Annotated in this window: 107 protein-coding genes, 1 other RNA gene and 1 riboswitch (2 of these 109 running past the window's edge); of the genes, 68 read left to right on the plus strand and 40 right to left on the minus strand. The window is 65.4% G+C overall.

Annotated elements, in window-relative coordinates; translation table 11 throughout:
• Both JYP50_RS01885 and rhlB read left to right on the plus strand, forming a co-directional pair.
• Positions 1–471 carry the 3' portion of an HvfX family Cu-binding RiPP maturation protein gene (locus tag JYP50_RS01885; protein ID WP_206558751.1) on the plus strand. 117 nt of this gene lie to the left of the window's left edge, so the window shows 471 of its 588 coding nt (coding positions 118–588); its start codon lies beyond the left edge, outside the window; its stop codon occupies positions 469–471.
• Positions 472–812: 341 nt separating this feature from the next.
• Complete coding sequence (gene rhlB, locus JYP50_RS01890; RefSeq protein ID WP_431311284.1) at positions 813–1,985, plus strand: ATP-dependent RNA helicase RhlB; 1,173 nt, start codon at positions 813–815, stop codon at positions 1,983–1,985.
• A gap of 185 nt (positions 1,986–2,170) precedes the next feature.
• Here rhlB and cysZ read toward each other — a convergent pair whose 3' ends face one another.
• Both cysZ and JYP50_RS22230 read right to left on the minus strand, forming a co-directional pair.
• Positions 2,171–2,920, minus strand: a complete 750-nt coding sequence (gene cysZ, locus JYP50_RS01895) for a sulfate transporter CysZ (protein WP_206558752.1) — start codon at positions 2,918–2,920, stop codon at positions 2,171–2,173.
• Positions 2,910–3,140 carry a cysteine-rich CWC family protein gene (locus JYP50_RS22230; protein ID WP_206558753.1) on the minus strand — a complete coding sequence of 77 codons (231 nt, stop codon included), beginning with the start codon at positions 3,138–3,140 and terminating at the stop codon, positions 2,910–2,912. The genes cysZ and JYP50_RS22230 overlap by 11 nt, the downstream gene beginning before the upstream one ends.
• Positions 3,141–3,231: 91 nt before the next feature.
• On the opposite strand from JYP50_RS22230, the gene smrA reads away from it, so the two are divergent.
• Positions 3,232–3,843: a DNA endonuclease SmrA gene (gene smrA / locus JYP50_RS01905; RefSeq protein WP_206558754.1), complete on the plus strand. Its 612-nt coding sequence runs from the start codon at positions 3,232–3,234 to the stop codon at positions 3,841–3,843.
• Here smrA and JYP50_RS01910 read toward each other — a convergent pair.
• The 4 genes from JYP50_RS01910 to gatC all read right to left on the minus strand — a co-directional run bounded on the left by JYP50_RS01910 (position 3,840) and on the right by gatC (position 7,886).
• Complete coding sequence (locus JYP50_RS01910; protein WP_206558755.1) at positions 3,840–4,130, minus strand: PA4642 family protein; 291 nt, start codon at positions 4,128–4,130, stop codon at positions 3,840–3,842. The two genes, smrA and JYP50_RS01910, sit on opposite strands and share 4 nt — an antisense overlap.
• A 519-nt stretch (positions 4,131–4,649) precedes the next feature.
• On the minus strand, positions 4,650–6,092 hold the full coding sequence (gene gatB, locus JYP50_RS01915) for an Asp-tRNA(Asn)/Glu-tRNA(Gln) amidotransferase subunit GatB (protein WP_206558756.1): 1,443 nt from the start codon (positions 6,090–6,092) through the stop codon (positions 4,650–4,652).
• Positions 6,092–7,552 carry an Asp-tRNA(Asn)/Glu-tRNA(Gln) amidotransferase subunit GatA gene (gene gatA, locus JYP50_RS01920; protein WP_206558757.1) on the minus strand — a complete coding sequence of 487 codons (1,461 nt, stop codon included), beginning with the start codon at positions 7,550–7,552 and terminating at the stop codon, positions 6,092–6,094. The genes gatB and gatA overlap by 1 nt, the downstream gene beginning before the upstream one ends.
• Before the next feature lie 25 nt (positions 7,553–7,577).
• Entirely contained in the window at positions 7,578–7,886 is a 309-nt protein-coding gene (gatC, locus tag JYP50_RS01925; protein ID WP_206558758.1) for an Asp-tRNA(Asn)/Glu-tRNA(Gln) amidotransferase subunit GatC, read from the minus strand.
• A 252-nt stretch (positions 7,887–8,138) separates the two neighbouring features.
• Between gatC and JYP50_RS01930 the strand changes: the two genes are divergently transcribed.
• From JYP50_RS01930 to JYP50_RS01955, 6 genes are all read left to right on the plus strand, one after another.
• Positions 8,139–9,176: a rod shape-determining protein gene (locus JYP50_RS01930; RefSeq protein WP_206558759.1), complete on the plus strand. Its 1,038-nt coding sequence runs from the start codon at positions 8,139–8,141 to the stop codon at positions 9,174–9,176.
• 50 nt (positions 9,177–9,226) lie between these two features.
• On the plus strand, positions 9,227–10,060 hold the full coding sequence (gene mreC, locus JYP50_RS01935; protein ID WP_206558882.1) for a rod shape-determining protein MreC: 834 nt from the start codon (positions 9,227–9,229) through the stop codon (positions 10,058–10,060).
• A complete protein-coding gene (gene mreD / locus JYP50_RS01940) occupies positions 10,060–10,548 on the plus strand; it encodes a rod shape-determining protein MreD (RefSeq protein ID WP_206558760.1) in 489 nt (162 codons plus the stop codon). The genes mreC and mreD overlap by 1 nt, the downstream gene beginning before the upstream one ends.
• A gap of 1 nt (position 10,549) precedes the next feature.
• Positions 10,550–11,137 (plus strand): Maf family protein, encoded by a 588-nt coding sequence (locus JYP50_RS01945; protein ID WP_206558761.1) that lies wholly within the window; start codon positions 10,550–10,552, stop codon positions 11,135–11,137.
• On the plus strand, positions 11,130–12,608 hold the full coding sequence (gene rng, locus JYP50_RS01950) for a ribonuclease G (RefSeq protein WP_206558762.1): 1,479 nt from the start codon (positions 11,130–11,132) through the stop codon (positions 12,606–12,608). Before JYP50_RS01945 ends, rng begins: the two co-directional genes overlap by 8 nt.
• A gap of 65 nt (positions 12,609–12,673) precedes the next feature.
• Positions 12,674–16,588 carry a YhdP family protein gene (locus JYP50_RS01955; RefSeq protein WP_206558763.1) on the plus strand — a complete coding sequence of 1,305 codons (3,915 nt, stop codon included), beginning with the start codon at positions 12,674–12,676 and terminating at the stop codon, positions 16,586–16,588.
• 150 nt (positions 16,589–16,738) lie between these two features.
• Here JYP50_RS01955 and yjgA read toward each other — a convergent pair whose 3' ends face one another.
• The 13 genes from yjgA to JYP50_RS02020 form a co-directional block, all read right to left on the minus strand.
• Positions 16,739–17,269, minus strand: a complete 531-nt coding sequence (gene yjgA / locus JYP50_RS01960) for a ribosome biogenesis factor YjgA (RefSeq protein ID WP_206558764.1) — start codon at positions 17,267–17,269, stop codon at positions 16,739–16,741.
• Entirely contained in the window at positions 17,262–18,617 is a 1,356-nt protein-coding gene (gene mgtE, locus JYP50_RS01965) for a magnesium transporter (RefSeq protein ID WP_206558765.1), read from the minus strand. The genes yjgA and mgtE overlap by 8 nt, the downstream gene beginning before the upstream one ends.
• Positions 18,618–18,763: 146 nt before the next feature.
• Positions 18,764–19,033: an HPr family phosphocarrier protein gene (locus JYP50_RS01970; RefSeq protein ID WP_206558766.1), complete on the minus strand. Its 270-nt coding sequence runs from the start codon at positions 19,031–19,033 to the stop codon at positions 18,764–18,766.
• Between the two features lie 11 nt (positions 19,034–19,044).
• Positions 19,045–19,899, minus strand: coding sequence for an RNase adapter RapZ (gene rapZ / locus JYP50_RS01975; RefSeq protein WP_206558767.1), 855 nt, complete (start codon positions 19,897–19,899; stop codon positions 19,045–19,047).
• An 11-nt stretch (positions 19,900–19,910) separates the two neighbouring features.
• Positions 19,911–20,369 (minus strand): PTS IIA-like nitrogen regulatory protein PtsN, encoded by a 459-nt coding sequence (gene ptsN, locus JYP50_RS01980; protein ID WP_206558768.1) that lies wholly within the window; start codon positions 20,367–20,369, stop codon positions 19,911–19,913.
• A 10-nt stretch (positions 20,370–20,379) separates the two neighbouring features.
• Complete coding sequence (gene hpf / locus JYP50_RS01985; RefSeq protein ID WP_206558769.1) at positions 20,380–20,667, minus strand: ribosome hibernation-promoting factor, HPF/YfiA family; 288 nt, start codon at positions 20,665–20,667, stop codon at positions 20,380–20,382.
• A gap of 76 nt (positions 20,668–20,743) precedes the next feature.
• Positions 20,744–22,243, minus strand: a complete 1,500-nt coding sequence (locus tag JYP50_RS01990) for an RNA polymerase factor sigma-54 (protein ID WP_206558770.1) — start codon at positions 22,241–22,243, stop codon at positions 20,744–20,746.
• Positions 22,244–22,451: 208 nt separating this feature from the next.
• Positions 22,452–23,177 carry an LPS export ABC transporter ATP-binding protein gene (gene lptB / locus JYP50_RS01995; RefSeq protein ID WP_206558771.1) on the minus strand — a complete coding sequence of 242 codons (726 nt, stop codon included), beginning with the start codon at positions 23,175–23,177 and terminating at the stop codon, positions 22,452–22,454.
• Complete coding sequence (gene lptA, locus JYP50_RS02000; protein ID WP_206558772.1) at positions 23,155–23,775, minus strand: lipopolysaccharide transport periplasmic protein LptA; 621 nt, start codon at positions 23,773–23,775, stop codon at positions 23,155–23,157. The genes lptB and lptA overlap by 23 nt, the downstream gene beginning before the upstream one ends.
• Entirely contained in the window at positions 23,756–24,316 is a 561-nt protein-coding gene (gene lptC / locus JYP50_RS02005; RefSeq protein ID WP_206558773.1) for an LPS export ABC transporter periplasmic protein LptC, read from the minus strand. The genes lptA and lptC overlap by 20 nt, the downstream gene beginning before the upstream one ends.
• Entirely contained in the window at positions 24,316–24,837 is a 522-nt protein-coding gene (locus tag JYP50_RS02010; RefSeq protein WP_206558774.1) for a KdsC family phosphatase, read from the minus strand. Before JYP50_RS02010 ends, lptC begins: the two co-directional genes overlap by 1 nt.
• A gap of 1 nt (position 24,838) precedes the next feature.
• On the minus strand, positions 24,839–25,816 hold the full coding sequence (locus JYP50_RS02015) for a KpsF/GutQ family sugar-phosphate isomerase (RefSeq protein WP_206558775.1): 978 nt from the start codon (positions 25,814–25,816) through the stop codon (positions 24,839–24,841).
• 10 nt (positions 25,817–25,826) lie between these two features.
• Positions 25,827–26,804 (minus strand): calcium/sodium antiporter, encoded by a 978-nt coding sequence (locus JYP50_RS02020; RefSeq protein ID WP_206558776.1) that lies wholly within the window; start codon positions 26,802–26,804, stop codon positions 25,827–25,829.
• A 362-nt stretch (positions 26,805–27,166) separates the two neighbouring features.
• On the opposite strand from JYP50_RS02020, the gene JYP50_RS02025 reads away from it, so the two are divergent.
• The 5 genes from JYP50_RS02025 to hisD all read left to right on the plus strand — a co-directional run bounded on the left by JYP50_RS02025 (position 27,167) and on the right by hisD (position 31,588).
• A complete protein-coding gene (locus JYP50_RS02025) occupies positions 27,167–27,823 on the plus strand; it encodes an MlaC/ttg2D family ABC transporter substrate-binding protein (protein WP_206558777.1) in 657 nt (218 codons plus the stop codon).
• A gap of 120 nt (positions 27,824–27,943) precedes the next feature.
• Complete coding sequence (locus tag JYP50_RS02030; protein ID WP_206558778.1) at positions 27,944–28,183, plus strand: BolA family protein; 240 nt, start codon at positions 27,944–27,946, stop codon at positions 28,181–28,183.
• 157 nt (positions 28,184–28,340) lie between these two features.
• Positions 28,341–29,603: a UDP-N-acetylglucosamine 1-carboxyvinyltransferase gene (gene murA, locus JYP50_RS02035; RefSeq protein WP_206558779.1), complete on the plus strand. Its 1,263-nt coding sequence runs from the start codon at positions 28,341–28,343 to the stop codon at positions 29,601–29,603.
• Between the two features lie 15 nt (positions 29,604–29,618).
• Positions 29,619–30,269, plus strand: a complete 651-nt coding sequence (gene hisG, locus JYP50_RS02040) for an ATP phosphoribosyltransferase (RefSeq protein WP_206558780.1) — start codon at positions 29,619–29,621, stop codon at positions 30,267–30,269.
• Positions 30,266–31,588, plus strand: coding sequence for a histidinol dehydrogenase (gene hisD / locus JYP50_RS02045; protein ID WP_206558781.1), 1,323 nt, complete (start codon positions 30,266–30,268; stop codon positions 31,586–31,588). The genes hisG and hisD overlap by 4 nt, the downstream gene beginning before the upstream one ends.
• A gap of 114 nt (positions 31,589–31,702) precedes the next feature.
• Here hisD and JYP50_RS02050 read toward each other — a convergent pair whose 3' ends face one another.
• Complete coding sequence (locus JYP50_RS02050) at positions 31,703–32,821, minus strand: S1C family serine protease (protein WP_206558782.1); 1,119 nt, start codon at positions 32,819–32,821, stop codon at positions 31,703–31,705.
• A 111-nt stretch (positions 32,822–32,932) separates the two neighbouring features.
• On the opposite strand from JYP50_RS02050, the gene JYP50_RS02055 reads away from it, so the two are divergent.
• The gene (locus JYP50_RS02055) at positions 32,933–33,694 is read left to right on the plus strand and encodes a Nif3-like dinuclear metal center hexameric protein (protein ID WP_206558783.1); all 762 of its coding nucleotides are present in this window, start codon (positions 32,933–32,935) and stop codon (positions 33,692–33,694) included.
• A gap of 4 nt (positions 33,695–33,698) precedes the next feature.
• On the opposite strand, the gene JYP50_RS02060 is transcribed toward JYP50_RS02055, so the two are convergent.
• Entirely contained in the window at positions 33,699–34,184 is a 486-nt protein-coding gene (locus JYP50_RS02060; RefSeq protein ID WP_206558784.1) for a ZapG family protein, read from the minus strand.
• A 207-nt stretch (positions 34,185–34,391) separates the two neighbouring features.
• On the opposite strand from JYP50_RS02060, the gene zapE reads away from it, so the two are divergent.
• The 7 genes from zapE to JYP50_RS02095 all read left to right on the plus strand — a co-directional run bounded on the left by zapE (position 34,392) and on the right by JYP50_RS02095 (position 40,562).
• Positions 34,392–35,501 (plus strand): cell division protein ZapE, encoded by a 1,110-nt coding sequence (zapE, locus tag JYP50_RS02065; protein ID WP_206558785.1) that lies wholly within the window; start codon positions 34,392–34,394, stop codon positions 35,499–35,501.
• Positions 35,502–35,691: 190 nt separating this feature from the next.
• The gene (gene rplM, locus JYP50_RS02070) at positions 35,692–36,120 is read left to right on the plus strand and encodes a 50S ribosomal protein L13 (RefSeq protein WP_206558786.1); all 429 of its coding nucleotides are present in this window, start codon (positions 35,692–35,694) and stop codon (positions 36,118–36,120) included.
• A gap of 12 nt (positions 36,121–36,132) precedes the next feature.
• On the plus strand, positions 36,133–36,525 hold the full coding sequence (gene rpsI, locus JYP50_RS02075) for a 30S ribosomal protein S9 (protein ID WP_206558787.1): 393 nt from the start codon (positions 36,133–36,135) through the stop codon (positions 36,523–36,525).
• 258 nt (positions 36,526–36,783) lie between these two features.
• Entirely contained in the window at positions 36,784–37,380 is a 597-nt protein-coding gene (petA, locus tag JYP50_RS02080) for a ubiquinol-cytochrome c reductase iron-sulfur subunit (RefSeq protein WP_206558788.1), read from the plus strand.
• A complete protein-coding gene (locus tag JYP50_RS02085) occupies positions 37,380–39,419 on the plus strand; it encodes a ubiquinol-cytochrome c reductase (RefSeq protein WP_206558789.1) in 2,040 nt (679 codons plus the stop codon). The genes petA and JYP50_RS02085 overlap by 1 nt, the downstream gene beginning before the upstream one ends.
• A 78-nt stretch (positions 39,420–39,497) precedes the next feature.
• Entirely contained in the window at positions 39,498–40,130 is a 633-nt protein-coding gene (locus JYP50_RS02090) for a glutathione S-transferase N-terminal domain-containing protein (protein WP_206558790.1), read from the plus strand.
• Between the two features lie 33 nt (positions 40,131–40,163).
• Positions 40,164–40,562, plus strand: a complete 399-nt coding sequence (locus JYP50_RS02095; RefSeq protein WP_206558791.1) for a ClpXP protease specificity-enhancing factor — start codon at positions 40,164–40,166, stop codon at positions 40,560–40,562.
• An 87-nt stretch (positions 40,563–40,649) separates the two neighbouring features.
• Here the strand turns inward: JYP50_RS02095 and JYP50_RS02100 are convergent, their stop codons facing one another.
• From JYP50_RS02100 to JYP50_RS02115, 4 genes are read right to left on the minus strand one after another with little or no spacing between them, the layout of a single operon-like run.
• Entirely contained in the window at positions 40,650–41,225 is a 576-nt protein-coding gene (locus tag JYP50_RS02100) for a BON domain-containing protein (RefSeq protein WP_206558792.1), read from the minus strand.
• Positions 41,226–41,271: 46 nt separating this feature from the next.
• Positions 41,272–41,859: a D-sedoheptulose-7-phosphate isomerase gene (locus tag JYP50_RS02105; RefSeq protein WP_206558793.1), complete on the minus strand. Its 588-nt coding sequence runs from the start codon at positions 41,857–41,859 to the stop codon at positions 41,272–41,274.
• A gap of 23 nt (positions 41,860–41,882) precedes the next feature.
• The gene (locus JYP50_RS02110; protein WP_206558883.1) at positions 41,883–42,239 is read right to left on the minus strand and encodes a YraN family protein; all 357 of its coding nucleotides are present in this window, start codon (positions 42,237–42,239) and stop codon (positions 41,883–41,885) included.
• A gap of 40 nt (positions 42,240–42,279) precedes the next feature.
• The gene (locus JYP50_RS02115) at positions 42,280–44,112 is read right to left on the minus strand and encodes a penicillin-binding protein activator (protein ID WP_206558794.1); all 1,833 of its coding nucleotides are present in this window, start codon (positions 44,110–44,112) and stop codon (positions 42,280–42,282) included.
• Between the two features lie 76 nt (positions 44,113–44,188).
• On the opposite strand from JYP50_RS02115, the gene rsmI reads away from it, so the two are divergent.
• The 22 genes from rsmI to mutT all read left to right on the plus strand — a co-directional run bounded on the left by rsmI (position 44,189) and on the right by mutT (position 69,695).
• The gene (rsmI, locus tag JYP50_RS02120) at positions 44,189–45,034 is read left to right on the plus strand and encodes a 16S rRNA (cytidine(1402)-2'-O)-methyltransferase (protein WP_206558884.1); all 846 of its coding nucleotides are present in this window, start codon (positions 44,189–44,191) and stop codon (positions 45,032–45,034) included.
• Positions 45,035–45,094: 60 nt separating this feature from the next.
• Positions 45,095–45,453: RNase P RNA component class A (gene rnpB, locus JYP50_RS02125), an RNA gene on the plus strand.
• A gap of 415 nt (positions 45,454–45,868) precedes the next feature.
• The gene (gene mraZ / locus JYP50_RS02130; protein ID WP_206558795.1) at positions 45,869–46,324 is read left to right on the plus strand and encodes a division/cell wall cluster transcriptional repressor MraZ; all 456 of its coding nucleotides are present in this window, start codon (positions 45,869–45,871) and stop codon (positions 46,322–46,324) included.
• A 146-nt stretch (positions 46,325–46,470) separates the two neighbouring features.
• Complete coding sequence (gene rsmH, locus JYP50_RS02135) at positions 46,471–47,403, plus strand: 16S rRNA (cytosine(1402)-N(4))-methyltransferase RsmH (protein ID WP_206558796.1); 933 nt, start codon at positions 46,471–46,473, stop codon at positions 47,401–47,403.
• A complete protein-coding gene (gene ftsL, locus JYP50_RS02140) occupies positions 47,403–47,708 on the plus strand; it encodes a cell division protein FtsL (RefSeq protein WP_206558797.1) in 306 nt (101 codons plus the stop codon). Before rsmH ends, ftsL begins: the two co-directional genes overlap by 1 nt.
• Positions 47,705–49,444: a peptidoglycan D,D-transpeptidase FtsI family protein gene (locus JYP50_RS02145; protein WP_347136703.1), complete on the plus strand. Its 1,740-nt coding sequence runs from the start codon at positions 47,705–47,707 to the stop codon at positions 49,442–49,444. The genes ftsL and JYP50_RS02145 overlap by 4 nt, the downstream gene beginning before the upstream one ends.
• Positions 49,444–50,928, plus strand: a complete 1,485-nt coding sequence (locus JYP50_RS02150) for a UDP-N-acetylmuramoyl-L-alanyl-D-glutamate--2,6-diaminopimelate ligase (protein ID WP_241262760.1) — start codon at positions 49,444–49,446, stop codon at positions 50,926–50,928. Before JYP50_RS02145 ends, JYP50_RS02150 begins: the two co-directional genes overlap by 1 nt.
• A complete protein-coding gene (locus tag JYP50_RS02155) occupies positions 50,925–52,292 on the plus strand; it encodes a UDP-N-acetylmuramoyl-tripeptide--D-alanyl-D-alanine ligase (RefSeq protein ID WP_206558799.1) in 1,368 nt (455 codons plus the stop codon). The genes JYP50_RS02150 and JYP50_RS02155 overlap by 4 nt, the downstream gene beginning before the upstream one ends.
• Positions 52,293–52,294: 2 nt before the next feature.
• Positions 52,295–53,377, plus strand: coding sequence for a phospho-N-acetylmuramoyl-pentapeptide-transferase (mraY, locus tag JYP50_RS02160; protein ID WP_206558800.1), 1,083 nt, complete (start codon positions 52,295–52,297; stop codon positions 53,375–53,377).
• A gap of 27 nt (positions 53,378–53,404) precedes the next feature.
• The gene (gene murD / locus JYP50_RS02165) at positions 53,405–54,760 is read left to right on the plus strand and encodes a UDP-N-acetylmuramoyl-L-alanine--D-glutamate ligase (protein ID WP_206558886.1); all 1,356 of its coding nucleotides are present in this window, start codon (positions 53,405–53,407) and stop codon (positions 54,758–54,760) included.
• Positions 54,757–55,914, plus strand: coding sequence for a putative lipid II flippase FtsW (gene ftsW, locus JYP50_RS02170; RefSeq protein WP_206558801.1), 1,158 nt, complete (start codon positions 54,757–54,759; stop codon positions 55,912–55,914). Before murD ends, ftsW begins: the two co-directional genes overlap by 4 nt.
• Positions 55,911–57,008, plus strand: coding sequence for an undecaprenyldiphospho-muramoylpentapeptide beta-N-acetylglucosaminyltransferase (murG, locus tag JYP50_RS02175; protein ID WP_206558802.1), 1,098 nt, complete (start codon positions 55,911–55,913; stop codon positions 57,006–57,008). The genes ftsW and murG overlap by 4 nt, the downstream gene beginning before the upstream one ends.
• Entirely contained in the window at positions 57,001–58,437 is a 1,437-nt protein-coding gene (murC, locus tag JYP50_RS02180) for a UDP-N-acetylmuramate--L-alanine ligase (RefSeq protein ID WP_206558803.1), read from the plus strand. Before murG ends, murC begins: the two co-directional genes overlap by 8 nt.
• Entirely contained in the window at positions 58,434–59,375 is a 942-nt protein-coding gene (locus JYP50_RS02185) for a D-alanine--D-alanine ligase (RefSeq protein ID WP_206558804.1), read from the plus strand. The genes murC and JYP50_RS02185 overlap by 4 nt, the downstream gene beginning before the upstream one ends.
• Positions 59,372–60,175, plus strand: a complete 804-nt coding sequence (locus JYP50_RS02190; protein WP_206558805.1) for a cell division protein FtsQ/DivIB — start codon at positions 59,372–59,374, stop codon at positions 60,173–60,175. Before JYP50_RS02185 ends, JYP50_RS02190 begins: the two co-directional genes overlap by 4 nt.
• Positions 60,176–60,200: 25 nt before the next feature.
• Entirely contained in the window at positions 60,201–61,445 is a 1,245-nt protein-coding gene (ftsA, locus tag JYP50_RS02195; RefSeq protein WP_206558806.1) for a cell division protein FtsA, read from the plus strand.
• Between the two features lie 141 nt (positions 61,446–61,586).
• Positions 61,587–62,750: a cell division protein FtsZ gene (gene ftsZ / locus JYP50_RS02200; RefSeq protein WP_206558807.1), complete on the plus strand. Its 1,164-nt coding sequence runs from the start codon at positions 61,587–61,589 to the stop codon at positions 62,748–62,750.
• Between the two features lie 76 nt (positions 62,751–62,826).
• On the plus strand, positions 62,827–63,741 hold the full coding sequence (gene lpxC, locus JYP50_RS02205; RefSeq protein ID WP_206558808.1) for a UDP-3-O-acyl-N-acetylglucosamine deacetylase: 915 nt from the start codon (positions 62,827–62,829) through the stop codon (positions 63,739–63,741).
• Between the two features lie 160 nt (positions 63,742–63,901).
• Positions 63,902–64,831, plus strand: coding sequence for a M23 family metallopeptidase (locus JYP50_RS02210; RefSeq protein WP_206558809.1), 930 nt, complete (start codon positions 63,902–63,904; stop codon positions 64,829–64,831).
• A gap of 81 nt (positions 64,832–64,912) precedes the next feature.
• On the plus strand, positions 64,913–67,645 hold the full coding sequence (gene secA / locus JYP50_RS02215) for a preprotein translocase subunit SecA (protein ID WP_206558810.1): 2,733 nt from the start codon (positions 64,913–64,915) through the stop codon (positions 67,643–67,645).
• Between the two features lie 422 nt (positions 67,646–68,067).
• The gene (gene argJ / locus JYP50_RS02220) at positions 68,068–69,294 is read left to right on the plus strand and encodes a bifunctional glutamate N-acetyltransferase/amino-acid acetyltransferase ArgJ (protein WP_206558811.1); all 1,227 of its coding nucleotides are present in this window, start codon (positions 68,068–68,070) and stop codon (positions 69,292–69,294) included.
• Positions 69,294–69,695, plus strand: coding sequence for an 8-oxo-dGTP diphosphatase MutT (mutT, locus tag JYP50_RS02225; protein ID WP_206558812.1), 402 nt, complete (start codon positions 69,294–69,296; stop codon positions 69,693–69,695). The genes argJ and mutT overlap by 1 nt, the downstream gene beginning before the upstream one ends.
• Before the next feature lie 63 nt (positions 69,696–69,758).
• Here the strand turns inward: mutT and JYP50_RS02230 are convergent, their stop codons facing one another.
• The 5 genes from JYP50_RS02230 to pilB form a co-directional block, all read right to left on the minus strand.
• Positions 69,759–70,304: a nuclear transport factor 2 family protein gene (locus JYP50_RS02230; protein WP_206558813.1), complete on the minus strand. Its 546-nt coding sequence runs from the start codon at positions 70,302–70,304 to the stop codon at positions 69,759–69,761.
• Positions 70,305–70,460: 156 nt separating this feature from the next.
• A complete protein-coding gene (gene coaE, locus JYP50_RS02235; protein ID WP_206558814.1) occupies positions 70,461–71,063 on the minus strand; it encodes a dephospho-CoA kinase in 603 nt (200 codons plus the stop codon).
• 145 nt (positions 71,064–71,208) lie between these two features.
• On the minus strand, positions 71,209–72,075 hold the full coding sequence (locus JYP50_RS02240) for a prepilin peptidase (RefSeq protein WP_206558815.1): 867 nt from the start codon (positions 72,073–72,075) through the stop codon (positions 71,209–71,211).
• Between the two features lie 28 nt (positions 72,076–72,103).
• The gene (locus JYP50_RS02245; RefSeq protein ID WP_206558816.1) at positions 72,104–73,327 is read right to left on the minus strand and encodes a type II secretion system F family protein; all 1,224 of its coding nucleotides are present in this window, start codon (positions 73,325–73,327) and stop codon (positions 72,104–72,106) included.
• A 42-nt stretch (positions 73,328–73,369) separates the two neighbouring features.
• Positions 73,370–75,088, minus strand: coding sequence for a type IV-A pilus assembly ATPase PilB (gene pilB, locus JYP50_RS02250; protein WP_206558817.1), 1,719 nt, complete (start codon positions 75,086–75,088; stop codon positions 73,370–73,372).
• A 427-nt stretch (positions 75,089–75,515) separates the two neighbouring features.
• Here pilB and JYP50_RS02255 point away from each other — a divergent pair, with 427 nt between their 5' ends.
• The 4 genes from JYP50_RS02255 (at position 75,516) to JYP50_RS02270 (ending at position 80,796) form a co-directional block, all read left to right on the plus strand.
• A complete protein-coding gene (locus tag JYP50_RS02255; RefSeq protein WP_431311283.1) occupies positions 75,516–75,974 on the plus strand; it encodes a pilin in 459 nt (152 codons plus the stop codon).
• A 76-nt stretch (positions 75,975–76,050) separates the two neighbouring features.
• On the plus strand, positions 76,051–78,030 hold the full coding sequence (locus tag JYP50_RS02260) for a hypothetical protein (protein ID WP_206558818.1): 1,980 nt from the start codon (positions 76,051–76,053) through the stop codon (positions 78,028–78,030).
• A gap of 14 nt (positions 78,031–78,044) precedes the next feature.
• Positions 78,045–79,919: a hypothetical protein gene (locus JYP50_RS02265; RefSeq protein WP_206558819.1), complete on the plus strand. Its 1,875-nt coding sequence runs from the start codon at positions 78,045–78,047 to the stop codon at positions 79,917–79,919.
• A 4-nt stretch (positions 79,920–79,923) separates the two neighbouring features.
• Positions 79,924–80,796, plus strand: coding sequence for a glycosyltransferase family 2 protein (locus tag JYP50_RS02270; protein WP_206558820.1), 873 nt, complete (start codon positions 79,924–79,926; stop codon positions 80,794–80,796).
• Between the two features lie 3 nt (positions 80,797–80,799).
• On the opposite strand, the gene JYP50_RS02275 is transcribed toward JYP50_RS02270, so the two are convergent.
• Positions 80,800–81,279 (minus strand): Lrp/AsnC ligand binding domain-containing protein, encoded by a 480-nt coding sequence (locus JYP50_RS02275; RefSeq protein WP_206558821.1) that lies wholly within the window; start codon positions 81,277–81,279, stop codon positions 80,800–80,802.
• A 190-nt stretch (positions 81,280–81,469) separates the two neighbouring features.
• Here JYP50_RS02275 and ald point away from each other — a divergent pair, with 190 nt between their 5' ends.
• Positions 81,470–82,609 (plus strand): alanine dehydrogenase, encoded by a 1,140-nt coding sequence (gene ald / locus JYP50_RS02280; RefSeq protein ID WP_206558822.1) that lies wholly within the window; start codon positions 81,470–81,472, stop codon positions 82,607–82,609.
• Between the two features lie 65 nt (positions 82,610–82,674).
• Here the strand turns inward: ald and JYP50_RS02285 are convergent, their stop codons facing one another.
• On the minus strand, positions 82,675–84,855 hold the full coding sequence (locus tag JYP50_RS02285; protein WP_206558823.1) for a malate synthase G: 2,181 nt from the start codon (positions 84,853–84,855) through the stop codon (positions 82,675–82,677).
• A 320-nt stretch (positions 84,856–85,175) separates the two neighbouring features.
• On the opposite strand from JYP50_RS02285, the gene JYP50_RS02290 reads away from it, so the two are divergent.
• A complete protein-coding gene (locus JYP50_RS02290; protein ID WP_206558824.1) occupies positions 85,176–86,765 on the plus strand; it encodes an ATP-binding cassette domain-containing protein in 1,590 nt (529 codons plus the stop codon).
• Positions 86,766–86,791: 26 nt separating this feature from the next.
• On the opposite strand, the gene JYP50_RS02295 is transcribed toward JYP50_RS02290, so the two are convergent.
• Complete coding sequence (locus JYP50_RS02295) at positions 86,792–87,748, minus strand: LysR substrate-binding domain-containing protein (protein ID WP_206558825.1); 957 nt, start codon at positions 87,746–87,748, stop codon at positions 86,792–86,794.
• Positions 87,749–87,918: 170 nt separating this feature from the next.
• Between JYP50_RS02295 and JYP50_RS02300 the strand changes: the two genes are divergently transcribed.
• Positions 87,919–89,688, plus strand: a complete 1,770-nt coding sequence (locus JYP50_RS02300; protein WP_206558826.1) for an acyl-CoA dehydrogenase — start codon at positions 87,919–87,921, stop codon at positions 89,686–89,688.
• Entirely contained in the window at positions 89,685–90,188 is a 504-nt protein-coding gene (gene rraA / locus JYP50_RS02305) for a ribonuclease E activity regulator RraA (RefSeq protein ID WP_241262693.1), read from the plus strand. The genes JYP50_RS02300 and rraA overlap by 4 nt, the downstream gene beginning before the upstream one ends.
• 9 nt (positions 90,189–90,197) lie before the next feature.
• Here the strand turns inward: rraA and nadC are convergent, their stop codons facing one another.
• A complete protein-coding gene (nadC, locus tag JYP50_RS02310) occupies positions 90,198–91,031 on the minus strand; it encodes a carboxylating nicotinate-nucleotide diphosphorylase (RefSeq protein WP_206558827.1) in 834 nt (277 codons plus the stop codon).
• Between the two features lie 203 nt (positions 91,032–91,234).
• On the opposite strand from nadC, the gene ampD reads away from it, so the two are divergent.
• The 4 genes from ampD (at position 91,235) to JYP50_RS02330 (ending at position 95,786) form a co-directional block, all read left to right on the plus strand.
• Positions 91,235–91,804, plus strand: coding sequence for a 1,6-anhydro-N-acetylmuramyl-L-alanine amidase AmpD (gene ampD / locus JYP50_RS02315; RefSeq protein ID WP_206558828.1), 570 nt, complete (start codon positions 91,235–91,237; stop codon positions 91,802–91,804).
• Positions 91,801–92,631, plus strand: coding sequence for a hypothetical protein (locus JYP50_RS02320; RefSeq protein WP_206558829.1), 831 nt, complete (start codon positions 91,801–91,803; stop codon positions 92,629–92,631). The genes ampD and JYP50_RS02320 overlap by 4 nt, the downstream gene beginning before the upstream one ends.
• A gap of 147 nt (positions 92,632–92,778) precedes the next feature.
• Positions 92,779–94,341 (plus strand): sigma 54-interacting transcriptional regulator, encoded by a 1,563-nt coding sequence (locus tag JYP50_RS02325; RefSeq protein ID WP_206558830.1) that lies wholly within the window; start codon positions 92,779–92,781, stop codon positions 94,339–94,341.
• Positions 94,338–95,786 carry a protein kinase domain-containing protein gene (locus JYP50_RS02330; protein WP_206558831.1) on the plus strand — a complete coding sequence of 483 codons (1,449 nt, stop codon included), beginning with the start codon at positions 94,338–94,340 and terminating at the stop codon, positions 95,784–95,786. Before JYP50_RS02325 ends, JYP50_RS02330 begins: the two co-directional genes overlap by 4 nt.
• A gap of 37 nt (positions 95,787–95,823) precedes the next feature.
• Here the strand turns inward: JYP50_RS02330 and JYP50_RS02335 are convergent, their stop codons facing one another.
• Together JYP50_RS02335 and JYP50_RS02340 are read right to left on the minus strand one after the other, a co-directional pair.
• Positions 95,824–96,465 (minus strand): lysoplasmalogenase, encoded by a 642-nt coding sequence (locus JYP50_RS02335; protein WP_206558832.1) that lies wholly within the window; start codon positions 96,463–96,465, stop codon positions 95,824–95,826.
• The gene (locus tag JYP50_RS02340) at positions 96,458–97,363 is read right to left on the minus strand and encodes a 2-dehydropantoate 2-reductase (protein ID WP_206558833.1); all 906 of its coding nucleotides are present in this window, start codon (positions 97,361–97,363) and stop codon (positions 96,458–96,460) included. The genes JYP50_RS02335 and JYP50_RS02340 overlap by 8 nt, the downstream gene beginning before the upstream one ends.
• A 98-nt stretch (positions 97,364–97,461) precedes the next feature.
• Between JYP50_RS02340 and JYP50_RS02345 the strand changes: the two genes are divergently transcribed.
• Positions 97,462–97,944: a YajQ family cyclic di-GMP-binding protein gene (locus JYP50_RS02345; RefSeq protein WP_206558834.1), complete on the plus strand. Its 483-nt coding sequence runs from the start codon at positions 97,462–97,464 to the stop codon at positions 97,942–97,944.
• Here the strand turns inward: JYP50_RS02345 and JYP50_RS02350 are convergent.
• Genes JYP50_RS02350 through JYP50_RS02365 form a run of 4 tightly spaced genes read right to left on the minus strand, consistent with a single transcriptional unit; the run spans position 97,925 to position 101,812 of the window.
• On the minus strand, positions 97,925–98,821 hold the full coding sequence (locus JYP50_RS02350) for a choline/ethanolamine kinase family protein (RefSeq protein ID WP_206558835.1): 897 nt from the start codon (positions 98,819–98,821) through the stop codon (positions 97,925–97,927). The two genes, JYP50_RS02345 and JYP50_RS02350, sit on opposite strands and share 20 nt — an antisense overlap.
• Complete coding sequence (gene pnuC / locus JYP50_RS02355) at positions 98,788–99,399, minus strand: nicotinamide riboside transporter PnuC (protein WP_206558836.1); 612 nt, start codon at positions 99,397–99,399, stop codon at positions 98,788–98,790. The genes JYP50_RS02350 and pnuC overlap by 34 nt, the downstream gene beginning before the upstream one ends.
• Positions 99,399–99,650 carry a YkoF family thiamine/hydroxymethylpyrimidine-binding protein gene (locus JYP50_RS02360; protein ID WP_206558837.1) on the minus strand — a complete coding sequence of 84 codons (252 nt, stop codon included), beginning with the start codon at positions 99,648–99,650 and terminating at the stop codon, positions 99,399–99,401. Before JYP50_RS02360 ends, pnuC begins: the two co-directional genes overlap by 1 nt.
• A 32-nt stretch (positions 99,651–99,682) precedes the next feature.
• The gene (locus JYP50_RS02365) at positions 99,683–101,812 is read right to left on the minus strand and encodes a TonB-dependent receptor (RefSeq protein ID WP_241262694.1); all 2,130 of its coding nucleotides are present in this window, start codon (positions 101,810–101,812) and stop codon (positions 99,683–99,685) included.
• A gap of 148 nt (positions 101,813–101,960) precedes the next feature.
• Positions 101,961–102,113: riboswitch (TPP riboswitch) on the minus strand.
• Between the two features lie 73 nt (positions 102,114–102,186).
• Here JYP50_RS02365 and JYP50_RS02370 point away from each other — a divergent pair.
• From JYP50_RS02370 to gspD, 11 genes are all read left to right on the plus strand, one after another.
• Positions 102,187–103,335, plus strand: coding sequence for a GGDEF domain-containing protein (locus JYP50_RS02370; RefSeq protein WP_206558838.1), 1,149 nt, complete (start codon positions 102,187–102,189; stop codon positions 103,333–103,335).
• Between the two features lie 35 nt (positions 103,336–103,370).
• On the plus strand, positions 103,371–104,018 hold the full coding sequence (gene can / locus JYP50_RS02375; RefSeq protein ID WP_206558839.1) for a carbonate dehydratase: 648 nt from the start codon (positions 103,371–103,373) through the stop codon (positions 104,016–104,018).
• 78 nt (positions 104,019–104,096) lie between these two features.
• On the plus strand, positions 104,097–105,023 hold the full coding sequence (locus JYP50_RS02380; protein WP_206558840.1) for an NAD-dependent epimerase/dehydratase family protein: 927 nt from the start codon (positions 104,097–104,099) through the stop codon (positions 105,021–105,023).
• Positions 105,020–105,724: a tRNA (guanosine(18)-2'-O)-methyltransferase TrmH gene (gene trmH / locus JYP50_RS02385; protein WP_206558841.1), complete on the plus strand. Its 705-nt coding sequence runs from the start codon at positions 105,020–105,022 to the stop codon at positions 105,722–105,724. The genes JYP50_RS02380 and trmH overlap by 4 nt, the downstream gene beginning before the upstream one ends.
• A 29-nt stretch (positions 105,725–105,753) precedes the next feature.
• Positions 105,754–105,930: a hypothetical protein gene (locus tag JYP50_RS02390; RefSeq protein WP_206558842.1), complete on the plus strand. Its 177-nt coding sequence runs from the start codon at positions 105,754–105,756 to the stop codon at positions 105,928–105,930.
• Positions 105,931–106,033: 103 nt separating this feature from the next.
• Positions 106,034–107,173: a DUF1214 domain-containing protein gene (locus JYP50_RS02395; protein ID WP_206558843.1), complete on the plus strand. Its 1,140-nt coding sequence runs from the start codon at positions 106,034–106,036 to the stop codon at positions 107,171–107,173.
• 45 nt (positions 107,174–107,218) lie between these two features.
• Positions 107,219–108,406, plus strand: a complete 1,188-nt coding sequence (locus JYP50_RS02400) for a sulfotransferase family protein (RefSeq protein WP_206558844.1) — start codon at positions 107,219–107,221, stop codon at positions 108,404–108,406.
• 73 nt (positions 108,407–108,479) lie between these two features.
• Positions 108,480–109,097, plus strand: a complete 618-nt coding sequence (gene cysC / locus JYP50_RS02405) for an adenylyl-sulfate kinase (protein ID WP_206558845.1) — start codon at positions 108,480–108,482, stop codon at positions 109,095–109,097.
• Between the two features lie 56 nt (positions 109,098–109,153).
• On the plus strand, positions 109,154–110,335 hold the full coding sequence (gene sat / locus JYP50_RS02410) for a sulfate adenylyltransferase (protein WP_206558846.1): 1,182 nt from the start codon (positions 109,154–109,156) through the stop codon (positions 110,333–110,335).
• A gap of 304 nt (positions 110,336–110,639) precedes the next feature.
• Positions 110,640–111,671, plus strand: a complete 1,032-nt coding sequence (gene gspC / locus JYP50_RS02415) for a type II secretion system protein GspC (RefSeq protein ID WP_241262695.1) — start codon at positions 110,640–110,642, stop codon at positions 111,669–111,671.
• A 20-nt stretch (positions 111,672–111,691) separates the two neighbouring features.
• Positions 111,692–112,839: the 5' portion of a type II secretion system secretin GspD gene (gene gspD, locus JYP50_RS02420; RefSeq protein WP_347136704.1), read on the plus strand. 892 nt of this gene lie beyond the right edge of the window; only the first 1,148 of its 2,040 coding nucleotides appear in the window; the start codon lies at positions 111,692–111,694; its stop codon lies off the right edge, out of view.

Genomic DNA, 112,839 nt, shown 5'->3' on the forward strand with positions numbered 1-112,839 from the left:
ATGGCCGGCACGCAAAAAATCAGAAGCATGGACAGCACCATCGAGTGGTTCGGCAATAGCGAGTGGGGTCTCGGCCTGCCGCTGCCCTCGCTGATGGCCCATCTGGCGGCCTACACCGAGGTCATCGGCGCCCTGCTGCTGTTGGTAGGGCTGGCCGTGCGATGGGTCAGTATTCCGCTAATGGTCACCATGGTGGTGGCGGCAGTGGCGGTGCACTGGGGCAACGGCTGGGCGGCCATCGCCGACTCCAGCGCGCAGGACGTGGCGGTACGCCTGGGGGCGGCCAAGGATATCCTGCAGGAGCACGGCAACTACCGCTGGCTCACCGAGAAGGGTAATTTCGTGGTACTCAACAACGGTATCGAGTTCGCGGTCACCTATTTCATTATGTTGCTGAGCCTGTTGTTCACCGGCGGCGGGCGCTATGTGAGTGCGGATTACTACCTGTCGCGCCTGTATCCGCCCCGCTGAGCAGGTGGCCGCCCGTCGCCAGCGACCGAATTTTGCCGCGGGGCCGGGTTGCAATGGCCTGCTACAGGTCGCCAAAGGTGGTAGACTAGCGCGTTTTTTGAGCAGTAGCAGGAATCTTTGTGATCAAGAGTCTCGTGGGTCGACTGGCCGGCACGGAAAAGTCCCGGCCCAAAACCGCTTCCCCGGAGGAGCAGAGTGCCCGTGCGGCGGAGCAGCGCGGCAACCAGGCCGCGCCCTCCAGTCCGCCGGGCCAGCAGGCACGCAAAAACAACAGCCGCAACCGCAAGCGCAAGCGGCAGCCGAGGCCCGAGGTGAGTAGCTGGACCATCGACGATTTTCCGGTGGAGCCGAAAGAGGGCGAAACCCGCTTTCACGACCTGGGCCTGCGCGATGAGCTGATGCACGGCATCGCCGAGCTGGGCTTCAAGTACTGCTCGCCGATCCAGGCTTCGGTATTGCCGCACACACTGCAGGGGCACGACGCCATCGGCAAGGCCCAGACCGGAACCGGCAAAACCGCCGCCTTCCTGATCACCGTGTTCAACGATCTGCTGTGCCACCCGGGGGAGGGGGAGCGATTCCTCGGCGAGCCCCGGGCCCTGGTGATCGCGCCGACCCGCGAGCTGGTGATGCAGATTGCCGCCGACGCCAGCGACCTGGGCAAGCACACCGGCCTGAATACCGTCACCCTGATTGGCGGTATGGACTACCAGAAGCAGTTGAACCGGCTGAACCGCGAGGTGGTGGACCTGGTGGTGGCCACGCCGGGTCGCCTGATCGATTTCATGAGCCGTCGGGACCTGTTCCTCGACCGGGTGGAAATCCTGGTGCTGGACGAGGCGGACCGGATGCTGGACATGGGCTTTATCCCCCAGGTGAAGCGCATCGTGCGCGCCACCCCGCGCAAGGAAGACCGGCAGACCCTGCTGTTTTCCGCCACTTTTACCCAGGACATCATCAACCTGTCCGAGCAGTGGACCTATCACCCGGTCAAGGTGGAGATCGAGCCGGAACACGTGGCCACCGACAGCGTGGACCAGAAGGTCTACCTGGTGAGCAGCCAGCAGCGCTACCGGGTGCTGACCAACCTGCTGCGCAGCCCCGAGGCCAACAGCGTCATTGTGTTCGCCAACCGCCGCGACCAGGTTAGGCGCCTGCACGAGCGCTTGCGCAAGGCCGGCGTCTCCGCCGGCATCCTCTCTGGCGAGGTGCCCCAGGCCAAGCGCACCCGTACCCTGGAGCAGTTCAAAAGCGGGGAATTAAAGGTATTGGTGGCCACCGACGTGGCCGGCCGCGGCATCCACGTCGACGGTGTCAGCCACGTGGTGAACTACAACCTGCCGGAGGATCCCGAGGATTACGTGCACCGCATCGGCCGCACCGGCCGCGCCGGCGCCACGGGAACCTCCATCAGCTTCGCCAGCGAGGACGACGCCTTCCTGTTGCCGGATATCGAGGCCCTGCTGGGCGATCGCCTGGAGTGCACCCACCCGCCGGCAGACCTGCTGACCTGATCGGCGCCCTGTGGGGTCGAGGGGCCCGCTGTGCCCGAAAAGAGGGGCAGGCCCTCCGCCCTACAGATTTGGCGCCACTGTAGGGTCGAATTCATTCGACCATCGGCCAGCCCGGCTCGATTCCCTGTAGGGTCGAATGCATTCGACCATCGGCCAGCCCGGCTCGATTCCCTATAGGGTCGAATTCATTCGACCAGCCGTCCGCCGGGCGCCAGCTCCCTGCTCCACAGCAAGGTGGCGCCCACCACCGCCGAGGGCACCACGAAGAAGTTCACCACCGGGATGCCCGTGCACAGCGCCACCAGGCCACCGAAGCCCATGCTCGACAGGCGCCGGCTGCGCACCGCCTCCTTGACGTCGGCGAAGCTCAGGCGGTGGTTGTCCATCGGGTAGTCGACAAACTGGATGCTCATCATCCAGGCGCCGAGCAGGAACCACAGCAGTGGGGACAGGGCGTTGATCCCGGGAACGAAGCTCAAAATCAGCACAAAGACCGCCATCGGCAGGTAGTACAGCAGCTTGGCCAGCTCGCGCACAACGGCGCGGGGGAGTTCCATCAGCGCCGCCCCCAGGCCCTCGAGGCCAGCCACTTCCCGGCCGGTGATCAATTCCTCGGCCTTCTCCGCCAGCAGCGAATTGAAGGGCGACGCAATCAGCAGGGCCAGGGCGGTGAAGGTGTAGCCGGCGACTAGGCTGAACACCAGCACCAACAGCGGCCAAATGATCCATTCGATGAAGGCCAGCCAGTCGGGAATGGCGCTCATCCAGCTGTCGAGAACGCTGTCGAGGTAGGCGTAGGTGGCGCCGAACAGCGAGGCGAAGATCAGGATGTTGATCGCTAGCGGGACGATCACAAACAGGCGCAGGCGGGGGTGGGTCAGCAGGCGGGCTCCCTGCAGGAGGTAACCCGCGCCCTGTAGGGCATTACCTTTCACTCGTGACTCCTTTCGCCGGGTGGGCGGTGGTTTTGGGTGCCGCGCAGTTGGGGCACAGGCAACGCTGGCCCCGCTCGGCGGCCGGGATAGCCGCCAGGGCGCCGGGGTCGATCCGCGCCCCCTGGCACCAGCAGGTCTCGATGGTCCCGCCAGCGCCGAGGGCGCAATGGTTGGCCCCGTCGCACAAGGGGCAGAATTGTGTGCTGGCTTCGCTGTTCACTCTGGCTTACCTGCTACAGTGTAGGCGTTATAATACCGGACATGGCCGCCAATTCTCACCGGTATTTGGCGGCCGGGTTTGGGTGATGCGGATGGCTGACGACGAGCACGAGTTATTTGAGCAGGAGATGGCGGGGGTGGTGCCGCTGAGGCGCGAGGAGCGGATACCGCGCAACTCGGGCCCGGAGGGGCGCGACGGCTCCCTCGCCCATCGCCGCCACGCCGCGGTGACGGATTCCGCCGTGGACCGCAACAGTCTCAGCGACCGGGAGATCGCGCCGCTCGATGCCTGGTACGTACTCGACTTCAAGCGCCCCGGGGTGCAGAACGGCGTGTTTCGCAAACTGAAACAGGGTCGCTACGAGCACGAGGCGCGATTGGATATGCACCGCATGACGGTGGCCGTGGCGCGCCGGGAGTTGTTCGATTTTATCGAGCAGTGCCGCGAATTCGGCCTGCGCAGCGTGTTGCTGGTGCACGGCAAGGGCGAGCGCAAGCCCGAGCGGGAGCGCTCCGCCGTGCTCAAGGGCTACGTCAATGCCTGGTTGCGGGACCTGGAGGCGGTGCAGGCCTTCCACAGCGCCCAGCCCCGCCACGGCGGCACCGGTGCGCTGTATATCCTGCTGCGCAAGAGCGAGGAGAAAAAGCGCGAGAACCGCGAGCGCTTCATGAAGGGGCGGGTGCCCTACGACCGATTCAGCTAGCTCGCACCGGCGGCGCGCAGAATTTCCGCGTATTCGGCGCCGTGGCGGTGTTCGTCGACGATGGCCAGCACGCTGTGGCCATCGAGGCCGGTGGCGTTGACGTCGCGGCCCTGTTCCTGGAAGAACTTGACGAACAGCTCGAAGTCCGAGGCGCGCATGCTTTGGTAGGCCTTGAGCAGCATGTGGAAGTCGTCGCTGCCGCCGTCGTGGGCGCGCACGTCTAGGAAGCCGCGGACATGGTCCTCGGTCCAGACTTCATCGATGACCTTTTCCTTGTCTTTTTTCATGGTGTTGCTTACCTGTTCAGTAGGGCGCAATTCACTGCGCCGCAGTTATGGTCGAATGAATTCGACCCTACGCGAGGTGGGCGTTCCTCCCTGTAGGGCGCAATTCATTGCGCCGCTGTTGTGGTCGAATGAATTCGACCCTACGCGAGGTGGGCGTTCCTCCCTGTAGGGCGCAATTCATTGCGCCGCTGTTGTGGTCGAATGAATTCGACCCTACGCGAGGTGGGCGTTCCCCCCTGTAGGGCGCAATTCATTGCGCCGCTGTTGTGGTCGAATGAATTCGACCCTACGCGGGGTGGGCGTTCCTCCCTGTAGGGCGCAATTCATTGCGCCGCTGTTGTGGTCGAATGAATTCGACCCTACGCGGGGTGGGCGTTCCCCCTGTAGGGCGCAATTCATTGCGCCGCTGTTGTGGTCGAATGAATTCGACCCTGCGCGAGGTGGGCGTTCCTCCCTGTAGGGCGCAATTCATTGCGCCGCTGCTGTGGTCGAATGAATTCGACCCTACAGGGGCGGAGGTCAGCCGAGTTTCCTGGCCAGCAGTTCATTGACCACCTGCGGATTGGCCTGCCCCTTGGACAGCTTCATCACCTGCCCCACGAAATAGCCGACCAGCTTTTTGCGCTTGCCCTCGTCCGCCGCCAGGTACTGTTCCACCTGGGCGGCGCTGCCGGCAATCACCTGGTCCACCATCGCCTCCAGCTCGCCGGTGTCCGACACCTGCTTCAGGCCGCGCGCGGCGATGACGGTATCGGCGTCGCCCTCGCCGGCCCACATGGCCTCGAATACCTGCTTGGCGATCTTGCCGGAGATGCTGTTGTCGAGGATGCGTTGGATCAGCTGCGCCAGGTGCGTCGCGGGTACCGGACAGCTCTCGATGCCGCGTTCGTCGCGGTTCAGGCGGCCCAGCAGTTCCACCTGCACCCAGTTGGCGGCGATCTTGGCGTCGCCCGCATCGCGGGCCACCGCCTCGAAGTAGTCCGCCAGCGGGCGGCTGGCGGCGAGGACGCCGGCGTCGTAGTCGTTGAGCTGGTATTGGTTGGCGAAGCGGTGGCGCTTTTCCCAGGGCAGTTCCGGCAGGGTCTCGCGCACCGCCTCGATCCAGGCATCTTCCAGTACCACCGGCAGCAGGTCCGGTTCCGGGAAGTAGCGGTAGTCGTTGGCGACTTCCTTGGAGCGCATCGGCCGGGTCTCGTTCCGATCGGCGTCGTAGAGCCGGGTTTCCTGCACCACCTGGCCGCCGTCATCGAGAATGTCCGACTGGCGGTCGATCTCGTGCTGGATGGCCTTTTCCACAAAGCGGAAGGAGTTGACGTTCTTGATCTCCGCCCGGGTGCCGAGCGTATCGCTACCGGCGGGGCGCAGGGAGATGTTGATGTCGCAGCGCATCGAGCCCTCGGCCATGTTGCCATCGGAGATGCCGAGGTAGGTGACCAGACTGTGCAGCGCCTTCAGGTAGGCCACCGCCTCGGCGGCGTTGCGCAGATCCGGCTCGCTGACGATCTCCAGCAGCGGCGTGCCGGCGCGATTCAGGTCGATGCCGGTCTGGCCGTGGAAGTCCTCGTGCAGGGACTTGCCGGCGTCCTCCTCCAGGTGGGCGCGGGTAATGCCGATCTCGCGGCTGCTGCCGTCCTCCAGCTGGATCTCGAAGTGGCCCCGGCCGACGACGGGGTCGGAGAACTGGCTGATCTGGTAGCCCTTGGGCAGGTCCGGGTAAAAGTAGTTCTTGCGGTCGAACACCGAGCGCTTGCCGATCTCGGCGCCGATTCCCAGGCCGAACATCACCGCGAAGCGCACCGCCTGCTCATTGAGCACCGGCAGCATGCCGGGCATCGCCAGGTCCACGGCGGAGGCCTGGGTGTTGGGCTCTGCGCCGAAGGTGGTCGGCGAGCCGGAGAAAATCTTCGACCGGGTGGCCAGCTGCAGGTGGACCTCCAGGCCAATCACGGGTTCCCATTGCATCAGGCGTTCCCTCCCTGGCTGGGTGCGCGGGTGTGCCAGTCGGTGGCCTGCTGGAAGCGGTGCGCGGTATTGAGCAGGCGCGCTTCCTCGAAGTGGCGGCCGATCAGCTGCAGGCCCACCGGCTTGCCCTCGACCAGGCCCGCGGGCACCGACATGCCGGGCAGGCCGGCCAGGTTGACCGCCAGGGTATAGACGTCCTCGAGATACATGGCCACCGGATCGTCGCTTTTTTCTCCCAGGCCAAAGGCCGGACCCGGGGTGGTGGGGCCGGCGATGACGTCCACCTGCTCGAAGCAGGCGAGGAAGTCGTCGCGGATCAGGCGCCGGGCCTGTTGGGCCTTGCGGTAGTAGGCGTCGTAGTAGCCGGCGGACAGGGCGTAGGTGCCCACCAGGATGCGGCGTTTGACCTCGTCGCCAAAGCCCTCCTCGCGGGTGCGGGTGTAGAGGTCGTCGAGATCCGCCGGGTTGTCACAGCGATAGCCGTAGCGCACCCCGTCGTAACGCGACAGGTTGGTGGAGGCCTCCGCCGGGGCGATGATGTAGTAGGTGGGAATGGTCAGGTGGCTGTTGGGCAGCGACACCTCGACCAGGCTCGCCCCCTGGTTTTCCAGCTCTTTCAGGGCCGCCTGTATGCAATCCCCGGTGGCCGCCTGCAGGCCCTCGCCGAAATACTCCCTCGGCAGGCCGATGCGCAGGCCTTCCAGGGGCTTGTCCAGGTCGGCGCAATAGTCCGGTACCGGGCGATTGACGCTGGTGGAGTCCCTGGGGTCGTGGCCGGCCATGGCCTCCAACAGCAGGGCGCAGTCCTCGGCCGTGCGGGCCATCGGGCCCGCCTGGTCCAGGCTGGAGGCGAAGGCCACCATGCCCAGGCGCGAAATCCGGCCGTAGGTCGGCTTGAGTCCGGTGATGCCGCAAAACGCCGCTGGCTGGCGGATCGAGCCGCCGGTATCGGTGCCGCTGGCCGCGGGTACCAGGCCCGCGGCCACCGCGGCGGCGGAGCCGCCGGAGGAGCCCCCCGGCACGCAGTTGGTGTCCCAGGGGTTCTTGACCGCGCCGTAGTAGCTGTTTTCGTTGGAGGAGCCCATGGCGAACTCGTCCATGTTGGTCTTGCCCAGGGTCACGGTGCCCGCGTCCCGCAGCCGTTCCACGACGGTGGCGTCGTAGGGCGGCACAAAATTGTCCAGCATGCGCGAACCGCAGCTGGTGCGAACCCCGCTGGTGCAGAAAATGTCCTTGTGCGCCAGGGGGATGCCGGTCAGCGGACCGGCGTCGCCGGCGGCCAGCCTGTCGTCGGCGGCCCGGGCGCTGGCCAGCGCGGCGTCCTCGCAGGTGGTGATGAAACTGTTGTACTGGGCGTCGAGCCCGGCGATCCGCTCGAGCAGGTGGCGGGTCACCTCGACGCTGGAAAATTGCTTCTCGCGCAGCCCGCGGGCGAGCTGGGCGACAGTCTGGTTGTGCATAAATCGTGTCCTGGGGCGGCGGGGGCTATTCGATGACTTTGGGAACCAGGTACAGGCCGTTCTCCACCGCCGGAGCGATGGCCTGGAAGGCCTCCCGGCGGTTGGTCTCGGTGACCTCGTCCGCGCGCAGCGTCTGGACGGCGTCGAGGGGGTTGGCCATGGGCTCGACGTCAGTGGTGTCGGCGGCCTGCAGGGTATCCACCATGGCCAGGATATCGGCGATGCGATGGGTTACCCCGGCCACCTGGTCCCCGGCGATGCGAATGCGCGCCAGGGTGGCGATTTTCTCGATTTCGTCCGGGTCAATGGACGGTTTGGTCGACGTATCCGACATGGCTTCGGTTCCGGTCTCCAACAGCGGTGGGATAGGGCTGCGAACAGCCGCGGGGGCGTAAACTTATCATATTTGCGCCTTGCCCAAAATCCCCGCGATTGGTAGAGTTGCCGGATTATCCGTACGCCGAAGAATAATGAATTCGCCGCCCCAATTTCAGGGCAGTTCTCGGCCGGGAGGCGGCAGGTAGGGTGCTTGCAAAGCTCCTTTTCGATGGAGCGTCCCGTTGTACTCACAAGGTAGTAAACGTTAATGCTGAAAAAACTGCGCGGAGTGTTCTCCAATGATCTCTCGATAGATCTGGGCACCGCCAACACCCTCATCTACGTCCGCGACAAAGGCATAGTGCTCGACGAGCCCTCGGTCGTGGCGATTCGCATCCACAACGGCCAGAAAACCATCGAAGCGGTAGGCACCGAAGCCAAGCGCATGCTGGGCAGGACGCCGGGCAATATCACCGCGATCCGTCCCCTCAAGGACGGCGTCATCGCCGATTTCCAGGTGACCGAGAAAATGCTCCAGCACTTTATCGCCAAGGTGCACGAGAGCCGCTTTATCCGCCCCAGCCCCCGGGTGCTGGTGTGCGTGCCCTGCATGTCGACCCAGGTCGAGCGCCGGGCGATTCGCGAATCGGCGCTCAGCGCCGGCGCGCGGGAGGTTCGCCTTATCGAGGAGCCCATGGCCGCGGCCATCGGTGCCGGCTTGCAAGTGGAAGAGGCCACCGGCTGCATGGTGGTGGATGTCGGCGGCGGCACCACCGAGATCGCCATTATTTCCCTCAACGGCGTGGTGTACCGCGACTCGGTGCGCATTGGCGGCGATCGCTTCGATGAAGCCATCGTGTCGCACGTGCGGCGCCGCTACGGCAGCCTGATCGGCGACGCCACCGCCGAGCGCATCAAGCAGGAGATCGGCTGCGCCTTCGCCGGTAGCGAGCTGCGCGAGATCGACGTGCGCGGCCGCAACCTGGCCGAGGGTGTGCCGCGCAGTTTTACCCTGAACAGCGACGAGATTCTCGAGGCGCTACAGGACCCGCTGTCGTCCATCGTGCAATCGGTCAAGTTGGCCCTGGAGCAATCGCCGCCGGAGCTGGCGGCGGATATCGCCGAGAGCGGCATCGTGATCACCGGGGGCGGCGCCCTGCTGCGCGACCTGGATCGGCTCGTGTCCGAGGAAACCGGTTTGCCGGTCATCGTCGCCGACGACCCCCTGACCTGCGTCGCCCGCGGCGGCGGCCGTGCAATGGAGCGCATGGATCGGCATACTATCGACCTGCTGTCTACCGAGTAAGCAGGAGCCGGGTTGACGGGTTGTTACCCCTCCGGCTTTAGGGAGCCGATATCAAGCCGTTATTCGTCAAAGAGTCGCATCTCGGGCTGCGCGTCCTGTTGACCACCCTGGTGGTGGCCGGGCTGATCACCGCCGATCTGCATTTCAATAGCCTCGATCGCACCCGTGCCCTGTTGGACACGCTGGTGACCCCGGTCTATTGGGTGGCCGACATTCCCAGCCGTCTGTCCCAGTGGCAGGAGACCCATATCGTCTCCCGCGGCACCCTGCAGGAGGACAACGAACGCCTGCGCCGTGAGAACCTCATCCTCGAGGGGCGGACCCAGCAAATGGCCTCCCTGCAGGCGGAGAACATTCGCCTGCGCGCGCTGCTCAACTCCACCGCCCTGTTGCGGGACGACGTGCTGGTGGCGGAATTGATCGGCGTGTCCCCGGACCCGGTGCGCCAGCAGGTGGTACTCAACAAGGGCGCCGGCGAGGGGGTCTATGTCGGCCAGCCCCTGATCGATGCCGACGGGCTGATGGGGCAGGTGGTCGAGGTCAGCGCATTCACCTCCCGGGTACTGTTGATCACCGACGTCACCCACGCCATACCCGTGCAGGTCAATCGCAATGGCGTGAGGGCGATTGCCGAGGGGACCGGCAGTCTTGCCGCCCTGGAGGTGCACCACGTCTCCGCCACCACCGACATCCGCGAGGGCGACCTGCTGGTCAGCTCCGGCCTCGGGGGGCGCTTCCCCGTTGGCTATCCGGTGGCCATCGTCACCTCGGTGGAACGCGACCCGGGCCACGCCTTTGCCCGTATTCGCGCCCAGCCCACCGCGGCCCTGGACCGCAGCCGTCACGTGTTGCTGGTGTTCACCGCCGCGCAGGGTGAAGGTTGATGGTCGAGGGGGGCGCCCATGGCTACTGGGTGGTGCTGGCAAGTCTGTTCACCGCCGCGGTGTTGGCGGTAATACCGCTGCCGGCATGGCTGGTGTGGGGCCGTCCGGAGTGGATCGCCCTGGTGCTGGTGTACTGGTGTATTGCCTTGCCACACCGTGTCGGGGTGGTGGTCGCGGTCTTCGCCGGCATGGCCATGGATCTGCTTGAGGGAGCGGTGCTGGGCCAGAATACCTTTGCCCTGGCCGTGCTGGCGCTGCTGTCGGTGGCGCTGTATCAACGCTTGCGGGTATTCAGCCTGTGGCAGCAATCGGGGATCGTCTTTTTGCTCATCGGTATTCACCAGCTCATTTGCCAGTGGGTTCAAAACCTCGAGGGGGTCGGCGCCCGTTCGCTGCTGTTCCTCTTGCCGGCCCTGACCAGCGCCCTGTTGTGGCCGTTGGTCCTGCATACCCTGCGCGGCCTGCGCCGCCATTACCGGGTGGCCTGACATGGCATTGATCCTGGCTTCCGCCTCGCCGCGCCGCCGCGAACTGCTGCGGCAAATCGGCGTGTCGTTTGACGTGCGGGCGGCCGACATCGACGAGACCCCGCAACCGGGGGAGAGTCCCGCCGACTATGTGTGCCGCATGGCCAGGGAAAAGGCCGCGGCGGTCGCCTCGGGGGCTTCCGGCGAGTGCGCGGTGCTGGCCGCCGACACCACCGTGGTGATCGACGGCGATGTGCTGGGCAAGCCGCGCGACGCGCTCGATGGCCTGGCCATGCTGGCCCGGCTCAGCGGCCGCACCCACGAGGTAATGACCGCGATCTGCCTGTGCCGGGGCGAAGAGTCCAGCGAGCGGCTGGTGGTCACCCGGGTGACTTTCGCCACCCTGGACCGGGACCTGTGCGAGGCCTACCTGGCCACCGGGGAGCCCTGGGACAAGGCCGGCGCCTATGGCATACAGGGCCTGGGCGCGGTGTTGGTGGACGCCATCGAGGGCAGCTACAGCAACGTGGTGGGCTTGCCCCTGGCCGAGACCTGGCGTTTGCTGAGCGAGCATCGCATTCCCACTGGTTTGGGAGGTTCTGGTGAGTGAGGAAATACTGGTCAATGTGACCCCGATGGAAACCCGGGTGGCGGTGGTGGAAAACGGCGCCACCCAGGACATTCACATCGAACGCAGCACCAGCCGCGGAATCGCCGGCAACATCTATGCGGGCCGGGTGGCGCGGGTGCTCCCCGGCATGCAGGCGGCGTTCGTGGATATTGGCACCGAGCGGGCCAGTTTTATCCACGTTTCCGATATTGTGCCCCTGGACAGCAATGGCCGCGAGGACCGCAGTCGCCAGAGCAGCGAAGTGCGCGACCACCTGCACGAGGGCAAAAAGGTGGTGGTCCAGGTGACCAAGGAGCCCCTGGGCAGCAAGGGCGCGCGCCTGACCACCCAGCTGTCGGTATCGTCCCGCTACCTGGTGTTCATGCCGCAGACGGATCACGTGGGTGTTTCCCAGCGCATCGATGACACCGGCGAGCGCACGCGCCTGCAGGGCGCGCTGGCCGCGGCGCTGGCGGCGGAAGAGATGCAGGACAGCGGCGGTTACATTCTGCGCACCGCCGCCGAGGGCGTGGGCGAGGACGAATTGCGCGCCGACCTGCGCTTCCTGCGCCGCCTGTGGGCCGCGGTCACCCGTCGCGCCAAGGCCGCCAGCCGTCCCGAACTGCTGTACGAGGATCTGCCCCTGCACCTGCGCACGGTGCGCGACCTCGCCCGGCCGGGGGTGGAGCGCATCCGTATCGACAGCCAGGAGAGCTTCGCCGCCCTGGAATCCTTCTGTGGCGACTATGTGCCGGAGGTGGCGGGGTTGCTGGAGTGCTACCGCGGAGAGCGGCCGCTGTTCGACCTGCATGGCGTGGAGGAGGAGATCCAGCGCGCCCTGGCGCGCAAGGTGGACCTGAAATCGGGCGGTTACCTGATTATCGACCAGACCGAGGCGATGACCACCATCGATGTCAACACCGGTTCCTTCGTCGGCCGCCGCAACCTTGAGGAAACCATCTTCAAGACCAACCTCGAGGCGGCCACCGCCCTGGCCAGGCAACTGCGCCTGCGCAATCTCGGCGGCATTATTATCGTCGACTTCATCGACATGCAGGATGCCGAACACCGGCGCCAGGTGCACCGCGCGCTGGAAAAAGCCATGCAGCGGGATCCGGCGCGCAACAAGATCACTGGGGTTTCGGACCTGGGGCTGGTGGAGATGACCCGCAAGCGCACGCGGGAAAGCCTGGAGCATATCCTGTGCGAGGACTGCCCGGTCTGCCAGGGGCGGGGGGTGCTGAAAACCGCGGAGACGGTGTGCTACGAAATTTTCCGGGAAATCCTGCGCGACGCCCGTGCCTACGACAACGACAACCTGGCGGTGTTGGCGGGCCAGTCGGTGGTGGATCGTCTGCTGGACGAGGAGTCCGCCAACGTCGCGGACCTGGAGGAATTCTCCGGCAAGACCATCAGTTTCCGGGTCGAGCCCAACTACAGTCAGGAACAGTTTGATATTGTCCTGCTCTAACAGGGTAACGAAGAGGCCTTGCCATCGAACCCGGCGGGGTTGGTGGCGGACACCGCGAGACGATTTTGGAACACGCCTTCCTACATAAACTGGCCAGAATGTTGTGGCGCTCGCTGGTGGCGGTGATCGTCCTGCTGGCGGTCTACGTCAGTTGCGGGCGCCTGTTGATGGGGGCGGTGGGCGACTATCAGCAAGCCATTCTGACCGAACTGAACCGGCGTCTGCCCTTCGAGGTGTCGGCGCAGCGGGTTTCCGGGGAGTGGCGCTCCTTCAGCCCGGATTTGGTGCTGAGCGGCCTGCGCCTGCAGTTGCAGCGCGAACCCGACGTGTCCGTGCGGCTCCGCGAGGGGCGCCTGCGCCTGGACGTGCTGCGCAGCCTGCTGGAGGCCAGTTTGCAGGTCAGCCGCGTGCAGCTGGCGGGGCTGGAACTGCCGCTGGAGCTGGGGGGCGACGGCCGCCTGCGGCTGCCGGGCTATGACGGCGGGGGCGGCGAGCTTGGCCAGTGGGTGCGGGCCCTGGTGCTCAACATGGAGCAGCTGGCATTGACCGATAACCAGCTGCGGGTATCCCTGCCCGGTGGCGAACGCCGCGATCTCGCCCTGGATTTGCGCCTGGCGCGCGATGGCGGTCGGCGCGAGCTGGTGGGCAATCTGCGGGTCCACGGAAGCGATGCCCGCATCGACCTCGCGGCGCATGCCCTGGGCAATCCCTTCGACCCCGAATCCCTGGAGGGGGAGGCCTACCTTCACGCCTCTGGCGTCGACCTCGCGAAACTGTCCGACTGGCTGCCCCCCGGGGATCGCGCGCTCGCCGCCAGTGGCGAGATGGACCTGGAGACATGGTTGTCCTGGCGGGAGGGCGAGCCCGACCTGGAGACCCGGTTCAGCGGGCGGCGGGTGCGCGTGGCCGCCGCCGATGGCAGCTGGCAATTCCCCCTGGATCGGCTGGCCTTCGCGGCCACCCTGCAGCGGGAGGACAACAGCTGGACCGCATTTACCCGCGACCTCTCCCTCGCGCGGGGAGATATTGCCCTCGAGGTGCCGCGACTGCAGCTGGACCTGTGGGGCGACTCCCTGCGCTTGCGGGGCGAGCAGGTACCGCTGGGGCCGGTAAGCGCGCTGTACGCCGCTTTTCCCGCGACTCACCCCAAACTGGCGGAGGCGCTCGCCACCCTCGACGCCGGCGGTCAGTTGGGGCGGCTCGAGTTCAATCTCGATGACCTGCGCGCGCCGGCGCGGGGCTGGCAGCTGGCGGCCAATTTTCGCGACTTTCGCGTCAATTCCTGGCGCGGGGCCCCCGGGGTGCGCTCGGGCGAGGGTTTTGTGCGCCTGGTGCCGGGCAGTGGCCAGGTCATCCTCGACAGCCGCGACTTCAGCATGGCCTTTCCCACGGTCTACGATCACTCCCTGGACTACGACGATATCCACGGGACGGTGGATATCGCCTGGGGGACGGATGCGTTAACCCTGCACAGCGGCCTGATTACCGCCGCTGCCGAGGAGGGTACGTCCCGGGCGCTGTTTGGGCTCAATGTGCCCTTCGAGCGAACCCGGGCGGGTGTCGAGATGGACCTGCTGGTGGGGCTGAGCGAGTCCAGTGCGGAGCATCGCCACAAATACCTCCCGGCGATGCTCGACAAGCATCTGCTCGCCTGGTTGCGGGACAGCCTGGGTGAAGGCGCGGTGGATCAGGGGGCCTTCCTGTGGCGTGGCAGTTTGCGCCCGGGCGAGGCGCCGCTGCGCACCGTGCAGTCCTTTTTCGCGGTTCGCGACACCGCCCTGGCCTTCCAGCCAGACTGGCCGCCCCTTGCCGGACTGGATGGATTGGTGTTGATCGACGACGCCACGGTCAGTGTCTGGGCCGACCGGGCGCGCCTTTATGACTCCGAGCTGGAGCGGCTTTCGGCCGAGGCCTGGATGGCCGGTGATGGGCGCATGCGCCTGGCGGTGGCGGGGAGCATGACGGGACCGGCGGCGGACGGCGCGCGCCTGGTGCGGGAGTCGCCGCTGGCCGATATCAGCGGCCATGTCTTCGATGACTGGACACTGGAGGGGGCGCTGCGGACGCGGTTGGCGCTGGAGCTGGAACTCGCCGGGGATCGACCGCGCCCGCGAGTGGCGGTGTCGGCCCGCTTGCGGGACGCCCAGTTGGGAGTGGTGCCGTTGGACCTGTCGGTCAGCGGGATCAGCGGCGAGATTCTGTACGACTCCGCCGTCGGTTTTGATTCCCGCGAGCTGGTCGGAACCCTGTGGGGAGAGCGCTTGCGGGCACAGTTGCAGGCCGTTGCCGCTGACGGTGAAGCGGGGCGGGTGGACGTTGACGCCCTGCGGATTGACTTCGATGGGCGGATTTCCGCGGAGCCCCTGCAGGACTGGCTGGGGCTTTCCGGGCGGCCCTTTGCCAGCGGTGGCGCGCCGGCGCTGGCGCAGCTGCGGGTGGTGCCGGGAGCGCGGCCGACGCTGAGTGTGCAGTCGACGCTCGAGGGGGTGGCGCTCACCCTGCCGCCGCCCATCGGCAAGGCCGCGCCGGAGGTTGTGCCACTGGACCTTGATCTGCAACTGGCGGGCCCCAGCCGCCGGCTCGATCTGGGCCTCGCCCGCCGGCTGGACGTGTCATTGCTGTTGGATGAACGGGGCGCGGTGACTGGCGGCGAAATCGCCCTGCAGGACGCGGCGGCGGCGCCGCGCGCGGGTTACCTGAATGTTTCCGGACACGCGCCGCTGCTGGACTCTCGCCAGTGGCGGAGCCTGGTGCAAGGCCTGGGATTGCCATCGCCGGACAGTGGCCGGACCGCCGGGCGGCCGCGACTGGCCGTGGACAACCTGCAGGTGGATACGCTGTCCCTCGAGGGTGTGGAGCTGCGGGATGTCATCGTCGGCGCGCGGGAAGAGGCCGCTGGCGCCTGGTCGGTGGAGGCCGAAAGCGACTGGTTCCAGGGGAGGCTCGAACTGGATCCGGGGCTCGATCGGGGGACCCTGCATGTCAGTCACCTGGAATTGCAGGGCCTGTCGGGCCTGGGCGGAGAGGGCGGGGACAGACGCGAGGGCGAGCGTCGCACCCTGCCGCAGTTGTCGGTGCAGGTCGACGCGCTGTTCAACGGCGGACGTCCGCTGGGCCACCTGGCCTTCGATTTGCGCAGCACGCCCTGGGCGGTGCGCGCGGCGTCGATCACCGGCGAGGTGGCGGGCCTGACGCTGGCCCCGGAATCGCCAGCCGAACTGCTCTGGCAATACGGCGACTCCCCGCGCACCAGCCTCGCCGCCAGTCTGGCCTTCGGCGACCTGGGCGAGGTGCTGGAAAAACTGGATTACGAGAACATCCTGGAGACCGAGGAGGGGCGTTTCGACCTGGCCCTGGACTGGCCCGGGGGGCCGCAGGACTTCGCGCTCGCCCGGGCCCACGGGCGCCTCGGCATCGATGTCGGTCGCGGCCGTTTTCTGGATGCGCCCGCCAGCACCTCCGGTACCCTGCGCGTGGTGAGCATCCTCAACCTGGCGGAAATCGTGCGCCGCCTGAGCCTGAGCCATATGTTTGAGTCGGGTATTCCCTTTAACGATGTCGACGGCGAAATGCTTTTCAACGCGGGAACGATCGAGGTGCCGTCGGTGAGGATCGAGGGGGCTTCCAGCAGTTTCACCCTCAGTGCCGTCAGCTCGGTGGAACAGCGCACCCTGAATGGTGAGCTGGTGGCCACGCTGCCGGTCGCCAATAACCTGCCCTGGGTAGCGGCCCTCACCGCGGGCCTGCCGGTGGCCGCGGGGGTGTTTGTGGTCAGCAAGGTTTTCGAGCAACAGGTGAACCGCATGACCAGCGCGGTATATAGCGTGCAAGGCGGTTGGGACGACCCCGAGGTGAAGTTCGACCGTATTTTCGACACCGGCGGCGGTCGCCAGCGTGCCCCCGCCGCAACGGTGGAAAACGAGACCACCCCCCCTGTAGGGTCGAATTCATTCGACCAAATACCACCCCCAACCGACTGAAACCGCCCCCACAGCGACAAAACCCCTCCCCTGTAGGGTCGAATTCATTCGACCAAGTACCACCCCCAACCGACTGAAACCGCCCCCACAGCGTCAAAACTCCTCCCCTGTAGGGTCGAATTCATTCGACCAAATACCAGGCCCTCCGCCCTACGGTGTGTTCTCCTGCAGCTCCCGCAGGTAGCGGAACAGCTTGCGACTGGCCGCGGGCGGCTTGCCCCGCGCGGCCTCGCGCTGGTGTTGCAGCACCAGTTGGCGCAGGTGTTGCCGGTCCGCCGCCGGCCAGCGGGACAGCACCTGCTCGATCCCCTTCAAGCCCTGGGACAGTACCTCGTCGCGCAACTGCTCCAGTTGATGGAAGCGGTCGGCGTTTTCGCGCTGCTCGCGGTAGAGGTTGTCCAGCGCCCGCTCGATGGGTTCGGGATCGATGGTGCGCATCAGTTTGCCGATGTACTGCATATGCCGGCGCCGCGCGCTGTTGGACTGGATGCCGCGGGCCTCGACAATGGCCTGGCGCAGCTGCGCGTGTTCCAGGGGAATTTTCTCGAGCTGGCGGTCGCTGAGCCGCGTCAGGGTCTCGCCCAGCTCCTGCAGCGCGGTCATGCGCCGCTTCATCGCGCTTTTGCTGGGGGCCTCGCCGTCGTCGGCGCCGCTGTATTGTTCGAAATCGTCGTCAGGCATAAAACCAGGTCGCCAGTCCCAGAAAGGACACAAATCCCACCACGTCGGTTACCGTGGTCAGTACCACCCCGCCGGCCAGGGCGGGGTCGATGTTGATACGCTTCATCAGCAGCGGCAGCGCCGCCCCGGTAAAGGAGGCGGTCAGCAGGTTGATGACCATCGCCGCGGCGATGATCATGCCGATATTCCAGTCATCAAACCACAGTGAAGAGGCGACCGCCACCACCGCGGCCCACAACAGGCCGTTGAGCAGGCCGACCCCCAGTTCCCGGTTGATCAGCCAGCCACCGTTGCTGCGGGTGACCTGGCCCATGGCCATGCCGCGCACCAGGACCGTTAGCGTCTGGGTGCCGGCGATGCCGCCCATGGACGCGACGATCGGCATCAGCACCGCCAGGGCCACCACCTTTTCGATGGTGCCCTGGAACAGGTTGATGACCGAGGCGGCGACAAAGGCGGTGACCAGGTTGATGCCCAGCCACACGGCCCGGCGCGAGGCGGTGCGAAACACCGGCGCGAAGGTGTCGACATCCTCTTCCAGGCCGGCCATCGAGGTCAGGGAGTGGTCGGCGTCCTCGCGGATCACGTCCACCACGTCGTCGATGGTGATCCGGCCGAGCAGTTTGCCTTCCTCGTCCACCACCGGCGCAGACACCCAGTCGTTGCGCTCGAACAGGCGCGCCACCTCGTCGTCGGGCATGTAGGCGGGGATGGGTTCGACCTCGGTGTCCATCATCTCCCGCACGGTGGCCGAGGGATCGGAGACCAGCAGGGTGCGCAGCGGCAGCAGCCCGATAAAGCGGTCGTCGCGATTGACCACGATCAGGCTGTCGGTCATCGGCGGAATTTCCTCGTGCCGACGCAGGTAACGCAACACCACATCCAGGGTCAGGCGCGCCCGGATGGTGATGGTGTCGGTATTCATCAGGCCGCCGGCGGTGTCGTCCGGGTAGTGCAGTACCTGCTCCAGGCGCGCCCGGTCCTGGTGGTCCATGGAGTCCAGGACTTCACGGGTCACCCGGTCTGGCAACTGTTGCAGGATGTCGGCGACGTCGTCGTCGTCCAGGTGCCCGGTGATCTGCGCCACCTCGGCGGCGTCCATGTCACTCAGGAAGTGGGTGCGGAGCTCGTCCGAGAGCTCGTTGATGACATCGCCTTCGCTGTCGATGTCCACCATCTGCCACAGGATATGGCGGAACCGCGGGGGCGAGGATTCGAGCAGGTGGGCGACGTCGCCGGGGGACAGCCCGTTGAGCATGCGCTTGACGTCGACGAAGGTCCCGCTTTCCAGCGCAGTCGACAGTCGGTCGAGTTTTTGCTGGGATTTGGGCGTCTTCGTCTGGGCCATGGATGCTCTCCCTTGCGCGAGCGCGGCTGAAGTGCCGGACGCAGGCTAATTATCCGGGAAAGCCGTGACTACAACAATGTGGAAGGTTACCGCGATTACTTGCCGCCGCCTTGCAGTGGCGGGAATTTTACCCGGCGGGACCTGGGTTACTCGGGCTCGTCGAAGCGGTTGGCGATCAGGGCGGTGAGCGCATCCAGGGCGTCCTGTTCGTCCTCGCCCTCGATGTGCAGGTCGAGTACCGTGCCCTTGCCGGCGGCGAGCATCATCACCGACATGATGCTTTTGCCGTCCACCAGGCTGCCGTCCTTGCCGGCCTGGACCGTGCTGGAGAACGACGCCGCGCAGCCGACGAACTTGGCGGCGGCCCGGGCGTGCAGGCCGAGCTTGTTAACGATGGTAACCTGGGTCTGGATCACGTTGTGTGCTGCTATTGCAGTTCCCTGTGCCGGAGATGAACCTGCGGGAACTGCTGCCGGTAATGCTGGTACAGCCGATCCGCAAGGTATACTGAACGATGTTGCCCGCCGGTACAACCCACGGCAATGGTCATATAGCTGCGATTGCTCTCGGCGTAGTCGGGCAGCCAGCGATCCAGGTAGGCGCAGATGCTGTCGTACAGCGCGTTGGTTTGCGGCTGTTCCTCGAGAAATGCCCGCACCGGCGCGTCCAGGCCGCTTTGCATGCGCAGCTCCTTGACCCAGTGGGGGTTGGGTAGCATCCGCACGTCGAACACCAGGTCGGCGTCCGCCGGTACCCCGCGCTTGAAACCGAAAGACTGGATGAGTAGCGACATGCTGCCGCCGCTGGTGCCCAGCAGGCGCTGCTTGATGGCGTCGCGCAGCTCGTAGATGGTGAGCTGGCTGGTATCCAGCACCAGCGTGGCGTCGGTGGCGATCGCTTCGAGCAGTTCACGCTCCCGTTCGATGGCCTCGGCGAGGGGCATGTTGCCGGCGCTCAGGGGGTGCCTGCGCCGGGTTTCACTGAAGCGCTTGATCAGTGCCGAGTCCTGGGCGTCGAGGAACAGGATACGGGTTTCGATGCCGCTGGGCAGGGACTCGATAATGGCGTTGAAATTCTGCAGGTCTTTCCAGGCGTTGCGCGCGTCGATACACACCGCGGCGCCGCGAAAGAGGGCGAACTCCTCGCGATTGGTCTCTTCCACCAGTGCCGGTAGCAGGGCCACCGGAAGGTTGTCGATACAGTAGTAGCCCTCGTCTTCCAACTGGTGCAGTGCCGTGCTCTTGCCGGAGCCCGAGCGGCCGCTGATGATCACCAGTTCCATAGCGCTCTCTCCTAGTTCGTCCAGGTTGTGGCGGTTGCGTACAGGGCGGCTGCGTCCTCGGCCTGTCTCAAAGACTGGCAGAAGGCGTCCTGCCGGAAGAGGCCGGCGATGTGTGACAGGATGTCCAGGTGCACCTGTTGCGCCTCCTCGGGCACCAGCAATACGAACAGCAGGTCCACTGGCTCGCCGTCGGGTGCCTCGAAGTCGATCGCTTCCTCCAGCGTCAGCAGGCTGCCGAGCGGACGGGGGCAGTTGTCGATACGGCAGTGGGGGATGGCGATGCCCTTGCCCAGGCCGGTGCTGCCCAGGCGTTCACGGGCGATGAGTTGGGTGAATACCTCGGTGTAGGAGAGGGCTTGCTGGTCTTCGCTGATGAGTCGGGCGATGGTTTCGAACAGTCTTTTTTTGCTGCCCCCGGTGGCGCGGCAGACCGTGCGCCCGGGGGTCAGAATGTCACTCAGGGTTTGCATGATGAATGAGTCAGTGGCCTCGTGCTTTTTCCTTGTGTTTGATCAACTGGCGGTCGAGCTTGTCTGCCAGGGCGTCGATGGCGGCGTACATGTCCTCGGACTCCGCCGCCGCGAAGATGTCGGCACCGGATATGTGCACGGTAGCTTCCGCTTTTTGGATTAACTTTTCCACCACGAGAGTCACCTCGGTGTTGGTAATCTGGTCAAAATGTCGTTGCAGGCGCTCGAATTTGCTTTCCACGTAATCCCGGAGCGGGGTTGTGACTTCTACATGGTGACCGCTGACATTCAGTTGCATAACTGACTCCTTCTTGTGGATGAATCGGGCGGGCCCGATACGGGGCGGCAGGGCAAACAGCCGCCCAAATTTCAGTCTAGACCAATCTCTTGCGCTCGTTCGAGGGGGGAATAAACAGGGTGTCGCGGTACTTGGCGACCGTGCGCCGCGCCACCTGGATGCCCTGCTCCTCGAGCAGTTGGGTGATTTTGTTGTCGCTCAGGGGCTTGCGCGGATTTTCCGCCGCCACCAGCTTCTTGATCAAAGCCCGGATCGCGGTGGAGGAGCACTCCCCGCCGCCGGCGGTGCCCACATGGCTGGAGAAAAAGTACTTCAACTCGAAAATGCCCCGGGGCGTGTGCATGTACTTGCGCGTGGTGACGCGGGAGATGGTGGACTCGTGCATGTCCACCGCCTCGGCGATGTCGTGCAGTACCAGGGGTTTCATGGCTTCCTCGCCGTATTCGAGGAAATTGCGCTGGTGTTCGACGATCTTGCTGGCCACCTTCATCAGGGTTTCGTTGCGGCTCTGCAGGCTTTTCAGGAACCAGCGCGCTTCCTGCAGGTTGTCCTTGAGGAAGGTGTTGTCGGCGCTGTTGTCGGCCCGCTTGATCAGGCTTGCATAGTCGCTATTGATACGCAAGCGCGGCGCGATATCCGGGTTCAGCTCCACCACCCAGCGGTCGTTTTTCTTGGCGACGAACACATCGGGTACCACGTACTCCGTATCGTCGGCCTCCACGCTAAGCCCGGGATTGGGGTCGAGCGTGCGGATCAGCTCCAGCGCGGCGCGCAGTTCGGACTCGGGCAGGCGCGCGCGGCGCATGATCTGGTTGTAGTCGCCGGCGCCCAGCTGGTTCATATGGCGGCTGAGAATGGTGCGGGCCTGCTCGAGGTGGGGTGTGCCGGCCGGTTTCTGCGCCAGCTGCACCAGCAGGCATTCCTGCAGGTCGCGGGTGCAGACCCCGGCGGGCTCGAACTGCTGCAGGCAGTGCAACACGGCCACCACCTCGTCGAGTTCAATGTCCAGCTCGGGGGTCAGGGCTTCCAGGATTTCCTCGACGCTGGCGGTCAGCCGGCCGCTGTGATCGGTGGCGTCGATGATCGCCAGCGCGATCACGCGATCGATATCGGACAGGCGGGTGAGGTTGAGTTGCCAGCGCAGCTGATCCTGCAGGGACTCCGAGCCGGCGCTGCGCGAATCGTAGTCGCTGTCGACGGCGTCATCGGCGGGGCCGGTCGGCGCGGCGGAGGAGGGCATTAGGTCCTCCCACTGGGTGTCGACCGGGAGATCCTCGGGCATCGAGGCCTCCCACTCCTGGCTGTCCCCGCCGCTGTCGCTGGCCGTGCGCTCGAGACTTTCCAGTGGGCCATCGCCGCTGTCGGCCTTGTTCTCCTGGTGCCGGAGGTCGTTGTCCTGCTGCACGGCGGTGTCGATCTCGTCCTCCGCCATTTCCAGTAGCGGATTGCTGTCCAGCGCCTGTTGTATTTCCTGTTGCAGATCGAGGGTGCTCAGCTGGAGCAGGCGAATAGCCTGTTGCAGCTGGGGGGTCATGGTCAGCTGTTGGCCGAGTTTGAGCTGTAACGACTGTTTCATGCTAGTTGGGGCACATTGGATACCACCGGGCGAGTCCCTCGCACCGCAAAGGGGCACCCAGTGTAGCGCCAGGCGCCGAAATATGGCAACTGCTGGCTCGATAATTGCTTCCAGGGCCCCGAATGGGCAGCGGCCGCAAGCCGCGCCCTATCCATGCAGGGTCGAATTCATTCGACCAATACCCCGTAACGACCGGATGCATCCGGCCCTACAGGCGGAACTGGTCCCCGAGATAGACCCGGCGCACGTTGTCGTTGGCGAGGATGGCCTCGGTGCCGCCCTCGGCGATGATATGCCCCTCGCCCACGATGAAGGCGTTCTCGCAGATGTCCAGGGTGTCGCGGACATTGTGGTCGGTGATCAGCACGCCGATGCCCCGGTCCCGGAGCTGGCGGATGATCTGCTTGATGTCGTTCACCGAAATGGGGTCGACGCCGGCAAAGGGTTCGTCCAGCAGTATGAAGTCGGGCTCGGTGGCCAGGGCGCGGGCGATTTCCACCCGGCGCCGCTCGCCCCCCGACAGCGACTGGCCGAGGCTGTCGCGCAGGTGACTGACGTGGAACTCCTCCAGCAGGGCGTCGCGCCGTTCCAGCCGCTGGGCGCGGTTCAAATCCGGGCGGGTTTCGAGAATCGACAGGATATTGTTGCCCACCGACAGCTTGCGGAAGATCGACGCTTCCTGCGGCAGGTAGCCGATACCGCGGCGGGCGCGCTCGTGCATGGGCAGCGGGGTAATGTCCTCGCCGTTGAGCATGATCTGGCCTTTATCGGCGCGGATAATGCCGACAATCATGTAAAAACAGGTGGTCTTGCCGGCCCCGTTGGGGCCCAGCAGGCCGACGATCTGGCCGCTGTCCAGGTGCAGGGACACGTCCTGCACCACCTGGCGCCCGCGATAGGCCTTGGCGAGGTTACTGGCTGTCAGGTGCGCCACGCTCGCCCTCTTGTTCCGTCTCGCCTTGTTCCGCCGGTTGGTTGGGGTCGGCGTCTTCCTTGCCCTGGACGGTTTCCGCCGGAATATTCACGACAACCCCGCCGGACTGACTGGAATTGGCGCGAATCTGCTGCTTGTCGATCAGGTACTCGATCGAATCGCCGGTGACTTTGGAGCCGTCTTCCCGCTCGATGCTGGCATTGCGGCGCAGCAGCACCTTCTCCTCGGACTTGAAGTACTCGATGGTCTCGGCGCGGGCGTGCATCAGCCCCTTGTCCGGTTCCGGCCGCTGCTGCATGTGCGCGGGGCTGCCCTCGGCGAGGATGCGATCGGCCTCCTCGACCTGGTGGAAGACGGTGACCCGCTGCGCGGCGATCTGCAGGCTGCCCTGCTGCATGCGCACATTGCCCTGGTACACCGTGAAGCCCTGCTTCTCATCGCGCAGGGCCTGGTCGGCGCTGATCTGGATCGGTTGCGCGCGGTCCTCGGGCAGGGCCTGCGCGCCGCCGTTCGCCAGCAGCAGGGCGCACAACAGCGCGGTCCGGGGCAGCGCCCGCCACCGCGTCGCCGCTTCGCGGTCAGGTGCGCGGCGCAACATAGGTACTCTCGACGTTGGGTTTCATTACGATGCGTTCCAGGTTCAGGTCGGCCTCCATGCCATCAGCGCGGATGGTGTTCGGCCCCTGGGTGATGGTGACCGGCACTTTCGAGGTCGCGGTGTTGTTTTTCAGGTTCAGTGTCATCGCCTGGGTGTTCAATACGCCGCCGGTCTGGTCATTGCTCAGGTTGACGCTGCTGCGCAATTGCAATACCTCGGCGCGGTGTCTATAAATCCCACGGTCCGCCGACGCGGACCAGGTGCGGTCGTTGCCGTCGTGGGAATAAAAGCGCGGCTGGGTCAGCTCCGACACCTTGCGCCGGGCGTAGTACTCCGCCCGGCTGGCCTCGAGCGCTTCGGTCAGGGCGCCGTCCTCGTCGTACTCCCAACTGCGGGTATCGTACAGGTAGGTCTGCGCCAGCGCCTGTCGCCTCGCCACCGTGGCCGGGTCGGCGTCCGGGCTGCCGCCGGGGCTCCAGTAGTAGCTGGCCAGCAGGACCAGGGTAATGGCCACGAATACCTGCACCGCCGTTTTTTGCATCAGCGAAAGTCCGCCTCCAGTTTTTCACGCAGGCCGCGGGCCTCGAGCAGGTATTCACAGGCTTCACGCACGGCCCCACGCCCGCCGGGGTAGCGACTGCGCCAATCCGCGGCGCTCGCCACCGCCTCGGCGGCATCGGCGACCGTCATCCCCAGCCCCGCGCTGGTAATCGCGCCGAGATCGGGGAGGTCATCTCCCATGTAGGCGCACTCGGTCATTTCGAGCGATTTGCGCCGGCAGAGTTCCTCCAGGGCCACGCGTTTGTCCTCGCGCCCCTGAATCACCTCCGCGATACCGAGTTCGGCGGCTCGTCGCGCCACGATCCGCGACTGCCGGCCGGTGATTATAACCACCTCGACGCCGGCGCGCTGCAACAACTTGATGCCCAGTCCGTCCTTGATGCTGAAGGCCTTGAGCTCCTCGCCGTCGTTGCCGTAGTAGATGCTGCCGTCGGTCAACACGCCGTCCACGTCGAGGGCGAGCAGGCGCACCGCGCGGGCCATGTCTTGCGAGTTGCTCATCTCAGGTGATCCCCGCGTGCAGCAGGCTCATCAGATGGATGACGCCGACGACCTCGTCATCCTCCAGCACCACCAGGGAGGTGATCTGGTTCTCTTCCATGATGCGCATGGCCTCGGCGGCCAGCATGCCGGCGGTGACAGTCTTGGGCGCGTGCGTCATCAGCTGGGCGATGGTGGTGTCGTTGATGTCCACCCGCTGGTCGATCGCGCGGCGCAGGTCGCCGTCGGTGAACACGCCGGCCAGCTTGCCGTCGTCGTCGATCACCGTGGTCATGCCCAGGCCCTTGTCGCTGATCTCCAGCAGGGCCTGCGCCAGGGGTGTCTCGAGGGCGACCCGCGGGACCCGGTCCCCGGAGCGCATGACATCCCCCACCTTGAGCAGCAGTTTTTTGCCCAGGGTGCCGCCGGGATGGGAAAAGGCGAAGTCCTCGGCGGTGAAGCCGCGCGCCTCCAGCAGGGCGATGGCCAGGGCGTCGCCCATGACCAGCGCCGCGGTGGTGCTGGAGGTGGGGGCCAGGTCCAGGGGGCAGGCCTCGGTTTCCACCCCGGTGTCGAGGTGCGCATCGCTGGCCTGGCCCAGGGGCGAGCCGGCATTGCCGGTCATGCTGATCAGCGGGGTGCCCAGGCGCTTGAGCAGCGGCAGCAGGGTGATGATCTCCGGCGAATTGCCGCTGTTGGACAGGGCGATGACCGAGTCGTCCGCGGTGATCATGCCCATGTCGCCGTGGCTGGCCTCGCCGGGATGGACGAAGTGCGCCGGGGTGCCGGTGCTGGCGAGGGTGGCGGCGATTTTACGCGCGATGTGGCCGGATTTGCCCATGCCGGTGACGATGACCCGCCCGCGGGTGGCCAACAGCAGCTCGCAGGCGCGGTCGAAAGCCCCGTCGATACGGGCCTCGAGCGCCGCGACGGCTTCGGCCTCCATCTTTACCGTGCGCAGCGCGGAGCTGCGATAGGCGCTTGGCGTATTCTCTGGCATCGGTGGTTCTCTAGCGGGTTTGATAAAGCCAGTAATAATACAGGGCGTAGATTGCCACGAACAGCACGCCGGCGGAGCGGCCAATGTAGGAATGGCCGGCCGGCGCCCGTTTGCGCAGGCGGCCCAGGTAGATGGCCAGGGCGAGCATTGCGGTCATCGCGCTCATCGTGGCGTAGTCCCGCGGCAGCACCTGCGCGTCGAGCAGCTCCGGCTGGATCAGGCCGGGGATGGACATGACCGCGAGCAGGTTGAAGAGGTTGGAGCCAATGACGTTGCCCACGGCGATCTCGGTGTGGCCGCGCAGCGCGCTGGCGATGGTGGCGGCCAGTTCCGGCAGGCTGGTGCCGATGGCCACGATGGTGAGGCCGATCACCAATTGCGACACGCCCATGAACAGCGCCACTTCGGTGGCCCCCCAGACCAGCGCCCGCGAGCTGGCAATCAGCATGATCATGCCCAGGGCGAAGGTCAGCCAGGCGCGAAGGGGATTCAGGTGCGGCAGTACATCGTCGCCACCGGCTTCCTCCAGCAGGCTGGCGCCTTCGTCCTGGTTGCGCACCACCTGGTAGAGGATGAAGGCCAGGGCGGCCATCATCAGGCCGCCGTCCAGCCGCGAGAGCTCGCCGTCGAGGATCAGCAGACCCGTGCCGGCGGTGACCACCAGCAGGGCCGGCAGCTCCTTGCGAATACAGCTCGGGTGGACGCACATCGGCGCGACCAGCACGGTGGTCCCCAGTACCAGGCCGATATTGGCGATATTGGAGCCGATGGCATTGCCGATCGCCAGCTCCCCGGCGCCGGACAGGGTCGCGGTGATCGACACCAGGATTTCCGGGGCCGAAGTGCCGATCGACACGATGGTGAGCCCGATAATCACCGGCGACAGGCCCATGTTCTCGGCGATGGACGCGGCCCCCGCCACAAACAGGTCGGCGCTCCATATCAGTACGACAAAGCCGACCAGGATCGCGGTGGCGGCTAGCAGCATGAAGCGGCGGGCTCCCGCAACCCGGTATGGGCGGGGTCGGTGGCGGCTGGCCCGGCCGGGGGGGTGGCCGGGCTCCTGGGGAAGACGTGTTTCATGGTTACAGTGTAAACTCCGCGTTCCGCGCCCGAAGAGCCAGGGGCCGCGGGTATGCCGTGGGTGTTGCGCCGTGTCGACACCGGTAAACATCCGCGCCCGCGGCGGCGTGGAACCGTAAGGGCGCCACCGTGGTCACAAGTGCTGTACCCGTCGGATATCCCGTTGCCAATGCACGGGGCCGATTGGCCTGGATTGTACAGCAGGTCAATACCTTACAGAGAACTACCCCAGGAGCAAAGGAAGTGAATCGATCAGGATGGATTTTTATGCGATGGATCGCAATTTTGGCCGCGATGGCGGTGAGTGCGGCCGCCGCGGTGGCGCAGGAAGGCCCCGACCAGCGCAGTGCCCACGAGGTGGTCAGCGACACCACGCGGGACGTCATGGAGCTGGTGGCCGAGGTGCGCGAGAACGGTGGCGACACCGGCAGTGAGTACTATGCCGGACTCGAGTCCGTTCTGGATCCGGTGGTCGATTTTCGCGGTTTTGCCCGCGGCGTCATGGGCCCCTATGCCAGCAGTTCCCGTTATCGCTCGCTGGACCAGGCCGGGCGTGAGGCATTGGTGGGCCAGCTGGACCGCTTCACCGAGAAGATGCGCGAGGTAATGGTGCGCACCTACGGCAAGGGCCTGCTGGCCTTCGGCGGTTCGCGTATCGACCTTACCGAGCCGTCAGGGGACGAGGCCGACGAGCGGCGGACCTCGGTACAGCAGCTGATCTACAAGGAGGGCGCGGAACCCTACGTGGTGCTTTACCAGATGGGGCGCGACAAGGAAGGCAGCTGGAAACTGCGCAACATGATTATCGAGAACGTCAATCTCGGGGAGATCTATCGCAGCCAGTTCGCCAGCGCGGCGCGCAAGTACGACGGCGACCTGGACAAGGTCATCGATAACTGGTCGGCGGTGGATATCGACGCCTGAGGCATTTTCAGCGCCCTCGCCAGGGACCCGCGGTGGCTGTTTTCCCGCAGCCTGCTAAAATGCGCGCTTTTCGCCGGCCCCGGTAGATCGCGGGCCCGGCCGCCATTTTGGGAGAGTACTATGGACGCGGCCACCGTAACCGCCTTGTTGGAAGCGCATCTCGAGGGGTGCCAGGTGCATGTGGAAGGCGAGGGCAACCGCTACGATATCACCGTGGTGGGCGAGGTGTTCGAGGGCATGCGCCCGGTCAAGAAGCAGCAGCTGGTCTACGCCGCGCTGTCCGACCAGATCGCCGACGGCAGTATTCACGCAGTGAATATCCGCACTTTCACTCCGGAGCAATGGCGCTCCCTCGCCTGAGAGACTATTGCGGCACCGGGACGTGCCGCCGCCGGGCTTGCTCGGCGCAAGTCCTTGAAATACCAGAAGATCCGCGCATCTTCTCGCGCATTTCAAGGGCGCGCATTGCCGTCGATAGGGATATCGATCGCATGGTCATGTAAACAGCGGAGACAGTGTGGACAAATTATTGATCAAGGGTGGCCGGGCGCTGCACGGCGAGTTGCGGATTTCCGGCGCCAAGAACGCCGCCCTGCCCATCATCGCGGCAACCCTGCTCAGCGACGAGCCGGTGACCATCCGCAACCTGCCCCACCTGCACGACATCACCACCATGATCGAGTTGCTGGGCTGCATGGGCGTGGAGTTGACCGTCGACGAAAAACTGAGCATCGAGGTTAACGCCGCAAGCATCAGCGAGTTTTCGGCCCCCTACGAGCTGGTGAAGACCATGCGCGCGTCGATCCTGGTGCTCGGCCCCATGGTGGCCCGCTTCGGCCGTGCCCACGTGTCGTTTCCCGGTGGATGCGCCATTGGCAGTCGCCCGGTGGACCTGCACCTCAAGGGCCTGGAGGCCATGGGCGCCCGGATCAGCGTGGAGGGCGGCTATATCAATGCCGAGGTGGAGGGTCGCCTGAAGGGCGCCCGCATCCTGATGGAGACCGTGACCGTGGGCGGCACGGAGAACATCATGATGGCCGCCACCCTGGCGGAGGGGCGCACGGTGATCGAGAATGCCGCCCGGGAGCCCGAGGTGGTCGATTTGGCGCACTGCCTGATCGCCATGGGCGCCAAAATCAGCGGCCACGGCTCCGACACCATCGTCATCGACGGGGTGGAAGCCCTGCACGGCTGCACCTACGACGTGATGCCCGACCGCATTGAAACCGGCACCTACCTGGTGGCGGCGGCCGCCACCCGCGGCAGCATTACCCTGCGTGGCACCGATCCCGAGTGCCTCGAGGTGGTGCTGCAAAAGCTGGAGGAGGCCGGCGCCGACCTTGAGGTGGGAGAGGACTGGATACGGCTCGACATGCAGGGCCGCCGGCCGCGGGCGGTGAGCATCAAGACCGCCCCCTACCCGGGTTTTCCCACCGACATGCAGGCCCAGTTCACCGCCATGAACGCCATCGCCGAGGGCACCAGCACGGTGATCGAGACGGTGTTCGAGAACCGCCTTATCCAGACCCATGAAATGAACCGCATGGGCGCCCATATCGTCATCGAGCACAACACCGCGATTATCACCGGACAGGAACGCCTCGAGGGCGCGCCGGTGATGGCCTCGGACCTGCGCGCCTCCGCCAGCCTGGTGATCGCCGGGCTGGTAGCCGAAGGGGAAACCCTGGTCGATCGTATCTACCACATCGACCGCGGCTACGAGTGCATTGAGGAAAAACTGCAACAGCTGGGGGCGGATATCCGCCGCCTGCCCGACTGAATCCAAGGCCATTCCATGTCCATCGACAAGCCGCTCACCCTGGCGTTGACCAAGGGTCGCATTCTCAAGGAAACCCTGCCGCTGCTGGCCCGTGCCGGCATCGAGCCGCTGGAGGACCTGGCCACCAGCCGCAAACTGGTGTTCGAGACCTCTCATCCCGGGCTGCGGCTGGTGGTCATCCGCGGCACCGACGTGCCCACCTATGTACGCCACGGCGCGGCGGACCTGGGCGTGGTGGGCAAGGACATTCTGCTCGAGCACGGCGCCGAGGGCCTGTACGAGCCCCTGGACCTGAACATCGCCCGCTGCCGCCTGATGACGGCCGCGCCGGTGGGTTGGCGACCGGGTGGCGCGCGGGTGCGGGTCGCCACCAAGTTCGCCAATATCGCCCGTCAGTATTTTGCCCGCCAGGGAGTGCACGCCGACGTGATCAAGCTCTACGGGGCCATGGAACTGGCGCCGATGATGGACCTGGCCGACCTGATCGTCGACATCGTAGACACCGGCAACACCCTGCGCGCCAACGGCATGGAGCCGCTGGAGGAAATCGCCGCCATCAGCTCCCGCCTGGTGGTGAACAAGGCTGCCATGCGCGCCAGCCACGGCGCGATCCAAACCATTGTCGACCGGGTCGGCGCCGCGGTCGCGGCGGCGGGTGAGGCATGAGCCCGCGTCGCCTGGACAGCCGGGCCCCGGGCTTCGATGCCGCCCTCCGCCAGCTCACCGCCTGGGAGGAGGAGTTGGACGCCGGGGTCGAGGCCGCGGTGGCGGAAATCATCGCCGGGGTGCGCCGGCGCGGTGACGCCGCGGTACTGGAGTACACCGCCCGTTTTGACGGCCACCGGGTGGCCGATGCCCGCGAACTGGAAGTCGCCGGCGATCGTCTCGACGCCGCCCTGTCGGCGATCGCGCCCGCGCAACGGGACGCCCTGGAGCGCGCGGCGGAGCGGGTGCGCGACTACCACGAACGGCAGCGCCAGCAGAGCTGGGACTACCGGGACGAGCAGGGCAATCGCCTGGGCCAGCAGATCACACCGCTGGAGCGGGCCGGGATCTACGTGCCCGGCGGCAAGGCCAGCTACCCCTCGTCGGTGTTGATGAACGCGTTGCCCGCGCGGGTGGCCGGCGTCGACGAAATCGTGATGGTGGTGCCGGCGCCGAAGGGCGAACTCAACGACATGGTGCTGGCCGCGGCCCGTATCGCGGGGGTGGACCGGGTGTTCACCATCGGCGGCGCCCAGGCCGTGGCGGCCCTGGCCCATGGCACCGAGGCCGTACCCGCCGTGGACAAGATCGTGGGCCCCGGCAATATCTATGTGGCCACCGCCAAGCGCCAGGTGTTCGGACGCGTGGGCATCGATATGATCGCCGGCCCCTCGGAGATCCTGGTGATCTGCGACGGCAGCACCGATCCCGACTGGGTGGCCATGGACCTGTTTTCCCAGGCCGAGCACGACGAAAACGCCCAGTCCATCCTGCTGTGCCCCGATCCGGACTACCTTGAGGCCGTGGCCGAGAGCATCGAGCGCCTGCTGCCCACCATGGAGCGCGCGGAGATCATTCGCGCCTCCCTGGCCGCGCGCGGCGCCCTGGTGCTGACCCGCGACCTGGAAGAGGCCGTGGCGATCAGCAACCGCCTGGCGCCCGAGCACCTGGAGCTCTCGGTCGCCGAGCCGGAGCAGTTGCTGCCGCGGGTGCGCCACGCCGGCGCCATTTTCATGGGACCCTACACCACCGAAACCCTGGGCGATTACTGCGCCGGCCCCAACCATGTCCTGCCCACCGCGCGCACCGCGCGTTTCTCCTCGCCCCTGGGGGTTTACGACTTCCAGAAGCGCAGCTCGTTGATCTACTGCAGCGAGCAGGGCGTGCAGGAGCTGGGGCGGGTGGCGTCGGTGCTGGCCCGGGGGGAGCAATTGACCGCCCATGCGCGCAGTGCGGAGATGCGGCTGCGGGACGCGTCCGATTCCGGCGGGGCTGTTTGATACACGGCCCGTGTCGCTATCTATCCGGCCTGCGGTGGAACCTGGTCGAATGAATTCGACCCTACAAGATCCGGGGCGCCCCCTGTAGGGCCGAATTCATTCGGCCAGCTCCCGTCAAATCGACGGCGACTGCCGCATGGTCCCCACGATCGCGTGTAAATCCAGGGTCTGGTGATCGCGCTGCACCGTCACGTCGATATCGTCGCCGGGGCGCAGCATGGCGATCTGGTGCATGGTCTGGCGCCCGTCCTGGATCGGTTCGCCGTCGAGGTGGGTGATGATATCCCCGAGTTTCACCCCGGCGCGCTGCGCCGGGCTGTCCTCGGTGATCGCCGCCACCACCAGCGCCTGCCCGATGGGCGTGCCGTTGTCGATGCGCCGCACCGGCTCCACGCTGACCCCCAGCCAGCCGCGGATCACCTCGCCGTAGTCGATCAGGTCCTGCATCACGAACACCGCCAGGTTGACCGGGATCGCCAGGCTGATGCCGATACCGGTCGGCGAGGTGGCGCGGCCCTGGTCGCCCGCGGTGTAAATCAGGGTATTGATGCCCACCAGGCGCCCCCGGGTGTCCACCAGCGCGCCGCCGGAGTTGCCCAGGTGAATGATGGCGTCGGTCTGGATGTAGTCCTCGTAGGTGTTGCGCTGCAGCCCCCAGCGCCCCAGCGCCGACACGATGCCCTGGGTCACCGAATTGCCGAAGCCCAGGGGGTTGCCGATGGCCAGTACCACGTCGCCCACCCGGGTGTCCTCCGAGTCGCCCAGCTCCACCGGTTGCAGGTGGGGCAGGTCGATCTTCAGCACCGCGAGGTCGGTGGCGGGGTCGGTGCCAATGACCCGCGCCTTGGCCAGGCGGCCGTCGTGCAGCAACACCTGGATGGCGTCCACTTCGCTGATCACGTGGTTGTTGGTGAGAATGTGTCCCTCGCTGGTCATGATGACCCCGGAGCCCAGCGACTGCTCGATGCGTTGACGCTGCTCCTGCGGCGGGGCGAAACGACTGGAAAACATGTTCTCCAGCAGTGGCCGGCGACGTTCGGGGACCAGGCGGGCGGTATAGATATTCACCACCGCGGGGCTGGCGCTGCGCACCGCGGCCGCGTAACTGACGGACGCGGGGGCCACCGCCTCGACCCCGCGGGTCTCGGGCAGTACGTAACGGTCCAGAATCAGTAGAGCCGCGAACAGCCCGGCAATCGCGGGCCAGGCGATGAATTTCAGGGTTTCTCTCATAACGCCGCCGTGTGAGGTTAGCCGCTGCATTGTATATGATGCCTGCTTTCAGTGTCCCGTCCGCCGTGGCGGGAATGTCCATCCGGCGCCGATGAATTGGAGGTAAATCCCATGTCCGTATCCCTGCGGGAACTGCAACTGGAACTGGACCGGCTGCTGCAGCCGCAACTGTTTCGCGACTACTGTCCCAACGGGCTCCAGGTGGAGGGCCGGCCCAGCGTGCGCCGCCTCGCCACCGGGGTGACCGCCAGCCAGGCCCTGCTCGATGCCGCCATCGACTGGGGCGCCGATGCGATCCTGGTGCATCACGGCTACTTCTGGAAGGGGGAGGAGGCCCCGGTGGTGGGCATGAAGCGCCGCCGGCTGGCCGCGCTACTGGCCAACGAGGTGAGCCTGCTGGCCTACCACCTGCCGCTGGACGCCCACCCCGAGCTCGGCAACAACGCCTGCCTTGGGCGCCTGCTGGGTGTCGAGGAGAGCGAAGCCCTGTTCCCCGGCCGCAGCGACGGTGTCGGTAACGTGGCCACCCTGGAAGCGCCGCGGACGGTGGCGCAGGTGGTGGCGCAGTTGCGCGAGCTGACCGGGCGCGAGCCGCTGTTTGTCGGTGATGGCGAACGCGAAGTGCAGCGCGTGGCCTGGTGCACGGGCGCCGCCCAGGGTTATATCGATGCCGCCTTGGCCGCGGGAGCAGATCTCTATATCACCGGCGAAGTCTCGGAACCGACGGTGCACACGGCGCGGGAGGAGGGTATCGCGTTTATCGCCGCCGGCCACCACGCCACCGAGCGCTACGGGGTGCAGGCGGTCGGGGCCTGCATGGCCGAGCGCTTCGATGTCGAGCACCGGTTTATCGATATCGACAACCCGGTGTAGAGCGTCAGCTTTTCTCGGTTTCTTCGATGGTCGCCTGCGGCTGGGGCTTGGCCGGGCGCTCCCGGTCCAGGCCGAATTCCTCGTTCAGCATGCCCTTTTCCTCGGGCGAGGACTTGGGGGCGTAATCGAGGGGAGGCTGGATATTCGCCAGGTGGGAGGGAATTTCCGCGTCGTCGCCGGCGCTTTGCAGGCGCTCCAGGGAAATGGGGCCCTGGCCCTGGCACAGGGTCGCGGCGCCGGTGGCCAGGTGGTTGTGCACGTCGCGGTAGCTGTCGGTGAGGGAGTTCAGCAGTTTCGCCGTCTTCGCGAAGTGGTCCACCACCTCGTCCTCGTAGGCGCGTTTGTCCTGGATGACCTGATCCAGCTTGCGCTCAACCTCGCGGTACTTCTTGCCCTCGGCCGAACCGCGACGTCCCAGCAACAGGCCGAGACCGAGTCCGGCCAGCAGGGCGACAACAGCCGAAGCAGCGACGATGGTTAAGCTATACACAGGCGGTTCCTCATGGGCGGGTACAACAGGCTGGCCAGTATACCCGAATCAATTCAGGACAAAAGCGCCAAGCGAAAACCGTCTCGTCGCGGCCGCGGTCCGTGATTGCCTTCGGCGCGCGGGCTGGGTAAAGTGGCCGCTTTTCGACTTCCTGCGCCGGGCGCCCCTGGCCAGCTACGCCAAATTTCTTCCGCGCGAGCCAGTCACTTGACCACTGCCACCACTCCCCTGCAGCGCTATCAGTCCGATCTCCAGCGCGAGGGTTTTTCCCACGACCCGGCCCAGGAGCAGGCGGTCCACGCGTTGCAGGATCTGTACACGCGCCTGTTGCAGCGCAAGCGCGCCGATGGCGGCGCCCTGCAGGACTTGTGGCGGCGCTTGAAGCGCGAGCGCCCGGAGCCGGAGGTCGGGCTCTATTTCTGGGGTGGCGTCGGTCGCGGCAAGACCTACCTGGTGGATACGTTTTACGATTGCCTGCCGTTTCCGGACAAGATGCGGGTGCATTTTCACCGTTTCATGCAACGCGTGCACGCGGAGCTGAAATCGCTCGAGGGCGAGAAAAATCCGCTGGAGCAGGTGGCCGACCGCCTGGCGGGGGAGGCCTGCGTGGTCTGCTTCGACGAGTTTTTTGTCACCGATATCGCCGACGCGATGATCCTCGGAGGGCTGATGGAGGCCCTGTTCGAGCGGGGGGTGACCCTGGTGGCGACCTCCAATATCGTGCCCTCGAAGCTCTATGAAAACGGCTTGCAGCGGCAGCGGTTTTTGCCCGCGATCGCCCTGATTGAGCGCTACACCAAGGTGATAAACGTGGATGCCGGGGTGGACTATCGCCTGCGCACCCTGCAGCGCGCGGAACTCTACCACTGCCCCCTGGACGAGCAGGCGGATATCAGCCTGCGGCGCAGTTTCGAGCAATTGGCGCCGGAGCCGGGCAAGCACTGGGAGCGCATCCAGGTCAATGGCCGCTACCTGACCTGCCGCTGCCTGGCGGACGATGTCGCGTGGTTTGATTTCGCCGAGCTTTGCGACGGGCCCCGGTCCCAGAATGACTATATCGAGCTGGCGCGCGAGTTCCACGCGGTGCTGATTTCCGGGGTGCCGGCGCTGGGGTCGGGCAACGACGACGCCGCGCGGCGGTTCATCAACCTGGTGGACGAGTTTTACGATCGCAACGTAAAGTTGGTGCTGGCCGCCGACCGGCCGCTGCTGGAGCTGTATGCGGGCGGGCGCCTGGAGTTCGAGTTTCAGCGCACGGTGTCGCGCCTGCAGGAAATGCAGTCCATCGAGTATCTGGGCAGGGAGCACCGGCCGTAGGCTTCTTGCCGCCGTTGCTGGCTCGCGGCGAAGGAGGTACCTGTCGCTGTTGGCGACAGTGCTGGTGGGCGCGTCTTTGCAGGCTCTCCGGGGCCTCGATTTTTTCTTTTGGCTCCCCGCTTGAAAAGGCGGGGTGCTTTGAGTAGTATTCGCGCTCTTGAAATTGGAGCCCTCCAAGAGGCGGTTATTGATGAAAACTTTTAGTGCCAAAGCTGAGGACGTGAGCCGCGACTGGTATGTGGTCGATGCGTCCGACAAGACTCTGGGACGCCTGGCCAGTGAGATTGCCCACCGTCTGCGTGGCAAGCACAAGCCCGAATATACGCCCCACGTCGACACCGGCGACTACATCGTGGTGATCAACGCGGAGAAAGTGCGGGTGACCGGCAACAAGGCGACCGACAAGATGTATCACCACCACACCGGGTACCCCGGCGGCCTGAAATCGATCTCGTTCGAGAAACTGATCGACAAGGCTCCCGAGCGTGTGATCCAGGGTGCGGTCAAGGGCATGCTGCCGCGCAACCCGCTGGGTCGCGCCATGTTCAAGAAGCTGAAGGTGTACGCGGGTGCCGAGCATCCCCACGCCGCGCAGCAGCCGCAAGCACTGAATATCTAACGGGAATCACCTATGTCAGCTACCCAATACTACGGAACCGGTCGTCGCAAGACATCCACTGCCCGCGTTTTCCTGCAAAACGGTGGGGGCAACATCACCGTGAACAAGCGCCCGCTCGACCAGTACTTCGGTCGTGAGGTGGCGCGCATGATCGTGCGTCAGCCCCTGGAGCTCGCGGAGGTGTCCGATAAGTTCGACATCAACGTGACCGTGGCCGGCGGCGGCAGCTTCGGCCAGGCCGGCGCCATCCGTCACGGCATTACCCGTGCGCTGATGGAGTACGACGAGTCCCTGCGCGGCACCCTGCGCGGCGCCGGCTATGTCACTCGTGACGCCCGTGCCGTGGAGCGTAAGAAAGTGGGTCTGCGCAAGGCGCGCAAACGCCCGCAGTTCTCCAAGCGCTGATTCGCTTTTGCGATGGGTGGCCCGTCCCGGCGCCGCCCGATCCAGTCCAGAAAACGTCCGGCCTGTATGCAGGTCGGACGTTTTTTTGTTTCTGGAGGGGGGCGTTTTTCCGCCGCATGGCGCTGGAAAAGGCTGCCAGATCAAGGGGTTTACCTTGTCAGTTCCCGTTAAAATCATTACTATTTGCAGCATTTTCGCAAAGCGGTCCCGGTAGTCTGGCAGCCTCTGCCAGTAGGCCGAAAATAAGGGGAGAAAAACATGAGTAGCGATGGCGTGAACACCGGCAGGAGGCGCTTCCTGACGGCGGCCACCAGCGCGGTGGGGGTTGCCGGTGCGGTGGGCATCGCGGTGCCTTTCGTGGGGTCCTGGAACCCCTCGGCGAAGGCAAAAGCCGCCGGTGCGCCGGTCAAGGCCGATATCGGCAAGCTCGAACCCGGCCAGATGGTCGTGGTGGAGTGGCGGGGCAAGCCGGTCTACGTTGTTCATCGTACTTCCGAAATGATCGAGGGGCTGCCTCAGCTCGACGATCGCCTCAAGGACCCGGCCTCTGAAATCTCCAAGCAGCCGGCGTATATCTCCGGCGAGGGGCGTGCCCTGCGCCCGGAAATCTTCGTTGCGGTGGGCCTGTGCACCCACCTGGGCTGCGCTCCCAAGTACCGCCCCGAGGTGGGTGCCGCCGATCTCGGTGGTGACGCCTGGCTGGGCGGTTTCTTCTGTCCATGCCACGGGTCCAAGTTCGATCTCGCGGGTCGTGTTTATTCCGGTGTGCCGGCTTCCGCCAACCTGGAAATCCCGCCCTATTCCTACGAGAGCGACAATGTCCTGGTAATTGGCGTGGATGCGGAGGCTGCCTGATGAATAATATGCTAATTGGGTTACGTGACTGGGTCGATGAGCGCCTGCCGATCATGCGCGCCTGGGACACCCACATGGGCAAGTACTACGCGCCCAAGAACTTCAACTTCTGGTACTTTTTTGGCGTGCTGTCCCTGGTGGTGCTGGTCAACCAGCTGCTGACCGGGATCTGGCTCACCATGAGCTACACGCCGAGCGCCGAGGCCGCCTTTGCCTCGGTGGAATACATCATGCGCGACGTGGAGTTCGGCTGGATACTGCGCTACATGCATTCCACGGGCGCCTCCGCCTTCTTCGTGGTGGTGTACCTGCACATGTTCCGCGCCCTGCTGTACGGTTCTTACAAAAAACCGCGGGAGCTGATCTGGATATTCGGCATGCTGATTTTCGTGGTGCTGATGGCCGAGGCCTTCGTCGGGTACGTACTGCCCTGGGGGCAGATGTCCTACTGGGGCGCCCAGGTGATCATCTCCCTGTTCGGCGCCATTCCGGTGGTGGGCGAGGACCTGGTGACCTGGATTCGCGGTGACTACCTCATCTCCGGCGTCACCCTGAACCGCTTCTTCGCCCTGCACGTGGTGGCGCTGCCCATCGTGCTGCTGGCGCTGGTGGTACTGCACCTGCTGGCCCTGCACGAGGTCGGGTCCAACAACCCCGACGGCGTGGACATCAAGAAGCACAAGGGCCCCGATGGCATTCCGCTGGACGGCGTGGCTTTCCACCCCTACTACTCGGTGCACGACCTGCAGGCCATCGCGGTGTTCCTGTTCATCTTCTGCGGGGTGATTTTCTTCTTCCCCGAGATGGGCGGTTTCTTCCTGGAATTCGCCAACTTCGAGGAGGCCAACGCGCTGAAGACCCCCGAGCACATCGCGCCGGTGTGGTATTTCACGCCCTTTTACTCCGTGTTGCGGGCGGTGCCGGACAAGTTCTGGGGCTTCGTGGCCTTCGCCGCATCGGTGGCCATTCCCTTCCTGCTGCCCTGGCTGGACCGCAGCCCGGTGAAGTCCTGGCGCTACCGGGGCAACATCACCAAGGTGATGCTGGTGCTGTTCGTGGCCAGCTTCCTGATCCTTGGCGTGCTGGGCGTGAAGGCGCCGACACCGGCGCGCACGGTGCTGGCCCAGATCTGTTCGGTGTTCTACTTCGCCTTCTTCCTCTTCATGCCGCTGTGGTCGGCCATGGACCGGACCAAGCCGGTGCCCGAGCGGGTTACTATGGACGGCGGCATGGGCTTCTGGCGCAGCATGGGTGTGTTGGCCCTGATCGGTGCCCTGACCTTTATCCCCCTGAAGGCGGTGGGTGCGGAGTCCGCGTACCAGTGCGGCAGCATTCCCTGTGATGCCTTCGAGGCGGACCCGCACGACAAGGCGTCGCTGCAGCGCGGCGCACAGGTCTACCTGAACTATTGCATGGGCTGCCATTCACTGCAGTACACCCGTTACAACCGGGTGGCAAAGGATCTCGGCATTCCCGAGGACCTGATGGAAGACAACCTGATCTTCGATCCGGAGGTCAAGATCGGTTCGCTGATGGAAAATGCCATGGCGGAAGACGACGCCAAGACCTGGTTCGGCGCCACGCCGCCGGATCTGACCCTGGTGTCCCGCGCGCGCCAGCCCGAGTGGCTGTATACTTACCTGCGCACCTTCTACAAGGATGAAAGCCGTCCCTGGGGCGTAAATAACAAGGTGTTCAAGGACGTGGGCATGCCCCATGTGCTGCTTGAGCTGCAGGGTACGCAGGAGTGTGCCATGGGCCCCGTGAAAGCCGCCAATGGCGGTGTCAAGCGCGACCCGCTGACCGGCGAGGACATCATGGAAGAACCCTGCGGCCGCCTGGTGGTAACGGAAGAGGGCTCGATGACACCCGACGAGTTCGACACCGCCATGTACGACCTGACCAACTTCCTGGCCTATACGGCCGAGCCGATGGCGTCCGACCGCAAGCGTATTGGCACCTTCGTTTTACTGTTCATTACCCTGTTCTTCGTGTTCGCCTGGTTGCTGAACCGCGAATACTGGAAGGACGTGCACTAGGCCCGAATGGGCGTACAGCCGGGGCGGCGGAGGCCGTGCCGGCTGCCTGATATTTCTTGATAAGCTGAGGATACCCTGATGGGCGTTGTGGCAAAGCGGTCTTCGATGACCTTTTTCTCCGACAGTAGTAGTCATTACAGTCACCGGGTCCGCATTGTGCTGGCCGAGAAGGGCGTGACCGTGGACATGGTCGAGGCGGATTCCAATCACCCACCGGCCGAACTGTCGGAGCTCAACCCCTATAATTCACTGCCCACCCTGGTGGATCGCGACCTGGTGCTATACGAATCCAAGGTAATGATGGAGTACCTTGACGAGCGTTTCCCGCACCCGCCGCTGCTGCCGGTGTATCCGGTGGCGCGTGCCGAGAGCCGCCTGTACATTCACCGTATCGAGAAGGACTGGTGTACCCTGGTGGACTCCATTCTGTCGTCCCGCAGTGACAACGTGGTGAGCAAGTCCATCAAGGAGCTGCGCGAGGGCATTACCGCGATATCGCCGATTTTTGCCGAGAAGCCCTTCTTCATGAGCGACGAGTTTACCCTGGTCGATTGCTGCATCGCGCCCATTCTCTGGCGCCTGCCGTCGCTGGGCGTGGAAATTCGCTCCACCAAGCAGACCAAGCCGCTGCTGACCTACATGGACTCCCTGTTCAATCGCGACGCGTTCCAGGAGAGCCTGTCGGAGCAGGAGCGGGAGATGCGTCTCTAGCCGCCGCGCAAGCCGCTGGAGCCCGATTGTCCGATGACACCCAGCCGTCCCTACATCATGCGCGCGCTCTACGAGTGGATCGTGGACAACGCCTGCACCCCCTACCTGCTGGTGGATGCCACGATTCGCGGGGTCGAAGTGCCCCGGCAGTACGTCAAGGACGGCCAGATCGTGCTCAACATTTCCCCCAGTGCGGTGATAGAGCTCAACATCTCCAATGACCTGGTGATGTTTAACGGTCGCTTTGGCGGCGTGCCCACCGATATTCTGGTGCCGGTCTCCGCGGTGATCGGCATCTACGCCCGGGAGAACGGGCAGGGCATGGTGTTCGAGCCAGAGGATCCGCCGCCGGAGCCCGACGACGATCCTCAGCCCCCGGAGCCCGCGCCCGGCAAGCCAGAAGGCCGGCCCTCGCTGAAAGTGGTTAAGTAATCGCCACATCGTGGCCGAATGAAGGACCTGAAAGGAGGGGGCGGCTCACGGCCCTTCAGGGGGGCGGATGCGCTCCCCTGTACACCCCTAAACCGACACGATCTCGAACAGCCGCACCACCCGCTGAACCCCCGACAAACTCGCGGCAACTTCGGTTACTCGCTCGGCCTCTGATTGCGTGGCCAGTCCCATCAGGTAGACCACGCCGTTTTCGGTGACCACCTTGACGCGCATGCCGGGCGTGCTGGAGTTGGCCAGCAGCCAGGATTTGACCTTGGTGGTGATCCAGGCGTCCGAGGTGCGGGTCATGCCCGAGCTGGGCGCCGACACCTGCAGTTCGTTGTAAATACGGCGCACGCCGCGTATGTCGCGGACCACGTTGGCGGCCCGGGCTTTTAGTTCCTCGCTGGCCACCTGTCCCGCCAGCAGCACAAAACCGTTGTAGCTGACAATCGTGAGATGGGCGTCGTCGAAACGGTCGTCCGCGGCGCGGATATTGACCATGGCCTTGATTTCGACACTCTCGTCCTCGAGCCTGCGGCCCATGGTGCGCTCCACGGGCTCGTCCTCGATCGGATTGGCTTCGAGGTTGGCCAGCATGCTGCCGCATCCGCCGAGCAGCAGGCCGGAAAAGATCAGCGGGAGGAGAAACAGTCGGGTCATTTAGGTACTTCCTGAGGCCGAATCAACACGAGTGAACTGGCGCTAATTATCCACCAAATAAGTTGTGATCCACCAGTTCGCACAAATTCTGGATGAGGACGGTGTGAAGCTCCAGGGCGCGCGCGGGAGCCGGGCTGTGCACCGCCAGGCGGACGTCGCCCTCGCGCAGCGCGGCCAGGAGATTGTCGTCCTCGCCGTTCGACAGCGCCACCACCAGCATGTTCCGCTCCCTGGCGGCTTCCACCGCGCCCAGTAGTGCCTCGCCGGCGGTGCCGCTCGCCAGGCACAGAAGCACGTCGCCGGGTTGTCCCAGGGCGCGTACCTGCCGCGCGAAAATTTCCCGGTGACCCTCCAGGCCGCTGATGGTGGCCAGGGTCCCGCCGTCGGCCGCAAGTGTCATGGCGGGCAGGGCGGGGCGCTCATGGTGGAACTGCCCCAGCATGTTGATGCAGAACAGCTGGGCCAGGGCGGCGTCGGCGCCGGTGCCGCAGGCCATGATCTTGCCGTCCTGCAACAGGGTGTTGGTCACCGCGCCGGCGGCGACGGAGAGCGGTTCCGCCAGGGCGTCGACGGCCATGGCCAGGCTTTCCAGGGTGCCCTGGCAGTTGCCGGCGAAAATGCTGTAGTGGTCCATGCGATGTCCCGGGGGCGAAGGGTTCAGGCTGTGAAGGCCGCCCGAATCCATCTCGGTTCGGGGTGCGCGGCAGATTGTGGCGGCTCGAAGGCGATCACGTCAAATCGACATGGCCGGTTGGCCCAGCGCGGGTGCCGTTGCAGGAACAGGCTGGCCGCGCGCACCAGGCGTCGCTGCTTGTCCCGGCCCACCGACGCGGCGGCGCCGGTGTAGCGGGGGTTGCTCCGTTGTCGAACTTCCACGAATACGAGATGGCCGCCGTCCAGGGCGACGATGTCCAGCTCGCCGCCGCGAAAGCGGACGTTTCGCGCCACTATCTCCCAGCCGCGCGCGCGCAGCCATTGCGCGGCCAGTTCCTCGTACGCATCTGCCTGTGCCAGGGGAGGCTCCCGTGTCGTTCCCGTGGCGTGCCAGTATAAGTCAGAGGGGCTTCAGTTCGCCGCCGTCAAATGTGGCCGGTTGCGGTTCGCGGACGATGCGCAGTTGCGGGTCCATGCTCAACAGGCCGGTGTTGCCGCGCAGCAGGGCGTCCGGGCCGGCCCGCAGCTGGCCGAAACGGCTTTGCAGCAGGTAGGCGTCGGCGCCCAGCGCGTTGAGGCGGGCGTAGCTGTCGCTGCCGGTATCCCCCGCGGTAATGGCTACCCGCAGTCGCGGGCTGGTGCCCAGGAACCAGGGCAGGTCGGCCAGTATGATGCCGTTGAGATCCCGGTCCCGGTGGTCGGGGATGCCGCTGTAGATGCTGGATGTGGCGTACACCGGCACCGCACCGGCGTAGTGGAAGGCCAGCAGGGGCTTGATCGAGCGCGCCTCTTCCGGAGAACTGCTGAGCAGGAAGATGGCGTCGAAATCCTGTCGTCGCCGGGCGGTATACTCGATATTGGTGGCGAGCATGCTGCGCACATCGCGGGCGCGCTGCAAGCTGGCGCCCAGGTTGAAGGCCTGTTGGATGGTATCGGAGTAGGCCTCGGCGCTGGCGTAGGTCGCGGTGGTGGCGAAGCCTCCGCCCAGTGCGCCCCAGTGTTCGCGCAGGGCTGTTTCCATTTTGTCGCCCCACTCGCCCGCGGGGCGCACCATCAGGGCGCGCCGGGCGCCCCGGCCATAGGCCAGCCGCGCCAGGGTCTCTATCTCGTCGTCCGGCGCCAGTGACATTTGTACGAGGGCGGTGGCCGCCGGCGGCAGCGGCTGTTCGGCCCGGTTGAGGGCGAGCACCGGCACCGGGCGTTCGGGGGCGTTGCCGAGCTCGGCCACCGATTGTTTGCTCAGCGGGCCCACGACCATGGTTGCGCCGCGCTGCACGGCGTCGCGGTAGCTCGCCAGCGCGCCGCCGGTGGCGTGGGTGTCGAGTACCAGTAGTTCGCGCTCGTCGTCGTCGCCGGCGGAGCGGGCGGCGTAGTAGGCGGCGAGGTAGCCGTCGCGGACGGCCCTTGCCGCGGGCGCCAGGCGCCCGCTCAATGGCAGCATGAGCGCCACCTTGTCGTTTGGTGCCGGGGGCGCCAACAGGGCGTCGAGTCCGCCCGGCAGGGGATTGGCCGCGGGGTGGTCGGGATGTCGCTCGCGCCACTGTTGCAGGTCGTCGCGCAGCTTGTCGCTATCCGCGTCCCGGGCGCTGATGGCCGCCAGTTCCAGCCAGGCGCGCCACTGCGTGTCGCCGGCGTCGGTCGCGGGTGTCAGCGAGGCGGCGGGCAGTCGCTCCAGGTCGCGCCAGATGCTGCGCTTGAGGGCGCCGGCGTGGGGGTGGTCCGGGACCTGCTCCAGTAGTTGGCTGCCGTGGCGGGCGCTGGCCAGGTAGTCACCCGACATTTGCCGCACATAGCGCTGGAAGTTGGCGGTCATGATGGCCAGTGCCGGCGCGGTGCCCGTCGGTAGCGGGGCGGCCAGCAGGTTGTCGGCCGCTTCCGTATCGCCTTTCAGCCAGGCCGTACGGGCGTCGAGATAGCGGCGATAGGCGTGGTCATTGGCGGACAGCGGTTCCTCGAGGGCGGCGAGTTCCATTTCCGCGCGCATCCAGTCGAACTCGCCGAGCGCGGCCTCGGCGCGGCGAAACAGGGCCGAGTGCGCGCTGGGGGGCAGCTGTTGGCTGAAGCGGGGGTGCTCGGCGGGTTGCTCGCCGGGCAGGGCCGCCGGGTCGAGGTCGCGGGGATCGGCGTCGCCCACCCGCGGCGGCGGGCTGCTACAGGCGGCGAGCGCCGCGCAGAGGCCGAGTATCAACAGGGGCTGTGGCCGGCGGCGCGGCGCGTGTTGGTATCCTCTCATGCTATCCTTTGCTGCTGTTTGGCCGGCGGCGTGGGTTGTCCGGCGAGTATTGAGTGCTTCATTATAAGGGTAGGGGCTGCAAGTGGAATCGGGACTATATGTTGTCGCCACGCCGATCGGCAACCTGGGAGACATCTCGCGGCGAGCGCTGGAGGTGCTGGGCGGCGCCGACCTGGTCGCGGCGGAGGATACCCGGCATACCGGCGCGTTGCTGCGCCAGTTCGACATTGACAGTCCCCTGGTGGCCTATCACGAGCACTCGGGCCGCGGTGCCGCCGAGCGGATCATCCGCTGCCTGGCGCAGGGCGGGGCGGTGGCGCTGGTGTCGGACGCCGGCACGCCGCTGATTTCCGACCCCGGCTATCGCCTGGTGCGCGAGGTGCAGGAACTCGGCTACCGGGTGCTGCCGGTGCCCGGCGCCTGCGCCGCGGTGGCGGCGCTGAGCGTGTCGGGCCTGCCCACCGACCGCTTCCTGTTCGAGGGCTTTCTGCCCGGCAAGGCAGGCACCCGGGTCAATCGCCTGGGCGAGCTGGAGCAGCGGCAGGAGACGCTGGTTTTTTACGAGGCGCCCCACCGCCTGAGGGATTGCCTGGCGGACCTGGTGGCGGTTTTCGGTCCGGAGCGCGAGGCGCTGCTGGCGCGGGAGATCACCAAGGCTTTTGAAACCGTGCGCCGTGCGCCACTGGGCGAGCTCCAGGCTTTTGTCGCTGGCGACGACAACCAGTGCCGCGGCGAGATCGTGCTGGTGGTGGCGGGTCGGCGCGAGCGCGGCGAGGATATCGACGCCGACACCGCCCGCCTGTTGCTGCGCCTGGCCCGCGAACTACCCGGCAAGCGCGCCGCGGCGGTGGTCGCCGACCTGACCGGCTTGCGCAAGAAGCTGCTGTACAACTACCTCCTCGAGCACGCCGCGGACGGTTGACCCCCTTTTTCCCCTTGTTATTGGCTTGCCAAGGGCCGGCGGCGGGGGTAGTCTTGCCGCCGAGTCGATCAGGCGATCGCTCCCGGTCGTGTTTCACGGCCGCGGGGAGGAAAGTCCGGGCTCCATAGGGCAGGGTGCCAGGTAACACCTGGGGGGCGCGAGCCTACGGAAAGTGCAACAGAAAGTATACCGCCCGGCCACCCAGTGGTCGGGTAAGGGTGAAATGGTGCGGTAAGAGCGCACCGCGCGGCTGGCAACAGGCGCGGCGATGGTAAACCCCACCCGGAGCAAGACCAAATAGGAATCCAGACGCTGTGGCCCGCAGTGGATTCGGGTAGGTCGCTACAGGCAGGCGGCGACGCCTGTCGCAGATGAATGATCGTCCTCGACAGAACCCGGCTTATCGATCGACTCACTCTCTTTGCTTACCGGTTGGCCGGCCCCAGGCCGGCCGGTCGTTGACCGCCAAATGGCGAGGCCCGAGGGGTCGGCCGCCGACCGCTTGACGCCTGGTTCGCCGCCAGACGGCGCGGCATATGCTTTCTTGGCCCTTTCGGGCCTGCTCGACAGAAAAAAATAAACTTGAACTTAAAGTAACTTCTCAGCATGTGCGTTTACGCGCATGTTTTATGACATTTTTTACTCTCGATTTGCCCTGCGGGCCGGTGCCGGAGGCTCGGAAAGTGGCGCTAATTTACTGAAATTACAACGTTTTTTTGATTCCGCTCGCTTGACACCCCATTTGAGCCAGACCTATAGTGTCGCAAAGTGGGAGTAAGTGGATAAATTTGGCTTTTTGTGGGTCTCAAAGCCAAGTGAGTGGGGAAGACTGGCGTGTTTCGCGGAGTGCAGCACATCAATATGGACGCGAAGGGGCGGCTGGCCATGCCAGCCCGCCAGCGCGAGCCATTGCTGCAGCAATGCGAGGGTCAGATCGTCGTCACTATCGATACCCAGACCCGCTGTCTCGCGATCTATCCGCTGCCCGAGTGGGAGCGCATCGAGCGGGATATCCAGGACCTGCCCGCCTTGAAGCCGGCGGTGAAGCGGTTCCAGCGGCTAGTGCTGGGCTATGCCACCGACGTGGAACTGGATGGCAGCGGTCGCATGCTGCTTACCCAGCCGCTGCGTGACTACGCCCGGCTGGAGAAAAAACTGGTGCTGGTGGGGCAGGGCAACAAGCTGGAGCTGTGGTCGGAGGAGTTGTGGTTCGCCGAGCAAGAGCAGGCGCTGCTCGAGTCCGGGCCCGACGCCGAATTGCCCGATGAATTGATGTCGCTGACCCTCTAGTGCGGGCTGGGCAATTACAGTCCGCGCCATTCTCCCCGCCGGGAGGGTGGCAACACCGGCCATTGCAGGTCGGTGCGCTGAGCCCGGTTTCGCGGGACTGCGCCGCGAAACCGGCCCGGACAGGGCGCTCGGGCCGTATCCGGTACATGGTAGGAAGGGATATGCATCAAACGGTGTTGTTGCGAGAGGCGGTGGACGCCCTGGTGACCAGGCGCGACGGATTTTATGTGGACGGTACCTTTGGCCGCGGCGGGCACAGCCGCGCGATCCTGCAGGTGCTGGACGCGGGCGGCCGCCTGCTGGGCGTGGATAAGGACCCCCTCGCGGCGGCGGAGGCCGAACAGTTGGTTGTGAGCGAGCCCCGGTTCGAGTTTTTCCACGGGTCCTTCGCTCTGCTTCCCCATCAACTGCGCCGGATGGGGATCGGCGCGGTTGATGGCATTTTACTGGATTTGGGTGTGTCCAGCCCCCAGCTGGACGAGGCCGGGCGCGGTTTCAGCTTCCAGCACGACGGCCCCCTCGATATGCGCATGGACACCAGCAGCGGTGAAACCGCCGCCCAGTGGCTGGCGCGGGCCGAGGAAGCCGACATCGCCGACGTGCTGTACGAATACGGCGAAGAGCGTTACTCCCGTCGCATCGCCCGCGCCATCGTGGCCGCGCGCGCGGAAACGCCCATCACCACCACCGGCCGCCTGGCGACCATCGTCGCCGAGGCCAATCCGCGCTGGGAAAAACACAAGCACCCTGCTACCCGCGCCTTCCAGGCGATTCGTATCTATATCAATCGCGAGCTCGACGACCTGCGTGACCTGCTGGACTCGGCCCTGGATTTGCTCGCCGTCGGCGGCCGCCTGGTGGTGATCAGCTTCCATTCGCTGGAGGACCGCATGGTCAAGCGCTACATGCGCGACATGAGCCGCGGCGAGCAGTTGCCGCCCGGGGTGCCGGTGCGGGACAGCGACCTCAACCGGCGCATGAAGCTGGTGGGCAAGGCGGTGCGCGCGGGCAAGGATGAAGTGGCCGCCAACGTGCGCGCCCGCAGCGCCATCATGCGCGTGGCGGAGAAGCTGGCCTGATGGCGGCGCAGCGGCCAATACTCGCTGGCGATTCCGCCCGCCGCGGCCGTGTCGCGCTGCTGCCATTGATGATGGCGGTGGTGCTGTCGGCCTTCGGGGTGATTCATTCCTCCCACGCCTGCCGCGAGCTCTACGCCGAGCTGCAGCGCCTGGAGGCGGACCAGTGGTACCTTCAGGAAGACTACAGCCGCCTGCTGCTCGAGCAGAGTGCCTGGGCATCCCACTACCGGGTGGAGAAGGTCGCTACCGGCGAGCTCGGCATGCACTCGCCGATCGTGGAGGAACTGAAGGTGGTGGCGCCGTGAGCGCGCGGGGACGCCAAACTGCCGTCGCCCCCTGGCGTTTTTATCTCGTGGCGGGAGCCCTGGGTGTGCTGCTGTTGCTGGTGCTGGGGCGGATGTTGTCGCTGCAGGTGCTCAATACCGATCGCGGCCGCGAGTTCCTGCAGAGCCAGGGCGACATGCGCGCGGTGCGCACCGCGGAAATTCCCGCCTACCGCGGTTTGATCACCGATCGCCGCGGGGAGCCGCTGGCGGTGAGCACGCCGGTGATCTCGATCTGGGCCGACCCGGTGCAGCTGGCGGAATCCGGCCGCCTGCCGGAGCTGGCCACGGCCCTGGAGATGCCGTTGTCGGAGCTGGAAGACAAGCTCGAGCGGTATGCCGGCAAGCGCTTTATGTACCTGGCGCGCCACCGCGTGCCGGCGCGCGCGCGGGTGGTACTCGGCCACCGCATTCCCGGGGTCTACGGCGAGCGTGAATACCAGCGCTACTACCCCGCCGGTGAAGTGGCCGGTCAAGTGGTGGGCTTCACCAATGTCGACGGTGCCGGTATCGCCGGCCTGGAGCTGGCCTACGACGAGTGGCTGCGCGGCATTCCCGGCAAGAAGCAGTACATCAAGGACCTGCATGGCGACGCGGTGCGCGACATCGGTGTGCTCGAGCCGGCGCGGCCCGGGCGCGACCTGAAGCTCAGCGTCGACCTGCGCCTGCAGTACCTGCAGCATCGCGAATTGCAGCGCGCGGTAGCCCAGACCGCCGCGGACTCGGGCACTATCGTGACCCTCGACGCCCACACCGGCGAGGTGCTGGCGATGGTCAATCACCCGGTCTACAACCCCAACAGCCGCAAGGGCTACAAGCCCGGTCATACCCGCAACCGGGCAATGACCGACGAGTACGAGCCCGGCTCCACGGTGAAGCCCCTGACTCTGGTGGCGGCGCTGGAGAGCGGGCGCTATACCACCGAGACCCTGGTCGATACTTCCCCCGGTCGCATTCGCGTCGGCCGCAAGGTGCTGCCCGATCCGCGTAACTACGGCGAGATCACGGTATCGCGCATCCTCGAGAAGTCCAGCCAGGTCGGGGTTACCAAGATCGCCCTGGACATCGGTCGCGAGCCGGTATGGAACGTGTTCCAGCGCCTGGGGATCGGCGAGCCGCCGGGCACGGGCTTTCCCGGCGAACGCGCCGGCCTGCTGCCCAACCGCACCCGTTGGGCCAAGATTGAGGAGGTGAACCTGGCCTTCGGCTACGGGCTCACCACCACGCCGCTGCAACTGGCCCGCGCCTACGCGGCCTTCGCCAACGATGGCGTGCTGCCGCCGGTGTCGCTGCTGGCAATCGATGACGGGGCCCTGCCACCGGGGCGTCGGGTGATGTCCTCCGACATCGCCGACAAGGTACTGATGATGCTCAATCGGGTGACCGGTGACAACGGTACCGCGCGCCGCGCTCGGGTACCCGGCTTCGAGGTCGGCGGCAAGACCGGCACGGTGCACCAGGTGGGAGCCCAGGGTTATATCGACGACAAGTATCGCGCCCTGTTTGCCGGGGTGGCGCCAGCGGAGAATCCGCGTATCGTGACAGTGGTAGTGCTCAACGGCCCCAAGGGCGACGCCTACGGTGGCGGCTCCGCGGCGGCCCCGGTGTTTGCCCGGGTGGCCCAGGGCGCGCTGCGGCTGCTGAACGTGCCGCCGCAGGCGCCGGGCGCGGATTCCCGGATAGCCGCCGCCGACGGCCGGCGGGGAGGGGCAGCGTGATGATGGCCCAGGTGACGACGGATGCGGGGATGCCGCTTTCCGCCCTGCTCGATATGCCGCTCGCCGACGATGTGCGGGTGAGCGGCCTTGCCCTGGACAGCCGCCAGGTGCGGCCCGGCGACCTGTTCCTGGCGCTTGCCGGCAGTGTTCACGATGGCCGCGCCTTTATGGAGCAGGCGGTGGCCAGCGGCGCCGCGGCGGTGGTTGCGGAGGCGCCCGCCGGCGGTTTCGTGGATGCGTTGCCGGTACCCCTGATCGAAATTCCCGAGCTCTCTCACGAAGCGGGCGTGATCGCCGCCCGTTTCCACGGTGACCCCACCCGGACAATGCGCGTGGTGGGTGTCACCGGCACCAACGGCAAGACCACTACCAGTCGCCTGGTGGCGCAGTTGCAGCGCGCGCTGGAGCGGCCCTGTGGGGTCATCGGTACCCTGGGTGCGGCGCTCGACGACAGTGTGACCGCGGCGGCCAACACCACGCCGGACCCGGTGGTCCTGCAGCGCCAGCTGGCCGAATGGTTGCGCGGCGGCGTGCGCGACGTGGCCATGGAGGTGTCGTCCCACGCCCTGGTCCAGGGGCGCGTCAACGGGGTGCGTATCGATACCGCGGTATTCACCAACCTGTCGCGGGATCACCTCGACTACCACGGCAGCATGGCGGCCTATGCCCGCGCCAAGATGGGCCTGTTCACCCGCGAGGGCCTGCGCTTTGGCGTGATCAACAGCGACGACGCCTACGCCGGGCCGTTGCGGGCGCTGGCGGCGGGGCATTGCGAGGTGCTGGGCTATTCCGCGAGCGGCGATGCCAGGGCCGATATCCGTGTCAGCGAGTTGGTCTTTGACCAAAGGCTGGCTCGCGGCCGGATCGATACGCCCTGGGGGCATGGCGAGCTGCGCTCATCCCTGCCGGGGGACTTCAATGTGGCCAATCTCGCCGCCGCGATCACCTGTGCCGTGCTGGGCGGCCACGACCTCGACCGGGTGCTGGCGGCAGTGCCGGCGTTGCAACCGGTGCCGGGGCGTCTGCAGGCGATCCCCAATTCGCTCGGCATCCAGGTGCTGGTCGACTACGCCCATACCCCCGACGCTTTGGAGCAGGTGTTGCGCGCCATCCGGCCCCAGGTCGCCGGCGCGCTGGTGACCGTGTTCGGCTGTGGCGGCGACCGCGACACCGGCAAGCGCCCGTTGATGGGGCGCGTCGCCTGCCAGGGCTCCGACCGGGTGATTGTCACCAGCGACAACCCCCGGGGCGAGGATCCTGGCGCCATACTGGCCGATATCGCCGCCGGTTGCAGTGGTGAATACAGTCTCGAGACCGATCGTGCCGCGGCCATTGCGCAGGCTATTGACGAGGCCGCGCCGGGGGATTGTGTGCTGATCGCCGGCAAAGGGCACGAGGATTACCAGATCGTGGAGGGGCAGCGCCTGTATTTCAGTGATGCCGAGCAGGCGCGCGCCGCGCTGGCGCGGAGGGCCGGGTCATGATGCGTGACTACCGGTTGTCGGAGTTGGTTGCGCCCCTCGAAGCGACCCTGCATGGCGAGGATGTCGCCATCAGCGGCGTCGCCACGGATACCCGCGAGCCGATGCCGGGCGCCCTGTTCGCGGCCCTGAGCGGCGAGCGCTTCGACGGTCACGACTACCTCCTGGCCGCAAAGCGGGGCGGCGCGGTGGCGGCACTGGTGAGCCGTGTGGTGGACTGCGGGCTGCCCCTGCTGGAGGTGGCCGACACCCAGCGCGCGCTGGGCCGCCTGGGCGCGCGCAACCGCGACGAGTTCGCCGGGCCCCTGGTGGCGATCACGGGCAGCAGCGGCAAGACCACGGTGAAGAATCTGATTCACGCGGTGCTGTCCCGGCGCGGCCCGACCCTGGCCACCGCGGGCAACCTCAACAACGAGATCGGCGTGCCGCTGACCCTGCTGCGGCTGGCGCCGGAGCACCGTTTCGCGGTGGTGGAGATGGGCGCGGCGAAGGCTGGCGACATCGCCTGGCTGTGCGAGCTGGCGCGGCCGGATGTGGCCGTGCTGCTCAACGCCATGCCCGCCCACCTGCAGGGCTTCGGTTCGGTACAGGCGGTGGCGGAGGCCAAGGGCGAAATCTACGACGGTCTCGGCGAGGCGAGCACGGCGATCATCAACGCCGACCAGGAATACAGCCGCCGCTGGCGCGCTCGCGCCGGCGCCGCCACGATCCTTGACTACGGCCTGCGCCAACCCGCGGCGATCACCGCCAGCAATATCAGCAGTCGCGGCACCGCCGGTATCAGTTTTATCGCCAGCACACCGGCGGGGGATGTGCCGGTGGCGCTGAAACTGCCGGGCTTGCACAACGTATCCAACGCCCTGGCGGCCATCGCCGTGGGACTGGCCTGTGAACTGTCCCTGAGTGAGATCAGCGCCGGCCTGGCCTCGGTGACCCCGGTGCCCGGGCGCCTGGCGATCAGCCGCGGGCTCGGCGGCAGCACCGTGATCGACGATTGCTACAACGCCAACCCCGGCTCGGTGCGCGCGGCCATCGACCTGCTGGCGGACTGCGAGGGGCGGCGCACACTGATCCTGGGAGCGATGCGTGAGCTGGGTGATGAATCCGCCGCGCTGCACCGGCAGATCGGTGAATACGCGCGCGAGCGCGGGCTCGACCGTTTCTGGGGAGTGGGGCCGGAACTCGCGGAGTCGGTTGCCGCCTTCGGCGCCGGCGGTGCCCACTTTGCTGGTCGCGACGATGCCATCGCCGCGCTTCACGGCGAGTTCGGCGCCGACGATACCGTACTGGTTAAAGGTTCCCGGGGGGCCGCGATGGAGCACTTGCTGGCCGCATTGACCAATCAACAGATGGAGGCGAAGGGCTGACCATGCTGTTGTTCCTGTTCGAGTACCTGACCCAGTTTCACACCGGCTTCCAGGTGTTCAGCTACCTGACCCTGCGCAGTATTCTCGCCGCCGGCACCGCGCTGGCGATTTCGCTGCTGGTCGGCCCGGCAATGATCCGCCGGCTCAACTTCTACCAGGTCGGCCAGGCGGTGCGCGATGACGGTCCCGAGTCCCACCTGAGCAAGTCCGGCACCCCCACCATGGGCGGTGCGCTGATCCTGGTGGCCATCGCAATCAGTAGCCTGCTGTGGTCGGACCTGCGCAATCCCTATATCTGGATCGCGGTGGGGGTGACCGCGGTGTTCGGCGCGGTGGGCTGGGTCGATGACTACCGCAAGGTGGTCGAGCGCAATTCCCGCGGCCTGCCGGCGCGCTGGAAGTATTTCTGGCAGTCGGCGGCGGGACTGGCGGCGGCGCTGTACCTGTACCTGGCCTTCGACACCCCCGTGACCACGCAGTTGTATATCCCTTTCTTCAAGGATTTTGCCTGGAGCATGGGGCCGCTGTTTGTGTTGCTCGCCTACTTCGTGATTGTCGGCGCCAGCAACGCGGTGAACCTGACCGACGGTCTCGACGGCCTGGCCATTCTGCCCACGGTGATGGTGGGGACCGCGCTGGGGCTGATCGCCTACCTCACCGGCCACGTGGATTTTGCCAGTTACCTGCACATTCCCTACGTCGCGGGCAGCGGCGAACTGGCGGTGTTTTGCGGTGCGATCGCCGGCGCCGGCCTGGGCTTCCTGTGGTTCAACACCTACCCGGCCCAGGTGTTCATGGGTGACGTTGGCGCGCTGGCCCTGGGCGCGGCACTGGGGACGGTGGCGGTCATTACCCGCCACGAGATTGTGTTTTTCATCATGGGCGGCATCTTCGTGCTGGAGACCGTGTCGGTGATCCTGCAGGTCGCCTCCTTCAAGCTGACCGGGCGGCGTATTTTCCGCATGGCGCCCATTCACCACCATTTCGAGCTCAAGGGCTGGCCAGAGCCGCGCGTCATTGTGCGTTTCTGGATCATTACCGTGATGTTGGTGTTGTTCGGCCTGGCCACGCTGAAGTTGCGCTAGGCGGACATCAAGGGAGTGAGTGTGACAATGGCACAGGACATGATCGCAAGCAGTGACAACCGGGTCGTCTTCGGCCTGGGCGCCACCGGCTTGTCCTGTGCCCGGCACCTGCATCGCCGGGGCCTGGCCTTCGCGGTGGTGGATACCCGCGCCGAGCCTCCCGGTATCGCGGAACTGCGCCGGGAAATGCCGGAGGTGCCGGTGTTTGCCGGTGACGTGCCCTTGTCCGTGGTGGAAGGGGCCGGCGAGCTGATCGTCAGCCCCGGCGTGTCACTGGAGGAGCCCCTGGTGCGGGCGGCGGTGCAGGCCGGCGCCCGCGTGCTGGGCGATGTCGACCTGTTCGTGCGCGAGGCGCGGGCGCCGGTGATCGGGATTACCGGCTCCAACGCCAAGTCGACGGTGACCGAGCTGGTGGGCGCCATGGCGCGGGCCGCCGGTCTCAATGTCGGGGTTGGCGGCAATCTGGGCACGCCTGCCCTGGAGCTGCTCGACGAGGCGCGCGAGTTGTATGTGCTGGAGCTATCCAGCTTCCAGCTGGAGCGCGCGGAGCCGTTGAACCTGGCGGTGGCCGCGGTGCTAAACATCAGCGCCGACCACCTGGACCGCCACGGCAGCATGCCGCGCTACCACCAGGCCAAGCACCGCATTTTCCGCGGTTGCCGCAGTGCCGTTGTGCACCGGGACGACCCGCTCACCCTACCCCTGGTGGCCGATGACGTGACAGTGATCAGTTGGCGCCTGCGCGAGCCGGAGCTGGCGGGCTTTGGCCTGCGCGTGATCGACGGTGTGGACACGCTGTGCCACGGCTTCGAAACGCTGATCGCGGTGGCGGACCTGCCCCTGGCCGGCCGCCACAACCTGGCCAACGTGCTGGCGGCATTGGCCATCGGCCACGCCGCGGACTTGCCCATGCCCGCCATGCTGCGGGCGGTGCGCGAGTTCCGCGGCCTGCCGCATCGCTGCCAGCTGGTGGCGGAGCGGTGCGGCGTGCGCTTCGTCAACGATTCCAAGGGCACCAATATTGGCGCCACGGAAGCGGCCCTCAAGGGCCTGGGTGGCGAGCGCAATGTCTTGTTGATCGCCGGTGGGCAGGGCAAGGGCGCGGACTTCGGCCAGCTGCGGCAGGCCGTGGGCGCGCACTGCCGCCAAGTCCTGGTCATGGGGGAGGCGGCCGGCGCGCTGCGCGAGAGCCTGTCTGATATTGCCGAGGTCATTGATGTCGAGAGCATGGAGGCGGCGGTGCGGCGTGCCGCCGCCGCGGCTCGCGATGGCGACGTGGTGCTGCTGTCGCCGGCTTGCGCCAGCTTCGATATGTTCACCGGCTATGCCGATCGCGGCGACCAGTTCGCCGCCGCGGTGGCGCGCTTGGGAGCGGACGCATGAGCGCGTTGACGGCCAAGCTTCGCCTGCCGCCGCTGGATCCCGCACTGGCCCTGTTGGGCTTTGCGCTGCTGCTGGTGGGCTTGGTGGCCATTGGTTCGGCGTCGGTGGAGTACGGCGACTGGCACCACGGCAACCCCTGGTATCACACCCAGCGTCACCTGGTGTATATCGCCGTGGCCCTCGTCGCCGGCGTTGTGGCGTATTGCGTGCCGCCCGGCATCTGGCGGCAGACCGGGTGGCTGTGGTTGTTTGTCACCCTGGTGCTGCTGATCCTGGTGCTGCTGCCCGGCGTCGGCAAGGACGTCAACGGCAGCCAGCGCTGGCTGGCGCTGGGGCCGCTGACACTGCAGCCGTCCGAATTCGCCAAGCCCGCCCTGGTGATCTACCTGGCGGGCTACCTCGTACGCCAGGCCGATGCCGTGCGCAGTGACTGGCGGGGTTTCCTGCGGCCGATGGCGGTGCTGGGCTTCGTCGCACTGTTGCTGATGGTTGAGCCCGACTTCGGCGCCACTGTGATTGTGGCCGGCACCGCATTTGGCATGTTGTTCCTCGCCGGTGTGCGCATGAGCCATTTCCTTACCGTGCTCGGGGTGGCCCTGCTGGGGCTCGCGGCCCTGGTGTTCAGCGCGCCCTACCGCATGCAGCGCCTGATCGCCTATACCGACCCCTGGGCGGACCCCTATGGCAGCGGGTTCCAGCTGATTCAATCCCTGATCGCCTTCGGGCGCGGCGAGTGGCTCGGCGTGGGGTTGGGCAACAGTGTGCAGAAACTGTTTTACCTGCCGGAGGCGCACACCGATTTTGTGTTTTCCATCTGGGCCGAGGAAACCGGTTTTGTCGGCGCCTGCCTGGTGATTGCCCTGTACGCGGCGCTGATCGGGCGCATCCTGTGGGTGGGGCGCCGGGCCGCGGCGCTGGGGGAGGACTACGGCGCCTACGTTTGCTATGGCGTGGCGCTGATTTTTTCCGGCCAGGCTTTCGTCAACATGGGCGTGAGCTCCGGCCTGCTGCCGACCAAGGGGCTGACGCTGCCCTTTGTGAGCTACGGCGGCACCAGCCTGATCGCCTGTTGTGCCATGCTGGCGATGGTGCTGCGTATCCAGAGCGAACTGCGTGCAATCCCGGCGCGGCCGGCAAGGAAGGGCAAGCGATGAGCCGGGCCCTGCACGTTCTGATGATGGCCGGCGGTACCGGCGGGCACGTGTACCCGGCCTTGGCGGTGGCGCGGGAACTGCAGGACCGCGGGCACAGCGTGGAGTGGGTTGGCACCCAGCACGGCATGGAGTCCCGGGTGGTGCCGCAGGCCGGCATCGCGCTGCACTACCTCGCGGTGCGCGGAGTGCGCGGCAAAAACCTGTTGCAGACCGTTCAAGGCCTGCTGCGACTGGTGTTTGCCTGCTTCCAGGCACTGGCCCTGGTGGCGCGCCGGGGGCCGGACTGCGTGGTGGGCATGGGCGGTTACGCCGCGGGTCCCGCGGGGCTGGCGGCCTGGTTGTTGCGCCGTCCCCTGCTGATCCACGAACAGAACGCGGTGGCCGGCACCACCAATCGCCTGCTGGCGCCGCTGGCCCGTTGCGTGGCCGCCGGTTTCCCGGGGGCCTTCGGCAACAGGGCGGATGTGCGGGAACTCGGCAATCCGGTGCGCGGCGATCTTCTCCGGGCCGGGCTCGAATCCGCGTGGACTTTCGATGGCTCCAGGCCGCTGCGCCTGCTGGTGCTCGGTGGCAGCCTGGGGGCTCGCGCGATCAACGAGGTCGTGCCGGTGGCTCTTGAGCGCCTGAGCGCGGAGCGCGGCGCCGGACTGCTGGAAGTCTGGCACCAGACCGGCGCCGACCACATCGACGCGGTGAAGGCCGCCTACGGGGCACTGGTCGGCGACACCGTGCGCGTCGCGCCCTTCATTGACGACATGGCCGCCGCCTATGGCTGGGCCGACCTGGTGCTGTGCCGCGCCGGGGCGCTGACCGTGGCGGAGCTGGCGATTATGGGCCGTCCGGCGCTGCTGGTGCCGCTGCCCCAGGCCATCGATAACCACCAGTACTGGAATGCCCGCTCCCTGACCGACCGCGGCGCGGGCCTTATGTTGGAACAAAAGACCCTGGATGCCGGGTCACTGGCGAGCGCGGTGCGGGAGCTGGTGGACGCCCCCGAGCGACTGGCGGCGATGGCCGGCGCGGCGCGTGATGCGGCGCGGCCGGATGCCACGGCGCGGGTCGCCGACTGCTGCGAGGAACTGTGCGATGAATGAGAAAAGCGTGTACAGCGTGCCCGAGATGCGCCGTATTCGCCGCATCCACATGATCGGCATTGGCGGCAGCGGCATGAGCGGCATCGCCGAGGTGCTGGTCAATTTGGGCTACGAGGTGGCGGGCTCCGATCTGCGCCGCAGTGCGGTGACCCAACGCCTGGAGGACATGGGTGTTGCCCTGCACTATGGTCACGCCGCGTCGAATATCGATCACGCGGACGCGGTGGTCAGCTCCAGCGCGGTGAGCGCGGACAACCCCGAAGTGGTCGCCGCCCGGGAGGCGCGGATTCCGGTGGTGCCCCGGGCCGAGATGCTGGCGGAGCTGATGCGCTACCGCCACGGCATCGCGGTGGCCGGTACCCACGGCAAGACCACCACCACCAGCCTGATCGCGGCGGTGTTCGGCGAGGCCGGGCTGGACCCGACTTTCGTTATTGGCGGTCTGGTCAACAGCGTGGGCAGCAATGCCCAGCTCGGCGCCAGCCGTTTCCTGGTGGCGGAGGCCGACGAGAGCGACGCCTCCTTCCTGCACCTGCAGCCAATGGTCACCGTGGTGACCAATATCGAAGCCGATCACATGGAAACCTATGGCGGCGACCCGGCGGTGCTGCGCCAGACCTTTCTCGATTTCCTGCACAACCTGCCGTTCTACGGCCTGGCGGTGTTGTGTATCGACGACCCGGTCGTCGCGGGCTTGCTGCCCGACACGACCCGGCAGGCCGTCACCTACGGATTTGACGAGCGCGCCGACTACCGCATCAGCGACATGGTACGCCGGGGCCTGACCACGGAATTCACGGTACACCGCCCCGGCAAACTGGCCTCGCTGCAGGTGAAGCTCAACATGCCCGGCAGCCACAACGTACTCAACGCCGCCGCCGCGATCGCCGTGGCCAGCGACGAAGGCCTGGCGGATGATGCCATTACACGCGGCCTGGAAAGTTTCGCCGGCGTGGGGCGGCGCTTCAGCCTGCTCGGCGAGCTGGCCTTCGAAGGCGGTTCGGCGATCCTGGTGGACGACTACGGCCACCATCCCACCGAAGTCAGGGCAACCCTGGAATCGGCGCGCCAGGCCTGGCCGGACCGCCGGCTGGTGATGATTTACCAGCCGCACCGTTATTCCCGCACCCGCGACCTGTACGAGGATTTTGTCGCGGTGTTATCGCGCTGCGACGCGCTCCTGCTGCTGGACGTGTACCCGGCGGGAGAAGCGCCGATCCCGGGGGCCGACAGCCGCAGCCTTACCCGCAGTATCCGCCAGCGCGGACAGGTGGAGCCGGTGTTCGTGGAGTCGATCGACGAGGTGGCCGGGGTGCTGGCGGACGTGCTGCGCGACGGCGATGTGGTGATTACCCAGGGGGCGGGCAATGTCGGCAAGCTGGCCCAGGACCTGAAGGCGCTGGGTCGACTGCAGGGGGGAGTGCAATGAGTTGGGAGCGGATCAAGGCGGCCCCGGTCGCGGTGTTGCTCGGCGGCAACTCCGCCGAGCGCGAGGTATCCCTGCAATCCGGCGGCACGGTGATTGCCGCCCTGGAAACCCTGGGCTGCCAGGTACGGCCCGTGGACCCCGCCGATGCCGACTGGATTGCACAGCTCGAAGGCGCGGGTTTCGTGTTCAACGCCCTGCATGGACCGGGTGGCGAGGACGGCGTGATGCAGGGAGCGCTGGCCTCCCTGGGGTTGAAATACAGCGGTTCGTCGGTGCTGGGCTCGGCCCTGGCCATGGACAAGCAGCGCAGCAAGCAGCTGTGGCAGGGCATCGGCCTGTCCACCGGCGGCTTCGAGTTATTGGCGGCGGACACCGACTGGGCGGCGGTGATCGCGCGCCTGGGCAAGGTTTTCGTCAAGCCCGCCTGCGAGGGCTCCAGTATCGGCATGGCGCCGGCGGCGAACGCGGCGGAGCTGGAGGCGGCCTACCGCAAGGCCGCCGCCTATGGCGCCGTGGTGCTGGCGGAGCAGTTTATCGACGGCCCCGAATACACGGTGGCGATCCTGGGCGATACGGCCCTGCCGTCGATTCGCATGGAAACCGACAACGAATTCTATGACTACGAGGCCAAGTACCTGTCCGACGCGACCCGCTACCACTGCCCCAGCGACCTGGGCGCGGCGGACGAGGCCGAGGCGGCCGCGCTGTCCCTGGCGGCGTTCCGCTCCCTGGGCTGCGCGGTGTGGGGCCGGGTGGACCTGATGCGTGACCGCGACGGGCGCTTCTATGTGCTGGAGGTCAATACCATACCGGGTATGACCTCCCACAGCCTGGTGCCCATCGCGGCGAAGGCGGCGGGGATGGATATCGCCGCGCTGGTGCGTCGTATCCTGGAGCTGAGCTGGGACGCCCGGGTCGCTGAGGTGAAGCCGGCATGAGCGTGCGCGAATCACAGGGCGGCCGTCGGGGCGGGCGCGGGGCGACCCGCAAGCAGGCGCCGCAGCGCGAGCGCCGCGAGTGGTCGTTTAACTGGCTCAACCGCTTGCTGATCCTGATTGGCTCCGGCGCGGTGCTGGCCGCGGCTCTGCAGGGCTTCATCACCCTGCAGGCCATACCTGTGGAGCGCATTGTGGTGAGCGGCGATCTCAAACACACACGCACCGAGGTGTTGCAGGAGATGGTACAGCCGGCGCTGGTGGGCGGTTTTCTCAGCGCGGACCTGGAGCAGATCCGCGCCGAGCTGGAGGCCCTGCCCTGGATCTACCGGGTATCGGTGCGCCGCCGCTGGCCCAATTCGCTGGAAATCACGGTGGTCGAACAGCTGCCGATCGCGCGTTGGGGGCAGGGCGGCTTTCTCAATCACGAGGGCGCGGTGTTCCAGTCGGACAATGCCGAAGCCTGGCGGGACCTGCCGCGACTGGTGGGGCCCCCGGGGAGCGAGCGCGAACTGATGGCGCGCTATCAACGCTTGGAAGAGCTGCTGGCGGATGTGGCGCTGGAAGTGCAGATGCTGGAGGTCGACGAGCGCGGCCAGCTGGAGGCGGAGCTTACCGGCGATATGGAGCTGGTGTTGGGGGGCGAGGCCTTCCTGGAGCGGGTGCAGCGCTTTATCGCGGTGTACCGCAGCGACCTGGCGGAGCGCGCCGGAGATGTGGCGCGGGTGGATTTGAGATACCAGAGCGGCCTGGCGGTCGCCTTTCACGAGCCGGCCCAGGTGGTCGGACTGACAAGCGAATAATCGAGGACGGGGGAGACACACTGCCATGGGCAGCGGACAGGAAAAGCGCATGATCGTCGGGCTGGATATCGGTACATCCAAGGTCGTCGCCATAGTCGGTGAGATCGGTACGGATGGGGATATCGAGATCGTCGGTATTGGCTCCCACCCGTCAAAGGGGATGAAAAAAGGCGTGGTGGTGAATATCGAGTCCACCGTGCAGTCGATCCAGCGGGCGGTCGAGGAGGCCGAGTTGATGGCGGGCTGCCAGATCCACTCGGTCTACGTGGGCATCGCGGGCAGCCACATCCGCAGCCTGAATTCCCACGGCATCGTCGCCATTCGCGACCGGGAGGTGTACGCCCTCGACCTGGAGCGGGTGATCGACGCCGCCCAGGCGGTGGCGATTCCGGCGGACCAGAAAATCCTGCACATCCTGCCCCAGGAGTACGTGATTGATACCCAGGAGGGCATCAAGGAGCCGCTGGGCATGTCGGGGGTGCGGCTGGAGGCCAAGGTCCACCTGGTGACTTGCGCGGTGAACGCGGCGCAGAACGTCGAGAAGTGCATTCGCCGCTGCGGGCTGGACGTGGAGGAAATTATCCTCGAGCAACTGGCCTCAAGCTATGCGGTGCTTACCGAGGACGAGCGCGAACTGGGGGTGTGCCTGGTGGATATCGGTGGTGGTACCACCGACATCGCCATCTTTACCGAGGGCTCCATCCGCCACACCGGGGTGATTCCGATCGCCGGTGACCAGGTAACCAACGATATCGCCATGGCCCTGCGCACGCCAACCCAGCACGCGGAGGAGATCAAGATCAAGTACGCCTGCGCGCTGACCCAGCTGGCCGGTCCGGACGAGACCATCAAAGTGCCCAGCGTGGGCGAGCGCCCGCCGCGGGACCTGTCCCGCCAGGCGCTGGCGGAGGTGGTGGAGCCGCGTTACGACGAGCTGTTCACCCTGGTGCAGGCGGAGATTCGTCGCAGTGGCTACGAGGACATGATCCCGGCCGGCGTCGTGCTCAGTGGCGGCACCTCGAAGATGGAGGGCGTGGTGGAACTGGCGGAGGAAATCTTCCATATGCCGGTACGCGTGGGTTACCCGCAGACGGTGCGCGGCCTGAACGACATCGTGCGCAACCCGATCTATTCCACCGGCGTGGGCCTGCTGCTCTACGGCCAGCAGCACCAGGCGGGCGAGGGCGGTGCCAGCTCGGCGGCGGCCGGCGGCGGCGACGAGCCCGGGCTGCTGGCGAGGATGAAGGCGTGGGTGCAAAGCAACTTTTAATAGCGGTGCCCGGCTCGCCGGACACCGTACGCGGATTAGGCCCCACCCGGGGTGGGGCTGAAAGAATTTGGGTGTCAGTGCACCCGAATGATGTAGAACCGCCACGCTTCGCGTGGCAAACCATGTAAGGGGAGAAATACCATGTTTGAACTGATAGACAACGTTCCTCAGAACGCGATCATAAAAGTCATCGGCGTCGGCGGTGGCGGCGGTAACGCCGTCAAGCACATGATCGACAACCAGGTGGAGGGGGTGGATTTCATCTGCGCCAACACCGACGCACAGGCGCTGTCCGACATCAACTCCAAAACCGTGCTGCAGCTGGGCGGTGAAATCACCAAGGGACTGGGCGCCGGCGCCAATCCGGATATCGGCCGCGCGGCCGCCATGGAAGACCGGGAGCGGATCGCCGATTCGATACGCGGCGCCGACATGGTATTCATTACCGCTGGCATGGGTGGTGGTACCGGTACCGGCGGTGCGCCGGTGGTGGCGGAAGTGGCCCGGGAAATGGGTATTCTCACCGTGGCGGTGGTGACCCGGCCGTTCCCGTTCGAGGGTAAAAAGCGACTCTCGATCGCCGTGGAAGGGGTGCGCGAACTGCAGCAACACGTCGATTCTTTGATCACCATTCCCAACGAAAAGTTGCTTGAGGTGTTGGGAAAAAATACCAGTTTATTGGATGCCTTTAAGGAGGCGAATGATGTATTGTTGGGCGCAGTTCAGGGTATAGCCGACCTGATCATCCGCCCCGGCATGATTAACGTGGATTTCGCGGATGTTCGAACGGTGATGTCCGAGATGGGCATGGCGATGATGGGCACCGGTAGCGCGAAAGGTGAAAACCGCGCCCGGGAAGCCGCCGAACGCGCCATCAACAGCCCGCTACTCGACGACATCGACATCAAGGGTGCGCGCGGCATACTGGTGAATATCACCGCCGGGCTCGATCTGTCACTTGGTGAGTTTTCCGAAGTTGGCGACACGATCGAGGAATTTGCGTCCGATGAAGCGACAGTTGTGGTTGGTACCGTTATCGATCCAGAGATGACGGACGAGCTCAAGGTGACCGTGGTGGCCACGGGCCTGGGCGGCGAGGTAGCGCGAGCGCCCTTGCAGGTGGTTGAAAATTCACCGCAGCAGGTGGAGGTGACCGCCGAGCCCAATTATAAGGAGTTTGATCGTCCCCCGAGCATGCGCAGACCGCGCAAGGCCGCGGGTGGACAGGCAGCAGCTGTCGCGGCTGAAGCCGGCGGCGAGGAGTATTTCGATATTCCCGCGTTCTTGCGTCGCCAGGCAGACTAGCAAGGTATTTGACCCGGACCGGTTCCGGCGATGCCTTGCATCGCTAGGTGTGGCACAGGATACGGTTGGAAGCATTATGATTCGACAGCGAACTTTGCGAAATGCAATCAAAGCGACAGGTGTGGGTTTGCACACCGGCGAGAAGGTCTACCTGACCCTCAATCCGGCGCCTGTCGATACCGGCATTGTGTTTCGTCGGGTGGATCTCGATCCCGTGGTGGAAATCCCCGCGCGGGCGGAGAACGTTGGCGATACCACGCTCTCAACCAGTCTGATGGCCGGCGGCGAACGTGTGTCCACGGTCGAACATCTGCTCTCGGCCATGGCGGGCCTGGGCATTGACAACGCCTATGTGGATGTCAGTGCGCCGGAAGTGCCCATCATGGACGGCAGCGCGGGCCCCTTTGTGTTCCTCATCCAGTCCGCTGGCATCGAGGAGCAGAACGCGGCCAAGAAGTTCATTCGTATCAAACGCCCGGTCACGGTGGAAGACGGGGACAAGACGGCCAGCTTCCTCCCCTTTGATGGCTTCAAAGTCTCCTTTTCCATCGAGTTCGACCACCCGGTGTTTCACGATCGCGCTGCCCACGCCGAAATCGACTTTTCCTCCACCTCCTTCGTCAAGGAGGTGAGCCGCGCGCGGACCTTCGGTTTCATGCACGAAATCGAGTACCTGCGTTCCAAAGGCCTGGCCCGCGGCGGCTCCGTCGACAACGCCATCGTGGTCGATGAGTACCGTATCCTCAATCAGGACGGCCTGCGCTATGACGACGAGTTCGTCAAGCACAAAATCCTGGACGCCATCGGCGACGTGTACCTGCTGGGCCACAGCCTTATCGGCGAGTTCCGGGCACACAAGTCGGGTCACGCCCTGAACAACACCTCCCTGCGGGCCCTGATCGCCCAGCCCGACGCCTGGGAAATGGTCACCTTCGAGGACGAGGCCACCGCGCCCATCTCCTACGCCACCAATCCCGTCCCGGTCGCCTGATTCGGCGAAAAAAGAGGCAAAAAAATAGGGGTCAGGTACCTATTTCGACACGAAATAGGTACCTGACCCCTATTTTTTTGCCTGTCCCCCTTTTTTGGTTGGCGTGGCATAAAGCCGGTGGTTGTGGCATAGTTCGCTGCCGATTACTGCAAATGTGCCAATGAAAGTCATTGTCATCAACCGCAAGCACGGCGGCTCGCGCTCGTTTGAGCTAGGTCGCTGGTCCCGTGCCCTACTATCCCTGTGCTGCCTGGGGCTGCCACTGGGGATGGTCGCTGCCGGCTATGTCGCGGGCCTGGAAAGTGAGGCCCAGGCCCTGCGCGGCGAATCGGTCGACGCCATGGCGGATGAACTGGCCCAGCAATCGCAGGAGCTGGAGGCCATCCGCGACGAGGCGGAGCAGAAATTACAGGCCCTGACCCTCAGCCTGGCGGAACTGCAGGCCCGCATGACCCGGCTCGACGCCCTCGGCGAGCATCTCACCGCCATGGCGGAGCTGGAGGACGGTGAATTCGATTTCAGCCAGCCCCCGGCGCTGGGGGGCCCCCTGGCCGGCGAATTCGAGGTGGACTACAGCAGTCTGGACCTCACTGGCGAGCTCGAAAGCTTTTCCCGTCGCCTGAGTGACCGCGAGCAGCAGCTGGCGATCCTCGAGTCCCTGCTCAACAACCGCAGGCTCGAGGACGAGGCCTGGCTGTCTGGCCGCCCCATCGAAAAGGGTTGGGTATCCTCCCACTACGGCAAGCGCAACGACCCCTTTACCGGCCAGCCCGCCTTCCATCACGGCATCGATTTCGCCGGCAAGGAGGGTTCCGGTGTGCTGGCGGTGGCCGGCGGCGTGGTCACGTGGGTAGGCGAGCGCGCCGGTTACGGCCACATGGTGGAGATTTCCCACGGCGATGGTTTGGTGTCGCGCTACGGCCACAACAAGCAGAACCTCGTGGCGCCCGGCGATGTGGTGCGCAAGGGCGAAACCATCGCCCTGATGGGGTCCAGTGGGCGCTCGACCGGCGCCCACGTGCATTTCGAGGTGTATAAACACGGCCGTTCGGTCGATCCCTCCAGCTACGTGCGCCGCACCCGGCGCTGACCCTTGCCGCGACAGTCCCCGTCGCCCGCTCAGCCATACCCTGAATGAGCGGATGTATCCCGTTCCCGGATAGACAAAACCATGATTAGCACAGCACTGAAAAAAGTCTTCGGTACCCGCAATGATCGCGAACTGAAGCGCATGCGCAAGATCGTCAAGCAGATCAACGGCCTGGAAGAGGCCATGCAGGCCCTGTCCGATGAGGAGCTGAGGGCCAAGTCCGGCGAGTTTCGCCAGCGTTTCCAGGACGGGGAGTCCCTCGACCGGCTGCTGCCGGAAGCTTTCGCGGTGGTCCGCGAGGCCGGCGTGCGCACCCTGGGAATGCGCCATTTCGACGTGCAGCTCATCGGCGGCATCGCCCTGCACGAGGGCAAGATCGCCGAAATGCGCACCGGTGAGGGCAAGACCCTGGTGGCCACCCTGCCGGCCTACCTCAACGCCCTGTCCGGCAACAGCGTGCACCTGATCACCGTCAACGACTACCTCGCGGGCCGGGACGCTGGCTGGATGAGCCCGCTGTACAACTTCCTCGATGTTTCGGTGGGCGTCATCCGCTCGGGCCAAATGCCCGACCAGAAGCGGGCCGCCTACAACGCCGACATCATCTACGGTACCAACAACGAGTTCGGCTTTGACTACCTGCGCGACAACATGGCCTTTAGCCTGCACGACAAGATGCAGGGCGAACTGGCCTTCGCCATCGTCGACGAGGTGGACTCGATCCTGATCGACGAGGCGCGCACGCCGCTGATCATTTCCGGCGCCTCCGAGGACAGCTCCGAACTCTACAAGCGCATCAACAAGCTGGTGCCCCAACTCAAGCCCGATACCGAGGGCGAAGAGGGCCACTACACCGTCGACGAGAAGCAGCGCCAGGTGGAGCTGACCGAAATGGGCCACGAGTTCGTCGAGGAGCTGCTGACCCGGGAAAAACTGCTGCAGGAGGGCGACAGCCTGTACGCGGCCACCAACCTCAGCCTGCTGCAACATGTGTACTCGGCCCTCAAGGCGCGGGTACTGTTTCACCGCGACGTGGAGTACATCGTGCAGGAAGGCCAGGTGGTGCTGATCGACGAGCACACCGGCCGCACCATGCCGGGCCGGCGCCTGTCCGAGGGCCTGCACCAGGCCATCGAGGCGAAGGAAGGGGTGTCGATCCAGAGCGAGAGCCAGACCCTGGCCTCCACCACTTTCCAGAATTACTTCCGCCTGTACGACAAGCTGGCCGGCATGACCGGCACCGCCGATACCGAGGCCTTTGAGTTCCGCCAGATCTACGGCCTGGAAGTGATCGTGATCCCCACCAACAAGCCCGCCCAGCGGCTGGACCTCAACGACCTGGTGTACCTCACCCGGGAGGAGAAGTTCGACGCCATCGTGGCCGATGTGAAGGACTGCATGGAAAAGGGCGCGCCGGTGCTGGTGGGCACCGCCTCGGTGGAAACCTCCGAGGAGCTGTCCCAGCGCTTCCGCGAGGCGAAGATCGAGCACAAGGTACTGAATGCCAAGTACCACGAGCAGGAGGCCGAAATCATTGCCCAGGCGGGCCGCCCCGGGGTGGTGACCATTGCCACCAACATGGCCGGCCGCGGTACCGATATTGTGCTCGGCGGCAACCTGGATGCCGAGATAGCCGCCCACGGCGATGCCATCAGCGACGACAAGAAGGCCGAACTGAAGGCCGCCTGGGAGCAGCGTCACCAGCAGGTGCTGGAAGCCGGCGGTCTGCATATCCTGGGTACCGAGCGCCACGAATCCCGCCGTATCGACAACCAGCTGCGGGGCCGCGCCGGGCGCCAGGGGGATCCGGGTGTATCCCGCTTTTACCTGTCGCTGGAAGACAGCCTGATGCGCATCTTCGCCTCCGACCGGGTGAAGAACTTCATGCAGGCCCTGGGCATGGAGAAGGGCGAGGCCATCGAGCACCGCATGGTGACCAACGCCATCGAGAAGGCCCAGCGCAAGGTGGAGGGCCGCAACTTCGATATCCGCAAGCAGTTGCTGGAGTACGACGATGTGGCCAACGACCAGCGCCAGATCATCTACCAGCAACGCAACGACCTGCTGGGCGAGGACGACATCGCCGACACCATCACCGCGATCCGCGAGGACGTGGTGAACGAGGCCATCAACAGCTACATCCCGCCGATGAGCGTGGAGGAGCAGTGGGATATCCCCGGCCTGGAGAAACAGTTGGAGGCGGAGTTCGCCATTGCCCTGCCCATCCAGCAGTGGCTGGACGGCGACGAGCAGTTGTATGAGGAAGCCCTGCGCGAGCGCATCGTGGCCGAGGTCCAGAAGGCCTACGACACCAAGAGCGCGGAAGTGGGCCCGGACATGCGCAAGATCGAGAAGCAGATCATGCTGCAGGTGCTCGACACCCTGTGGAAGGACCACCTGGCGACCATGGATCACCTGCGCCAGGGTATTCATCTGCGCGCCTACGCCCAGAAGAATCCCAAGCAGGAGTACAAGCGCGAGTCCTTCGCCCTGTTCGAGCAGTTGCTGAGCAGCCTCAAGTACGAGGTGGTCAAGTTCCTCAGTCATGTGCAGATCCAGCGCCAGGACGAGGCCGCCCTGATCGAGGCCCGGCGCCGGGAGGCCGCCGAGCGCGAGAAGCTTGCCTTCCAGCACGCCGCTGCCACCGCCATGGCCGCCGAAGCCGCGGAGGCGGAGGCGCCTGCCCAGGCGGCCGGCGCCGAAACTGCGAACCCGGCGCAGCCCTTTACCCGGGAAGAGCCCAAGGTGGGGCGCAACGAGCCCTGCCCCTGCGGCAGCGGCAAGAAGTACAAGCAGTGCCACGGCAAGCTATAATCCCGCGGCGCGCCCCCCTGTAGGGTCGAATGCATTCGACCAGGGACCGCGCAGCGCAACCCCCCTGTAGGGTCGAATTCATTCGACCAGGGACCGCGCAGCGCCCCCCCCTGTAGGGTCGAATGCATTCGACCGGGGACCGCGCAGCGCACCCCCCTGTAGGGTCGAATTCATTCGACCGGGGACCGCACAGCGCAACTCCCTGTAGGGTCGAATTCATTCGACCAATAGCGAGGCACAGAAGCCCCCGGACCGTCGAAAGCCAACTCAATACTTTCGATTGAAAGAAGCGTTATTCCTGGTCGAATGAATGACCCGAAAAGAGGGGCCCACCGTCGACCCTACATGGACAGAGAAAGGCCGGTTTCATTCGGCCGCGTAGATACGATCCACAGCTCACACTGGCAAAGCGAACCCATACCATGGCCGTAGGCAACGATCCCCTTCCCGAACTGCATCCCGTACCCGGCATCCGGCTTGCCACGGTGTCCGCCGGCATTAAAAAGCCCGGCCGACGCGACCTGGTGCTGATCGAGGCGGCCCCTGGCTCCCACTGCGCGGCGGTGTTTACCCGCAACGCCTTCTGCGCCGCGCCGGTGGTGGTGGCCCGCGAGCACTGGCGCGCCAGCGATGGCCAGCCCCGCTACTTGCTGACCAATACCGGCAACGCCAATGCCGGGACCGGCGAGCAGGGCCTGGCGGACGCCCGGGCCTGCGCGGGGGCGGTGGCAAAAGCGGCGGGCACCGACATCCAGTCCGTCTTGCCTTTCTCGACCGGAGTGATTGGCGAGCCCCTGCCTGTCGACAAGATCACCGCGGTCGTGCCGGAGGCCCTCAGTGCGCTGCACGAGGCGGGCTGGGCCGATGCCGCCAGCGGCATCATGACCACCGACACCCGCCCCAAGGGTGCCTCTCGGCGCTTCCACTGCACGGGCCGTGAATACACTCTCACCGGTATCGCCAAGGGCGCGGGAATGATCCGCCCGAACATGGCGACCATGCTGGCGTACCTGGCGACCGACATGGCGGTGGCGCCGGATTTACTGCAGGAGGCCCTGCGGGAAGCGGTGGATATGTCCTTCAACCGCATCACCATCGATGGCGACACCTCCACCAACGATGCCTGTGTGCTACTGGCCACCGGCGCCGCGGGTAACGGTGTGGTTGCCAGCAGGGAAAGCCCCGAATTTCTCGCCCTGCGGGACGCCCTGGCGGAAGTCTGTGTCAGCCTGGCCCAGGCCCTGGTACGGGACGGGGAGGGCGCCAGCAAGTTTGTCACCGTGCAGGTCAACGGCGGGCGCGACGAGCAGGAGTGCCTGGACGTGGCCTTTACCATCGCCCATTCACCGCTGGTGAAGACCGCCCTGTTCGCCTCCGACCCCAACTGGGGCCGTCTGCTCGCGGCGATCGGCCGCGCCGGGCTTGCGGATCTCGACGTCAACCGGGTCGGGGTGTACCTGAATGACGTACTCATTGCCGAGCGCGGTTGCCGCGCGGCTTCCTACACCGAGGAGCAGGGCGTTGCCGCCATGGCCCCGGAAGACATTGCGATCCGCATCGAGCTGAACCGCGGCGAGGCCGGCGCCGGGGTGTGGACCTCGGATTTTTCCTACGACTACGTGCGGATCAACGCCGAGTACCGCAGCTGATGGCCGAGGTGCACGTGGCGGTGGGGGTGATCGTTGCCGCCGACGGCAGGATCCTGCTCAGCCGTCGCGCCGAGGGGGCGCACCAGGGCGGCCTGTGGGAGTTCCCCGGCGGCAAGGTGGAGCCGGGCGAGGCGGTTCGCGATGCCCTGGAGCGCGAGTTGCTCGAAGAGCTGGGTATCCGCGTGTCGGAGGCCGAGCCACTGCTCGAGATCCGCCATGACTACGGCGACAAGCGGGTGCTGCTGGACGTGCATGTGGTCAGGGATTTCAGCGGCACGGCCCAGTCGCTGGAAGACCAGCCCCTGCTCTGGGTCGCGGTGGAAGAGTTGCGGGACTATGCGTTTCCCGCGGCGAATGTGCCGATCGTCGAGTCGGTGATGGCATTGCTGGGGAATGACTGAGCCCGCGCATTGTCCCCGCGCGGCCCTCTAGGTGCGGCGCGGCTTGGTTCAAGGAAGTGTTACTCAGCCCAGGCCTGTCTTTGTGGCCCGGGGCCGCCAGGCCGCTTGCCGCAGTAGTGCCTGGGCCTGGTCTTCGCCGACCAGCCGTGATTCCCGTCGCGCAATGCGCCACTGGCCGCTGTCGCGGCGAAACCGCCATTCGTTGATCGCCAGGCGCTGCAGATGCGGCGTGGATTCCTTTACGTTGTACAGCCGCGAATAACCCGTGGCGCGGGCTTCATCGCCACTGATTTCCAGGGTGACGGGCCCCACTGTATGCGCGCAGCAGGGCAGCAGCGATTGGTGCAGGGGAGAATCCAGCATGTTGCCGATGGCCTCGGCGCCCTTGAGGGTGAGATCTGTTGCCCCGGAGTCCGCTTCGTCGCGCCCGCTACGGGGGGCGCTAACCACGTACACGGCGTCGCCTGTGTGGCAGGCCACGGCGGTGGCCGTGTCGCCACAGTCGACGGCCAGGCCGTAGCGCACCATCAGGTTGCGCAGGGCGAGTTCGTCCTCGATGTATTGCACGCGTTCGGCAAGGGCGGTGATTGACGCTGTAGTGGTTTTCAAGCAGGCGTTCCTGTCGTGGAGGGTTGTTCAGTGTGCGGTGGCCCGCCGGGCCGCGCGTTCATCGAAGCGCGATTGTCGGGCGGGCCGCCGGTTCTAGCGCGCCGGCATCAGCGGGAGCGCGCCCCTGGAGCGCATTCTCACGGGGCCTTGAGCGGGCTAACCCAGCTCCGCCCGCGCCAGTAATTCCTTGTGCAGTTCCGCGGCCTGCTCTTCGAGGTCCGCCAGTGTGCCGCTGTTGTCGATAATGATATCCGCCCTGTCGAGCCGTTGATCGCGCTCCATCTGCGCGGCAATGATCCTGCGCACCTGGGCTTCGTCGTTGTCGTCCCGCGCCATGGTCCGGGCAACCTGCGTCTCCACCGGTACGTCCACGACAACCACCAGGTCGGTCCAGCGGGACTGTTCCCCTTCCAGCAGCAGGGGGGAGCTCAGTACGGTGTAGGCCGAGGTTGAGGCGGCCAACTGGCGCTCGATTTCCTCGCCGATCAGGGGGTGGGTCAAGCGCTCCAGCCAGCGCCGCTCCCCGGGGTCATCGAAGACGCGCTTGCGCAGGGCGGCGCGATCCAGTCCGCCGTCGGTCAGCAGGATGTCCCGGCCGAAATGCGCCGCGATGGCTTCCAGGGCCGGTTGTCCCGGTTCGACCACCACCCGCGCCGCAAGGTCCGCGTCCACCACGGTAATGCCCCGCGCTTCAAGGTAGTTTGTAAGGGCCGATTTGCCGCTGCCGATGCCGCCGGTAATGCCGACTACCAATGCCATTGTTTTCTCGCTGTCGGGTTGTGTTCCATCAGTGTTGCGCGCGTGGTCGAATGAATTCGACCCTACAGAGTGCGCTGGCTCCAATTCCGCGTAGGGTCGAATTCATTCGACCAATACCCGAGCGAATCTACCCCAACCTCCGGCCTCATTGAAGCCCGGTCGCGCCCAGATAGCTCGCCATGATGCTGTCCCCCCAGACCAGCGCCAACCACCCGGCCATCGCCAGGTAGGGGCCGAAGGGAATGGGCACTTCCCTGCCCCTGCGACGAATCACCATCAGTGCGATGCCCACCACCGCGCCCACCAGCGAGGACAGCAGCACGATCATCGGCAGGGCCTGCCAGCCCATCCAGGCGCCCAGGGCCGCCAGGAGCTTGAAGTCCCCGTAACCCATACCCTCCTTGCCGGTCAGCAGTTTGAAAACCCAATAGACGGTCCACAGGCAGAGGTAGCCGGCGATGGCGCCGATCACCGCGTCGCGCAGGGGCGCGAAAGTGCCGGCCAGATTGAACAGCAGCCCCAGCCACAGCAGTGGCAGGGTGATGTTGTCCGGCAACAGCTGGTGGTCTATATCGATCATGGTCAGGGCTATCAGCGCCCAGGTGAAAAGCAGGGCGCCGGCCAGGGCGGGGCTGGCGCCGAAATGTATCGCGAGGAACAGGCTGGCCAGCCCGGTCGCCAGTTCGACCAGGGGGTAGCGCGGTGAAATGCCCGCGCCGCAGCTCGCGCACTTGCCGCGCAACGCCAGGTAGGAAATTACCGGGATATTCTGCCAGGGCCGCACCGGTGCCTTGCAGTGAGGGCAGTGGGAGTTGGGTACCGCCAGGCTCAGGCGAGGCCGCTCCGTGGCGTCGTCCACCTCTAGCAACACGGCGCACTCCGCGCGCCAACTGGCCTCCATCATCAGCGGCAGGCGGTAGATCACCACGTTGAGAAAACTGCCTACCACCAGCCCGAGCGCCAGTAAAAACAGGGGCAGCAGCCAGCCGTGCTGGCTAAAAAGCTCTAGCATGAATGCGTCTCGTTATGACGGGCTTGTGTCAGATCACCGAACCCAGCATGAAGATCGGCAGGTACATGGCGATCATCAGGCCGCCCACCAGTACGCCGAGTACCGACATGATCACCGGCTCCATCAGTGAACTCAGGCTGTCCACGGCGTTGTCCACCTGCTCCTCGTAGTGGGTGGCGACCTTGTCCAGCATTTCGTCCAGGGCGCCGGATTCCTCGCCGATGGAGATCATTTGCAGCAGCATATTGGGGAACAGCCCGGTGGTCTTCACCGCCTGGTACAGGGTGGTGCCGGTAGTGACGTCGTCGCGGATCTGGCGGATGGCCTTGGCGTAGACCGAGTTGCCCGCCGCGCCGGCGGTGGAATTCAGGGCTTCCACCAGCGGCACGCCGGCGGCGAAGGTGGTGGCAAGCGTGCGGGAGAAGCGCGCCACCACCGCGTCGTGGACGATATCGCCAACCACCGGCAGCCGCAGCGCGGTGCGATCCAGGAATTCCGCAAAGGGCACCGATCGCAGCTTGGCCTCCCTGAACAGGAAGACCGCGGCGATGATGCCGGCCAGGATGATGTACCACCAGTCCTGCACGAAATTGGAGATGTTCAGCACCATCAGCGTGAACGCCGGCAGGTCGGAGCCGAAGCTGCGGAAAGTCTCGGCGAACTGGGGCACCACTTTTACCAGCAGGATGCCGGTAACCACAATGGCCACCACCACCACCGCGGTGGGGTAGGTCATGGCCTTCTTGATTTTGGCCTTGAGCTGTTCGGTCTTTTCCTTGTAGGTGGCGACCCGGTCCAGCATGACCTCCAGGGTACCGGAGGATTCTCCCGAGGCGATGAGGCTGCAGAACAGGTCGTCGAAGTAGCGCGGGTGTTTGGCCAGGGTGGGCGCCAGGCCCGAGCCCGAGGCGACGTCGTTCTTGATGTTGGTGACCAGCTCCCGCATGCGCTGTTTATCCAGGCCCTCGGCCACGATGTCGAAGCTCTGTACCAGCGGCACCCCGGCCTTCATCATGGTGGCCAGCTGCCGGGTAAAAATGGCGATATCCGCCGGTTTGATCGGCTTGCCCTTGCCGCTGCCGAACAGGGGCTTGGGTTTTTTGCGCACCGATTTGATCTTGACGCCCTGGCGGCGCAATTGCGCCTTGGCCATGGCGGAACTGGAAGCTTGAATCTCGCCCTTGGTGGTCTTGCCGTTCTTGTCGATGCCACTCCAGGTGAAGACATCGTTGCTCGCTGCACTGGTCGCCATACCCGCTATCGCCCCGTAGGTTGTACCCCTGTCATTATGGGCCTAGTCGACGGTCACCCTGTTGACCTCCTCCAGGCTCGTCATTCCCTGGGCCGCCTTCCACAGCGCCGAGGTGCGGAGGTCGTTGAAGCCCTCCGCCCTGGCCTGCCGGCTGATCTCCAGGGAATTGCCCTCATCCATTATGATGCGGGCCAGTGCCGGTGTCACGCGCACCACTTCGTACACGCCCACCCGGCCCTTGTAGCCGTCTTTGCAGTTGTCGCAGCCCACCGGGTGGAACAGGGTGGCGGATTCCAGCATCTCCTCGGTGAAGCCCTCCTTCAACAGCACTTCCCGGGGTATGTCGTCCGCCGGAGTCGCGCATTGCTTGCACAGGCGCCGCGCCAGGCGCTGGGCGATAATCAGGTTGACCGAGGTGGCGAGGTTGAACGAGGGCACGCCCATGTTGAGCATGCGGGTGATGGTTTCCGCGGCGCTGTTGGTGTGCAGGGTGGACAGCACCAGGTGGCCGGTTTGGGCGGCCTTGATGGCGATTTCCGCGGTTTCCAGGTCGCGAATCTCCCCCACCATGATCACGTCCGGGTCCTGGCGCAGGAAGGAGCGCAGGGCCTCGGCGAAATTCAGGCCCACCTTCGGGTTTACGTGCACCTGGTTGATGCCTTCCATATTGATCTCCACCGGATCCTCCGCGGTGGAGATATTGCGCTCGGGCTGGTTCAGCAGGTTGAGGCCCGTGTAAAGCGACACTGTCTTGCCGGAGCCGGTGGGCCCGGTCACCAGGATCATCCCCTGGGGCTGGTTCAGGGCCTTGAGGTAGAGTTCCTTCTGGTTTTCTTCGTAGCCGAGGGCGTCGATGCCCATCTGCGCGCTGCTGGGGTCGAGGATCCGCAGCACGATCTTCTCCCCGAACAGGGTGGGCAGGGTGTTGACGCGGAAGTCGATGGCGCGGTTGCGCGACAGCTTCATCTGGATGCGGCCGTCCTGGGGCACGCGGCGCTCTGAGATGTCCATCTGCGACATTACCTTCAGGCGCGCGGCCAGGCGCGCCGACAGGTTGCGCGGCGGGCGCACGACTTCACGCAACACCCCGTCGGTGCGGAAGCGGACACGGTAGTTGTTCTCGTAGGGCTCGAAGTGAATGTCCGAGGCGCCCTGCTTGATCGCGTCCACCAGCACCTTGTTGACGAAGCGCACGATCGGCGTTTCGTCGATACCTTCGGCGCCGTCGTCCTGATCGTTTTTCTCGCCCTCGGAGACATCGATGTTCTCGAGATCCTCCGATTCGATGTCTTCCAGCCCGCCAGCGAGGTCGTCCGCCGCCTCCACCCAGGCGGCGATGGCCTTGGTCAGCGCCTTTTCCTCGATCAGGATGGCGTCCGTATTGATGCCCGTGTGGAATTTGATCTCGTCGATCGCCGCCAGGTTGGTGGGGTCCGAGACCCCGATGAACAGGCGGTTGCCCCGGCGGTACATGGGCAAGGCGTGGTGCTTGGTGACCAGGTTGACGTCCACCAGACCGGTGGGTATGTGCTCAAGATTGAAGGCGCGAATGTCAAACAGGGGCACGCCGAATTCCTGGGAGGCGATCTCCGCCAGGCGCTGGCTGTCGACATCCATGTTTTCCACCAGGTAGCTCACCAGCGGAATCCGCTCCAGCACCGCCTGTTTCAGCGCCTCCCGCGCCTGTTCGGTGGAGAGCAGGCCCTCGGCCGCCAGTCTGCCGGCCAGGCCGCTGAGTTGCCCGGTTGCCTTATGGTTCATTCCTACGTCCAGGGCCGAGGGTAGTCGGCCGGTATCTAGCTTGGTTCTGATAGTGCGATCGAGTATATGTAATCAGCGCCGGTTCATATACCCCGCATAGCTGCAAAACCATGATTTTCTGGGGTTTTTGTGACTTTCTCGGGGTATTTTGGCATAGATCACGCGGTGGCGCGGGATGTCAGGCGGATGTGACGAAAAATGTCAGTTGGCGGCGGTCAGTGACAATAGAGGTAGACTTGTATAGTTGGCCGCTTTGTACGGATATCGAGGCTGGTTCATATAACCCTTTGATTTTAATAGCTGAATCTATTCTTCTGCCGGTGAGTGACAATGTTGGCATTACCTTTGCTAGACTTACCGGCGCGGCAGGCTCGGCTATCGAGTGTCGACACTTAAACAAGCCCCTTCGGGGGAAGGAGCAGGGAACATGATGCAACAACGTGCACAGCAGGGTTTCACCCTGATCGAACTGATGATCGTGATCGCGATCGTCGGGATTCTGGCGGCAATCGCGCTGCCGGCTTACCAGGACTATACGGTGCGGGCGAAAATGTCAGAACCGATCGCACGTCTGGCGGAAGCCAAGACGACCTTCGCCGAGTACTACGCGGCGAGGGCTGAAATGCCTACGGACACGGTAGGTAACGCCAGCCTCAACAAGACGACCACCGATATCGTCAAGCAGATAACTTATCAGTTGTCTTCGGGTGACGCGCTGATCACTATCAGCGTCGCTAGCAGCAACCTGCCGGGTGAGGCCAATGACTTGACCTTCAGCCTGTCGGGTTCCTCGAATCCAAACGAAGGGACCGTGACCTGGACCTGCAAGCCCGGCGCAAGTAATCCGATGCCCGCGAAGTGGCTTCCCGCTACTTGCCGGGGCTGATTGACGCCGGAGTGTTTGACGGAAAAGCCCGGGCAGTGCTCGGGCTTTTTTGTGCTGCCCGGCAAACGCCGGAACTTTGAATAAGGCGCTGGTCTTGGGCCGTCCTCCATACCCCCTGGCGTTTATCGCCGCTGTTTTCCTGCTACTGTCGGCCTGGATCTACACCCAGGGGTTGGACGGTCCATGGCTTTTCGACGATCGCGGGAATATTGTCGACAACCACCAGCTGGCCATTGAAGGCGGCGAGGTGGATGCATGGCGAACCGCCAGTCTGAGTTCGGGCTCCGGCCCGCTGCGACGTCCCCTGGCCATGGGTTCTTTTGCGGCGCAGCACGCGTTCAGTCCCGATGTTTCCCCCGCGGCGTTTAAAGCCGCGAACGTCCTTCTGCACTTCGTCATCGGCGGAGTGGTCTGGTTGTTTTGCCGTGCCGTGCTGTCGGGGCTGCCGGGTAGGCGCCACAGCAAAGCCCTGGTGGACCGAGTTGCAGTGGTCGCGGCGCTGATATGGATTGCGCACCCGTTGAACGTTTCCACGGTTCTCTATGCCGTTCAGCGCATGGCGCAGCTGTCCACCCTGTTTGTCGTCCTTGGATTGTGGGTTTTTGCGCGTTCCCGCAACCGCTGGCTGAGGCAGATCCCCAGCGCTGGTGAGGTGGTGGCCGCCGCGCTTTGGCTGTTGGTGTTGACCATTCTTGCAACCTATTCAAAGGAGAACGGCGCTTTGTTGCCCCTCCTTGTCGTCGCATTGGAGGTGAGTGTTTACCGCGGTCGTTTGGGGGGGCGAAGTTTTCCCGCTGTTTCCGGTACGGCCCTGTGTCTATTGTTGCTGCCATGCCTGTTGCTGGCGGCCTGGTTGATATTCAATCCAGACGCCATTCGGTCCATGTACGGGAATCGAGAGTTTACCTTGGGCGAACGCCTGTTAACCCAGCCGAGAGTGCTCTGGCACTATGTGCACTGGATTATGACGCCCACACTGTCGAGTTATGGGCTGTTTCACGACGATATTCCGATCTCGTTCGGACTGTGGAGTCCGGCGACAACCGCCATTGCCATCGTGCTTTGGGCGGGGCTCTTGGTTCTCGCCGTGGCTCTGGGCAAGAGAGCACCGTTACTCCTGTGTGCCGTGTTGTTTTTTCTGGTTGGCCAGGCAATGGAGTCGAGTTTTTTGCCGCTTGAGATGGTGTTCGAGCATCGCAACTACCTGCCCATGATCGGTGTTGTGCTATTTGTGGCGTACCTCCTGGTGGAGCTGGGCGAGCGAATGCCGGCATCTCTCTCCTGGGCGCCCTGGACTGTTGCGTTGGCGATATTGTGTGCCCAGCTGTACATCCGTGCGCACACGTGGTCCGACCCCGTTCGGCTGGCCCAGGTCAGTGCCTTGAATCATCCCCACTCGCCCCGGTCACTCAATGCCTACGCCGGCGAGTTGGTGAGTCTCGCCCAGTCGGAATCCTCTGCCGGGGAGAGCGGTGCGCAGCGCCTGGAATGGATGGCGCTGGCCCGTCACTACTATGAACAGGCCTTCGCTGTCGACCCAAGAAACCTAAGCGCCCTGGTGATGTTGTACCAGATAGATAGCCAGCACTTTAGCGATTTGGGAGAGGAGCGGCGATGGCGGAATGTGATACTCGCGCTGCTCGAGGATAGAAAAATCAGCGCATCGGACTACACCGCGCTAAAAACGCTGGTGGCCTGCCTTGGGCGTGGCGAGTGCGCCGGCGGTGAGCCATTTGCGTGGCAGATAATTACTGCGGTGAAGCATCGGTACCCGGGTTCTCCACGCATTGCGCTGCTGGAGTACGGTTTTCTGGTCGCCGCGGACGCTCCGGCAGTCCAACGAATAGCGGCTTTGGAAGCTGCCTTGGCAAGAAGCCCCGGAAGCCGGCAGCTGTATAGCCCACTGATTAATGAATACGGCAGTCTCGACAGCGTCGGCCGTGTGTTTGAGTACACGGCCGCGCTGATGGCCGTCGATGTCGAGAGGCGTCAGCTGTCATTGATCAAGCAAATGTTTGTCCCGCGCCAACCGGAAGATGAGGAGGAGCGGCGGTGAGAATGGCTGGTAGGATGGGAGTGGACGCCGCGCCGGTCATTTTGCTCTTTGTTGGCATTATGTTTGCGCTGTGGATCTACTGGCCGGGACAGTATGGGCCTGCATTGTTGGATGACCATTCCAGCGTTCTGGTGATAGAGGATTTGCGGCAGGAGCCCGAGACGGCACTAGATTACGTGTTCGGGGACCGTTCGGGGCCGCTGGGCCGGCCGGTATCCCTGGCGACATTTGTACTTGAAAGAACGTTTTTTGGCGATGAGTTGGCGCTTAGCAAGCGGGTCAATATCGCATTACACCTTCTCAACACTGTGTTGGTCACGGCACTTTTTACCCTGCTTCTCAGGGCTGCCAATGTGCGTGGTGCTTTGCTGCTCGCGACAACCTGCTCGCTATGCTGGGCGCTCGCGCCCCTGCATGTCAGCAGTGTACTCTATGTCGTGCAGAGAATGGCGTTATTGAGCGGCACCTTCATGTTGCTCGCAACTCTCAGTTATGTCTGTTGGCGAAATGCCTACGGTAGGGGACACTCTCGTCCCGCCTGGCTGTTGCTGATGGCGTCATCGATTTTCCTCGGGCTGTTTTCAAAAGAAAATGCCGTGGTTGTGATCCCGGTAATCCTGTTGGTGGAAGCCCTGTGGTACCAGTTCCGGGACGAAAACGGCGCGGTTATCAAGTGGCTTCAAAAATGGACGCTGGGCAGCATTGTGGCGGGCATGGTCGGGCTGTTCGCCATTTTTCTGTTGCGGTACGAAAAATATGCGCAGGCGTTCCGCAACCGGGAGTTTACCCTGGAGGAGCGCTTGATGACCCAGGCGCGCCTACTTTGGGATTACCTGGCCCAGTTGGTGTGGCCAGACATGGCGCGCCTTGGGATTTATCATGATGATGTCGTGTTTTCAACCTCCCTGACGATCCCCGGCTCCACCGCTTGGGCTATTATGGCATGGTTGGCGGTGGGGTTATGTGTTGCATTGAGTCTGAAGTGGCGCTGGGGGCGGCGCTTCAGCTTGGGCGTGGCTTGGTACATCGTGGCGCACGGGGTTGAATCTTCTGTTTTGCCGCTGGAACTTTACTTCGAGCACAGAAATTACTTTCCGTCCGTTGGGATTTTTCTTGTGTTGGCCGTGGTGCTGGCCGCGATAATGCGCTATCTCCCGGAAGTCAAAGCGCCATTGGTTACGTTGGTGTTGTTTTACGCATTCTATATGGCCATGCAAACCAGTTCCCAGGCCCAGGTATGGTCCCAGAGGGAGCTCATTATTATGAATCAGCTAAACGGACACCCGGAGTCGCCGCGAGCCAACAGGGATATGGCAGTTCTGCTGGCCAATAATGGTGAGTATGACCTGGCTGCCAAATACTCGCACATCGCGTTTCAAAGCAGCGGCAGCGAACGCCGGGCTGATTTCCAGATTCGGGAGATGGCGCTCAAGTGCTTGGCGGGCGAGTCGGTCGATCGACAGGAAATCGAGAAGATCGGGGACGAGGGGGCTTCCCGTCCAATCAGTACGGTAGTTACCTTGCATACTTTTGTTCGCTTGCTGCAGGATGGGCGCTGCCCTGGATTTGACACAGCTGCATTTGCCGGGCGAATGCGTACGCTTTTCCTGGTCGAAAATTTCCGTGACAGGGCTGCTCCGAGCATATACAAGAGCTTGGCTGCGCTGGAAAACCTTCTGGAAGAATTCCGGTTTGCATACCTATATACTGCCCAGTACCTCAGTCTGCGTCCGGATGATACCAGCGGGCAGTTGATGCAGCTGCATTTTGCTACCGCTCTGGGTAAAGTGGATGAGGCTCGCGTGTTGAAAAAAGTACTGTTTGGTAAGCAAGAGCGTGATTTGCTATCCGTAGCTGAGCAACGAACTCTCTCACTTTATCTGGAGTGATGGCTTGAACCCGTCAATTATCATTCCCGCGAAAAACGAGGAGCGGGGCCTGAAGGGCTTACTGCCCAGCCTGTTGAGCCTGTATCCGAATACCGAAATCATTGTTGTGGATGATGGCTCCTCGGACAATACCGCTGAGGTATGCCGGCAGGAGGGGGTGGAAGTGATATCCCACCCGTATTCCAAAGGCAATGGCGCCGCGATTAAAACAGGTGCCCGCGCCGCTTCGGGGGACGTGCTGGTATTCATGGACGGTGACGGGCAGCATGGTCCCGAAGATATAGCCCGCCTGCTTGAAAAGTACGAGGAAGGCTATGAGCTGGTTGTCGGCGCCCGGAGCGGTTTGGCCGACCAGGCCAGCGTGGCGCGATGGGGCGCCAACAGTATCTACAACAGGTTGGCCAGCTGGATGGTAAACCGCCAGATTCCCGATCTGACATCGGGCTTTCGCGCGGTGGATCGCCGCAAGTTTCTTTCCTTTTTGTATCTCCTACCCAATGGTTTCAGCTACCCGACAACCTCGACCATGGCGTTTTTCCGGGCGGGGTTTTCGGTGGGATTTGTGCCAATTACCACCCAACCCCGTGTTGGAAAAAGCCATATCAATTGGCTGCGGGACGGGGTCCGGTTCTTTCTCATTATCTTCAAAATCGGGACACTGTACTCCCCGTTAAAGGTCTATTTTCCCGTTTCGGTGTTGCTGGCCGCACTGGGCGTGGTGAATTATCTGATGGCATCCCTGGCTTCGGGCTCGTTTCGTTTTACCAACATGAGTACATTGCTGATACTGGCTGGAGTCATCGTATTCCTGATGGGCCTGTTGGCGGAACAGCTCACCAATCTCCAATACAAAGACGTCGACATGGAGCACGACTGAGCTCTAGTAAGGCACCGGCAAGGCCAGCGTCTCCTTCACCTGCTCCATCACCACGTAACTGGTCGATTCCTGCACCCCCGGCAGGGTGAGCAGGGTTTCCCCCAAAAACTCCCGGTAGGCCGCCATGTCTGCCACCCTGGCCTTGATCAGATAGTCGAAGTTGCCGGAGACCAGGTAGCACTCCTGAACCTCGGGCAGCTCGAAGGCGCTGGTCTTGAATTCATCGAAGATATCCTGGGAGGTGCGGTTGAGGCGGATCTGCACGAAGACCACCAGGCCGGCGTCGAGATACTCGGGATTGAGGGTGGCCTGATAGCCGCGGATCACCCCCTCGCGCTCCATCCGCTTGATGCGCTCCTTGCACGGCGTGGTGGACAGGCCCACCTGGCGGGCGAGGTCGACATAGCTGCTTCGGGCATCGTCCTGCAGTAGTCGCAATAGCTTGCGATCGATGCGGCTTAGCTTGTGAGCCTTGCGTTCCATGGGGAATTCCTGTGTTTTTGGTTATATAACCCTGGGTAGGCTGTAATATTTTGTTCTACATTAGCTGAAAACGCTGTTTTTCTGCAAATAAAAGTCGAAATGGTAAGTAATTTATCTCAAATATAGAGATAAATATTGAAATATCCAACTACTATGGTCGTTTGAATCAGGCACCACTGAGGAGCCCCCCATGCTGATTGGCGTACCAAAGGAAATAAAAAACCATGAATATCGCATCGGTCTGACACCGGCCGGTGCAAAGGAATTCGTACAGCAGGGTCATCGCGTGATCGTCGAGCACGATGGCGGCCTGGCGATTGGCTTCGACGACGCGCAGTACCTTGCGGCCGGCGCCGAGATCGTCAATACCGCGGCGGAAGTCTTTGAGCGCGCCGAGATGATTATCAAGGTCAAGGAGCCGCAACCCGGCGAGTGCCGCATGCTGAGCCCTGGGCAATTGCTCTTCACCTACCTCCACCTGGCCCCGGATCCCGAGCAGACCCGTCTGCTGCTGGAGTCCGGCGCCACGGCCATCGCCTACGAAACCGTCACTTCCGACGATGCCGGCCTGCCGCTGCTGGCGCCCATGAGCGAAGTGGCCGGGCGCATGGCGATCCAGGCGGGCGCCCACAACCTGGAGAAGGCCCAGGGTGGTAACGGCATGCTGCTGGGCGGGGTGCCCGGTGTCGAGCCGGCGAAAGTGCTAGTGATCGGTGGCGGCGTGGTGGGTATCAACGCCGCGCGCATGGCGATGGGCCTGGGCGCCGACGTCACCATTCTCGACAAGTCGCTGGAGCGCCTGAAGGAGCTGGACATGATCTTCGGCGGCCGTATGAAAACCGTCTATTCCACCGCCGACGCGGTGGAGCGTCACGCGCTGGAGGCCGACCTGGTGGTGGGCGCGGTGCTGATTCCAGGGGCCGCGGCGCCCAAACTGATCAGCCGCGAGTTGGTGAGCCGGATGAAGGCCGGTTCGGTCATGGTGGACGTGGCGATTGACCAGGGTGGCTGCTTTGAAACCAGCCGCGCGACCACGCATCAGGAGCCCACCTACGTGGTCGATGGCGTGGTGCACTACTGCGTGGCGAACATGCCGGGCGGGGTGGCCCGCACCTCCACCATGGCCCTAACCAACGCCAGCATGCCCTATGCGCTGAAGCTGGCCAACAAGGGCGTGGCGGATGCGCTGCGCGATGACAGGCACCTGCGCAATGGCCTCAATGTCCACGCGGGAATGATTACCCACGAAGCCGTGGCGGAAGCCCTGGATTATGAATTCGTGGAGCCACTGACGGCCCTGGGGCGGACCGCGCTGCAGCAGTCGGCGTAAGCAATACCGCCCAGCGGTTTTTCATGTCATCAGGGCTCCGTGCACGGAGCCCTGATTTTTTTGCCTCAAGCCCCGTACTTTGACTTGGCTTCCCGCCGGCGCCGGTGCAGTACCGGTTCGGTGTAGCCATTGGGCTGGGCGCAGCCCTCGAACACCAGTTCACAAGCCGCCTGGAAGGCGACGTTGTTGTCGAAGTCGGGGGCCATGTTGCGGTAGGCCGGGTCCCCTGCGTTCTGGCCATCCACCACCTCGGCCATGCGTTCGAGGGTTTCCCTGACCTGTTCCTCGCTGCACACGCCGTGGCGCAGCCAGTTGGCGATGTGCTGGCTGGAGATACGCAGCGTGGCGCGGTCTTCCATCAGGCCCACGTTGTTGATGTCGGGCACCTTGGAGCAGCCCACGCCCTGGTCTACCCAGCGCACCACGTAGCCGAGGATGCCCTGGGCGTTGTTGTCCAGCTCCCGCTGGATATCCGCCGCGCCGAGCCCCTCGGCCCCCTTCAGGGGAATGGTGAGGATGTCGTCCAGCGCCGCCCGCTGGCGGTTTTTCAGCTCGTCCTGGCGCTCGGCCACGTTCACCGTGTGGTAGTGGGTGGCGTGCAGGGTGGCGGCGGTGGGCGAGGGTACCCAGGCGGTGTTGGCGCCCGCCAGCGGGTGGCCGATCTTGTTTTCCAGCATGTCGGCCATCAGGTCCGGCATCGCCCACATGCCCTTGCCGATCTGGGCGCGGCCACGAAGGCCGCAGGCCAGGCCGGTGTCCACGTTCCAGTCTTCGTAGGCGTTGATCCAGGGTTCCTGCTTCATCGCGCCCTTGGGGGTCATGGCGCCAGCTTCCATGCTGGTGTGGATTTCGTCGCCGGTGCGGTCGAGGAACCCGGTGTTGATGAATACCACGCGGTCCGCGGCGCGGCGGATGCATTCCTTGAGGTTGATGGTGGTGCGGCGCTCCTCGTCCATGATGCCCATTTTCAGGGTGTTGCGGGCCATGCCCAGGGCGTCCTCGATGCGGTCGAACAGCTCGCCGGTAAAGCTGACTTCCTCGGGGCCGTGCATCTTCGGTTTGACGATGTACACGCTGCCGCGGCGGGAGTTGCGGGGCTGCTCCTCGCCCTTGTTCAGGTCGTGCAGGGCGATCATCGCGGTAAACATGCCGTCCATGATGCCTTCGGGAATTTCGTTGCCGTCGCGGTCGAGAATCGCGTCGTTGGTCATCAGGTGACCGACGTTGCGCACGAACATCAGGCTGCGCCCCGGCAGCACCAGCCGGCTGCCGTCGGCGGCGGTGAATACCCGGTCGTTGTTCAGGCGGCGGGTCTGGGTTTTGCCGCCCTTGTGGAAGGCCTCCTCCAGGTCGCCGCGCATCAGGCCCAGCCAGTTGCGGTACACCACCACCTTGTCGGCGGCGTCGACCGCGGCCACCGAGTCCTCGCAGTCCTGGATAGTCGTCAGGGCCGCTTCCAGCACCAGGTCCTTGACCCCGGCGGCATCGGTGGCGCCGATGGGGTGGGTGGCATCGATCTGGATGTCGATGTGCAGGCCGTTGTGGCGCAGCAGGACATTGGTGGGGGCGTTGGGCTCGCCGGCGTAACCGCGGAACTGCCGCGGGTCCGCCAGGGATGCGATCTGTCCTTCCTGCAGCACGACCTGCAGGGCGCCGCCGACCACGGTGTAGGCCTTGGCCTGGCTATGGTCGCCGGTGGATAGCGGGCAGTGGGTATTGAGGAAGTCCCGGGCCCAGGCGATGACCCTGTCGCCGCGCACGGGGTTGTAGGCGCCGGCGCGCTCGGCGCCGCCGTCCTCGGGGATGACGTCGGTGCCGTAGAGCGCGTCGTACAGGCTGCCCCAGCGCGCGTTGGCCGCGTTCAGGGCATAGCGCGCGTTCATGACGGGTACCACCAGCTGGGGGCCGGCGAGGGTTGCGATTTCCTCGTCCACCTTGTCGGTGGCGATGTCAAAGTTCTCGCCTTCCGGCAGCAGGTAGCCGATGTCCTCCAGGAATGCTTTGTAGGCGGCGCGGTCGTAGCCGGCGCCGGGGTGGGCGCGGTGCCAATCGTCGATTTTGGCCTGCAGGGCGTCGCGTTGTGCCAGCAGTTCCCGGTTGCGGGGGGCGAGCTCCGTCACGATGCGCTCCAGTGCGCTCCAGAACGTGTCCGGACTCACCCCGGTGCCGGGGGCAATGTCCTGTTCCAGTAAGTCGTGCAATTCGGCGGCGATTTGCAGGCCACCCTGCTGGATGCGGTTGCTCATGGTGTCGTTCCCTTGCTACTGCGCGGGCCTGAAAGCGGCCCCCAATGTAAAGCGGAATTCTAGGTTGCGGACCAAGATTTAGCTAATTTATCGTTTTTATCGCGGGCATATGTATTGTGAATGCGCCTGCTTGTTTTGTGAGGACAACGTTTGTACCCTGTGGCTGTTCCGGCATTCGGGCGCTGTGCACGCGAGGCAACAAGAGCGAGCATTAGCGCCCTGCGGCATTGCCGGAACCCTGATGTCAAACGGAGTAAATACAGTGGATTTCAACCCGACCAGCCTGCACAACCTGTCTGTTCACCGGGGAACCCACTGTTATGTCCGCATCCATTGTCCTGTCAAAACTCTCCGCCGCCACATCTGACGGGCGCGCGCTTTTTTCCGATATCGACCTGCGGTTCGACGCCGAGCGCACCGGCCTGGTCGGCCGTAACGGTGTCGGCAAATCCACACTGCTGCGGTTGATCGCCGGCGAGTTACAGCCGGCGGCCGGGCGGGTTGCCGTCACTGGCTGCTGGGGCTGGCTGCGCCAGGCGGTCCAGGTCGGCCCAGGTGAAACGGTAGCCGACCTGTTCGGCCTGCGCGAGGCCCTCGGGGTTTTGCGGCGGGCGGAAGCCGGTCGGGCCTCGGTCGAGGATCTGGCCGTCGCCGACTGGACGCTGCCCGCCCGCCTGCAGGCCGCTCTCGCCCGCGCCGGCCTGTCGGTGTCGCCGGAGACGCTGCTGTCGCAACTCTCGGGAGGGCAGCGCACGCGAGTCGCGGTCGCGGCCCTGGTTTTCGCCGAACCGGACTTCCTGTTGCTGGACGAGCCGACCAACAACCTGGACCGGGAGGGTCGCGGCGCTATCCTCGAGCTGCTTGAGGGCTGGCGCGCCGGCGCCCTGGTGATCAGCCACGACCGCGAACTGCTCGAGGCCATGGACGCCATTGTCGAGCTCTCCGCCCTGGGGGTCGCGCGTTACGGAGGTAACTGGAGCCACTACAGCGAGACTCGCGTCCGGGAGTTGGCTGCCGCGGAACGGGGACTGGCGGATGCACACAAGCAGGCCCGTGACGCGGCCCGAAGCGCGCAATTGAGCGCCGAGCGCAAGGCCCGCAGGGACAGCGCCGGGCGCCGCAAGCGCGCCCGCGGCGACATGCCACAGTCGTGGCTGGACGGGCAAAAGGACCGCAGTGAGCGCAGCAGCGCGGGCGGCGCGCGGCTGGCGGAGGATCGCGGCGCGCAGGCCGCCGATGCAGTGGCTGCGGCGCGGGACAAGCTTGAAGTCATCCAGCCCTTTACCGTGGCCCTGTCGTCCACCGGCCTGCCCGCGGGGCGCGCCGTGCTGCAGCTCGACAGCGTCGTTGCCGGTTATGTGCCGGGCCAACCTGCTTTACAAAAGCTGTCGCTGTCGGTGGTGGGGCCGGAGCGGGTGGCGATCACCGGGCCCAACGGCTGTGGCAAGAGCACCGCGCTGTCGCTGATTGCCGGGCGCCTGCGGCCGTGGGCTGGCGAGGTCCGCGTGTTCACGCCCTTTGCGCTGCTCGACCAGCGAGTGGACCTGCTGGAGCCCGCCGCCACGGTGTTGGCCAATTTCCGGCGCCTGAACCCCGAGGCGGACGACAACGCCGGGCGCGCCGCCCTGGCGCGCTTTCGCTTTCGCGGCGAGGCCGCCGAGCAAAGCGTCGCCAGCCTGAGCGGCGGCCAGGTGTTGCGCGCTGGCCTGGCCTGTGTGCTGGGCGGGTCCGAGCCGCCGCCCCTGCTGTTGCTGGACGAGCCGACCAACCACCTGGATCTGGAGTCGATCGAGGCCGTGGAGGCGGGGCTGCGGGCCTACGACGGCGCGCTGGTCGTGGTCAGTCACGACACGGCTTTTTTGGAGGCGATCGGGATTACCCGCACCTTGGCGTTGGCCCCGCCGGATTGATTCCAGCGGGAGGGCTTTCGGCGCGCTCAGGGCAGGGGCGCCTGCCCATCCAGTTCCCGGGCGGTATCGGCGATCAGCTTGCGCAGCCACTTGTTGGCGGGATTGTGCTGCAGCAGGGGGCTCCAGGCCATTTTGAGTTCCAGGGGAGGGATTTCCAGCGGCGGCTCGCGCAGCACGACCCGGGGGTTGTCGCGCTTGAGCAGGGTGGCGCGGGTGGGCAGGGTCACCACCAGGTCGTTCTGCTCCGCCAGGGTCATGGCCGCCTGGTAGTGGCGGGTGAACACGCGGATCTGGCGTTTCTTGCCCAGCCGGGCCAGGGCGCTGTCCACCCAGCCCAGGCGCTGCACGTCGTCGGGGTCCACGCCCACGCCCACGCCCATGCCGGTCTTGCTCACCCAGATGTGGTTGGCCTTGAGGTAGTTCTCCAGGGTGAAATCCTCGAGCAGCGGGTTCTCCGGGCTCAGCAGGCAGGAGAAGCTGTCGTTCCAGAGCGGAATCTGGTGGAAGGATTGGGGCATGGAGTCGAAGCGGTTGATCACCATGTCCACCTTGCCGCGCTCCACGTCGAGGAAGCTCACATCGGAGGGTGTCATGATGTCCAGGGTCAGGTCCGGCGCCTGGTTGCGCAATTTGCCCAGCACCGCCGGCAGCAGGGTGGATTCGGCGTAGTCACTGGCCATGATGCGAAACACCCGCTTGGCCTTCTCCGGCTCGAAGGCGGAGCGAGGTTGCACCGCGCGGTCGATATTGGTCAGCACCTCGCGCACGATGGGTTCCAGCTCCAGGGCGCGTTCGGTGGGGGTCATGCCGTCGGAGGTGCGCACCAGCAAGGGGTCGTCGAACAGCTCGCGCAGGCGCCTGAGACCGTTGCTCATGGCGGGCTGGGACAGGTTCAGCTGGTTGGCGGCCTGGGTCACGTTGCGCTCGCGCAGCAGGGCGTCCAGGTAGACCAGCAGGTTGAGATCGACGCGGTTGAGGTTCACGCGGTACCCCCGGCACAGAAGGCCATTCTATTCACTCAGTGAATGTTGAAAATGAAGACTATAGATTGGGGGAATTATACGCGCCTGTCTAGAATTGCCAATCCGGCCCGGGATTCAGATGGGCCATTGGTTATACTTCCCGACTCAGCTCGCAGTACACAGGACACAACATGGCAGATTACCGCGCACCCCTGGACGACATGGCCTTCCTGATCGACGAATTACTCGACGCAGGCACCCGCCTCGGCGGCCTGCCGCCTTTCGCCGACCTGGACGTGGGGCCGGAACTTACCGCGGCCCTGCTGGGGGAGGCGGGCAAGCTGGCCGGCGAGGCCCTGTCCCCCTTGCGCCGGGGGGGCGACGAACATCCGGCGACCTGCGAGGGCGGCAAAGTGAGCATCTCGCCGGGCTATGCCCAGGCCCTGAAGCAACTCGGCGAGGGCGGCTGGCTGGGTATCAGCGCCGACCCGAACTACGGTGGCCAGGGCCTGCCGGAACTCTACGCCACCGCCGCCTGCGAGATGTGGAATTCCGCCGACATGGCCCTGGCCCTGGCGCCGATCCTGAGCACTGGCGCGGCCCTGGCCATCGCCGCCCACGGCAACGAGGAGCAGAAACAAACCTACCTGCCGAAGATGCACGCCGGGGAGTGGTCCGGCACCATGAACCTCACCGAATCCGGCGCCGGCTCGGACCTCGGGGTGATGAAAGCCCGGGCGGTGCCCGAGGGCGATCACTACCGCATCCACGGCCAGAAGATTTTCATCACCTGGGGCGATCACGAGGCCTGCGACAATATCGTGCACCTGGTGTTGGCCAAGTTGCCGGACGCCCCGGAGGGCAGCCGCGGCATCTCGCTGTTCATCGTGCCCAAGTTCCTGGTCAACAGTGACGGCAGCCTGGGGGCGCGCAACGACGTCTACCCGGTATCCTGCGAGCACAAGCTGGGCATTCACGGCAGCCCCACCTGCGTGATGGCCTTCGGCGACAACGAGGGCGCCATCGGCTATCTGCTGGGCGAGGAAAACCGCGGCCTGGCCTGCATGTTCACCATGATGAACGAGGCCCGGCTGAAAGTTGGCCTCCAGGGCCTGGGCAGCGCCGAGGGCGCCTACCAGCAGGCGGCGGACTACGCCCGCGAGCGGGTGCAGGGCGGGGTGCCGATCATCCAGCACCCGGACGTGAAGCGCATGCTGCTGACCATGAAATCGCTCAACGAGGCCATGCGCGCGCTGGTCTACAGCGAGGCCCTGACCATGGACCTCGCCCACGCGGGCCCCGAGGCGGAGCGAGCGGCCCGCCAGTTGCGGGTCGACCTGATGATCCCGGTCATCAAGGGCTGGCTCACCGAGGTCGGGCAGGAAATCACTTCCCTGGGGGTGCAGATTCACGGCGGCATGGGCTACGTGGAGGAAACCGGCGCCGCCCAGTACCTGCGTGACGTGCGTATCGCCGCCATTTACGAGGGCACCAACGGCATCCAGGCGGCGGACCTGGTCGGGCGCAAGCTCGGCCGCGACAAGGGCGCCGCGATGGAGACGGCGCTGGCGGAGGTCGCCGACACGGTGCGCGCCCTGCGCGATGCCGACGACACCGCGCTCACCGCGATTGCCGATTCGCTGGGTCGGGCGCTGGACCAGATGCGCGCCAGCACGGCGGTGGTGCTGCAGGCGCTGGACGAGGATATGCCGGCGGCGCTGGGTGCGTCTTTCGATTACATGATGCAGGCAGGTTATCTGCTGGGTGGCTGGCACCTGGCGCGCTCGGCGCTGCTGGCCCACCAGCGCCTGGCCGATGGCAGCGACAATGACTTCTACCGCCGCAAAATCGCCACCAGCGGGTTTTATGCCGAGCGGATTCTGCCGCGCTGTGCCGCTTACGCGGGCGCCATCGCGGGTGCCGGGGATGGCCTGCAGGCCTACCCGGAAGCCTGGATTTGAAACAGACAAGGGAGATTGCCGTGACCACCTTTTCCACCCCCGACCTGTCCGACGCCGCGCCGGAGGCGCTGGCCATCGAGTTGCCGTTTGGCAACTACGGCGGCCGCAAGCGCTTCAGCGGCGCCGCCGTGACCATCAAGTGCCACGAGGACAATTCCCTGGTCAAGGCCTGCGTGGGGGAGCCCGGTGAGGGGCGGGTCATCGTTGTCGACGGCGGCGGTTCGCGCCGCCGCGCGCTGCTCGGCGACATGCTCGCCGAGCAGGCCGCCGCCAACGGCTGGGCGGGCCTGGTCATCAACGGGGTGATCCGCGACGTGGACGAAATCGGCGCCACCGAGCTGGGCGTGCAGGCCTTGGGGACCGTGCCGGTCAAGACCGACAAACGCGGCGAGGGCCAGCGGGATATCGCGCTGCACTTCGGCGGGGTGGTGATCGAGGCGGGGGATTTTATCTACGCCGACAACAACGGCGTGCTGGTGAGCAAGCGCCCGCTGCTGTAATCGCCCCGATCAGTCCAGGCGCATGGACAGGTCGAGGGCTTTGCAGTCCTTGGTCAGGGCGCCGATGGAGATAAAGTCCACGCCGGTATCCGCCACCGGTTTCAGGGTGGTGTCGGTGATGTTGCCGGAGGCTTCCAGTTCGACCCGGCCCCTGGTGCGGCCCACCGCTTCGCGCATGTCCTCCAGGCTGAAGTTGTCCAGCATCACCCGGTCGCAGCCCGCGGCCAAGGCCTGGTCCAGCTCGTCCAGGCTTTCCACTTCCACCTCCACCGGCTTGCCCGGGGCGAGGTCCCGGGCCGCCGCCACCGCCCCGGCGATACCGCCGCAGGCGTTGATGTGGTTTTCCTTGATCAGGAAGGCGTCGTAGAGCCCGATTCGGTGGTTGTGGCAGCCGCCGCAGGCCACGGCGTATTTCTGCGCGATGCGCAGCCCGGGAATGGTCTTGCGTGTATCCAGCAGTCGTACCCCGGTGCCCTCGACCCGATCGGCGTAGCGACGGCACACGGTGGCGGTACCCGAGAGCAGTTGCAGGAAATTCAGCGCGCTGCGCTCGGCGGTGAGCAGGCCCCGCGCGGGGCCGCGAAAGCTGAACAGGCGCTCCCCCGCGGCGATGGCGTCGCCGTCGTCGCGCCGCCAGTCCAGCACGATCGCCGGGTCCACCGCCTCGAACACCGCCTCCACCCAGGGGCGGCCGCAGAGAATGCCGTCCTCGCGGGTGATGACCTGGCCGGTCGCGATCGCCCCGTCGGGGATCAGTGCGGCGGTGATATCACCGCTGCCCACGTCCTCGGCCAGCGCGGCGCTGACGTTTTGCTGGATGATTGCGGGTGAGGGGCTCGACATGGCGCGGCTGCTCTTGTGGGCGGGAAGCGGATTCTAGCAGCTCGGCGGGGGCCCGTCAGTCCCGCACCGCCGCCGTTGAGTGCGGTGGACCGCCTCCGCTATGATGCCCATTCAGGGTGACAACCAATCACGTGGGTGCTTGCTGTCGCCGACGGTCACTGCCCCGGGCTGTTTTTGGCAGCCTGCCACTATCGCGGGTGAGCATGATCTACAGCGTCGAACAAGGCTGGCTATCCGGTGCCCGGCGGGTACCGTCGCCGAATTACGGGCCCCGCCCGCCTGGGGTCGAGCCGGACCTGCTGGTGATCCACAATATTTCCCTGCCGCCGGGGGAGTACGGTTCCGACTGTGTCGAGCGCCTGTTTACCAACTGCCTGGACTGGGATGCCCATCCCTATTTTCGCGGTATTCGCGGCCTGGAGGTATCCTCGCACCTGTTGATCCGCCGCTGTGGCGAGGTGGTGCAGTTTGTCAGCCTGGACGACCGCGCCTGGCACGCCGGCCTCTCCTGTTACCGGGGGCGCGAGAATTGTAACGATTTCAGCATCGGTATCGAGCTCGAGGGCACCGACGAGGAACCCTATGCCGACGCCCAGTACGCCACCTTGGTGGCGGTGACGCGCGGCCTGCTGGCGGCCTGTCCGGCCCTGGAGGCGGGCCGGATCGCGGGTCACAGCGACATCGCGCCGGGGCGCAAGACCGACCCGGGCCCGGCCTTCGACTGGGGGCGCTACCGGGCCGCCCTGGCAGTGGATAATGGAGAATGTCCATGACCTTCCTGGCAATGATTCTCGGCCTGCTCCTGCTGCAATTCTGGGGAGCCGATAACCCGGTGCAGCGGGACCGGTGGTTTTATCGCCTGCGCGAGCGACTCGCGCAATACCTTCAGTCTCCGCTGTGGCTGACCGTTGTCGCGTTGCTGGTTCCCGCGCTGTTGCTGCACTGGGCACTCGAGATCGTGCGCCCGTTGCTGTTCGGGCTGGCCTGGATTGCCGCCGCCGGGTTGGTGCTGCTGTACAGCTTTGGGCGCGGGGACTTCCACGGCATGATCGACCGCTATCGCGCGTATTGCCTGGAACGGGACGCGGAGGCCGCCTGGCTGTATATCACCGGCCGCCTGGGCGGCGATGCCGCGGCCGCCGCCCCGGACACCGCGGAAACGTTCCATTCAATGGCGCGTGAATCCTTGCTCTACGAGGGTTTCCAGCGCTGGTTCCCGGTGCTGTTTTATTTTTTGCTGGCGGGTCCGGTTGGCGCCCTGGTTTATCGTCTCGCGCAGCTGGGGGCGGCGGAGTCCGGCGACGAGGCCGATAGCGTTCTGGTACAGGTACTCGACTGGCTGCCCTCCCGCCTGTTGGCGCTGTCGTTCGCAGTGACCGGTGATTTCGTGCGCAGCCGCGCGGCACTGGGCGAGGGCTTGTTCAGCGGCGAGAAAGCCTCCGCGGTCCTTGGCCGGGTGGCCGGGGCGGCGGTCCCGGAGCTGGGGGGCGATGTGTCGGGGCCGGATGCCGAGCGGGCGGTAGCGGAAATGAAGGACCTGCTGTCGCGCAGCGCGGTGCTCTGGGTACTGGTGATTGCCCTGGCCGAATTGCTGTTCTAGCACGCTGTCGGGATGCCTTTTGAAGCTCTGTTTAGCGACCACGGGTCAGGGCGCGAATGGCCGCGGGGCCTTGGGTTGTGGCACCTGCCGCTGGCCTTGCTACACTCAGTTTAGGAAGAGACTACACGGGGGGCGCGAAACCGCTCCATGAATTTCCAGGATCGCAAGGAGGCGACGGCGCCGTCATTGGTCGCCAACCTCGCCGCGGATTACGCCGGCCGGGTGGTTGGTCTCACCATTCTGTTCCACCCCGACACACGCCGCATCGGTCACTACTGCGAATGGCCTTTGACCGGCAGGGCAGTGACCGAGTCCATCGGGCGCTACCACCCTTTGTTCGAGTCCAACAGGCATGAATCCGCCAGTGAGTCGCTGGCCGAGCCGCATATTTCCCGCGAAGCCCTGTCATTTGAGTACCGCGATCACCGGGTTGTTCTCGAAAAGATACCTGGCGCCTGCCCCTGCGCGGTGCAAGGGCGTGAATTGTCGGGGCGATTGCAGCTGGAGCCGACGCAGCTTGATCGCGGCGTCACCCTGCAACTGGGCCACGCCGTGGTACTGTACCTGCGCATCGGCCCCCCGCGCGGCGCCATTGCCGACGGGCCGGAAGCGGACTTTGGCCTGCTCGGCGGCAGCGCCGCGATGGCCCGGCTGCGACAGCAGGTGGCCCGGGCCGGCGCCACCGACCTCGACGTGCTGGTGCTGGGGGAGACGGGGGTAGGCAAGGAGTTGACCGCGGCCGGCATACACCGGGCCAGCGCTCGCGCCGGCGCGCCCCTGGTCACTATCAATATGGCGGCCGTGCCCACCCAGCTGGCGCCGGCGCTGCTGTTCGGCAGTGCGAGGGGCGCCTATACCGGCGCGGCCAGGGCGACACCCGGTTATTTCCAGCAGGCGGCCGGCGGTACCCTGTTTCTCGATGAAGTCGGCGCGACCCCGGCGGAGATCCAGCCGCAAATGTTGCGCGCCCTGCAGCAGCGTGAAATCCAGGTGGTGGGTGGTGCGCTGGAGGCGGTCGACGTGCGTATCGTGGCCGCCACCGACGCCGAGTTGTCGGGCGATGGCTGCGACTTCAATGCCGCGCTGCGGCACCGTCTCGGCAGTATCGAAATACAGGTGCCCGCGCTGCGCGAGCATGCCGAGGATGTGGGCGAGCTGCTGTTGCACTTTATAACCGGCGAGGCTGCATCCATGGGCTGTGCCCATCTGCTCCCGGGGGTGGGTAGGGACGAGCTGCTCATCGCGCAATGGGCCGAGGTGTTCCAGTTGTTCGCGCGTTACGCCTGGCCCGGCAATATTCGCGAGCTCGGCAATGCCGCGCGACAGGTGTTGGTGGCGAGCGAATATGGCCTGTGTGTTCCCGCCAATCTGCTGGCTCGCCTTAACCAAGCGGAGAGCGGCGAGGGCGCGTCGCGGGAACCGTCACGGCGCCCCGCGACGGCGGTGGACCTCGAAACATTCCGGGCCGCCTATATCGACAGCGGCTGCGAGGTGGCCGCCACCGCGAGGGTCCTGGGGATGTCGCGGCCCGCCGTATACCGGCGCCTTGACGAGATGCCGGATCTTAGGCTGGCCGCGGATGTGCCCCGGGCCGAGGTCGAGGCCGCTCTGAAGACCGCGGGCGGCGATGTACGCCGCGCCGCCCGTGAGCTGGTGGTTTCCTACCAGGGACTGAAGGCCCGCCTGCGTCTGGCTGGAGGCGAGGAGTGAGTGCGCGCATCGGCCGCTACCGCATCCTGCGGCTTATTCGCCAGGGCGGCCAGGGCAGCGTCTACCTGGGATACGATGGCCAGCTGCGGCGCCGGGTGGCGGTCAAACTCTATCGCTTGCCAGGGGAGCGCCGGGTTCGCCGCGAGGTGTTGGCAGAGGCCCGTACCATTGCCGCTATCGACAGTCCGCGAGTGGTCAAGGTCTATGACGTGATCAGCGCGGGTCAGCATCTGGCCCTGGTCATGGCCTATGTGCCCGGTTGTGACCTGGAGGAGCTGCTGCAGCAGGCGCCGCTGCCGCTGCTGGCCATTCTCAACCTTGGCATCGATATCGGCGCGGCCCTGGCGGCGGTGCGCCAGCGCCGCCTGGTGCACGGGGACCTCAAGGCCAGCAACGTTCTGGTGGCGGAGGATGGCCACGCACTGCTCACTGATTTTGGCATCGCCCGTGCCCCGGGTAGCCGGATGGCCGCGGGAAGCGCCGCGGCCGTGTCGCCGGAGCAGCTCAGGGGGGAGCCCCTGGATGTGCGTTCCGACCTTTTCGCCCTCGGTTGCCTGTTGTACCGGATGATCGCGGGCCGGCACCCCTTCCTGGACGGGGAGGAACTGGACGCGCGGCGGCTGCTGGAGGGAGCGCCCTCGGCCTTGCCGGATAAGCTGGCGGACGGCACGCCGGTGCCCGGGCAACTGCGGGACCTGGTTGATCGCCTGCTGCAGAAAAAACCGGGGGATCGTCCGGACAACACCCACCGGGTACGTCAGATCCTGCGTGAATTGGCCCGCCAGCAACCCCAGGCCATGGCACGGCACCCCCTGGCGGGCGTGCGATCGGCGCTGCGCCGCGAGTCTGAGGACGATGTGCCGCCGGCCATTCCCCGGGCGCTGGGGCGCCAGGGGCGCTCGCAGCTCGCCGATTGGCGGGGTTTCTCCGAGCTCTCGTTGCGGGACGCACTGGTCCTGCTGCGGCGGCCCCGCGTGCGACTTGCGGTTCTCGGCGCCGCTTTGATCGCGGCGCTGGCGGTCTATCTGCTGTCGCCGGTGCCGCAGCGGGTTGCGCTGGAGGGGCCGAGATTGGCGTTCGACCAGCCACTGAACCTGCCCGAAGGTGTTTCGCTGGACTGGTTGAGCGAGCGTGTCTGTACCGCCGCGGCGGGTGAAAATCGCCACCTGCGTTTTTACCAGGCACCCAAAGCCTGCCCCCAAGGCAGCGCGGGCATCGCCGACAACCGGCCCCTGCCGCCCGCCGACGAGCGGCTGGGCATGGTGCTGCGCTGTGCCGGCGAGGTCTGTCTGTTTGGCCTCACCCGCGCCCGCGGCGAGGCAAGGCTCTACCGGCAGGCAGTACTACTGGCCGGCATGCCCCTGTCCCAGTGGTCGGCGGTGGTGTCCGACCTTTCCCGGCATGTCTACCGGCAGGACTTGGACGGCGGTGCGCACCGAGAGTGACCGCCGGAGGGCGCCATGCCACCCGCGGGCCGCGATCTCAGACCGCCGCCACCGACGCCGCCAGCAACATCTGCGAGCCGAAATACAGCGGCGTGCCCCACAGCCCGTTGCGCGGTTCGGGGTGCACAAACTGTTGCCGGGCCACCGCCAGGTCGGACAGGGCGAAACCGAAGGCGCCGGGGATGATCCACCACGCCGCGGGGTGACCCGCGCTCAGGCAGGCGCAGAGCAACATGGCGGAGATGATCAGGATGTACAGCGCCACCGGAAACTGCATGTGTCTCGCCACGTGCGGCGCCAGCCAGCGGCCGGTGCCGGCCAGTAGCGCCAGCACCGGCAGGGCGCCGGCGGCCAGGGCCGCGTAATTGTCGCCGAGTTGGGCGAAGGCCACGCCGTAGGCCAGGTGGCCGCACAGGAAGGCCGCCAGCCCGGCGATAAAGCTCCCTTCCCGGTCCGGCATCAGCAGCAGGTCGCCAAGCGCGCAGCAGCACAGCCCCAGCAGCACCCAGCGGCCGTATGCCGACTGGCCCGCGTCGAGCTGCCAGGCGAGCCACAGGAAGGCCAGCGCCGCCAGGGGCTTGAACAGGTAGCGGCCGGGGCGCCAGCGGCGGTAGTCGCTGGCGACCAGGGCGCTGACCGCCAGTGCGGAAAGCAGGGTCGGCAGGGTAAATTCAGGCATCGGCGGAGGGCTCCTGGGCGGTTATTTTGTCCATCAGTTCGCGATTGCGCGGGGCGTCGAGGCCGTGGGCCGTGGCGGTGGCCAGCAGGTGGCCGGTGATGTAATCGATCTCGGTGCGGCGGCCGGCGCGGACATCCTGCAGCATGGAGGACTGATTGTCGGCGGTGCCCGCGATCACCGCGAACACCGCCGCTTCCAGGTCCGTCACCGCGGACGCCTGTCCGGCGGCAATGCCAATGCGCTCGATTTCCGCGCACAGCGCGCGGACCTGCGCCGCCAGGCCGGGGTCCGCGCCCAGTTGGCCATTGGCGCAGCCGTGCAGGGCTGTCAGCGGGTTGATTGCGCAGTTGATGGCGAGTTTGCGCCACAGGGCCTGCTCGATCGCCATGTCCCAGTGGCAGTCGGGAACCGCCGCCCGCCAGTTGGCGAACCACGCCGGCGCGCCAGCGCCTCCCGGCAGGCCAATGCGGGTTGCCCCGCGCCCCGCGTGGCGTACCCGCCAGCGCGCCTCCCGGTACGCGCCCTCGGTGGTGGTGCCCAGGGTGGGTGCGAGGCCCGGGACCCGCGCGCGGACTTCGCGCTCGAAGCCGATACCGTTGGCCATCAGCAGCACCACGGTGTCCGGGCGCAGGCGGTGCGCCACGGAAGCCACCGCCGGGGCGACATCGTAGGCCTTGGTGGTGACCAGCAGGTGGCTGATGGGGCCGTCCGAGCCGGCTGTCTCCCAGGGCAGCTGGTAGCGATGGCCGCCGCCGAGTCCGTCCACTACCAGGGTAATATCCCCCGGTTCGGCTGGCTGGCGGGGGAGCAGGGTGAGGGGAATCCGTTGCCGGGCCAGGTAGCTCGCGAACAGGCAGCCCATGGCCCCGGTACCGAGGATGTGCCAGTGTGCCGGCAAGATCAGCTCGCGGCGCCGTATCGATCGGGGGGGATTGTAAATGGCCGGCGGCGCATTACCATGGGCTCCTCGTTCAGCAGCGGTCGGGGTATCGCACTATGCCATCATTCGACGTGGTATCGGAAGTGGATTTGCACCAGCTCACCAACGCGGTGGACCAGGCGCAGCGGGTGGTTGCCAACCGCTTTGATTTCAAGGGCGTGGACGCGTCCTTCGAGCGCGAGGAGCGCACGGTGGTGATCAGGGCCGAGGCGGAGTTCCAGGTCACGCAGATGGAGGACATATTGCGCGGCGCCCTGATCAAGTGCGAGATCGATCCCGCGGCCATGGACTGCGGCGAGCCCACCGCATCCGGCAAGCAGGTGCGTGAAACCGTGACCCTGCGCCATGGCCTGGACAGCGACCAGTGCAGGACCCTGGTGAAGAAAATCAAGGAGGCCAAGCTGAAGGTGCAGGCCCAGGTCCAGGGCGACCAGGTGCGGGTGACAGGCAAGAAGCGCGACGACCTGCAACAGGTGATCGCGCTACTGCGCGAGGCGGAATTCGAGCAGCCGCTGCAATTCACCAATTTCCGCGATTGACCAATTCCCTCGCCGCGCTGTCCAGCGCCGCCAGCCGGTGCGGCCAGTCGGTGGCCTGGGGTGAAACGCTGGCGAACCACAGCAGCTCCAGATAGCGGTACAGCAGGCCGAAATGGGCCAGATAGAGGTAGTCGATTTCTCCCGGAGGCCGCTGCAGATAGGCTTCCAGCAGGGCCGCGGTGTCGTCGTCGTCCAGGTCGTCGCCGCTGCACACCACCGCCAGGTCGAACCAGCGGCTGCCCATCGCGCAGTACTCCCAGTCCAGTGACCACAGGTGCCCGCCGCTGTACAGCCGGTTGGCGGCGAGCAGGTCGTTGTGGCACAGCACCTGGCGGTCGGTGCCGTCACGCAGCCATTGAAGTACCCGGTTGATCGGCCCCTCGAAGGGTGAAAGCTCCGCCAGGTGGCGCGGCGCCACCTGCTCGCAGCGGCGCTGGTAATGGGCGATGCGCTCGCCGAGGTCCAGCCGGAAATGCACCCCGGGCAGGGCGTGAATGCCGCGCAGGAGGTGGGCGGTGTCCGCGGGGCATTGTCGTTGCCGCGCATCGGGGGGCAGGTAGGCGCACACCAGGACGCCCAGGTCGGGATTGAAGTAGCAGGGCCGCGGCGCCAGGCGCTGTCCGTGGGCTCGCTTCAGGGCGCGCCATTCGGCCTGGCGACTGATGCCGTGATGGTCTGTGTCGACCCCGTCCAGGCGCACCACGAAGGCGCGCCCGTCGGGCGCCGTCACCTGCACGCTGTGATTGCTGTGCCCGGGCCCGAGTACGGCGGTGATGGCCGGTTTGCCGGACAGCGCGACACCGCAGTCCCAGTGCGACCACTGGCCCAGGGCCTGTTCCAGCCTCAGCTGGTGGCGCTGCGGTAGTGTTGCAACCATTGCCAGAATCCGGCCACCACGATGACCAGGTACACCGCGAACAACAGGGAAAACAGGTACAGCTCGCGGTCGATATACAGGTAGATGGACGCGCCGTCGATCACCAGCCAGTACAGCCAGTTCTCCAGCACCTTGCGCGCCACCATCCAGGTGGTGAGGATCGCGCCCCAGGTGGTGAACGAGTCCAGGTAGGGCATGGCGGCGTCGGTGTAACGCGCCAGCAGGGCGCCGCTGAGCGCCGATGCCGCCAGCACGGCGCCAATGGCGACGCCGTGCTGGCCCGGAGTCCAGCGCGAGATGGGCCGCTGGCCCGCCTCGTCGCCGGCGCCGTCGGCGTGTTGCCACTGCCACCAGCCGTAGACCGCCATGGCCAGGTAATACACCTGCAGGGCGGACTCCATCACCAGCCCCACCTGCCAGAACAGGTAGAGCGAGATGGCGGTGCCGGTGAACGCCGCGTACCAGCACCACAGGCTCTCCCGCACCGCCAGCAACAGGTAGGCGATACCCAGCGCCACGGCGATCAGTTCCCACACCGACATGGCCGCCAGGGCGGCGGCCAGGGTTTCCAGCGTCATCAGCGGATGTCCAGCTCTCCGGGGATGAATTTACACACCAGGATCTGTTTGCCGTGGCGCTCGTGGCTGGCCTTGAGTTCCTGGCGCACGATGGCGAACACCCGGTCGAAGTCGCCGCACACCTGGGTGCTCATGGCGTTGGTCACGATTTTCAGGTCGCCGTGCTGGTGCAGCGCGTCGATGAAATCGCGAATGACCGGGATGTACTCCTCCTGCAGCGGGTACAGGCTGAATTCTGCGGTGAGTTGCATGCTGCCTCCTTGTGGGCTAGCTAAGTGTTGGCTCAGAACGAATAGCGCGCGCTGACCCCAAAGGTCCGCGGGTCGCCGTACTGGTAATAGGGCTCGGTCACCCAGCCCTTGCGCGGGTCGTTGCCGAAGCTGCCGAAGCCGCGCACGTAGTAGTCCTCGTCGGTCAGGTTGCGACCCCACAGGGCCACCTCCCAGCGATCGCTAGCATACCCCACGCGCATGTGTAGCAGGTCGAAGGCGGGGGCCTTGAGGTCGTGGCGGTCGGAGAAGTAGAACGCGTCCTTGCCCTCCAGGTCGAGGCGGGCGTAGAAATTGCCGCCAAAACTGTAGCGGCCGCCCACGGCGTACTGGTAGCCCGGCGCGTGGGCCTGGTCGCGGCCGGAGAGGTCGCGATCGGAAAGGTCGTCGCCGGTGGCGGGTATGATGTAGTCCTCGAACTCGGTCTCCAGTAAACCCAGGTGGGCGTAGAGGCTGAGGGCCTCGGTGGCCAGCCAGTCCAGCTCCAGCTCCAGGCCGTAGTTGTTGCCGCCCGCGGCGTTGTTGGTGTGGTCGATGAAATCGGTGCTGTTGTTGTCGCGCGGAATTACCAGGGAACCCTTCACCTGCTGGTCCTCGCGGTCCATGTAGAACAGCGCCAGGCGCGCGCGCAGGCGGTTGTCGAGCAAGCTGCCCTTGAAGCCGGCCTCGTAATTGAGCAGGGACTCCTCGTCGTAGGTTTGCACCGAGCGCAGCTGGTCGAGCACCGCGGGGTCGTCGTAGGCCGCCATGCTGGAGAGGATGCCGGCGTTGACACCGTTGGCGCGGTAGCCCCGGGAGACGCCGGCGTAGAGCATCTGCTCGTCCGTCAGCTGGTATTCCAGGGTGAGGCGCCCGCCCCACAGGTCCTTGTCCGGGTCGCTGGCCACGGCGTTGCTGTCGCTGTAGTCGGTCTGGCGCTGTTCCAGGCGCAGGCCGCTCAGCAGGGTCAGCCGATCCGTCAGGCGGGTATCCAGTTGCCCGAACACCGCCAGGGTATCGGTGTCGTAGCGGCTGTGGAAGTCACTGGCGAGGTAGGTGTACTGGCGCTCCAGGTCCTCCCGGTTGCCGAGGTAGTACAGTCCCGCGACCCAGTCGCCGCGGCCGCCGAACAGCCGCGATTGCTCGGTGGACAGCAGGCGCAACTCGGCGCTGTAGCTGTCGCGATCGCGCAGGAAGCGGTCGAAGGAGGAGTACTCGCCCTGGTCCGGCGCGTAGCCGACGTAGGTCCAGTCCTCGTCGTAGCTGTACTCGCTGTCGGAGGTGGCCCAGGTCAGCGCGCTTTCCAGGTCCACCGCGCCCAGCGCGGTGCGCCAGTCCAGGGCCAGGGCGCTGGATTCCTGGCGGTCGCGGCCCGGCTGGTCGGAGAGGGTGTGGCGGGTGTTGTTCAGGGAGAAGGCGTCGTAGCCGTTGTCGACATCGGCGTAGAAGGCGGTCAGGTCGAGGCTGCTGTTGTCGCCCGCCAGCCAGCGCAGCTTGCCGCGCACGCTGGTCTCGTCCCGGGCCTCGACGTCGTCCCGGTCCAGGTAGTCGTTCTCGGTGAAGCCGTCACTGCGGTACTCGTGCACGGCGATGCGGTAGAGCAAGGTGTCCTTCACCAGCGGCCCGGTGCCGACCACGCCGAGGTTCCACATGTCGTAGTTGCCGGCCCCGGCCTGCACCGACAGCCCCGGTTCGTTCTCGGGCGCCGCGGTGCGCACGTTGATCAGGCCGGCCAGGGCGTTGGCGCCGTGCAGGGTGCCCTGGGGGCCGCGCAGCACTTCCACCTGCTCCACGTCGAACAGCGTGCCCACGCTGCCCAGGCCGCTGAAATCCACGCCATCGATAACAAAACCGATGGAGGGGTTGATCGGTTCCTGGAACTGGCTGCGCTCGCCGATGCCGCGCACCTGGTAGAAACGGGCGCGGGCGGTGCCGCCGGCGTAGTTGACGTTGGGGGCGAGGTTCAGCACCTCCTCCAGGTGCTGGGCGGCCCGCTGCTGGATGTCGGCCTGTGTCACCACGCTGGTGCTCGCCGGTTGTTCCAGCAGGTTTACCGGGCGGAATTCCGCGGTCACCAGGATTTCCTCGAGTTCGGCCGCCTGGGCGCCCGCGGTGACCGCGAGGCCGAGTAGCGCGCCGGGGACTAGTCTGGACTGTCTCATCATTGGTTCTCCTCATAGCACAACGAAAGAGAACCGGTTGGAATAGCGGAACGGATCAGGAGGGTCGCATCGCGCCGTGATGGGCGCCATGGGCATCGGGGCCAGCGGCATTGATTAACTTGCCGCGCAGGGTGGACCGCCGGGCCCGGGCTTGCGACCGAGGCACCTATCCCTACGCCGGTTCTAACCGGATCAGGTTCAAAGGGTTCACCGAAGTGGTATCTCAGGCCTGGCCGCGGTATCGCTGCGGAATCGACATGTCGACAGCTGCGCCACGGCGGCAGGGCCACCCCCAGGTTTGCAACGTCATTATAGGCCGCTTACACTTTGCTGCCAATAACAAGAGCCGGCATGCCGGCGCACATTGGGACGATGTAATGGCACACCCCCCCATAGAAGATACCCGGGACGTCGACTTCGAGGAAATAGAAGCCGCGCCGCCCCCGGAGACGCTCGCCGAGCTGCACGAGCGCCACCAGCGGGAAACCCTTACCCTCAACCGCTACCTCTACAACCAGTCGCTGCAGATGGAGCATATGTTGCTGAGTGCTCCGGACTTGCAGGGGCTACTGGAGATTCTGCTGGTCAACCTGCCGCGCCACTTTGGTTTCAGCGCCGCCGAGCTGTGGCTGCACGATCCCGAGCAGGTGCTTTGCGGATTGTTGCCCGGCGGTGATCGCTACGGCCAATACCTGCAGTTGCACCCGGACGTGTTTGTAATGCAGGACCTGTACGACCTGGAACCGGATGTCGCCCTTGTCGACGCCGCCGACAGGCGTATGTTCGAAGTGCTCAAGGCCGATGACAGAATCGACCAGGCGCTGTTGTTGCCGCTGCTGGACAATGGCCGCATGATGGGCAGCCTGCACTGCGGTATCTGCGATTCCCACTTTGCCGTGGGAGAGGCCGAGGAAGCGCATATCGCCCACCTGGCTTCCGTTATTTCCCTGTGCTTCAAGAATGCGGTGAGCCGCCAGCAGGTATCCCGGCTGACGATGATTGACCCGCTGACACAGATCAGCAACCTGCGCGGTTTCGAGAAGGATATCGCCCGGGAAATCGCCCGTTCCCGTCGCGCCAACCAGCCCATTTCGGTGTTGATGCTGGAGATCGACGAGTACGACGACCTCTACCGGCATTACGGCGACATCACCGGTCAGTTCCTGGTGAAAAAGATCTCCGAACGGATCTCTTCCGATTTGCGCAAGTCCGATTACCTGGCCCGACTCAACGGCGCGCGCCTGGCGATCCTGGTGCCCGGTAGCAGCGAGGTGATGGCGGGGGATATCGCCGAGCGAATCCGCGCCGACATCGAGGATTTTGCGGTGGACGACAGTCGGGGAGCCAATCTCCAGGTCACCCTGAGTGTCGGCTATGTGTGTTGGGAGCCGCAGCGCTTTCCCGCCGTCGATATGGTGCAGCTGGCGCGGCAGATCGAGAGCGCCGCCGACAAGGCGCTGGCTGCCGCCAGGGATCAGGGGGGCAATCGCGTCGCGCTGAATCGCCTGACCACGCTGATGGTGTAAACTGGGGTTCCCTTTTCGCTTAGGAGTCCCATGCAGTGAGCGATATCGACGAGCTTTTTGCCAACAACCGGGCCTGGGCCGAGCGTATCAAGACCAGCGACCCCCAGTTCTTCGAGAAACTGGCCAACCAGCAAAGCCCTGAATACCTGTGGATTGGCTGCTCCGACAGCCGGGTTCCCGCCAACCAGATCGTCGACCTGTTGCCCGGCGAGGTCTTCGTGCACCGCAATGTGGCCAATATCGTGGTGCACACCGACTTCAACTGTTTGAGCGTACTGCAGTTCGCGGTGGATGTACTCAAGGTCAAGCACGTGCTGGTGGTGGGCCACTATGGCTGCGGCGGTGTGCGCGCCGCCTTCGAAAACCAGGACAACGGGCTGATCGACAACTGGCTGCGCAATATCAAGGATGTACAGCACAGCCATCAGCAGCGCCTCGACGACCTTCAGGATGACGATGCGCGTGTCGACCTGCTGTGTGAACTGAATGTGGCGCAACAGGTGGCCAACGTGTGCCACACCACCATTGTGCAAAACGCCTGGGCCCGGGGCCAGCAATTGGCGGTGCACGGCTGGGTGTACAGTCTGAAGGACGGCCTGGTGCGCGACCTCAAGTGCTCGGTGGCCTCGGCGGACCGCATCTCCGCGGCCTACCGGGTCATGTCGGGGGAGGCGGACAGCTAGGGTCTGGTACTTATGGGTGATTGCCGCGCCGGCCGGGCATTCTACACTGCGTTTTCAGCCTGACTCTGGAGTACTACCATGGCATTTGATCCCGTCGATCTCAACGGCAAGAAAATCCTGATTACCGGCCCCACGGGGCAGGTGGCGCAACCGGTGGTCGCGGCCTGGTCCGGCATCGCCGATGTCTACGCCCTGGCGCGTTTTTCCAAGCCCGAGGACCGCGAGCAGGTGGAGTCCCTGGGAGCTACCTGCCTGCAGGCCGACCTGGCGCAGCCCGGCAGTCTCGAGGGCCTGCCGGACGATTTCGACTACGTACTCAACTTCGCCGTGGTCAAGAGCGGTGACTTTGACTACGACCTGGCCGCCAACGGCGAGGGGGTGGGCCGCTTGATGCTGCACTGTCGCAAGGCCTCGGCCTTCCTGCACCTGTCCTCCACCGCGGTCTATGAATACGCGGGGCACCAGCCGCTGGCCGAGAACGCCCCGCTGGGGGACAACCACCGGGTCATGTTTCCCACCTACAGCATCAGCAAAATCGCCGCCGAGACCGTGTGCCGCTTTACCGCCCACCAGTTCGGCATTCCCGCCACCATCGCCCGGCTCAGCGTGCCCTACGGCAATAACGGCGGCTGGCCCTGGTACCATCTGCTGATGATGGAGCAGGGCGTGCCCATCGATGTCCATCCCGAGGGGCCCAACGTCTACCACCTGCTGCATGTGGATGATTACCTCGAAAAGCTGCCGCGCCTGTTGGCGGCGGCGAGCACCGATGTCACCACCGTGAATTTCGGCGGTTCGCAGCCGGCCAGCATCGAACAGTGGTGCGCCTACCTCACCGAATTGACCGGCCTGGAGCCGGTGTTCCAGGAAAACCCCAAGGCCTTCGGCAGCCTCAGTATCGACACCACCCGCATGCATGAGCTGATTGGCCCCACCGGGGTGGATTGGCGCGATGGCGTGCGGCGCATGGTGGAGACCCTGTCCCCGCAGTTGCTGAAAACGTGACTCCCGAGCGCAGCGCCCGTTTGCGGGCGGTGCTGGCGCGCCGCCAGCCCGACCTCGCCCTGGTGACCGATTTCGTCAACAAGCAGCGCAACCTCTCGGCCATTGTGCGCAATTGCGACGCGGCCGGGGTGATGCAGCTGCACGCGGTGCTCGGCGAGGAGGATTATCGCGCCTACCGCGGTACCGCCATGGGTTCGCACCGCTGGGTGGAGGTGGTGCGCCACGACTCGGCCGGTGACGCCATCGCCGATCTCCAGTCCCGCGGCCACCAGGTGCTCGCGGCGCACCTGGGGGAGGGCGCGCGCGACTACCGCGAGATCGACTACTGCCGGCCCACGGCGGTGTTGATGGGCGCGGAGCGTCGCGGAGTGAGCGAGACGGCCCGCGCGGCGGTGGACGGTTTTATCACCGTGCCGATGATGGGGATGGTGGAGTCCTACAACGTCTCCGTCGCCTCGGGAATCATCCTCGCGGAGGCCCAGCGCCAGCGGGCCGAGGCCGGCCTTTACGATCGCTGTCGCATCGATGCCGCGACCTACCAGCGCCTGCTGTTCGAGTGGGCCCATCCCGTGGTGCGCGAATTCTGCCAGCAGCGCGGCCTGGCCTACCCGCCACTGGATGCGGACGGCGAGATCGTCGAGCCCTCGGCGTGGTACGCTGCGGTGCGGGCCGGCACCGCGCCGCGTTGCGAGCACGGTTGACCCGGGCCATCGGTTCACCGGAGGGCGTCATGAACAACCTGTTTTTACTGTTGCTGCTGATTTTCGGGGGGGTGGCCCTGATGGTGGTGCTGGGCGAGCGCTTCGCCAAGCCCGCCGACCCGGAACGCATGGCCCAGTTGCGCCGCTGGTTGATCCCCCTGGTGGGGCTGATGCTGGTGCTGTCGCTGGTGGATTATTACCTGTAGTTGTACCGGCCGCCGGCGCGTTGCCCAATACCACCCGTAAGGGTGATGATCCCCCGGGCGGGCGCTGCCACACTTTCCTCCCATCAGTGGAGGACCCTATAAGATGACGGATACCAAGCCCGAAGCCAGGCTGTTAAACGGCGAGCTGTGGAATGAATTCTGTGACGCCCTGAAGGCGGCCGGTGCCCAGGTGCTGGCGGCGGGGGTGCCCGACGACCCGCTGACCCGGGCCGAGGGCTACCGCTACCTCACGCGCCTGCTGCGCCTGGGCCTGGAGAAGCAGATCGAGTTCAGCGACCCCCAGCACCCCCAGTTTTACTCCCTGTCCCACGAAACTGCCAAGATCGGCAACGACAATCCGGACAACTTCTACCAGAATTGCGCCGTCGACGGCCGCCACGAGTACCGCATTCGCGGCAACCGCGGCACCGTGGACTACCTCAGCATCGAGACCAAGGCCGGCTCCTTCGCCGGGCAGGGTGACATGGCGCCCACCGGCCATGTGGAACTGGCCGACCTGGCGGTGGACGCCAACGGCGACTTCGAGCTGGTGGTGTCGGCCCGGGAGCATCCGGGCAACTGGCTGCCGATGACCGAGGCCAGCGACAACCTGCTGGTGCGCCAGACCTTCCGCGACCGCGCCACCGAGAAGAAGGCCGAGTTGAGCATCGAGTGCCTGGACCCCGCCACCGATCCGGTGCTGGACCCCGCTACTTTTGCCGCCCAGCTGGAGGCCGTGGTGCCCTTTGTCAGCGGCACCGCGGGCCTGTTTCACCAGTGGATGCAGCACTTTGCCGGCCATATCAACCAATTGCCCCCCAACGACCAGTCCATGTGCCTGCGGGCCGGGGGCGATCCGGCGATCCACTACCACAACAGTTACTGGCAACTGGAGCCAGACCAGGCCCTGGTGGTGGAGTTCACCCCGCCCCGGGAGTGCCGCACCTGGAACCTGCAGCTGTCCAACTACTGGATGGAATCCCTGGACTACCGCTACCACCGGGTGTGCGTGAACAGGCACAACGCCGTGCTCCAGGCGGACGGCAGCGTGCGCATCGTGATTGCCGACGCGGCGTTTGCCGACGCGGCGTTTGCCGACGCGGCGCCGGAGCGCGACTGGCCCAATTGGCTGGACACCGCGGGCCACCGCAGCGGCGCCATGCTGCTGCGTTACGTGGAGGCGCGGGATAAACCGCCGGTATCCACCCGCGTGGTGCCGCTGGCGGCGTTGCGCGCGGACTGATCACTTAACCCTTACGGCCACAATGGCCGTCACAACGAGAGCACCATGACAGATCAACACCTATTTGAACCCGAGGCGGTCATCGCCGCCGCCAGGGCCGTGGACGGCCTGGAGGATTTCGGCGACGACAGTCATCTCGAGCCCCTGCGCCGCCTGCTGTGGTCCCTGGAACACGAGGCGGACCTCAACGCCTTTGGTCGCGAGGCCATGCGCCAGCGGGTGGTGGATATCCTGGCCACCCGCCTGCGGGTCCAGGCCTGGTTGACCCGCTATCCGGAAATCCGTGACGAGGTGATCGAGGCGCCGCTGGTGATTGTGGGCCTGCCGCGCACCGGTACCACCATGCTGCACCGCACCATCGCCGCCGATCACCGCATGTTCGCGCCCCTGTGGTACGAGACCCGCTTCCCCTGCCCGGACCTGGACTGGGATTTCACCGCCGAGGGTGATCGCCGCATCCGCGACGCCAAGGCCGAGATGCAGGCCATGGTCGACGCCAATCCGGAACTGCTGTCGATCCATCCCATGGACGCCCTGGGGCCGGACGAAGACATCATGCTGCTGGAGCAGTCCTTTTACAGTTTCAATATTCAGGCTTTCGTCAACGTTCCCAGCTACGACGCCTGGATCGAGGCCCAGGACCACACTCCGGGCTACGAGTACTTCAAGCTGCTGCTGCAGTTCCTGCAGTGGCAGAAGAAGCGCAGCGGACAGCAGGGGGAGCGCTGGGCGCTGAAAGCGCCCCACCACCTGCACTACATGGATCTGGTGTTCAAGGTATTTCCCGACGCCAAGGTGGTACAATCCCACCGCGACCCGGTGGAGACCGTCCCCTCCCTCGCCAGCTTGATCGCCGGGGTGTGGGTTATCTACTCGGATTCCGCCGATCCCAGGGTGGTGGGCGAGCAGTGGGCGCGCAAATTCGCCAACGGCATGCGCCACACCATGGCGGTGCGCGAGCGCATGGGCGGCAATGACGAGGGCGCAAACGCCTTTCTCGATTTGTGGTTCAAGGATACGGTCAGCCAGCCGCTGCGGGAGATCGAAAAGGTCTACGATTTCCTGGGCATGGCGCTGACCGAAGAGGCGCGGGCGGAAATGGCCCGGTGGCAGGACTTCAACCGCCGGGAGCTGCGCCCGCCCCACGAATACACCCTGGAGCAGTTCGGCTTCACCGAAGAGGGGCTGAAAGCGCAGTTCCGGGAGTACCGGGCGGCATTTATCGAGCACTAGCCCGCGATCGCCGGCGCGGCGCGGTTCCGGCGAGCTGGATAGCGGATTCACTACCTGATAGAGATCGAGGATTATGGCAGAACAGAAAGCGACGAACGTGCACTGGCACGAGGGCGATATCACCCGCGAGCACCGGGCCAAACTGCTGGGCCACAAGGGCGCCACCCTGTGGTTCACCGGGCTGTCCGGCAGCGGCAAGAGCACCGTGGCGGTGGAGCTGGAGGGGCGCCTCAACGAGATGGGCGTACTGGCCTATCGCCTGGACGGCGACAACGTGCGCATGGGCATCAACAAGAACCTGGGCTTCTCCGCCGAGGACCGCACCGAGAACATCCGCCGCATCGGCGAGGTGGCCAAGCTGTTCGTGGACGCCGGCGCCATCGCCCTGTCCAGTTTCATCAGCCCCTACGCGGCGGACCGCGACCAGGTGCGCAAGCTGCACGAAGACGCCGGCATGGACTTCATCGAGGTCTTCGTCGACTGCGCCCTGGAGGCCGCCGAGGCCCGCGACCCCAAGGGCCTGTACAAGAAGGCTCGCGCCGGCGAGATCAAGAATTTCACTGGCATCGACGACCCCTACGAGGCCCCCGCGAGCCCCGAGGTGCACCTGCACTCCGACCGCCAGAGCCTGGACGAAGAGGTGGAGCAGATCCTGGCGGTACTGCGCGAGCGCGGGATCATCCCGGCCTGAGTCCATCGCCGGGTCGCATCGCACCTGAATACATTACGCAACGTACGGAGAACACCATGATCAAGCCCCACGGCGCGGACCAGCTGAACCCGCGGTTCGTCTACGACACCGAGCAACACCACGCCCTGATCCGCGAGGGCGAGGAACTGCCCTCGCTGCTGCTCAACTCCGCCGCCGCCGCCAACGCGGTGATGCTGGGGGCGGGCTATTTCACCCCCCTCGACGGGTACATGAACCTGGCCGACGCCCTGAGCGTGGCGGAGAAGCTGCACACCGTTGACGGCCTGTTCTGGCCGGTGCCGATTGTCAACCTGACCGACGAGGCCGGTATCGAGCCCGGCTCCCGCATCGCCCTGCGCGACCCCAATGTCGAGGGCAACCCGGTGTTGGCGATCATGGACGTGGAGGCGGTGGAGTCGGTGTCTGAGGAGCAGGTCGACTTCATGGCGGAGAAGGTGTTTCGCACCCTCGATCCGGAACACCCCGGGGTGGCCACCTTCAAGGGCCTGGGCCGTACCCTGCTGTCCGGCCCCATCCAGGTGCTGAACTTCTCCTACTTCCAGAGCGACTTCCCGGATACCTTCCGCACCGCGGTGGAAATCCGCAACGAGATCGCCGAGCGTGGCTGGGACAAGGTGGTGGCCTTCCAGACCCGCAACCCCATGCACCGGGCCCACGAGGAACTGTGCCGGATGGCCATGGACGACCTGGGCACCGACGGCATCCTGATCCACATGCTGCTGGGCAAGCTCAAGCCCGGCGATATCCCCGCGGAAGTGCGCGACGCCTCGATCCGCAAGATGGTCGAAGTGTATTTCCCCAAGAACACGGTCATGATCACCGGCTACGGCTTCGATATGCTCTACGCGGGCCCGCGGGAAGCCGTGCTGCACGCGGTGTTCCGCCAGAACTGCGGCTGCAGCCACCTGATCGTGGGCCGCGATCACGCCGGGGTGGGGGACTACTACGGCGGTTTCGACGCCCAGACCATCTTCGACGAGGAAGTGCCCGAGGGCGCCCTGGAGCTGGAAATCTACCGCGCCGATCACACCGCCTACAGCAAGAAGCTGGACCGGGTGGTGATGATGCGCGACGCGCCGGACCACGCCAAGGAGGACTTCGTGCTGCTGTCGGGCACCAAGGTGCGGGAAATGCTGGGCAATGGCATCGCCCCGCCCCCCGAGTTCTCCCGTCCGGAGGTGGCCAAGATCCTGATGGACTACTACCAGTCCCTCTGATCGCCGGCGCGTGCGGGGGATGGTCGAATAAATTCGACCCTACATCGGTTGGGGGAGGGCTCGCTGTAGGGCCGGTTTCAACCGGCCATCCCGCCGCGGTGGTCGAGTGAATTCGACCCTACAGGCTTAGGGAGCCCATTCTGGCGACTTGCCGGCAAATGTCGGCAAGAATTAACCGGAATCCCCGCCAATTTCGCGGTTTTAATAAAACTGTCATAGTTTTATCTTTCAATCGTGCACCCTATAATCGTGGTCGGAATGCCCTGGACACCGTATCCGGGCAGGCAGATGACGGGAGTGCGATTTGCCAGCCTCTTGGCTAGAAAATACCGGTAACTACGCCGAGCGCGCGGCCGCTGTTCTGCAGCAGTCGGCGCAGGGTCTCGCGCAACCCGCGCGCCTGCGCCTGTTGCGCCGGGGGCTGCTGGTGCTGCTGGCGCTGTGGGCGGTGCTCGCGCTGGTGCAATTGTTCTGGGCGCTGTGGCCGCAACCGGCCCCGACGCCCCTGCCGGCGGACATCGTCAACCCCGTGAGCCGCAGCCAGGGCGCCCCGGAGACGGCCGGCGTGAATATCGACCGCCTGGTCGGCAGGAAGCTGTTCGGCGAGCCGGGCGCGGAGCCCGGGGCCGCGATTGTTGAGGCGGCGCCCGTCAGCGGCGCCTCCGCACGCGAGGGCATCGAGGACGGCGCCCGCGAGACCCGCCTGGATCTGATCCTGCGGGGGGTGGTGGCCTCCACCGACGACGGCCTCGGCCACGCCATTATCGAGTACCGCAAGCGGCAGGACGTCTACGCCGTGGACGACGAGCTGCCGGTATCCGGCAATGTGCGCCTGGCCAAGGTGATGCCCGGGCAGGTGGTATTGGACAATAACGGCACCTACGAACTGCTCACCCTGTTCGAGGAGAGCGAGTTTGACCGGCAACTGCGCGATACCGCGACAGCGCCGGCCGCCGCCGCGCCGCGCGAGACCACCCATGTCGACAAGCGGGAGGACGCCCAGGCCACCGAATTGGCCGCCGGTTACCGCGCCCAGTTGTACCAGAACCCCCAGTCGCTCGCCTCGCTGGTGCGTATCAGCGCGGTGCGCGAGGGCGGCGAGCTCCGGGGCTACCGCGTCGCGCCCGGGCGCGAGGCGGTCCAGTTCCAGCAACTGGGCTTCAAGGCCGGCGACCTGGTGACCAGCGTCAATGGTATCTCCCTCGATGATCCGGCCAACACCATGCAGCTCTACCAGACCATGCGTACCGCCAGCGAGGCGGTGTTCGAACTCGAGCGGGACGGCCAGCCGATGTCGGTGAGCGTGGACCTGGGAGCCGGGGCGCAGCAACAGTGATTCAGCTAAAGAGGATTTTCGTGATCGCAAAGCGTTTGCTCGGGCCGCTGGCTGCCGCCCTGCTTATCTCCCTGTCCGCCGTCGTGGCGCCGCAGCAGGCCATCGCCCAGGAGTTTACGGTCAACCTCAAGGAGACCGACATCCAGGAGCTGATCAAGTTCGTGGCCGAGGCCACCAGCACCACCATCGTGGTGGACCCCTCGGTGAAGGGCAAGGTGAAGGTGGTGTCGGCCAAGCCGGTCACGCGCGACGAACTCTACAATCTGTTCCTGTCGATCCTGGAAGTGCACGGCTACACCGCGGTGCGCTCGGGCGGGGTGGTGCGGGTGATCCAGAGCAAGGACGCGCGCTCGGCCCCGGTCAGCGTGCGCGACGTGGCCGCCGGGTCCGGCAACGACGAGTATGTCACCCAGGTGATGAAGCTGGAGAATATCTCCGCCGCCAAGCTGATTCCGGTGTTGCGCCCGCTGGTGCCCCAGCAGGCCCACATGGCGGCCTACGCCCCGAGCAACGCCATTATCATTTCCGACATCGCCTCCAACATCGACCGCATCAGTGACATTATCAAGCGCATGGACCGCTCGGCGGTGCAGGAAACGGACCTGATCAAGTTGAAGTACGCGGTGGCCGAGGACGTGGTGCGCATGCTCAACCAGCTCAACGAATCCGAGGCCCAGCAGAGCGGCGGCACCGAGCCGGAGGTGCTGCTGGTGGCGGACACCCGCACCAACAGCGTGCTGGTCAGCGCCGACGAGCTGGAGCGGGCCCGCATCCGCAAGCTCGTCGCCCACCTGGACACGCCGCTGGAGCAGAGTGGCAACGTGAAGGTGGTATACCTCGAGTACGCCAAGGCCGACGAGATCGCCGAGGTGCTGACCCGGGTGATGCAGAACATCAACCGCCTGGACACCGACGAGAAACGCCCCCAGCGCAGTGGCAATTCCGCCACCATCGAGGCCGACGTGGGCACCAATTCGCTGATCATCACCGCCGACACCGACGAGATGGCGGCCATCGAGGCGGTGATCCACCGCCTGGACATCCGTCGCGCCCAGGTGCTGGTGGAAGCCATTATCGTCGAGATGGAGCTGATCGACGGCCAGGAACTCGGCCTGCAGTGGCTGTTCGCCAACGACAGCGGCATGTTCGGCAGCAATGTGGATACCGG

It is taken from the genome of Parahaliea mediterranea, from assembly GCF_017255185.1.
Classification (GTDB): domain Bacteria; phylum Pseudomonadota; class Gammaproteobacteria; order Pseudomonadales; family Halieaceae; genus JAFKCZ01.

Bases quoted from the DNA above. Each gene is read 5' to 3' on its own strand.
- smrA (WP_206558754.1), top strand. From the start codon at position 3,232: ATGGCTGACGACGAGCACGAGTTATTTGAGCAGGAGATGGCGGGGGTG.
- JYP50_RS01910 (WP_206558755.1), bottom strand. From the start codon at position 4,130: ATGAAAAAAGACAAGGAAAAGGTCATCGATGAAGTCTGGACCGAGGAC.
- gatB (WP_206558756.1), bottom strand. From the start codon at position 6,092: ATGCAATGGGAACCCGTGATTGGCCTGGAGGTCCACCTGCAGCTGGCC.
- gatA (WP_206558757.1), bottom strand. From the start codon at position 7,552: ATGCACAACCAGACTGTCGCCCAGCTCGCCCGCGGGCTGCGCGAGAAG.
- gatC (WP_206558758.1), bottom strand. From the start codon at position 7,886: ATGTCGGATACGTCGACCAAACCGTCCATTGACCCGGACGAAATCGAG.
- JYP50_RS01930 (WP_206558759.1), top strand. From the start codon at position 8,139: ATGCTGAAAAAACTGCGCGGAGTGTTCTCCAATGATCTCTCGATAGAT.
- mreD (WP_206558760.1), top strand. From the start codon at position 10,060: ATGGTCGAGGGGGGCGCCCATGGCTACTGGGTGGTGCTGGCAAGTCTG.
- JYP50_RS01945 (WP_206558761.1), top strand. From the start codon at position 10,550: ATGGCATTGATCCTGGCTTCCGCCTCGCCGCGCCGCCGCGAACTGCTG.
- yjgA (WP_206558764.1), bottom strand. From the start codon at position 17,269: ATGCCTGACGACGATTTCGAACAATACAGCGGCGCCGACGACGGCGAG.
- mgtE (WP_206558765.1), bottom strand. From the start codon at position 18,617: ATGGCCCAGACGAAGACGCCCAAATCCCAGCAAAAACTCGACCGACTG.
- rapZ (WP_206558767.1), bottom strand. From the start codon at position 19,899: ATGGAACTGGTGATCATCAGCGGCCGCTCGGGCTCCGGCAAGAGCACG.
- ptsN (WP_206558768.1), bottom strand. From the start codon at position 20,369: ATGCAAACCCTGAGTGACATTCTGACCCCCGGGCGCACGGTCTGCCGC.
- hpf (WP_206558769.1), bottom strand. From the start codon at position 20,667: ATGCAACTGAATGTCAGCGGTCACCATGTAGAAGTCACAACCCCGCTC.
- JYP50_RS01990 (WP_206558770.1), bottom strand. From the start codon at position 22,243: ATGAAACAGTCGTTACAGCTCAAACTCGGCCAACAGCTGACCATGACC.
- lptA (WP_206558772.1), bottom strand. From the start codon at position 23,775: ATGTTGCGCCGCGCACCTGACCGCGAAGCGGCGACGCGGTGGCGGGCG.
- lptC (WP_206558773.1), bottom strand. From the start codon at position 24,316: ATGCAAAAAACGGCGGTGCAGGTATTCGTGGCCATTACCCTGGTCCTG.
- JYP50_RS02010 (WP_206558774.1), bottom strand. From the start codon at position 24,837: ATGAGCAACTCGCAAGACATGGCCCGCGCGGTGCGCCTGCTCGCCCTC.
- JYP50_RS02015 (WP_206558775.1), bottom strand. From the start codon at position 25,816: ATGCCAGAGAATACGCCAAGCGCCTATCGCAGCTCCGCGCTGCGCACG.
- JYP50_RS02020 (WP_206558776.1), bottom strand. From the start codon at position 26,804: ATGCTGCTAGCCGCCACCGCGATCCTGGTCGGCTTTGTCGTACTGATA.
- JYP50_RS02025 (WP_206558777.1), top strand. From the start codon at position 27,167: ATGCGATGGATCGCAATTTTGGCCGCGATGGCGGTGAGTGCGGCCGCC.
- JYP50_RS02030 (WP_206558778.1), top strand. From the start codon at position 27,944: ATGGACGCGGCCACCGTAACCGCCTTGTTGGAAGCGCATCTCGAGGGG.
- hisG (WP_206558780.1), top strand. From the start codon at position 29,619: ATGTCCATCGACAAGCCGCTCACCCTGGCGTTGACCAAGGGTCGCATT.
- hisD (WP_206558781.1), top strand. From the start codon at position 30,266: ATGAGCCCGCGTCGCCTGGACAGCCGGGCCCCGGGCTTCGATGCCGCC.
- JYP50_RS02050 (WP_206558782.1), bottom strand. From the start codon at position 32,821: ATGAGAGAAACCCTGAAATTCATCGCCTGGCCCGCGATTGCCGGGCTG.
- JYP50_RS02055 (WP_206558783.1), top strand. From the start codon at position 32,933: ATGTCCGTATCCCTGCGGGAACTGCAACTGGAACTGGACCGGCTGCTG.
- rplM (WP_206558786.1), top strand. From the start codon at position 35,692: ATGAAAACTTTTAGTGCCAAAGCTGAGGACGTGAGCCGCGACTGGTAT.
- rpsI (WP_206558787.1), top strand. From the start codon at position 36,133: ATGTCAGCTACCCAATACTACGGAACCGGTCGTCGCAAGACATCCACT.
- petA (WP_206558788.1), top strand. From the start codon at position 36,784: ATGAGTAGCGATGGCGTGAACACCGGCAGGAGGCGCTTCCTGACGGCG.
- JYP50_RS02085 (WP_206558789.1), top strand. From the start codon at position 37,380: ATGAATAATATGCTAATTGGGTTACGTGACTGGGTCGATGAGCGCCTG.
- JYP50_RS02090 (WP_206558790.1), top strand. From the start codon at position 39,498: ATGGGCGTTGTGGCAAAGCGGTCTTCGATGACCTTTTTCTCCGACAGT.
- JYP50_RS02095 (WP_206558791.1), top strand. From the start codon at position 40,164: ATGACACCCAGCCGTCCCTACATCATGCGCGCGCTCTACGAGTGGATC.
- JYP50_RS02100 (WP_206558792.1), bottom strand. From the start codon at position 41,225: ATGACCCGACTGTTTCTCCTCCCGCTGATCTTTTCCGGCCTGCTGCTC.
- JYP50_RS02105 (WP_206558793.1), bottom strand. From the start codon at position 41,859: ATGGACCACTACAGCATTTTCGCCGGCAACTGCCAGGGCACCCTGGAA.
- JYP50_RS02115 (WP_206558794.1), bottom strand. From the start codon at position 44,112: ATGAGAGGATACCAACACGCGCCGCGCCGCCGGCCACAGCCCCTGTTG.
- rsmH (WP_206558796.1), top strand. From the start codon at position 46,471: ATGGTAGGAAGGGATATGCATCAAACGGTGTTGTTGCGAGAGGCGGTG.
- ftsL (WP_206558797.1), top strand. From the start codon at position 47,403: ATGGCGGCGCAGCGGCCAATACTCGCTGGCGATTCCGCCCGCCGCGGC.
- JYP50_RS02150 (WP_241262760.1), top strand. From the start codon at position 49,444: ATGATGGCCCAGGTGACGACGGATGCGGGGATGCCGCTTTCCGCCCTG.
- JYP50_RS02155 (WP_206558799.1), top strand. From the start codon at position 50,925: ATGATGCGTGACTACCGGTTGTCGGAGTTGGTTGCGCCCCTCGAAGCG.
- mraY (WP_206558800.1), top strand. From the start codon at position 52,295: ATGCTGTTGTTCCTGTTCGAGTACCTGACCCAGTTTCACACCGGCTTC.
- murD (WP_206558886.1), top strand. From the start codon at position 53,405: ATGGCACAGGACATGATCGCAAGCAGTGACAACCGGGTCGTCTTCGGC.
- ftsW (WP_206558801.1), top strand. From the start codon at position 54,757: ATGAGCGCGTTGACGGCCAAGCTTCGCCTGCCGCCGCTGGATCCCGCA.
- murG (WP_206558802.1), top strand. From the start codon at position 55,911: ATGAGCCGGGCCCTGCACGTTCTGATGATGGCCGGCGGTACCGGCGGG.
- murC (WP_206558803.1), top strand. From the start codon at position 57,001: ATGAATGAGAAAAGCGTGTACAGCGTGCCCGAGATGCGCCGTATTCGC.
- JYP50_RS02185 (WP_206558804.1), top strand. From the start codon at position 58,434: ATGAGTTGGGAGCGGATCAAGGCGGCCCCGGTCGCGGTGTTGCTCGGC.
- JYP50_RS02190 (WP_206558805.1), top strand. From the start codon at position 59,372: ATGAGCGTGCGCGAATCACAGGGCGGCCGTCGGGGCGGGCGCGGGGCG.
- ftsA (WP_206558806.1), top strand. From the start codon at position 60,201: ATGGGCAGCGGACAGGAAAAGCGCATGATCGTCGGGCTGGATATCGGT.
- ftsZ (WP_206558807.1), top strand. From the start codon at position 61,587: ATGTTTGAACTGATAGACAACGTTCCTCAGAACGCGATCATAAAAGTC.
- lpxC (WP_206558808.1), top strand. From the start codon at position 62,827: ATGATTCGACAGCGAACTTTGCGAAATGCAATCAAAGCGACAGGTGTG.
- JYP50_RS02210 (WP_206558809.1), top strand. From the start codon at position 63,902: ATGAAAGTCATTGTCATCAACCGCAAGCACGGCGGCTCGCGCTCGTTT.
- secA (WP_206558810.1), top strand. From the start codon at position 64,913: ATGATTAGCACAGCACTGAAAAAAGTCTTCGGTACCCGCAATGATCGC.
- argJ (WP_206558811.1), top strand. From the start codon at position 68,068: ATGGCCGTAGGCAACGATCCCCTTCCCGAACTGCATCCCGTACCCGGC.
- mutT (WP_206558812.1), top strand. From the start codon at position 69,294: ATGGCCGAGGTGCACGTGGCGGTGGGGGTGATCGTTGCCGCCGACGGC.
- coaE (WP_206558814.1), bottom strand. From the start codon at position 71,063: ATGGCATTGGTAGTCGGCATTACCGGCGGCATCGGCAGCGGCAAATCG.
- JYP50_RS02240 (WP_206558815.1), bottom strand. From the start codon at position 72,075: ATGCTAGAGCTTTTTAGCCAGCACGGCTGGCTGCTGCCCCTGTTTTTA.
- JYP50_RS02245 (WP_206558816.1), bottom strand. From the start codon at position 73,327: ATGGCGACCAGTGCAGCGAGCAACGATGTCTTCACCTGGAGTGGCATC.
- pilB (WP_206558817.1), bottom strand. From the start codon at position 75,088: ATGAACCATAAGGCAACCGGGCAACTCAGCGGCCTGGCCGGCAGACTG.
- JYP50_RS02255 (WP_431311283.1), top strand. From the start codon at position 75,516: ATGATGCAACAACGTGCACAGCAGGGTTTCACCCTGATCGAACTGATG.
- JYP50_RS02265 (WP_206558819.1), top strand. From the start codon at position 78,045: ATGGGAGTGGACGCCGCGCCGGTCATTTTGCTCTTTGTTGGCATTATG.
- JYP50_RS02275 (WP_206558821.1), bottom strand. From the start codon at position 81,279: ATGGAACGCAAGGCTCACAAGCTAAGCCGCATCGATCGCAAGCTATTG.
- ald (WP_206558822.1), top strand. From the start codon at position 81,470: ATGCTGATTGGCGTACCAAAGGAAATAAAAAACCATGAATATCGCATC.
- JYP50_RS02285 (WP_206558823.1), bottom strand. From the start codon at position 84,855: ATGAGCAACCGCATCCAGCAGGGTGGCCTGCAAATCGCCGCCGAATTG.
- JYP50_RS02290 (WP_206558824.1), top strand. From the start codon at position 85,176: ATGTCCGCATCCATTGTCCTGTCAAAACTCTCCGCCGCCACATCTGAC.
- JYP50_RS02300 (WP_206558826.1), top strand. From the start codon at position 87,919: ATGGCAGATTACCGCGCACCCCTGGACGACATGGCCTTCCTGATCGAC.
- nadC (WP_206558827.1), bottom strand. From the start codon at position 91,031: ATGTCGAGCCCCTCACCCGCAATCATCCAGCAAAACGTCAGCGCCGCG.
- ampD (WP_206558828.1), top strand. From the start codon at position 91,235: ATGATCTACAGCGTCGAACAAGGCTGGCTATCCGGTGCCCGGCGGGTA.
- JYP50_RS02320 (WP_206558829.1), top strand. From the start codon at position 91,801: ATGACCTTCCTGGCAATGATTCTCGGCCTGCTCCTGCTGCAATTCTGG.
- JYP50_RS02325 (WP_206558830.1), top strand. From the start codon at position 92,779: ATGAATTTCCAGGATCGCAAGGAGGCGACGGCGCCGTCATTGGTCGCC.
- JYP50_RS02335 (WP_206558832.1), bottom strand. From the start codon at position 96,465: ATGCCTGAATTTACCCTGCCGACCCTGCTTTCCGCACTGGCGGTCAGC.
- JYP50_RS02345 (WP_206558834.1), top strand. From the start codon at position 97,462: ATGCCATCATTCGACGTGGTATCGGAAGTGGATTTGCACCAGCTCACC.
- JYP50_RS02350 (WP_206558835.1), bottom strand. From the start codon at position 98,821: ATGGTTGCAACACTACCGCAGCGCCACCAGCTGAGGCTGGAACAGGCC.
- pnuC (WP_206558836.1), bottom strand. From the start codon at position 99,399: ATGACGCTGGAAACCCTGGCCGCCGCCCTGGCGGCCATGTCGGTGTGG.
- JYP50_RS02360 (WP_206558837.1), bottom strand. From the start codon at position 99,650: ATGCAACTCACCGCAGAATTCAGCCTGTACCCGCTGCAGGAGGAGTAC.
- JYP50_RS02365 (WP_241262694.1), bottom strand. From the start codon at position 101,812: ATGATGAGACAGTCCAGACTAGTCCCCGGCGCGCTACTCGGCCTCGCG.
- JYP50_RS02370 (WP_206558838.1), top strand. From the start codon at position 102,187: ATGGCACACCCCCCCATAGAAGATACCCGGGACGTCGACTTCGAGGAA.
- JYP50_RS02380 (WP_206558840.1), top strand. From the start codon at position 104,097: ATGGCATTTGATCCCGTCGATCTCAACGGCAAGAAAATCCTGATTACC.
- JYP50_RS02390 (WP_206558842.1), top strand. From the start codon at position 105,754: ATGAACAACCTGTTTTTACTGTTGCTGCTGATTTTCGGGGGGGTGGCC.
- JYP50_RS02395 (WP_206558843.1), top strand. From the start codon at position 106,034: ATGACGGATACCAAGCCCGAAGCCAGGCTGTTAAACGGCGAGCTGTGG.
- JYP50_RS02400 (WP_206558844.1), top strand. From the start codon at position 107,219: ATGACAGATCAACACCTATTTGAACCCGAGGCGGTCATCGCCGCCGCC.
- cysC (WP_206558845.1), top strand. From the start codon at position 108,480: ATGGCAGAACAGAAAGCGACGAACGTGCACTGGCACGAGGGCGATATC.
- sat (WP_206558846.1), top strand. From the start codon at position 109,154: ATGATCAAGCCCCACGGCGCGGACCAGCTGAACCCGCGGTTCGTCTAC.